The sequence below is a fragment of the Phenylobacterium sp. Root1290 genome (genome assembly GCF_001425305.1).
Lineage (GTDB): Bacteria > Pseudomonadota > Alphaproteobacteria > Caulobacterales > Caulobacteraceae > Phenylobacterium.
On the sequence record NZ_LMEE01000004.1, the window covers coordinates 114,038 to 224,120 of the forward strand.

The 110,083-nt window shown below is 65.4% G+C and carries 105 protein-coding genes and 2 pseudogenes (1 of these 107 only partly in view); 55 read left to right on the forward strand and 52 right to left on the reverse strand.

Annotation, left to right across the window (positions count from 1 at the left end):
• Positions 1-791: the 5' portion of an iron-containing redox enzyme family protein gene (locus ASC79_RS18715; RefSeq protein WP_056025984.1), read on the reverse strand. It extends 118 nt beyond the left edge of the window; 791 of the gene's 909 nt are visible here — the first part of the coding sequence; the start codon lies at positions 789-791; its stop codon lies off the left edge, out of view.
• Between the two features lie 480 nt (positions 792-1,271).
• On the opposite strand from ASC79_RS18715, the gene ASC79_RS18720 reads away from it, so the two are divergent.
• Together ASC79_RS18720 and ASC79_RS18725 are read left to right on the forward strand one after the other, a co-directional pair.
• Positions 1,272-1,562, forward strand: coding sequence for a hypothetical protein (locus ASC79_RS18720; RefSeq protein WP_056025985.1), 291 nt, complete (start codon positions 1,272-1,274; stop codon positions 1,560-1,562).
• On the forward strand, positions 1,549-2,859 hold the full coding sequence (locus tag ASC79_RS18725) for a L,D-transpeptidase family protein (RefSeq protein ID WP_162244315.1): 1,311 nt from the start codon (positions 1,549-1,551) through the stop codon (positions 2,857-2,859). The genes ASC79_RS18720 and ASC79_RS18725 overlap by 14 nt, the downstream gene beginning before the upstream one ends.
• A gap of 10 nt (positions 2,860-2,869) precedes the next feature.
• Here the strand turns inward: ASC79_RS18725 and ASC79_RS18730 are convergent, their stop codons facing one another.
• The 4 genes from ASC79_RS18730 to ASC79_RS20885 all read right to left on the reverse strand — a co-directional run bounded on the left by ASC79_RS18730 (position 2,870) and on the right by ASC79_RS20885 (position 9,498).
• Positions 2,870-3,238 carry a response regulator transcription factor gene (locus tag ASC79_RS18730; RefSeq protein WP_056025989.1) on the reverse strand — a complete coding sequence of 123 codons (369 nt, stop codon included), beginning with the start codon at positions 3,236-3,238 and terminating at the stop codon, positions 2,870-2,872.
• Positions 3,239-3,399: 161 nt separating this feature from the next.
• On the reverse strand, positions 3,400-3,951 hold the full coding sequence (locus ASC79_RS18735) for a hemerythrin domain-containing protein (RefSeq protein WP_056025991.1): 552 nt from the start codon (positions 3,949-3,951) through the stop codon (positions 3,400-3,402).
• Positions 3,952-5,110: 1,159 nt separating this feature from the next.
• Positions 5,111-7,921, reverse strand: a complete 2,811-nt coding sequence (locus ASC79_RS20880) for a PAS domain-containing protein (protein WP_082532251.1) — start codon at positions 7,919-7,921, stop codon at positions 5,111-5,113.
• Between the two features lie 779 nt (positions 7,922-8,700).
• On the reverse strand, positions 8,701-9,498 hold the full coding sequence (locus ASC79_RS20885) for a Crp/Fnr family transcriptional regulator (RefSeq protein ID WP_156378486.1): 798 nt from the start codon (positions 9,496-9,498) through the stop codon (positions 8,701-8,703).
• A gap of 340 nt (positions 9,499-9,838) precedes the next feature.
• On the opposite strand from ASC79_RS20885, the gene ASC79_RS18755 reads away from it, so the two are divergent.
• The 3 genes from ASC79_RS18755 (at position 9,839) to ASC79_RS18770 (ending at position 12,451) form a co-directional block, all read left to right on the forward strand.
• Positions 9,839-10,204, forward strand: coding sequence for a response regulator (locus ASC79_RS18755; protein ID WP_162244316.1), 366 nt, complete (start codon positions 9,839-9,841; stop codon positions 10,202-10,204).
• A 1,083-nt stretch (positions 10,205-11,287) separates the two neighbouring features.
• Positions 11,288-11,530, forward strand: a complete 243-nt coding sequence (locus ASC79_RS18765) for a DUF5961 family protein (protein ID WP_056026000.1) — start codon at positions 11,288-11,290, stop codon at positions 11,528-11,530.
• A gap of 69 nt (positions 11,531-11,599) precedes the next feature.
• Entirely contained in the window at positions 11,600-12,451 is an 852-nt protein-coding gene (locus ASC79_RS18770; protein WP_056026002.1) for a Ku protein, read from the forward strand.
• Here ASC79_RS18770 and ASC79_RS18775 read toward each other — a convergent pair.
• Both ASC79_RS18775 and ASC79_RS18780 read right to left on the reverse strand, forming a co-directional pair.
• A complete protein-coding gene (locus tag ASC79_RS18775) occupies positions 12,448-12,993 on the reverse strand; it encodes a hypothetical protein (RefSeq protein ID WP_056026004.1) in 546 nt (181 codons plus the stop codon). The two genes, ASC79_RS18770 and ASC79_RS18775, sit on opposite strands and share 4 nt — an antisense overlap.
• Before the next feature lie 3 nt (positions 12,994-12,996).
• Positions 12,997-13,179 (reverse strand): hypothetical protein, encoded by a 183-nt coding sequence (locus ASC79_RS18780; protein ID WP_056026006.1) that lies wholly within the window; start codon positions 13,177-13,179, stop codon positions 12,997-12,999.
• A 141-nt stretch (positions 13,180-13,320) separates the two neighbouring features.
• Between ASC79_RS18780 and ASC79_RS18785 the strand changes: the two genes are divergently transcribed.
• The 8 genes from ASC79_RS18785 to ASC79_RS18825 all read left to right on the forward strand — a co-directional run bounded on the left by ASC79_RS18785 (position 13,321) and on the right by ASC79_RS18825 (position 21,974).
• A complete protein-coding gene (locus ASC79_RS18785; protein WP_082532253.1) occupies positions 13,321-16,677 on the forward strand; it encodes a DEAD/DEAH box helicase in 3,357 nt (1,118 codons plus the stop codon).
• 250 nt (positions 16,678-16,927) lie between these two features.
• Positions 16,928-17,515 (forward strand): hypothetical protein, encoded by a 588-nt coding sequence (locus ASC79_RS18790; protein ID WP_056026010.1) that lies wholly within the window; start codon positions 16,928-16,930, stop codon positions 17,513-17,515.
• Positions 17,502-17,891, forward strand: a complete 390-nt coding sequence (locus ASC79_RS18795) for a phage holin family protein (RefSeq protein WP_056026011.1) — start codon at positions 17,502-17,504, stop codon at positions 17,889-17,891. Before ASC79_RS18790 ends, ASC79_RS18795 begins: the two co-directional genes overlap by 14 nt.
• Entirely contained in the window at positions 17,888-18,715 is an 828-nt protein-coding gene (locus tag ASC79_RS18800; protein WP_056026012.1) for a DUF3618 domain-containing protein, read from the forward strand. Before ASC79_RS18795 ends, ASC79_RS18800 begins: the two co-directional genes overlap by 4 nt.
• Before the next feature lie 232 nt (positions 18,716-18,947).
• Positions 18,948-19,274, forward strand: a complete 327-nt coding sequence (locus ASC79_RS18805; RefSeq protein WP_056026014.1) for a hypothetical protein — start codon at positions 18,948-18,950, stop codon at positions 19,272-19,274.
• A 96-nt stretch (positions 19,275-19,370) separates the two neighbouring features.
• Positions 19,371-20,135, forward strand: coding sequence for a histidine phosphatase family protein (locus tag ASC79_RS18810; protein ID WP_056026016.1), 765 nt, complete (start codon positions 19,371-19,373; stop codon positions 20,133-20,135).
• On the forward strand, positions 20,132-21,025 hold the full coding sequence (locus ASC79_RS18815) for an NAD(P)H-hydrate dehydratase (RefSeq protein ID WP_056026018.1): 894 nt from the start codon (positions 20,132-20,134) through the stop codon (positions 21,023-21,025). The genes ASC79_RS18810 and ASC79_RS18815 overlap by 4 nt, the downstream gene beginning before the upstream one ends.
• 397 nt (positions 21,026-21,422) lie before the next feature.
• Entirely contained in the window at positions 21,423-21,974 is a 552-nt protein-coding gene (locus ASC79_RS18825; protein WP_200937243.1) for an isochorismatase family cysteine hydrolase, read from the forward strand.
• A 1,052-nt stretch (positions 21,975-23,026) separates the two neighbouring features.
• Here ASC79_RS18825 and ASC79_RS18835 read toward each other — a convergent pair.
• Entirely contained in the window at positions 23,027-23,800 is a 774-nt protein-coding gene (locus ASC79_RS18835; protein WP_056026025.1) for an SOS response-associated peptidase family protein, read from the reverse strand.
• A gap of 499 nt (positions 23,801-24,299) precedes the next feature.
• On the opposite strand from ASC79_RS18835, the gene ASC79_RS18840 reads away from it, so the two are divergent.
• Positions 24,300-24,536 carry a hypothetical protein gene (locus tag ASC79_RS18840; RefSeq protein ID WP_056026027.1) on the forward strand — a complete coding sequence of 79 codons (237 nt, stop codon included), beginning with the start codon at positions 24,300-24,302 and terminating at the stop codon, positions 24,534-24,536.
• 37 nt (positions 24,537-24,573) lie between these two features.
• Complete coding sequence (locus ASC79_RS18845; protein ID WP_056026029.1) at positions 24,574-24,771, forward strand: DUF3606 domain-containing protein; 198 nt, start codon at positions 24,574-24,576, stop codon at positions 24,769-24,771.
• On the opposite strand, the gene ASC79_RS18850 is transcribed toward ASC79_RS18845, so the two are convergent.
• The 3 genes from ASC79_RS18850 to ASC79_RS18860 form a co-directional block, all read right to left on the reverse strand.
• A complete protein-coding gene (locus ASC79_RS18850) occupies positions 24,768-25,130 on the reverse strand; it encodes a helix-turn-helix domain-containing protein (RefSeq protein WP_056026031.1) in 363 nt (120 codons plus the stop codon). The two genes, ASC79_RS18845 and ASC79_RS18850, sit on opposite strands and share 4 nt — an antisense overlap.
• A gap of 159 nt (positions 25,131-25,289) precedes the next feature.
• Entirely contained in the window at positions 25,290-27,470 is a 2,181-nt protein-coding gene (locus ASC79_RS18855) for a Mur ligase family protein (RefSeq protein ID WP_082532254.1), read from the reverse strand.
• 136 nt (positions 27,471-27,606) lie between these two features.
• Positions 27,607-29,769, reverse strand: a complete 2,163-nt coding sequence (locus tag ASC79_RS18860) for a family 1 glycosylhydrolase (protein WP_056026035.1) — start codon at positions 29,767-29,769, stop codon at positions 27,607-27,609.
• Between the two features lie 168 nt (positions 29,770-29,937).
• Between ASC79_RS18860 and galE the strand changes: the two genes are divergently transcribed.
• From galE to ASC79_RS18875, 3 genes are read left to right on the forward strand one after another with little or no spacing between them, the layout of a single operon-like run.
• Complete coding sequence (gene galE, locus ASC79_RS18865; protein ID WP_235528879.1) at positions 29,938-30,948, forward strand: UDP-glucose 4-epimerase GalE; 1,011 nt, start codon at positions 29,938-29,940, stop codon at positions 30,946-30,948.
• Positions 30,884-33,418: a UDP-galactopyranose mutase gene (glf, locus tag ASC79_RS18870; RefSeq protein ID WP_235528827.1), complete on the forward strand. Its 2,535-nt coding sequence runs from the start codon at positions 30,884-30,886 to the stop codon at positions 33,416-33,418. The genes galE and glf overlap by 65 nt, the downstream gene beginning before the upstream one ends.
• On the forward strand, positions 33,411-33,680 hold the full coding sequence (locus tag ASC79_RS18875; protein WP_056026041.1) for a hypothetical protein: 270 nt from the start codon (positions 33,411-33,413) through the stop codon (positions 33,678-33,680). Before glf ends, ASC79_RS18875 begins: the two co-directional genes overlap by 8 nt.
• Here ASC79_RS18875 and ASC79_RS18880 read toward each other — a convergent pair.
• Both ASC79_RS18880 and ASC79_RS18885 read right to left on the reverse strand, forming a co-directional pair.
• Positions 33,677-35,224, reverse strand: coding sequence for an MFS transporter (locus ASC79_RS18880; protein ID WP_082532255.1), 1,548 nt, complete (start codon positions 35,222-35,224; stop codon positions 33,677-33,679). The genes ASC79_RS18875 and ASC79_RS18880 overlap by 4 nt on opposite strands.
• Before the next feature lie 68 nt (positions 35,225-35,292).
• Positions 35,293-35,940, reverse strand: coding sequence for a hemerythrin domain-containing protein (locus tag ASC79_RS18885; RefSeq protein WP_235528828.1), 648 nt, complete (start codon positions 35,938-35,940; stop codon positions 35,293-35,295).
• 701 nt (positions 35,941-36,641) lie between these two features.
• Between ASC79_RS18885 and ASC79_RS18890 the strand changes: the two genes are divergently transcribed.
• The 15 genes from ASC79_RS18890 to ASC79_RS18955 all read left to right on the forward strand — a co-directional run bounded on the left by ASC79_RS18890 (position 36,642) and on the right by ASC79_RS18955 (position 49,104).
• On the forward strand, positions 36,642-37,130 hold the full coding sequence (locus ASC79_RS18890; protein ID WP_082532256.1) for a helix-turn-helix domain-containing protein: 489 nt from the start codon (positions 36,642-36,644) through the stop codon (positions 37,128-37,130).
• A 188-nt stretch (positions 37,131-37,318) separates the two neighbouring features.
• Positions 37,319-37,579 (forward strand): helix-turn-helix transcriptional regulator, encoded by a 261-nt coding sequence (locus tag ASC79_RS18895; RefSeq protein WP_200937244.1) that lies wholly within the window; start codon positions 37,319-37,321, stop codon positions 37,577-37,579.
• Between the two features lie 126 nt (positions 37,580-37,705).
• Complete coding sequence (locus tag ASC79_RS18900; RefSeq protein ID WP_082532257.1) at positions 37,706-38,281, forward strand: lytic transglycosylase domain-containing protein; 576 nt, start codon at positions 37,706-37,708, stop codon at positions 38,279-38,281.
• Entirely contained in the window at positions 38,278-38,571 is a 294-nt protein-coding gene (locus tag ASC79_RS18905) for a TrbC/VirB2 family protein (RefSeq protein WP_056026048.1), read from the forward strand. The genes ASC79_RS18900 and ASC79_RS18905 overlap by 4 nt, the downstream gene beginning before the upstream one ends.
• 2 nt (positions 38,572-38,573) lie before the next feature.
• Complete coding sequence (locus ASC79_RS18910) at positions 38,574-38,909, forward strand: type IV secretion system protein VirB3 (protein WP_082532258.1); 336 nt, start codon at positions 38,574-38,576, stop codon at positions 38,907-38,909.
• Positions 38,902-41,229 (forward strand): VirB4 family type IV secretion/conjugal transfer ATPase, encoded by a 2,328-nt coding sequence (locus ASC79_RS18915; RefSeq protein WP_235528829.1) that lies wholly within the window; start codon positions 38,902-38,904, stop codon positions 41,227-41,229. Before ASC79_RS18910 ends, ASC79_RS18915 begins: the two co-directional genes overlap by 8 nt.
• Positions 41,226-41,930 carry a type IV secretion system protein gene (locus ASC79_RS18920; protein WP_056026052.1) on the forward strand — a complete coding sequence of 235 codons (705 nt, stop codon included), beginning with the start codon at positions 41,226-41,228 and terminating at the stop codon, positions 41,928-41,930. The genes ASC79_RS18915 and ASC79_RS18920 overlap by 4 nt, the downstream gene beginning before the upstream one ends.
• A 31-nt stretch (positions 41,931-41,961) precedes the next feature.
• Entirely contained in the window at positions 41,962-42,876 is a 915-nt protein-coding gene (locus tag ASC79_RS18925) for a type IV secretion system protein (RefSeq protein ID WP_056026054.1), read from the forward strand.
• Complete coding sequence (locus ASC79_RS21215; protein WP_156378489.1) at positions 42,873-43,031, forward strand: hypothetical protein; 159 nt, start codon at positions 42,873-42,875, stop codon at positions 43,029-43,031. Before ASC79_RS18925 ends, ASC79_RS21215 begins: the two co-directional genes overlap by 4 nt.
• Positions 43,028-43,711 (forward strand): virB8 family protein, encoded by a 684-nt coding sequence (locus tag ASC79_RS18930; RefSeq protein ID WP_056026056.1) that lies wholly within the window; start codon positions 43,028-43,030, stop codon positions 43,709-43,711. The genes ASC79_RS21215 and ASC79_RS18930 overlap by 4 nt, the downstream gene beginning before the upstream one ends.
• Complete coding sequence (locus tag ASC79_RS18935; RefSeq protein WP_056026058.1) at positions 43,708-44,544, forward strand: TrbG/VirB9 family P-type conjugative transfer protein; 837 nt, start codon at positions 43,708-43,710, stop codon at positions 44,542-44,544. The genes ASC79_RS18930 and ASC79_RS18935 overlap by 4 nt, the downstream gene beginning before the upstream one ends.
• Positions 44,541-45,614: a TrbI/VirB10 family protein gene (locus ASC79_RS21400; protein ID WP_056026060.1), complete on the forward strand. Its 1,074-nt coding sequence runs from the start codon at positions 44,541-44,543 to the stop codon at positions 45,612-45,614. Before ASC79_RS18935 ends, ASC79_RS21400 begins: the two co-directional genes overlap by 4 nt.
• Position 45,615: 1 nt before the next feature.
• The gene (gene virB11 / locus ASC79_RS18945; protein ID WP_056026062.1) at positions 45,616-46,605 is read left to right on the forward strand and encodes a P-type DNA transfer ATPase VirB11; all 990 of its coding nucleotides are present in this window, start codon (positions 45,616-45,618) and stop codon (positions 46,603-46,605) included.
• Positions 46,577-48,433: a type IV secretory system conjugative DNA transfer family protein gene (locus ASC79_RS18950; RefSeq protein ID WP_056026064.1), complete on the forward strand. Its 1,857-nt coding sequence runs from the start codon at positions 46,577-46,579 to the stop codon at positions 48,431-48,433. The genes virB11 and ASC79_RS18950 overlap by 29 nt, the downstream gene beginning before the upstream one ends.
• Positions 48,430-49,104 carry an LPD7 domain-containing protein gene (locus tag ASC79_RS18955; RefSeq protein ID WP_056026066.1) on the forward strand — a complete coding sequence of 225 codons (675 nt, stop codon included), beginning with the start codon at positions 48,430-48,432 and terminating at the stop codon, positions 49,102-49,104. Before ASC79_RS18950 ends, ASC79_RS18955 begins: the two co-directional genes overlap by 4 nt.
• On the opposite strand, the gene ASC79_RS18960 is transcribed toward ASC79_RS18955, so the two are convergent.
• From ASC79_RS18960 to ASC79_RS18980, 5 genes are all read right to left on the reverse strand, one after another.
• Positions 49,101-49,967 (reverse strand): nucleotidyltransferase and HEPN domain-containing protein, encoded by an 867-nt coding sequence (locus tag ASC79_RS18960; protein WP_235528830.1) that lies wholly within the window; start codon positions 49,965-49,967, stop codon positions 49,101-49,103. The genes ASC79_RS18955 and ASC79_RS18960 overlap by 4 nt on opposite strands.
• Before the next feature lie 548 nt (positions 49,968-50,515).
• Complete coding sequence (locus ASC79_RS18965) at positions 50,516-52,930, reverse strand: AAA family ATPase (RefSeq protein ID WP_162244318.1); 2,415 nt, start codon at positions 52,928-52,930, stop codon at positions 50,516-50,518.
• A 36-nt stretch (positions 52,931-52,966) separates the two neighbouring features.
• Positions 52,967-53,683 carry a GIY-YIG nuclease family protein gene (locus ASC79_RS18970; RefSeq protein WP_056026072.1) on the reverse strand — a complete coding sequence of 239 codons (717 nt, stop codon included), beginning with the start codon at positions 53,681-53,683 and terminating at the stop codon, positions 52,967-52,969.
• A complete protein-coding gene (locus tag ASC79_RS18975; RefSeq protein ID WP_056026073.1) occupies positions 53,671-54,840 on the reverse strand; it encodes a DNA cytosine methyltransferase in 1,170 nt (389 codons plus the stop codon). The genes ASC79_RS18970 and ASC79_RS18975 overlap by 13 nt, the downstream gene beginning before the upstream one ends.
• Positions 54,833-55,045, reverse strand: a complete 213-nt coding sequence (locus ASC79_RS18980; protein WP_056026193.1) for a hypothetical protein — start codon at positions 55,043-55,045, stop codon at positions 54,833-54,835. Before ASC79_RS18980 ends, ASC79_RS18975 begins: the two co-directional genes overlap by 8 nt.
• Positions 55,046-55,198: 153 nt before the next feature.
• On the opposite strand from ASC79_RS18980, the gene ASC79_RS18985 reads away from it, so the two are divergent.
• Positions 55,199-55,759 (forward strand): hypothetical protein, encoded by a 561-nt coding sequence (locus ASC79_RS18985; protein ID WP_056106327.1) that lies wholly within the window; start codon positions 55,199-55,201, stop codon positions 55,757-55,759.
• Between the two features lie 144 nt (positions 55,760-55,903).
• On the opposite strand, the gene ASC79_RS18990 is transcribed toward ASC79_RS18985, so the two are convergent.
• On the reverse strand, positions 55,904-57,259 hold the full coding sequence (locus tag ASC79_RS18990) for an HWE histidine kinase domain-containing protein (RefSeq protein WP_056026077.1): 1,356 nt from the start codon (positions 57,257-57,259) through the stop codon (positions 55,904-55,906).
• A 305-nt stretch (positions 57,260-57,564) separates the two neighbouring features.
• Between ASC79_RS18990 and ASC79_RS18995 the strand changes: the two genes are divergently transcribed.
• Together ASC79_RS18995 and ASC79_RS19000 are read left to right on the forward strand one after the other, a co-directional pair.
• Complete coding sequence (locus tag ASC79_RS18995; protein WP_056026081.1) at positions 57,565-57,909, forward strand: hypothetical protein; 345 nt, start codon at positions 57,565-57,567, stop codon at positions 57,907-57,909.
• 44 nt (positions 57,910-57,953) lie between these two features.
• Positions 57,954-58,706, forward strand: a complete 753-nt coding sequence (locus ASC79_RS19000; RefSeq protein WP_056026083.1) for a hypothetical protein — start codon at positions 57,954-57,956, stop codon at positions 58,704-58,706.
• Between the two features lie 162 nt (positions 58,707-58,868).
• Here ASC79_RS19000 and ASC79_RS19005 read toward each other — a convergent pair whose 3' ends face one another.
• The 5 genes from ASC79_RS19005 to ASC79_RS19025 all read right to left on the reverse strand — a co-directional run bounded on the left by ASC79_RS19005 (position 58,869) and on the right by ASC79_RS19025 (position 64,606).
• Entirely contained in the window at positions 58,869-59,888 is a 1,020-nt protein-coding gene (locus tag ASC79_RS19005; RefSeq protein WP_082532260.1) for a relaxase/mobilization nuclease domain-containing protein, read from the reverse strand.
• Positions 59,885-60,412 carry a plasmid mobilization relaxosome protein MobC gene (mobC, locus tag ASC79_RS19010; RefSeq protein ID WP_056026085.1) on the reverse strand — a complete coding sequence of 176 codons (528 nt, stop codon included), beginning with the start codon at positions 60,410-60,412 and terminating at the stop codon, positions 59,885-59,887. The genes ASC79_RS19005 and mobC overlap by 4 nt, the downstream gene beginning before the upstream one ends.
• 414 nt (positions 60,413-60,826) lie before the next feature.
• A complete protein-coding gene (locus ASC79_RS19015; protein WP_056026086.1) occupies positions 60,827-61,726 on the reverse strand; it encodes an ArdC family protein in 900 nt (299 codons plus the stop codon).
• Between the two features lie 72 nt (positions 61,727-61,798).
• Positions 61,799-62,110, reverse strand: coding sequence for a DUF736 domain-containing protein (locus tag ASC79_RS19020; protein ID WP_056026088.1), 312 nt, complete (start codon positions 62,108-62,110; stop codon positions 61,799-61,801).
• Positions 62,111-62,602: 492 nt separating this feature from the next.
• Positions 62,603-64,606, reverse strand: a complete 2,004-nt coding sequence (locus tag ASC79_RS19025) for a ParB/RepB/Spo0J family partition protein (RefSeq protein WP_369817341.1) — start codon at positions 64,604-64,606, stop codon at positions 62,603-62,605.
• Between the two features lie 577 nt (positions 64,607-65,183).
• On the opposite strand from ASC79_RS19025, the gene ASC79_RS19030 reads away from it, so the two are divergent.
• The 4 genes from ASC79_RS19030 (at position 65,184) to ASC79_RS19045 (ending at position 72,356) form a co-directional block, all read left to right on the forward strand.
• On the forward strand, positions 65,184-65,720 hold the full coding sequence (locus ASC79_RS19030) for an RNA polymerase sigma factor (protein ID WP_056026092.1): 537 nt from the start codon (positions 65,184-65,186) through the stop codon (positions 65,718-65,720).
• Positions 65,721-65,723: 3 nt separating this feature from the next.
• Positions 65,724-66,707, forward strand: a complete 984-nt coding sequence (locus ASC79_RS19035; RefSeq protein ID WP_056026094.1) for a FecR domain-containing protein — start codon at positions 65,724-65,726, stop codon at positions 66,705-66,707.
• 120 nt (positions 66,708-66,827) lie between these two features.
• Positions 66,828-69,860, forward strand: a complete 3,033-nt coding sequence (locus ASC79_RS19040; protein ID WP_056026096.1) for a TonB-dependent receptor — start codon at positions 66,828-66,830, stop codon at positions 69,858-69,860.
• 21 nt (positions 69,861-69,881) lie between these two features.
• Entirely contained in the window at positions 69,882-72,356 is a 2,475-nt protein-coding gene (locus tag ASC79_RS19045) for a S9 family peptidase (protein ID WP_056026098.1), read from the forward strand.
• Here ASC79_RS19045 and ASC79_RS19050 read toward each other — a convergent pair.
• The 4 genes from ASC79_RS19050 to ASC79_RS19060 form a co-directional block, all read right to left on the reverse strand.
• Entirely contained in the window at positions 72,304-73,989 is a 1,686-nt protein-coding gene (locus ASC79_RS19050) for an asparagine synthase-related protein (RefSeq protein ID WP_056026099.1), read from the reverse strand. The genes ASC79_RS19045 and ASC79_RS19050 overlap by 53 nt on opposite strands.
• A 2-nt stretch (positions 73,990-73,991) precedes the next feature.
• Entirely contained in the window at positions 73,992-74,618 is a 627-nt protein-coding gene (locus ASC79_RS19055) for a lasso peptide biosynthesis B2 protein (protein ID WP_156378490.1), read from the reverse strand.
• A gap of 62 nt (positions 74,619-74,680) precedes the next feature.
• Positions 74,681-74,806: a hypothetical protein gene (locus ASC79_RS21680; RefSeq protein WP_255352759.1), complete on the reverse strand. Its 126-nt coding sequence runs from the start codon at positions 74,804-74,806 to the stop codon at positions 74,681-74,683.
• Positions 74,807-74,899: 93 nt separating this feature from the next.
• Positions 74,900-75,520, reverse strand: coding sequence for a GntR family transcriptional regulator (locus tag ASC79_RS19060; RefSeq protein WP_162244319.1), 621 nt, complete (start codon positions 75,518-75,520; stop codon positions 74,900-74,902).
• 316 nt (positions 75,521-75,836) lie between these two features.
• On the opposite strand from ASC79_RS19060, the gene ASC79_RS21310 reads away from it, so the two are divergent.
• Positions 75,837-76,073, forward strand: a complete 237-nt coding sequence (locus ASC79_RS21310; protein ID WP_056826598.1) for a helix-turn-helix transcriptional regulator — start codon at positions 75,837-75,839, stop codon at positions 76,071-76,073.
• 98 nt (positions 76,074-76,171) lie between these two features.
• Here the strand turns inward: ASC79_RS21310 and ASC79_RS19070 are convergent, their stop codons facing one another.
• From ASC79_RS19070 to ASC79_RS19085, 4 genes are all read right to left on the reverse strand, one after another.
• Positions 76,172-77,206 (reverse strand): ParB/RepB/Spo0J family partition protein, encoded by a 1,035-nt coding sequence (locus ASC79_RS19070; protein ID WP_056026107.1) that lies wholly within the window; start codon positions 77,204-77,206, stop codon positions 76,172-76,174.
• A 17-nt stretch (positions 77,207-77,223) separates the two neighbouring features.
• A complete protein-coding gene (locus tag ASC79_RS19075; protein ID WP_235528831.1) occupies positions 77,224-78,432 on the reverse strand; it encodes an AAA family ATPase in 1,209 nt (402 codons plus the stop codon).
• Between the two features lie 310 nt (positions 78,433-78,742).
• Positions 78,743-79,705, reverse strand: coding sequence for a replication initiator protein A (locus ASC79_RS19080; protein WP_056026109.1), 963 nt, complete (start codon positions 79,703-79,705; stop codon positions 78,743-78,745).
• Positions 79,706-79,929: 224 nt separating this feature from the next.
• Entirely contained in the window at positions 79,930-80,949 is a 1,020-nt protein-coding gene (locus tag ASC79_RS19085) for a DUF1612 domain-containing protein (RefSeq protein ID WP_056026113.1), read from the reverse strand.
• A gap of 478 nt (positions 80,950-81,427) precedes the next feature.
• Between ASC79_RS19085 and ASC79_RS19090 the strand changes: the two genes are divergently transcribed.
• Positions 81,428-81,748 (forward strand): hypothetical protein, encoded by a 321-nt coding sequence (locus ASC79_RS19090; protein WP_056026115.1) that lies wholly within the window; start codon positions 81,428-81,430, stop codon positions 81,746-81,748.
• A gap of 169 nt (positions 81,749-81,917) precedes the next feature.
• Here the strand turns inward: ASC79_RS19090 and repC are convergent, their stop codons facing one another.
• From repC to ASC79_RS21220, 3 genes are all read right to left on the reverse strand, one after another.
• Positions 81,918-83,159, reverse strand: a complete 1,242-nt coding sequence (gene repC, locus ASC79_RS19095; protein ID WP_056026117.1) for a plasmid replication protein RepC — start codon at positions 83,157-83,159, stop codon at positions 81,918-81,920.
• A 186-nt stretch (positions 83,160-83,345) separates the two neighbouring features.
• Positions 83,346-83,582 carry a ribbon-helix-helix domain-containing protein gene (locus tag ASC79_RS19100; RefSeq protein WP_056026119.1) on the reverse strand — a complete coding sequence of 79 codons (237 nt, stop codon included), beginning with the start codon at positions 83,580-83,582 and terminating at the stop codon, positions 83,346-83,348.
• Between the two features lie 366 nt (positions 83,583-83,948).
• On the reverse strand, positions 83,949-84,155 hold the full coding sequence (locus tag ASC79_RS21220; protein WP_156378491.1) for a hypothetical protein: 207 nt from the start codon (positions 84,153-84,155) through the stop codon (positions 83,949-83,951).
• Between the two features lie 225 nt (positions 84,156-84,380).
• Between ASC79_RS21220 and ASC79_RS19105 the strand changes: the two genes are divergently transcribed.
• The 3 genes from ASC79_RS19105 to ASC79_RS19115 all read left to right on the forward strand — a co-directional run bounded on the left by ASC79_RS19105 (position 84,381) and on the right by ASC79_RS19115 (position 87,628).
• Positions 84,381-84,815 (forward strand): MucR family transcriptional regulator, encoded by a 435-nt coding sequence (locus ASC79_RS19105; protein ID WP_056026121.1) that lies wholly within the window; start codon positions 84,381-84,383, stop codon positions 84,813-84,815.
• Positions 84,816-85,140: 325 nt separating this feature from the next.
• On the forward strand, positions 85,141-86,463 hold the full coding sequence (locus ASC79_RS19110) for a mechanosensitive ion channel family protein (protein ID WP_162244320.1): 1,323 nt from the start codon (positions 85,141-85,143) through the stop codon (positions 86,461-86,463).
• A gap of 295 nt (positions 86,464-86,758) precedes the next feature.
• The gene (locus ASC79_RS19115; RefSeq protein ID WP_235528832.1) at positions 86,759-87,628 is read left to right on the forward strand and encodes a YihY/virulence factor BrkB family protein; all 870 of its coding nucleotides are present in this window, start codon (positions 86,759-86,761) and stop codon (positions 87,626-87,628) included.
• A 22-nt stretch (positions 87,629-87,650) separates the two neighbouring features.
• Here the strand turns inward: ASC79_RS19115 and ASC79_RS19120 are convergent, their stop codons facing one another.
• The 3 genes from ASC79_RS19120 to ASC79_RS19130 form a co-directional block, all read right to left on the reverse strand.
• Complete coding sequence (locus ASC79_RS19120; RefSeq protein ID WP_156378492.1) at positions 87,651-88,028, reverse strand: hypothetical protein; 378 nt, start codon at positions 88,026-88,028, stop codon at positions 87,651-87,653.
• A 57-nt stretch (positions 88,029-88,085) separates the two neighbouring features.
• A complete protein-coding gene (locus tag ASC79_RS19125) occupies positions 88,086-88,376 on the reverse strand; it encodes a hypothetical protein (RefSeq protein WP_056026129.1) in 291 nt (96 codons plus the stop codon).
• 125 nt (positions 88,377-88,501) lie between these two features.
• Positions 88,502-89,386 carry a hypothetical protein gene (locus tag ASC79_RS19130; protein ID WP_056026131.1) on the reverse strand — a complete coding sequence of 295 codons (885 nt, stop codon included), beginning with the start codon at positions 89,384-89,386 and terminating at the stop codon, positions 88,502-88,504.
• Between the two features lie 364 nt (positions 89,387-89,750).
• Here ASC79_RS19130 and ASC79_RS19135 point away from each other — a divergent pair, with 364 nt between their 5' ends.
• Positions 89,751-89,996 carry a hypothetical protein gene (locus tag ASC79_RS19135; RefSeq protein ID WP_056026133.1) on the forward strand — a complete coding sequence of 82 codons (246 nt, stop codon included), beginning with the start codon at positions 89,751-89,753 and terminating at the stop codon, positions 89,994-89,996.
• Positions 89,997-90,317: 321 nt separating this feature from the next.
• Here the strand turns inward: ASC79_RS19135 and ASC79_RS19140 are convergent, their stop codons facing one another.
• The 3 genes from ASC79_RS19140 to ASC79_RS20910 all read right to left on the reverse strand — a co-directional run bounded on the left by ASC79_RS19140 (position 90,318) and on the right by ASC79_RS20910 (position 91,783).
• Positions 90,318-90,812 carry an acetyltransferase gene (locus ASC79_RS19140; RefSeq protein WP_056026135.1) on the reverse strand — a complete coding sequence of 165 codons (495 nt, stop codon included), beginning with the start codon at positions 90,810-90,812 and terminating at the stop codon, positions 90,318-90,320.
• Positions 90,813-90,925: 113 nt separating this feature from the next.
• Positions 90,926-91,585, reverse strand: a complete 660-nt coding sequence (locus ASC79_RS19145; RefSeq protein WP_056026137.1) for an alpha-ketoglutarate-dependent dioxygenase AlkB — start codon at positions 91,583-91,585, stop codon at positions 90,926-90,928.
• A 21-nt stretch (positions 91,586-91,606) separates the two neighbouring features.
• Complete coding sequence (locus ASC79_RS20910; RefSeq protein WP_235528833.1) at positions 91,607-91,783, reverse strand: TraR/DksA C4-type zinc finger protein; 177 nt, start codon at positions 91,781-91,783, stop codon at positions 91,607-91,609.
• On the opposite strand from ASC79_RS20910, the gene ASC79_RS21595 reads away from it, so the two are divergent.
• The 3 genes from ASC79_RS21595 (at position 91,726) to ASC79_RS19155 (ending at position 95,033) form a co-directional block, all read left to right on the forward strand.
• On the forward strand, positions 91,726-91,884 hold the full coding sequence (locus ASC79_RS21595; protein WP_235528838.1) for a hypothetical protein: 159 nt from the start codon (positions 91,726-91,728) through the stop codon (positions 91,882-91,884). The two genes, ASC79_RS20910 and ASC79_RS21595, sit on opposite strands and share 58 nt — an antisense overlap.
• A gap of 412 nt (positions 91,885-92,296) precedes the next feature.
• Entirely contained in the window at positions 92,297-94,054 is a 1,758-nt protein-coding gene (locus ASC79_RS21405; protein ID WP_056026138.1) for a PAS domain S-box protein, read from the forward strand.
• Positions 94,014-95,033 (forward strand): ATP-binding protein, encoded by a 1,020-nt coding sequence (locus ASC79_RS19155; RefSeq protein ID WP_056026140.1) that lies wholly within the window; start codon positions 94,014-94,016, stop codon positions 95,031-95,033. Before ASC79_RS21405 ends, ASC79_RS19155 begins: the two co-directional genes overlap by 41 nt.
• Positions 95,034-95,396: 363 nt before the next feature.
• On the opposite strand, the gene ASC79_RS19165 is transcribed toward ASC79_RS19155, so the two are convergent.
• Together ASC79_RS19165 and ASC79_RS19170 are read right to left on the reverse strand one after the other, a co-directional pair.
• Entirely contained in the window at positions 95,397-95,612 is a 216-nt protein-coding gene (locus tag ASC79_RS19165; protein ID WP_056026144.1) for a hypothetical protein, read from the reverse strand.
• A gap of 531 nt (positions 95,613-96,143) precedes the next feature.
• Entirely contained in the window at positions 96,144-96,878 is a 735-nt protein-coding gene (locus tag ASC79_RS19170; protein WP_056026146.1) for a Crp/Fnr family transcriptional regulator, read from the reverse strand.
• A gap of 307 nt (positions 96,879-97,185) precedes the next feature.
• On the opposite strand from ASC79_RS19170, the gene ASC79_RS19175 reads away from it, so the two are divergent.
• The 3 genes and pseudogenes from ASC79_RS19175 (at position 97,186) to ASC79_RS21605 (ending at position 99,433) form a co-directional block, all read left to right on the forward strand.
• On the forward strand, positions 97,186-98,793 hold the full coding sequence (locus tag ASC79_RS19175) for a GAF domain-containing protein (protein ID WP_082532265.1): 1,608 nt from the start codon (positions 97,186-97,188) through the stop codon (positions 98,791-98,793).
• A gap of 130 nt (positions 98,794-98,923) precedes the next feature.
• Positions 98,924-99,064: pseudogene (locus ASC79_RS21600) on the forward strand (cold-shock protein); the annotation flags it as partial.
• A gap of 153 nt (positions 99,065-99,217) precedes the next feature.
• Positions 99,218-99,433, forward strand: a complete 216-nt coding sequence (locus tag ASC79_RS21605; protein ID WP_235528837.1) for a cold-shock protein — start codon at positions 99,218-99,220, stop codon at positions 99,431-99,433.
• A 117-nt stretch (positions 99,434-99,550) separates the two neighbouring features.
• Here ASC79_RS21605 and ASC79_RS19185 read toward each other — a convergent pair.
• The 4 genes and pseudogenes from ASC79_RS19185 to ASC79_RS19200 form a co-directional block, all read right to left on the reverse strand.
• Positions 99,551-99,724: pseudogene (locus tag ASC79_RS19185) on the reverse strand (DUF2061 domain-containing protein); the annotation flags it as partial.
• Between the two features lie 17 nt (positions 99,725-99,741).
• Positions 99,742-100,641, reverse strand: coding sequence for a manganese catalase family protein (locus ASC79_RS19190; RefSeq protein ID WP_056026153.1), 900 nt, complete (start codon positions 100,639-100,641; stop codon positions 99,742-99,744).
• Between the two features lie 117 nt (positions 100,642-100,758).
• Complete coding sequence (locus ASC79_RS19195; RefSeq protein ID WP_056026154.1) at positions 100,759-101,991, reverse strand: alpha/beta fold hydrolase; 1,233 nt, start codon at positions 101,989-101,991, stop codon at positions 100,759-100,761.
• A 106-nt stretch (positions 101,992-102,097) separates the two neighbouring features.
• The gene (locus tag ASC79_RS19200; RefSeq protein ID WP_082532266.1) at positions 102,098-102,769 is read right to left on the reverse strand and encodes a DUF4142 domain-containing protein; all 672 of its coding nucleotides are present in this window, start codon (positions 102,767-102,769) and stop codon (positions 102,098-102,100) included.
• A gap of 379 nt (positions 102,770-103,148) precedes the next feature.
• Between ASC79_RS19200 and ligD the strand changes: the two genes are divergently transcribed.
• Positions 103,149-105,743, forward strand: coding sequence for a DNA ligase D (ligD, locus tag ASC79_RS19205; protein WP_056026159.1), 2,595 nt, complete (start codon positions 103,149-103,151; stop codon positions 105,741-105,743).
• 250 nt (positions 105,744-105,993) lie between these two features.
• Here the strand turns inward: ligD and ASC79_RS19210 are convergent, their stop codons facing one another.
• Together ASC79_RS19210 and ASC79_RS21230 are read right to left on the reverse strand one after the other, a co-directional pair.
• Positions 105,994-106,176 (reverse strand): hypothetical protein, encoded by a 183-nt coding sequence (locus ASC79_RS19210; protein ID WP_056026161.1) that lies wholly within the window; start codon positions 106,174-106,176, stop codon positions 105,994-105,996.
• Positions 106,177-106,299: 123 nt separating this feature from the next.
• Positions 106,300-106,476 carry a hypothetical protein gene (locus tag ASC79_RS21230; RefSeq protein WP_156378493.1) on the reverse strand — a complete coding sequence of 59 codons (177 nt, stop codon included), beginning with the start codon at positions 106,474-106,476 and terminating at the stop codon, positions 106,300-106,302.
• Between the two features lie 168 nt (positions 106,477-106,644).
• On the opposite strand from ASC79_RS21230, the gene ASC79_RS19215 reads away from it, so the two are divergent.
• Positions 106,645-107,169 carry an MbcA/ParS/Xre antitoxin family protein gene (locus tag ASC79_RS19215; RefSeq protein ID WP_082532267.1) on the forward strand — a complete coding sequence of 175 codons (525 nt, stop codon included), beginning with the start codon at positions 106,645-106,647 and terminating at the stop codon, positions 107,167-107,169.
• Between the two features lie 110 nt (positions 107,170-107,279).
• Entirely contained in the window at positions 107,280-107,837 is a 558-nt protein-coding gene (locus ASC79_RS19220; RefSeq protein ID WP_200937245.1) for an RES family NAD+ phosphorylase, read from the forward strand.
• 57 nt (positions 107,838-107,894) lie between these two features.
• Here the strand turns inward: ASC79_RS19220 and ASC79_RS19225 are convergent, their stop codons facing one another.
• The 3 genes from ASC79_RS19225 to ASC79_RS19235 all read right to left on the reverse strand — a co-directional run bounded on the left by ASC79_RS19225 (position 107,895) and on the right by ASC79_RS19235 (position 109,786).
• The gene (locus ASC79_RS19225) at positions 107,895-108,452 is read right to left on the reverse strand and encodes an RES family NAD+ phosphorylase (RefSeq protein WP_369817340.1); all 558 of its coding nucleotides are present in this window, start codon (positions 108,450-108,452) and stop codon (positions 107,895-107,897) included.
• Complete coding sequence (locus ASC79_RS19230) at positions 108,403-108,753, reverse strand: MbcA/ParS/Xre antitoxin family protein (protein ID WP_056026166.1); 351 nt, start codon at positions 108,751-108,753, stop codon at positions 108,403-108,405. The genes ASC79_RS19225 and ASC79_RS19230 overlap by 50 nt, the downstream gene beginning before the upstream one ends.
• 115 nt (positions 108,754-108,868) lie before the next feature.
• Complete coding sequence (locus tag ASC79_RS19235) at positions 108,869-109,786, reverse strand: nucleotidyltransferase and HEPN domain-containing protein (RefSeq protein ID WP_056026168.1); 918 nt, start codon at positions 109,784-109,786, stop codon at positions 108,869-108,871.
• Positions 109,787-110,083 lie beyond the last annotated feature (297 nt).

A 110,083-nucleotide genomic window follows, 5' to 3' on the forward strand; every position in this document is an offset into this window, starting at 1 on the left:
TCGCGCACCAAGGGCCGAAGCACTTCCGCGTTCCAGGCTTCCGAGTGAGCGATGTCCAGGGTGGCGTGCAGGGCGAAGTACTTGCGGGTCTTGCCGACGCCGAGACGTTTGAGACCTTTGGCGACAAGATCGGCCCGCCAGGGGGCGGTCAGCTCCACTGCGCCCAGGGCGCCGATCGAGTGATAGGCATAGCGGCGGTTGCTCGCGAAGGCCACGAGCAGGTTGCCAAGCGCCAGCGCTTCGCAAACGGTCGTGGAAATCTCCGGCTTCAGGTCGAGGTCGCGCGACAGATCGGCCAGCATCGGCCCGTGCATTCCAGCCTCAGCGCCGCGGCCCATCTCGTCCCAATAGTTTCGTGCGAGCTCGAGTTTCGCGGTCACGGGCATCTTGACCTGCGTCATCGCGACGAGGTCGTCGAAACCAGCTTCTCCCGCTACCTCGTTCAGCAGAAACCAGCGCATCTCTTCCAGAGTCGCTCGCTCCGCCAACCACGGGAACAGAGGATCGTTCTGACCAGGTCCGGTCAGTTTGAGCTCCTCGAACCAGGCGACAAAACCATCCTCATCGCGCGGCGCCCTTGCAGCAAGGTTACGGATGTCGTGTCGCCAAGCCTCGACGAACTCGCCTTCGAAGATCGCGATCTGGGCATGGGTTAGAAGCTGCTCGCGCCAGTCCGCCGCAGGCGTGGTCGGATCGAGCCGCACGTGGTTCCATTCAGCCAGACGCCGTTGCAGATCACCGCCCAGCAGATCGGCCGACAAAGTGTCTCGGCTCAAATCGTAGCTTTCCATGTGTCCCTCACAATAACTCGCGAAGGAAAGCCCGCGGAAGAGCCTCGGTTCCAGAACTTCAACGATTTGAATGCACTAATAACATAGGTTAAGCAGAATTCGGGCGTAAGCGCGGGCGAATCGCTGGCCGCTGGCCACCCCGCAAGTCTCAAGGCGGCTTAATAATCGGCCACTTCCCGCGACGATCACGACAAAAGAGAGATCCCACTTGCGGCTCGGCGGAGACGCCTCCCCGATAGCCCAACTGTGCCGAATTTCGACCCTCTGGCCGATCCGTCGGGCACGCCCCCACCCAAGCTAAACGATGCCACCTAGCAAGCAGGACAAATAAAAGCGCGCAAGGTTCGTGTATAACAAATGTTACCATCTGAGCAGTTGTTGCTATTTTCTATGATTATGTTTCGGCACCCACTTAAATCCTGGAACGATTGAAGCCCTAGAACGATTGACGATGGTCGATCACCACAGAAAGACCTGGATATGAACCATAAGCTTATCATCGCCGGCGCCGTTGGCGCACTGTTACTGGGCGGCGCAGCCATCGCGCAGACCGCCCAACAGAACGACCCCGCCGCTCCCGCGGGCTCCCCCTCCATGTCGGCAGGCCAGACCACAGGACAGGCCGCCGATCAGACCGCTGGCCAAAGCTCCGGTCAGACGGACCGATCGATGACCCCGGGCGCCGCCGCGCCGACTGCGGGCAGCTATGGCGCCGACACCGCCGGCGCCGCTGACGATCAGTCGATGCAGATGGCGGGTGAACGCGGCTGAACGCCGCAGCAAGGCTCGCCGAAGGCGCAGCCTCGAGCGCGCCCGCCTTAACGCGGGCGGCGTGCTTGTGGCCGTATGGCTGACGGCGTGCGCAGGTCAGGTCGGAGGGCTCCACTCCGATCTGACCGAGCGGGCCATCGAAAATGCGCTCCACGGGCGACCGTCCGAAGCCGCATTGAGGCTCTTTTACGCGCAGCATCCCGCGCCGCTCTGGATCGTGGACGGCATGGTGCGCCCGGAGGCCGGCATTGTCCTGGCCTCGCCAGACATCGACACCTACACGCTCAGAGACATTGTGAGGCGGGCCCAAAAGGGAGCGCCCGCCGATCTCATCGCCGCCGAATTCGCCCTATCGACTGCGCTTATCCAGTCAGCGGCAGCAGCGCGCGGCACTGGCGCCGGCATCGTTTTTGCAGACCCCAATCTTGCTCCAGACCCTGTGGGAGTGCGCACGCTCCGGGAAGCTGCAGCATCGCCTTCGCTGGGAAATTTCCTTCGGTCTCTTAAGAGCGGCAACAGTCTCTACGCCGAGCTGGCGGGGGCGGCGGCGACCCAGGCCGGCGCCCTGCCCGCTCATCTTCGCGACAGGGTGCGATCCAACCTTGAGCGACTAAAAGCCCTCCCGCCCGAGCTAGGCCGAAGGTTCGTTCTCGTCGACATCGCTGTTGCGCGGTTGTGGCTGTACGAGGAAGGACGCCCCGTCGCCAGCATGCCCGTCGTTGTAGGCGCGGCCCATGACCAAACTCCGCTGATGGTCGCCACGATCAGCAGCGCGGTTCTCCACCCTTATTGGAATGTCCCGCCCGATCTGGTCAGCGAGCGCATCGCGCCCCAAGTGCTTGCCAAAGGCCATGGCCATCTGGAGGCGCTGGGGATGGAGGCGTTGTCGGGCTGGACGGCTGACGCCCGGCAGATCGCCTCGCAGGATGTCGATTGGGCCGCTGTTTCGAACGGCAGGATTCTTCGGGTTCGCCAGCGACAAGGTCCCGCCAACACGCTCGGCACGGTTAAGTTCGTGATGCCGAACCGCCTGGGGATCTTTCTTCACGACACCCCCGAGCGCGATGCGTTGGCTGGGCGACCCGCCTACCGCAGCGCCGGTTGCATACGTCTCGAGGACGCCGACCTGCTCGGCCGGTGGCTGTTTGCGCAAGATTGGTCGCCCCAAGCCCCGCCCGAGACGACGATCGCATTGCCCGAAACGATACCGATCTATCTCGTCTACCGATCGGTCTCGGTTCAAAACGGCAAGATCACTGATGGCCCAGATCCATACCGGCTTGATACGTCAGACTGACGGTTCCCCGTCAGCTCGCCTGCTGGGCGAGCAACGCGTCGATACGCGCTGACACCGATACGAATGCAACTGGCTTAACGTACCAGGCCTCGGCCAGGTCAAGAAGTTCAGGAAAGAGCGACTCCTCGTAGCCCGAAACCACCACAAAAGGGATAAGGCGACGGTCGGCCGCCTGGGCGACGGGCATGGCGATCTCGCCGCGAAGCTGGACGTCCAAGACGACAAGATCAATGCCGCTATCGAGCAAGGCTATGGCGTCGGACGCGGTGGGTACAGGACCAATGACGCAGGCCCCCGCCCGCCTTAATTCATCGCTCAAGTCGCTGGCGCACAGGTAGTCGTCCTCAGCAACAAGGACGCGAGCACCGTGGATGGTCATGACACTGACTTTCAACACCCTCCCGACGATTTGCGGACACGGGCGGGACCGGCTCACCGCCGCGGAGGCGGGCTCAACGGAAGTGCAACGCCCCGCCGGTCGCCCACGCCCCATCACGACTTCGTGCCTGGGGGCCGGACTTTCACCCGGCCCTGTCAGGTTCAGTTGACCTTTTTGGGCGTCAACTGCGCCATGAGCTCATCCTTGCGCACCTGCAGGCGTTCGCCCATGGCCTCCAGGTCCTCGTCGCCCTTCTTCGCCTGAGCGAATATGCCGCCCGGCTGCTCCTCTTCCTTCACGTGATGCTTGATGTACTCCCCCAGCACCTTGACCTTGGCGTCGTAGTACTCGTCGCCAGGGCTCATCGCCTCGATCTCAGCGATCAGCTTCTTAGCGCCATCGTGCTCCACAAAGGCTTCGTCGAGCATGTCTTCTTCGACGTCTCCGCGCTCTTCGGGGTAGAAAATCTCTTCCTCGATCTGAGTGTGCACCTTGAGGGCAAGAGCGATTTTGTTGAAGAGCTCAAGCTTCTCGCTGTCCTCTTCTAGCTGCTCATACTCGTCGAACCAGGTCTCAACCTCGCGGTGATCGGCCTTCAGCAGCCGAATGGCCAACGGGTCGCGCCGTCCCGTGCGCCGGCGGCGGCCCGAAGCCTTGCGATTGCCGGTGGACTTCGCCGTGGACTTCGCCGCGGTCGCTTTCGTCGTCGCCATATCAGAACTCCCTCGCTTTGGGGCGCTCGGCGCCCCGGTGGATCCTGCAACTCCAACATCCGCACGCGGTTCCTATTGCAAACGCCTAGCAATTGCACCTCGCATCAGGTTAATGACACGAAGACCAGACGAGTTAGAATAGTTGATTAGAAACATCCAAGCTCATAGTCGCACCCGCCACACATGATCTACATTTCTGATGCCAGTTATGACGTGTTTTAATGCCCGCGAGCCTTCAACTATGGATCTATATTCTCATTATTTGCGGCATACGCACACATCCGTTCAGATATTATTCAGGGGCTAAGCTGACCCTTTGCACGGCCCAATCCTGCGGGCCTCGCCAAAAAGCGACAACGAAGAGGCTCTTAACATTCGATAGTATTCGGCTTTTTGAAATGGGACGGGAACGCCTGAGAGCTCGCCCGCCGTTGGCGGACCGCCGCCTACGGAACATGTGGTCCGCCCCCCTCCTCAATCCCTTCGGGTGGACGATTTCGAACCGCCGCTCTAGGACGCCAACGATCGATCGAAAGCGCCGTACCCAAGCCGCCGGTCGGCGGGGATTTCCGCAGCTCGCGAAAGCCGCCAAGGCTCGCGCAGGGACGGCCACTTTTCCAAGTTGATTTTTTTTGTGGCGCTGATCAAAGCGAACCTGGCGCGACCACTTCGCCAGCGCCAGTGTTGCGGGTGCGGGAGCAAGGGCTGCGCATGTCCGGTCCGCTAAGCCCGCCGTCTTGCAGGGGCCCCCTGGGCGCCGGTCTGCCAGCGAGTGTGTCAAACGGTCTCGTCGGTCTCCGGGTTAGGAACGTTCCGCTGCGCTCGCGCGCAGCGCCTTCCTTCGCCAAGATGCAGCGGTTTTCTGGCCAGTTTGCTATTTGGGTTCACAGGCCTTCACCTTGGTCTGGGCGCGCCGTGTACGCCCGCTAGCGGACCCGCTCCCAGGCTGCCAGCCGGCTGGCGCGGCATCGAGGTTGAACGGCGCTGGGTTCACGGCGTCGCGCACAGGCTCAGCGTGCGGGAAGGCGGCGCAGGGGTCGCGGCCCTTCTGGAAGCGAGCGATGGCGCGTGATCGCGTCCTATTGCTGAACGGCGAAAGGACGCCTGCGCAGACATCCTTGAGCTTGGACCGTGGTGACCACGCCGGACCTCTTTGATGTCAGCCGCCTCGCCCCACCAGATGAGCCACTGCGCGGACGATCCTGCGAAACTGCACGGGCTTTTCCAAACGAAGAACATCGCCTAGCTGCTCGGGGACAATTTGCCCGTCATATCCCGTGACGAAGAGAAACGGTACGCCCAGCTCCTGCAGTTGCTCGGCCAGCTTGAACGAAGGGCCAGCTCCAAGATTAATGTCCAGGACAACCGCGTCAGGGCGCATTGCGTCGAGCAAGCCACGCGCGGTTTCCTCGTTCGCCAGCGGCCCGAGAACGCTTGCTCCGGCCGCCTGGAGCGCCCGCGCGGTATCAAGAGCCATGTAATACTCGTCCTCGACCACCATCACAGTGCAGTTCGTTAGGTCCGGCTGGCCTGCCATGTTGAGAACGCCGTCGTAAATCCCCGCCCTCGCGGGAACATCGGTCTGCAGGGTGCTCGCTCCCTTTGTTAGCGGAAACTCCAGGCGGCAACGCACGCCGCTCGGCGCGAAGGTGATGTGTCCGCTGCCCCCCAGTTCGTAGGGAATGCGGGCCTCGATGAGGTCGCTCCCAAAGCCTCGACGCAGCGTTTCTTCAGCGCCCGGGGGCGGGCCCCCAGACTCCTCCCAGTCTAAAGTGAGCCAGTTTGCGCCTGATCGATCGGAGAGCGCCCACGTCACCGCCACCGTTCCGCTCGGCGCCGAAAGCGCACCGTGTTTGAGCGCATTTGTGGCCAACTCGTGGATCGCTAGGTTTAAAACCTCCGCAGCCTTGGGCGAGAGTTCCACGTCCACGCCGGTCAGCGTGTACTGATCATCGTGCGCGGCCCTGGCGCGCACCTCTTCTGCGACGAGTGAAGCCAGATCAACACCCCTCTCGGCGCCTCGCGTTATGAGCGCCTGAACCCTCGACAGCGCAAGCAACCGCCCGCTCATCCGCTCCACATAGTCGGGAACGCTTTCGGCCCGCTCGCCCGAGCGCGTGAATATAGACCTGGTCGTGGCCATGATGTTGCGGACCCGGTGCTGCAGCTCGGCCACAAGTATCGCCTGTCGTTCGGTCGCCAGCTTGGCCTCCGTCAGATCAGAAGATATCCCGGCTATTCGCTCCACCTGTCCATCGGGGCCGTGCAGCGGAAAGCCCGTGCTGCGGATCCATCGGAAGGCTCCGCCAACGGGTTGTTGGATCCTAAACTCCTGCACGACGCTTTTGCCGGAGCGCAGATCTTCAAGGTGATGCAGGGCTAGATGCCGGTCTTCAGGCACGATCAAGCCCGCCCATGCTCTGACATCGGGGTCGAGTGCTGCGACGCCGTCGCCATAAATGGTCTTCATCGCTGGGCTCGCATATTCCAGGCCCAAGGTATCTGCGCTGCGGATCCAAAGACCGTCCGAGGACGCCGCCCCAAAGTCCCTGAACCTCGCTTGGCTGCGCCGCAGCGCCGACTCTGTATTAGCGCGTTCAATGGCAGCCCATGTCCGTTCAGCCGCCGCCTCGACGGCGGCCACGTCCTCATCGCTCCATTGACGCGGGGTCTTGTTCAACACGGCGAGCACGGCCTTTAGCATCCCGTCCTTGCGTATCGGCGTAGTCAGCGCGGCCCTCACCGAGCGAGCCCGCAAACCACGCCGCTCCTGGGGGCCGAGGTCACGGTCGCTATCTGCATCATTGATCGCCACGGAGCGGCCATCGCCCCACGATTGAGCGTGCACGGGTAAACTGGCCAGGTCGTATTGGCCGATATGACTTGGGTCGACGATGCGAAAGTGATCGCGTGCATTCGAAATCGTGCCGCGCTCGATGTCGATGTCGCAGTAGTGCGTCCAGTCAGCCGCCAGGTATTCGCCAAGGATCTGGCAGGTTGCGGCCTGGATGGCCTCGGCGTCAGACAACGGACGCAGCGCGTCGCTCAGCCTGAGTAAGAAGGCATGACTTTCCTCGCTTCGACGAAGCGCCTCCTGCGCCTCGCATTGCTCGGTGATGTCCACATGGGCGCCCACCAGGCGAACGGCCTCGCCTGTACTGCTACGTTCGATGTCAGCCCTTACGTGAAGCCAGCGGATCGTTCCGTCGCTTGGCCTCACGATGCGGTACTCATTCTCGTAGGTGCTGGCAGCGCCTTCCAACGCTGCGAATAGCACCGCCTCGGCCGCATCACGATCGTCGGGGTGCACGCGATTGCGCCAGTCCTCATGGGCTTCCTGGAGCGTCTCCTGCGGCAGGCCATGGAGGTTGAGGTACTCTGGAGAACGCCAGCTTCGAAGGCCTTCAGCGATCTGGATGTTCAAGCCGCCGACCCGGGCCACGCTCTGTACTCGCGCAAGATCGGATTCGCGTTCGCGCAAACGGGCCTCGGCCTGGTGACGAGAGGTCGTCTCGTTTGCGACCATGAGGAAACCGCCAATCGAGCCGTCATCCTGGAAGATCGGCGTCCAGCTGGCCACGAACCAACCAGGCGTCCGATCCTCGCCGCGCCCGCCAATATGAAGCGGCACATCATCCCAAAGCTGCGGCTCGCCCGTCAGCACCGCCTTGATGGCCGGCGCCACGACATCGGTGATCTCGGACCAGACCTGGACCAAAGGTTCGCCCAATGCGCTTGGATGCTTGTCGCCAAGGATCTTCCTATAGCTGTCGTTGTAGAGAATGCATGCATTGGTTCCCCAGCAGACGCTGGCAGGCTGAGGCATGCGCAGCACCACTTTCAACATCGCCTTCAGTATTGGCGGCCATTGCTCTGCGGGCCCAAGGCCGCTTGCGGCCCACGAGTGCTCGCGCACCCGCGCCTCCATTTCAGGCGCGTCAGCCGGCAAGCGCAGGCGGTCCGAACTCATTTGCGATCGCAATTACAGGTCATCTGAACGGCGCCTTTCTTATTACTCAACGCGCTGCATCGAGCTTGGAGCCTTGGGCGCAGCGCAGCGTCACCATCAAATGATAAGTTTTTGAATTAATTTCTCTATTTCTTTCTCTGCGGGAACGAAGCGCTCTGTTTCGACCTATCAGAACACAGGGAGTAAAGGATGAGTAAGCACCCCGATCGACCGGAAGCCCGCGCCGCTGCTTCACCAGAATGCGACGCTCGACGCGCGTCGGACTGGCTGAGCAAGGTCGACCTCAGCAGCGCCGGCGCCGACGACATCGAGGGCCACTCACCAAAAAAACTCAGCCCGACGGCCCGCCTTCCCGGTTCTGAGGGCCGTGTCCACTAAATCCTACAGCAGGGCCGGCCGAGCCGGCACGCCGCGGAGCGCGTTATGAGAGTCGAATACAAAATCAGTGAGGACAAGGGCGGCTGGCTTGTCGAAAGGGGCGCGACCGCACCCCTGAGGTTCGACAATTTAGAAGCCGCCGTCAGGGTCGCAGATCATCTGGCCCAGAGCGCCGCCATGAACGGAGACACCGGGGTGGTGAGAGTCGCTGGCGAGCCGGCGAGATCGACGTTCAGGCCTGGTGCTGCTCACGCGTCCCGCACCCGGTTCGACCCGGAGCGCGATGGCCGAGAACGCGCTGAGCGGCTTGCACCCATGAGAATCTGAACCCCGCGCTGCACAGTCTGAATGCTCCTTGTAAGGGCTGGGCGAGGCGGGAGACGCTAGGGTCTACGGCGTGCTCAGCTGCGCGAGGCGCCCGCCCAGACCGGACCATTCACGACCCTGATTTGGGAGCCGAGCTCTCGCTTGGTCGGGCCGTAAAACTCACAAATGTCCTGCAACGCTTGTAGATCGTTCAACGCCGCGAAGCCTCCCCGAATCTCAAGCAACCGATCACGGCGAAGCTGTTGTAAAACACGATTCACGTGCACGACACTGAGCCCGAGGACGTCACTCAGACATTCCTGGGTGAGCGGCATCTCAAAAACGGTCGGCGCCGGGTCGCTGCGCCCGCAGCGCTCGCGAAGGTCAAGCAGCAAGTGGCAGATGCGTTCATAGGCGCTATGACGTCCGAGGCGTTGAATCTGATTCAGAAGACGCAACTCGTCCAATCGGGCCTTCTCGTCCAGGCCGTCGATGAACTCCACCCGGGCTGGGCCTTGTTGTTGCATGGCTTGGCGAACGGGTTGGGCGTCGACAAGATGGACTGCGGTGATCGCGACGACAGCGACAGGCGATCTATGGTCCGCTCCACGCCCCAACCCCAGCGCATCGCCTGGCAACAGGAAGTCGAAGATCTGCCGTCGCCCGTCGGACAGCCATCTGACGCGGGCGGCCCAACCTTTCACGACGATGAGAGGGCGGGAAAAATCATGTTCAGCGAGGATCAGTTGACCTGCGGCCGCCGGCGCAAGCGCCTTCAAGCCTAGAAGGATTTCGACAGCTTCTTCGCCAAGCCCGTCCAGCCCAGCGAAGGCTTGAGCGAGCACTTCGTGGTTTGCGTTCCGGGCCCATCGTTGGGTCGATTGCGCCTGCATGTTTTCCTCGCCGCCCGCCTCCGCCACCGCGTGATACGGGCGCTCACGACAACTGCTACACTCCCTGTCCCCGTGCCGCTTTTAACCGGTGATAACCCTGAGGCGATTTACGACGAATAGGCTTGCGCCTCCAAAGTCAGGGTTCGCCGCCACAATGCATCCACAACCCTGGCCGACTGTTAGTCAGGATCGGACCTTTGCAGGAGCCTAGAGGCGACCGCGCTTAGTCCTTGGAAAGAGGTGGATAGCAAGAAATGTATTGTCAGCGTGTGGTCACGCTCCACTGGCGTGTGCTTAGGCTTCGCGAACGCTCGCGTGACGATCGGAGCTGCTGGCTTTGGTGAGCTCGCGCCGACTTGAGGGGAAGAGGATTCTGATTGTCGAGGATCGTTATCTGCTTGCTTGCGACATCGCCCGTGAGGTCGAGGCGCTCGGAGGGGAGGTTGTTGGCCCGTTCAGGTCCGCTTCGCAGGTCCTGGAGAAGGACAACGCCTTCGACGTTGATCTAGCGCTTCTCGACATTCACCTGGAGGGTGAATTCGTCTATCCGATCGCCGAAAAATTGATGCAGATCGGCGCCCCCTTCATTTTCCTGAGCGGCTATGAGCTGGAGGAACTTCCGGAAGTCTGGCGCGACCGCATGATCCTGGCGAAACCTCTGACCAACCGGGCGCTAACTGAAGCGCTTGACCGGCTCGATATCTGATCTGCCCGACCAGCTAGGCGTCGCGGCCGTTCCGTAGGCGAGCTTAAGTGGGCGAACCGCGCTCGTGAGCCACGCGCTAGCTCCCAGCCTAGCAATTGATAATGCAGCCAGAGTTTATTGCGCTCTTGATGACTTGCCGGCTCCCCGGTGGACGCGTCGAGGGTCATTATTGACGTCCGACCGTTCGGGCCATGCGTCCATGCCCAGCCCGTGACCTCTTGGAACGCCACGCCGAGAGGTCACGGCGCCGGCGCTGCGAGAGCCTGCATCCCTCACAATGTTGCGGTTGCGTTCCGAGCTTGCGCTCGGCCAGGTGCGACGCTCGACTCCGCCGCCGCAGTGCGACCACGAGTTGCCGGCCGCCATTCAACATTCGCCTTTTGTCAGCAAGGAGCCCGTAAACCGAGCGGCGGGCCGTGGCCACAGCTTGCCGGGCGCGTCCGTCAGCCCAGGGGCTTTTGATAGGTCTCGGCGGGTTGGCCTGCTGCCCGGAGCAGCCGCCTGGCTGAGGCTATGGCCGCTTCGGCGGTAAGTGTAACAGCCGCTCCGTCCGGTCCGGTCACAACGACTTCGCCTTCGATAGCTTCCACTTCCAGCGGTTCGTCAGCGTGGTGATGAGTGTCCATGTCAGCTCACTTCAAATCAGGGCCTGGCGAGCCGCCAGACGTGCTGCCGAAACGAGTAGCTTTCACCTGCGTTCCGATTGGTCAGCGCAAAGCAGGTGGCCGCACCGCGCGGCTTGAACCGGCCTCTCGCCGACACGTTGATCTGCTTGCGGACGATTGGGGTGACTCGTGGCCGATTACGCCTTGTTCTCTCGGGGTCAGATCTGGACCCTGCACTGCAGTCTTGGCTGGGTGAGAGGCTATTCGACGCGAACCGACGCGCTCGAAGCGATGACGTTGGCCTTGAAGGGGGATCCATCAGCTGCTGCGGCGAGGTTGCTCCTCCAGGATGAGACCGGCTTGGTGACCTCCCCGCCGCCGCACGCTTTCCTGCAGCCGGGGTAACCACAGCCAAGAGGCCAAGCGACGACGAATCCTTTTACGATCAGAGGCGTTCAGGGATGCCAAGGAGCCGCAAATGCCCCAGACCGCCCCAGAAGCCCGTCGCTTCAGCGTTCACGCCCGCCACCTCGATCGCCATCATGCACGGATCGTCGCCGAGCCTTCGTTCGAGGCGGCCGCGCTGGCCTATGCTGAAGACTTTCACCCCCTCATCGATGGCGATGACCAGATCAGCCTGATCGTGCGGGATCTGGACGACGGCCACGAGCGCTGCTTTCGCCTCGATGTATGGAGCGGCGAAACCGAACCCTGCAGCTAGCGAACGATTCGGGGGCGCATCCGTTGAGTCGAGTCTCCAGCGGCCAAGACCGCCTCAAGGATTTCGATCATGGCTTTCCGCCCTACTTGGCAGGGACATCTCAAACTCTCGCTCGTGACCTGCCCCGTCGCGCTCTACACCGCGACTGATTCCGGCGGCGACGTGCACTTCAACCTGATCAATCCGAAAACCAACAATCGGATTAAGATGATCACGACGGATCCCGACACCGGACCCATCGCCCGGTCGGATTTGGTCAAGGGATATGAGGTGTCCAAGGGCGAATACGTCCTGCTGACGGACGAGGAGATCAAGTCCGTCAAACTTGAAAGCACCAAAACAATCGAAATCGAGCGCTTCGTTCCCGAAGCCGACATCGATCGGCTGTACTGGGACAACCCCTACTATCTGGCTCCCGACGGGAAGCTCGCCCAGGAGGCGTTTGGCGTCATCCGCACCGCGATGGAAAAGTCCGGCCAGATCGCGATCGGGCGGGTGGTCATGTCGACCCGTGAGCGCATTCTGGCGCTCGAACCCCGCGACAAAGGCATCTTGGCCTATACGATCCGAACTGACGCGGAAGTTCGAAAGCCCGATGAGATCTTCGATCCGATCAGCGATGCGAAGGCCGACCCGGCGATGATCGCCATCGCCGAGAAGATTATCGAGCAACAGCAAGGCCCGTTTGATCCCAGCCAGTTTGTCGACCGCTACGAGACCGCGCTGAAGGCGCTGATCGAGGAGAAGAAGAAGGGCCATAAGCCAGCGAAGGTCGCCGAACCGGACGACACCAATGTGGTGGACCTGATGGCGGCGCTGCGGGCCAGTCTCCAGGGCAAGGCGCCTGCGAAGACCTCCCCGCGCAAGACCGCCAAGGCGCCTGCCAAGCCCAGGGCCTCCAAGACACGCAAGGCGAGCTAGTTCTTGCCGCCGGCCTTTCGGTAGGCCTGGCGAGCATCGACCACGGCGGCGGTGGCGGCCCTTCGCCCCTCGACGTAGGCCGCTTGGGCCTTGTCTCGCGCCGCATCGAGCTCGGCTTGGCGTTTGCGCATCAACGCCTCCTCACCCATACGCGCCTCGTCAAGACCACGCAGCGCCGCTTCTGCTTTGTTCAAAGCGCCGCGGTCGGCTTGGGGTCTTTCGGCCTGGCGGACCGCCGGCGAAGCGATCACCCTGCGCTTGCCCGTCCGCGGCATGTCCGGAACCTTGGGCAGGCCGGCGGGCTCAAGCTCGAAAGGGTCGCTGGCGCCCGCCGCGCGGCGCAAGGGCGTGTCAGGATGCGCAAGAGCCGCTTGGACGGCCTCGGGCTCCATGGTCACCCATGCCCGGCCGTCGGGGAAGAGGTTCTGGCTCAAGCCCCACGCGCGCAGCGCCGCGGCCTGGCTCGAGGCGGCGACCACGGTGTCATAGAAGCCGATCCGTGTCTGGAAGACCTTCAGTCGGCGCGCGGCGGGCTTGGCCAAACCTCAGTGGGCCTTGCGGTCGCCGCGGTCGCCCTGGCCTGGCTTGGCGGTCGCCTTGGCCTTGCGGCGCTGGTCGGCTGAAAGCGATGCGCCGACATCGACCTGCTCGCTGAACCTGCCCTGGTCGTCACGGCGCACATAGCGCTTGTCGCCGGGGGTCGGTTCGATCAGTTCACGCTTGGACATTGCGATGCTCCTTCATGAAGAGAATCCAGCACTTGCTCGGCGGTTCCCGCGAAGGCGCCCGCCGCGCCGAGATCGCAGGCCAGATGCAGGGAACAGGAGCTCGCCGAGCGAGTTTGGCCATCCTCCGGAGGGCGCAATTCCATGGCCAGGTCGAAGGTTCGTACCGCTAAGGCGCAAGGCTCCGGCATGTTGACCCCCGGGCCTTTGCCAGCGCCCCAGGCTCGAAGCGGCGGCCGCAGGCAGCCCCCCACGGCGTTTATCGCCCACGCTCTGGTTTCGCCCACCCTGTCGGCTGGTTCGGATGGGCTCATCTACATCGCTTCCAACGAACGTCGCGCCGACGAAATCGCCCGGGCGATGCAGGACCTCGCCCCGCAGATCGAGGTGCTCAGCCTGCCCCCCTGGGACTGCCTGCCCTATGACCGGGCCTCCCCGTCACGCGAATGCATGGGAAGGCGTATGGAAGTGCTGGGGCGCTTACAGTCGCCGGTCCGAGGCGCGCGCGCGATCATTGTCAGCGCCGAGACGCTGCTGCAGCGTTTGCCGCCGGCTCGGGCTGTCGAGATCGGCGCGTTCCACATCACTTGCGGCCAGGTCCTACGGCGCGAAGAGCTCGAAGCCTTCGCCGCAAGCGCCGGTTACGTGTTCGACGAGCGGATCGACGAACCAGGCGAAATCGCAATTCTTGGAGAGATCATCGACATCTTCCCCGCCGCCTCCCAAGCGCCTGTTCGGGTCAGGCTGGGGCCCAAGGACGACGTGCTCGAACTCTCGGCTTTCGATCCGCTGACTCAAAGGTCGGGCGATGGCCTTCAGGAAGTCCGGCTGGGGGCGGCCTCCGAACTCGTGCTTGCGCCGGCGGTGGAGCGCCAGAGCGGTCAGGAACACTTCGCCCCTGCGATCTATGGCTCGTCGATGCGCAGCCTGCTGTCGCTGGCGCCCCAGGCGAGCGTTGCGCTCGACCCCAAGGCGAGCGCTCGCCTGGCCGACGTCGAGGGGCTCATCAAGGAAGCCTATCATTCGCAACAGACGCTTGGAGACGGACAGGTTCCAGCGCCCTCGGCGCTCTATCTGACCGCCCGCTCGGTCTCGGCCGCGATCAGGAAGCGCCAAGCGGCCGAGTTGGACACCGCCGAGGTCCAGGACATCCCCAACTTCGCTTTGGCGCGCGATCCTGGCCGCGCCTTCGCAGACCAGGTCGCCGAGTGGTCCGGCATCGGCCGACGCGTCGTACTCACAGGCCTCAGCCACGAGCGCGCTCCGATGCTACGCGCCTTGAAGCGTCATCTGGATCGCGAGGTCAGGGTCGCGGGCGACTGGAGCGCCGTCGCTGCGGCCGCGCCCGGCGACATTCTTTTCCTCGCCGCCGATCTCGAGGCCGGTTTCGATGACCCCGCCGGCGGACTGGCGCTCATCGCCGCCGCCGATGTTCTGGGAAGCCGGATGAGCGCTCGATCACCCGGCGGCGTTCCGGTCCTGCTCGCCGACCCCGATCTTCGGCCCGGCGACATCGTCATCCACGAAGATCACGGCCTGGGCCGAGCCGTGGGGCTCGAGCGCGTGAACGTTGATGGATTGGACCGCGAAGCGCTGCGGGTGGCCTACTACGGCGAAGCGAGCATTCTGGCTCCGGTCGACGAGCTCGACAAAGTCTGGCGCTATGCGGGCGAGGCGGAGGTGGTGAGCCTTGATCGTCTGCACACGGACAGTTGGTCCAAGCGGCGCGCGATGATCAGTCAGGACATCGACGCCGCCGCCGCTCATCTGATTGGGCTAGCTCGCGAACGCGGGAAGCTGAAGGGCCACAAGCTCATTCCTCCACGGCAAGCCTACGCCCGCTTCGCCGCACGCTTCCCCTACCCCGAAACGGCTGACCAGGCCCGCGCCATCGAGGCGGTGCTGGCCGACCTCGCCTCCGGCAAGGCGATGCAGCGTCTCGTCTGCGGCGACGTCGGCTTCGGCAAAACCGAAGTCGCGCTTCGGGCTGCCGCGGCGGTCGCGCTTGCCGGGCGCCAGGTTGCGGTCGTTGCGCCGACCACGGTGCTCGCTCGCCAGCATTTCGAAACCTTCCAGCGCCGGTTCGCCGGGACCGGCGTGCGGGTTGCGCAACTCTCCCGTCTTGTCTCGGCCGAGCAGGCCCAGGACGTAAAAGCGGGTCTGGCGGACGGATCAATCGGGGTGGTCATCGGGACCCACGCGCTCGCCGGGCCAGAAGTCTGCTTCGACAAGCTTGGCCTCCTGGTCATCGATGAGGAACAGCGCTTCGGGGCAAAGTTAAAGGCCGATCTGGCCGCGCTCGCGCCGGCCGCCCATCGCCTGACTCTCACCGCCACGCCAATTCCCCGCACCTTGCAGCTGGCGATGGTCGGCGTTCAGGACGTCAGCGTCATCGCCACGCCCCCCGCCCGCCGTCGACCGATCAGGACGTTTCTGGCGCAATACGACCCGGCGACGCTGCGCACAGCCCTTTTGCGCGAAAAGGCGCGAGCGGGTCAGAGCTTCCTCGTCGTGCCGCGCATTTCCGACATCGAGCAATGGCGCAATGAGCTGGAACGGCTTTGCCCAAAGCTGAGCGTGCGCATCGCCCATGGCGAACTTCCCGCCGAGCAAGTGGACGAAACCATGGTCGCCTTCTCCGCGGGCGATGGGGACGTCCTTTTAGCCACCAACATCATTGAGAGCGGCCTGGACGTGCCGCGGGCCAATACCATGCTGATCTGGCGCGCAGATCTCTTTGGCTTGGCCCAACTCCACCAGCTACGCGGCCGCGTTGGGCGCGGTCGCGCGCAAGGCGTGACCTACCTCTTTCATGATGCGTCCTCTCTAACGCCGGCCACCCGCGCGCGGCTCGGCGCACTGGAGGCCTTTGACCGCCTGGGCTCAGGCCTAGCGATCAGCACCCAGGACCTGGAGGTGCGCGGCGCTGGAGACCTGACGGGCGACGAGCAGGCGGGCCACGTGAAGCTCATCGGCACGGCGCTCTATCAGCGACTGCTTTCGGCTGCGGTCCGCTCGGCGAAAGGAGAGGCCGACCTTCTCAGCCTACGTCCCGAATTGAACCTGGGTATGGCCGGCGAATTGCCCGAGGCTTACGTTCCCGACGAGACCGTGCGGCTCAATCTGTATGCGCGCTTGGCCCGGTTGGAGCAGCCTGAGGAGATCCTGGCGTTCAGCGAAGAGTTGGAGGATCGATTTGGTCCCCTGCCGGACCTGGCCATCGAGTTGATCTCCGCGGCCAGACTCCGCGCCCTCGCCCGCGCCGCCGGCGTAGCCCGCATTGATTCCGGCCCAAAGGCAGCCGCTTTCAGGTTCCAGCGACCGGCCTGGCGTGTCGCTCCAGAGGGTTTCAACGATCTTGAGCTCAATCAGGAACGACTGTTGTGGAAACGCACGGATGGCGAGGCGGCGGCTGTCCCTGAAATCGCCCGCCTCCTGGAGGCTCTTGGCCCCGAAACGCGGAACTTCTCCACCCGGCGCTCGCCTCTGCCCTCGCTGTAATTGTTCCCTGGTCTCAGGTGATTTTCCTAGATTCTCGAACTTGTGAATTCGATATCGGGAAAATGGCGGAAAAGGCGCCTTAGCAAGCCTCGCCGTAGGAACCTAAGTGTCCGTGATCGCTTGTGAAGTCTCCAACTTAGGAGCTGTGAGCGTGAACAGTATTATCTACTTAGTCGGTCTTGTCGTGGTCGTGCTCGCGGTCCTGTCATTCCTGGGCGTCGCCTAGGGATAACCCCGCGGAGCAAACGTCATGTCGAGCATTTACCCAGAGAGCGGCGCGGGTAGCGCCCCATCCGATCCGAACGCCTCGCGCGGGCAGGTCGAGCAGGCCCGAGAAAAGCTTGGAGACGCGGCTGAAGCGGTCCGAGGCGAGGCCGCCCACTTCGCCGAGCGCGCGCGCGACCAGGTTGTCGAGAAGGTTGAAGACAACAAGGCCGCCGTGAGCGATGCGCTCACTTCCTTCGCCGACGCCATTCGCACCGCTGGTGAGCAATTGGGCGCTCAGGACCAAACCTTCGCCGCCCAGCTCGCCGGACAGGCTGCGGATGGTTTGCAGTCCTTCTCGCGGACGATCGCGGGCAAGAGTCCCGAGGCTATGCTGCAGGCAGCTCGGGACCTTGGACGCGACAATCCCACAGCGTTTATTGCAGGATCCGTGCTTGCCGGCATAGCCATCGGTCGTTTCGCTCGCAGTTCGGCCCATCACCAGCCGGACACAACGCCGACAACCGCCTCCTCGCCGGCCCAGGATCTCACGCAAACTTCGCTGGCCGCCGGAGACGACCGTTCTCCCATCAACGACGAGCCGGACGCGGAGGTGCAGGATGGCCGATCTTGAAACCAGGACCCTTCCTCAACTGATCGGCGACCTCTCGAGCGATTTGACCGGTCTGCTTCGTAAAGAGTCGGAGCTGGTGCGCGCCGAAGTTTCCGAGAAACTTGCGCAGCTTTTGAAAGCGTCCAGCGAGATCGCCGCCGGAGCCATTTGTCTGATGGTCGCCCTGCTGATCCTCCTCCAGGCCGTGGTGATTGCGCTGGCCAAGGTGGTGGGCGCCGGATGGGCCTCGCTCATTGTCGGGGTGGTGGTCGCCCTTGTGGGCGTGATGCTGGTTCGCGCCGGCGCCAAGGCCGCCTCGCCAAGTCAACTCACGCCCGAGCGCAGCCTCCGCCAAGTGGAAAAGGACGCACAGCTCGCCAAGGAACAAGTCACATGACCCGGCCCTCAGAAGACATCGAACGTGAAGTCGAAACCGCTCGCAACGACCTCGACCGAACCGTGGAAGCCTTGAAGGACAAAATGACCCCTGGCCAGCTGATCGACGAAATCAGCCGTAGCTTCAAGGGGAGTGGGGCCGGCGACATGATGGGTACGCTCGGCGGGCAGGTTCGAGAAAACCCAATGGCTATCGCCATGATAGGCGCTGGCATGGCGTGGCTCATGATGGGCAAGAGCGACCAGGCGTCGAACAACGAGAGCGCTGGTACTTACCCCGCCAACGGCGGCCTTGGCCTGGCCTCGACCTCAGAAGAGGGGTCGTCGAATCACGGCTTTAGCGACGCGGCAGGACGCGTAGCCGAAAAAGCCGGGGAAGCGGCGAGCGGTCTTAAGGAGGCCGTCAGCGGCGCTGCCGAACATGCGACCCAGGGCCTCCATGACCTTGGTAAGCAGGCCGGTTCGGCCGGTCGCCGGGCGGCTCGTTCCTTCGAGGACGTACTGCAACAGGAGCCCCTCATCGTCGGCGCGCTCGGCCTCGCCGTCGGGGTCGCCATTGGCGCAGCGCTGCCCCCGACGGCTGTCGAAGACCGCGCCTTTGGCGCGGCCCGGGACAAGCTCGCCCATGCAGGCGGCGAGAAACTTGCGGCGGCCGCCCAGGGGCTCCGCGCTTCCGGTGAGGCGGCCATCGAGGCGGTCAAATCCGAAGCCGATCAGCAGGGACTTAGCGGCGGTGACCGGTCCCTCGTCGAAAAGGCGGAGGCGGTGATCCGCTCGGGCGTTGAAGCCGCCAAGGATGGGGCGGCTCGCAACAAGCTGGTCTGACCGATCCTGGCCGGTCGCCTCCCCGATCGGCCAGGCCGCGGCTACGCAGACCAGCCTAACCGGTCGTCCCTAAATTGGCTTGGGGGCGGCCGGTTTCCGCGGGCCCGCTCGACCTGCGGACCGCTGCGAGCGACAAATATATCTCGTTGTTTTACCTAACCTTTTACACCGACCCAAGGAACAGACGCGCACCTGTGATCGTTCAGATCCTGTCAGTTCCAGGAGAAAATCTATGCTTGGTGGATGGGAGACGGCGTTCGGCTTCGGCGCCTTGGCGCTTTTGATCACTCTTGCCTATGGCGTCTACCATACGCGGCACGTCAGCAAGGCGAGCGAGCGGGCGGGTGAGGCCGGCGCGAAGCGACTTTACGACAACCCAGGAGAAAGCGACGCCGCCCCATCCGGAGCGCAGCGCAGGCGAGTCCCCCCATTGATCTGGATCATGGCGGGTCTGCTTGTGGCCTGGCTCGCCGCGATCATCATTCTACAGCGGACCGGCGTGGTGGATGTCGACCCGATGGCCCATGAATCCGGGGCGAGCCTTGAACAGGGGCGTTAACTCCGGGATGCAGCAAACGTTAGGCCGCCGCGGGCGACTGCAGTGAAAGACGAGCAGCGCCTGGAGCGTTCTGCGCGGAGCGGCGTTGGCTGATCCATGCAGTCAAGGTGGCCTAGAAGACTTTGGATCGTCCGGCACGGCGAGAGCGCCGGGAACGTCGCGCGCGACGAGGCGCACGCCGCGGGACTTTCACGTATCGCGATAGAGGAGCGCGACGTCGACGTTCCGCTAAGCGTTCGAGGCGCTGATCAAGCTAAGGCGCTTGGAGGGTGGTTCTCGCAATTGCCCCCGAATGAGCGGCCAAGTGTGGTGCTCACTTCCCCTTACCTGCGCGCGCGCCACACTGCGGAACTGATTGAACTTGCGGGCGGGCTTTGCGCAGGCGGTTGCGAACGTGCCGTCGACGAAAGATTGCGCGAGCGCGAGTTCGGCGTTCTGGATCGACTGACATCGGGGGGCATCCTCAAGCTCTTCCCTGAACAGGCGGAGGCGCGCCGCATCATGGGGAAATTCTATCACCGTCCGCCGGGGGGCGAGAGCTGGTGTGATGTCATCCTCAGACTGCGCAGCGCGCTCGATACGATTAGCCTTCACCACGCCGAACGCAACGTTCTGATCGTCGGTCACCAAGTGGTCGTACTTTGCCTGCGGTACTTGATCGAGAACCTCAGCGAAGCCGAGGTGCTCGACATCGACAGCACTGGAGACGTGGTCAACTGCGGCGTGACCGAATACGTTTTTGACCGCGGCGTCGGATCGGACGGCGCGCTCCGTCTCGTCCGCTACAACTTCGCCGCTCCGCTTCAAGAAGCGGGCGTGACCCTGACCACAGCTCCCGATCAACCCGTGGCGGCGCGGTGAGCGATCCCTCGGAACTCACCCTCGCGCGGCTGGCCGCATTCCCGTTGCCGCCGCTTCCGGCTGAGACCGACAAAAACGAGCGCGGCCGTGTTCTGGTGGTCGGCGGCGGCGCCTGGGGACCTGGCGCTCCGTTGCTCAGCGCACTTGCGGCGCTGAGAGCCGGCGCAGGCAAGGTGCAAATAGCTGCCGCCCAGCAGAACGCCGCGCATCTGGCGATCGCCATTCCCGAGGCCGCCGTGGTTACAGCCGCCGCGACCGAGGATGGCGAGTTCAAAATGGAAGCAGCAGCGCTGCTCGCGCCCCTGGCCGCCCGCGCACACGCGGTTCTTGTCGGCCCCGGAATGCTCGACGACCAGATCGGAGCACGGCTCGCACTCGCTCTGGCTCGCGAGGGCGAGAGCGCCCTGGTTCTTGACGCCGGCGCGCTGACCGCGCTTCCGCTTGATCAGCCGTTCGGCCCGCAGAGCAGATCGATTGTCGTTACGCCCCACGCCGGGGAGATGGCGGCGCTGCTCGGGCGTGAGAAGGGCCTGATCGAGGCGGACCCACTCGGCGCGGCGCGCGAAGCGGCCGCCCGGCTAGGCGCCGTAGTGGCGATGAAGGGTGGGACGACGTTTATCGTGACGCCCGATGGCGACGCTTTGCGCCATGAAGGAGGCGCGGTGGGTCTGGCGACTTCCGGATCGGGCGACGTGCTTGCCGGCGTCATCGCCGGACTATTGGCGCGCGGCGCCTCCCCCCTCACCGCAGCGGCATGGGGGGTTTGCGTGCACGGGGCGGCAGGCCGCCGGCTCTCCAAAAGCATTGCACCGGTGGGATTCTTCGCCCGCGAACTCCTGTGTGAGATTCCCGGCCTTATCGCCGATCCCCTGAGCGGCGGCGTGGATTAGGTGTCGCACTTGCCATTTGTGTAGCAGCGCCCGGAACAAGGCTTCGGGCGCATCGTTGCAAAGGCCCGAGACTGCGTCTCGACCTGTCCGATGGCGAAGACCTTATGACGTTCCATTCTGATCACCCGTCTTCGACTTCGGACGGTGACGACTTCTGGCTTCTGGTTCTGGGCCCCGACTCAAAGACCCTGGGACGTACGCGGCTCAATTGCGCCGACGCCTGTGAAGCGGTCGTGACGGCATGCGTCACGCAAAGTCCTTTCGGTCATGAGCTGTGGTCTAGCAGCGGCTTCATCGGGCGCTTCGAGATGGCGCTGTCGGCGAGCGACCCCAAGCAATTCGGCTCCTGACCATGAAAGACCCGCCTCATGCGTTTTCCGGCCGCCAGGGGGCGGCCTTGCTGATCATCGACATGATCAACGACTTGGACTTCCCTGGCGGAGGGAGCCTCCTTCCGAAGGCATTGGCCGCGGGAGAGTCGATCTTGCGTCTACGCGAACAGGCCGACAGGCTCGCCATGCCGGTCGTCTACGTTAACGACAACTACGGCCATTGGCGCAGCGAGCGATCGAGCATTATCGAGGCCTGCCGGGAGACAAGCCATGGCCGCGCGCTGGTGGAACAAATGGCTCCAAGGGACACTGACTATTTCGTCGTCAAGCCGCAGTTCTCGGGCTTCTACGCGACCACGCTGCAGGTCCTGCTGCCAAAGCTCGGCGTCAGCCGTCTGGTGCTGACTGGCATCGCCGCAGACATGTGCGTCCTGTTCACCGCCGCCGACGGCCACATGCGCGACTACAGTCTATGGACGCCGCACGATGCGGTGGCCAGTCTGTCGGATGAGCGGTGCGCGTGGGCGCTCGAAATCATGCGCGCCGGCATGGGAGCGGAGACCCGCCCCACGAGTGTCCTCACGCTAAGAGACTGGTGCAACGCCGACCCTAGGTAGGCCCCGCGATCACGCATCTGTGGATCGCCTGCCCGCGCCGCGATGGCTGCTTGACTTCAATGTTCCTTTTTTGTTCACGTCCACGACATGGAGCCGCTGCCCCCTCCCCGTCAAGCATCCCGACCGCCAGAGCCACGTCCTCACGGGGCGAAAGACGATGGCGGAACGCCTATTCGGTACGTCGCCTGGCTCCGCCCCCTGCGCCTCCTGGAAGAGGACGGCGGCGACATCCTCTGTTTTCAGATCCTGGGTCGCACGCCCGCTGAGTATGTCGAGGCAGCCAAGGTCGCGCCCTTTGAGGGAGACGGAGCGTGGTTTGAAATCGAGGGTGCGTGCGGGCTGGCTCAGATGACCTGGAATGTGCTTGGGCGGGTCGAGACCTCAGAGGTATGTCGTGGGCGCCCGCAACCCTGACCGCGTCCACATTTCGGAGTGGCGCAGCAAGGCCGAAACCATCTCGGACATGTGGAAGCACCGCTGGAGCGTCCGGTCGGTCTGCGAGGGATGCGGCGTTGAGCGACAGGAGAACCTCGACGCCATGATCCGGCTTCGCGGACCGGGGCTTGTTCTGTGGGACAAAACCGGCGTCTGTCAGCGCATCCTTCCGCACGGCGGCGCATGCAAAGGTCGGCTGTTTTTCAAGGGCAGCCCTCCCTCCGGCGCCGGGTACGACTTCCTCGGGTCGCGGCCGCGCGCCAAGCGGCCGGGATACGGGCCGCAATCGCGGGGTCAAGGCCGCCATGTCAAACCCGAGGATATCGAACCGAGGGCGGTAAGCGCGGCCAGGGGCCCTGGCCCTCCGGACCCAGAGTGATGACGAAGTACGAGACCCTCTCCAATTCGATGCACTCCCAAGACCGGTTGAAGGTGGCGTGCGCTTGCGGTCACACGTCTCACTTCAACCTCGGAGAGGCGCTCGCGCTGTTTGGCCAGGACGCCACGCCCTACGACATCCGCCGGCGTCTGAGGTGCCGCCGATGTCATGAGGTCGGCAAGGTGACCTTATCGATCTAAGGCGCCTGGTCAGTTCGGACCTCGTCTCGATGAAGCGCTCAAACTACGGGTTCAAGCCCTGCATCGTCCTTCTTCACGCCGCGCGCCACGATCTCCAGAGACCCGTCTGGCAGTGGTCGCTGGAGCGCCTTGGCCTCCGACCAGGGCGCGCGCATCCACACGTCGCGTTCTTCCTGCGTTGTGAGGATCACGGGCATGGCCTTGGAGTGAAAGGTCTTCACCGGCTCGGCGGACTCCGTCGTCAGGAATGCGAACGCCTCAATCTCCTCCCAGCCCTTTGACTTCATCCGAACGCAGGCGTGAGGCGTCCAGACGCCGGCGAAGAACGAGATCGGACGATCCTCGCCAAACGCGAACCAGATGTTCTGTCGCGTGCCTTCCCCGTCCTGGTCAGGTTCGGCGAAAGACGTGAAGGGCGCCAGGCAACGGTTCGCCGGGCTAAGCCAGGGCTCCCAATGCTTGTTGGTGCGGCCGGTCGCCGGGCTGGTCGTGTTGCGGATGTTGGTCGTGCCCTTGTCCGGCTCCATTTTCAGCAGTTCGGCGAAGGCCGCGTCATCGATGGTCTGGCCTTTCGCGCGTAGCTTGTCGGCCCGCTCCGAGGCGGCTTTGAACAGCGCCTGGCGCGAACTGGGCATGCCCCAGCGCACCATCGCCATCTCGGGTAAGCCATCGGCGCCATGTCGAATGATCGGCGCCTCGTAGTCCGGGTAGACGCCCGGCAGCGGCGGCAGATTGCCCGTCCGGTCGTTCATGTGGCGCACCAGCATGTTGATGGCCGCCTGCCCCTTCGTTAGCCCGTAGAGGTTACACATTGATCGCGCTCACCCTCCCCAACGCCGCGCGCGCCTCGCAAGCCAGCCGGTGCGCGAAGACACTCGGCGATCAAGCCCGCGTCGGCCGCTTGCTGATCTATTCTGGGCTGAGGTGACGGCGCCGCAGGCCGATCGTCAACGGAAGGTCGCGGCCCAGGACGATTCAAGCCCCGCCATCGCCCCCGACCGATGCAACGGTCGGGCGAGCGGTTTCGAGCGCCTCATGAATGTCCCCGCCCCTGACTGGGCTCGTTAGGAGCGGGGCATTCCAGGGGTCGCCAGGAAGGTCCTGGCTGTTTCCAAACTCATCGCCGATCAGGGTGTTCCCCCACTAGGTCGGTCCCGTGTGCGAATAATCGCAACGCCCCTTGTCGTTCCCACAAAGTCGCCGAAAGAGCGACGCACTGGACACTGTGCGGGAATTTTTCCCCGCCAAACCGAAGGCTCCGGAACCATCCCTCGCGTCAGGAATCCTGACGGGTTGAGAAAGGATCACCGGATGCTCAACCCGAAATTCGGCTATGTCGGTCGTCGTGCGGGAGCCAAGCTGAGGGTCGAGGCTATCCACTATTATCGGTGCCCCGCCTGCCGCCAGCTCGTCGACAAGCGCGACCTTGCAGCGGTCTATCACCATGAGGGTTCAGGCCACCTGCCTCTTCCCGTCGAGGAAAGCGCTCGCCTCGATCGTATCGGCACGATGCTCGATGCATTGCTGACGGAACGCGATCAGAGCTGAGGCGCTCTTCCGCAGATGAGGACCACGGAGAGCGACCATGCGACCCGACGAGCCGAAGTCATTCGATCCCCACGAGCCCATCGATTTACGGAACCCCGCCAAGGTCAGGGAAATGACTGAGAAACTTGACTGTTCCGAAGACGATCTCGTGGAGGCCGTTGAACGGGTCGGCCCCCAGCCGGTCGCGGTGGCGATTTTTCTTGGTAGGTCGAACGCACTGGAGATCGGAGCCTAGCGTTCTTCACCGGCTAGCAATTTCAACATCTGCAGCGCTCGCCGAGTTTCCGGGGGCGCCATCCTATCTAGAATCCTCAGCGCTTCGGCGACATCGCGTGACCTCAACACGACTGCGCCCTCAGCGGTGTGTTGATTGTCAGGGAGCAGCGCCATGGGGCTGACGCCGAGCCGCTCGGCGAGACGGCAGACCATCACGGCGCTGATCCTAGCTTCACCGCGCTCGTACTTTTGAATTTGTTGGAAGCTAATGGAGCCGGCCTCCGCCAGAACCTGTTGAGAAAGGCCGCATTTCAATCGGACCGCGCGCAAGCGCCGTCCGATTTCGAGGCCAATCTCGTCCTGCGTTGGGCCAGCCATTGCGTCCTCGCGCCGAAAAGAGAGATCTGGATACGCGCGGAAGCAAAAAAGGACCCCGACTGGCCTCGATATCCGGCGCTCCGCCAGATTTCGCGCCCTGGCTAGACTCCCCCCGGCGCGTCGCCAGATTCTAAAGGGTTCGCCACCGCTGGCGCTTGTTCAAAAGCTGGGCAGATCGCCGGCGCTGGAGGGAATTTTCTCTTGGAAGGCGGTGACCCGTTCAAGCCCTCGCCGGATATCCCTCACCGACACGTTCAAGCCGGCGCAAATTGCGACGGCCGCCATGGTGTTCAAGACATCGAACCGGTGAGAGGCGTCGTCAGCAGCGCCGATAGCGCTGGCCGCGATGATCGGTCTGGCTGCACGATGTCTGTGGAGAACGATCACGCCGCCTGGTAGGCCTGGTTCAAGGACAACCGCCATACCTCCACTAAGGATGTGCTGGTGCAAGGTCCCGGGCAGCTCCGCGCCGCCGCGGCTAGAGAAGAACGCGACTGCGCCGCGGGCGTGACGAGACATGCCCAGGGCGTGAGGGTCGTCCGCGTTTAGAACGCTCACGCCGCCTCGGCGGACGCTCTCGACGACAACGGATTGGACCGCAGCATATGAGAGGGTCTCGGCGCCCCCGCCCCCCACGTGACCGGCCAGGATGTTGAGGACGACGCCGACATCGCAGGCTCGAAAGGCGAGACCTTCACGCGCGATGCCATCGTACGTGGTCTCCAGCACCGCAATCTCAGTGCAAGGATGTTCCAGTACGGCGCTAGCGCCGCGAAAGCCGCCGGCGTCTCCGGACCACAGGCGTCGCTCACCAATATAGACCCCGCTGGTGTCGGCTCGGCCAACGCGCCGCCCGACCTGCTGCAGGATCTGTGCGACCAGTCGGGCCGTGCTGGACTTGCCGCTCGTGCCCGTAATCGACACGATCGGGATGCGGCTGGCGGCCGCAGAAGGAAACAGCATGTCAATGACGGGAGCGGCAAGGCTGCGGGCCATGCCTGGCAGGGCCTCCCCTCGCATTTCCAGAGCCGGTGAAGGTTCCACCGCGACGATCCCGCCGCCCGTTACATCCACGCTAATGGAGATGTCAGGAGCGATGAAGTCGACGCCGGCGACATCGAGCCCGATCGCGATGGCGGCTTGGCAGGCATATTCCGCGTTCTGCGGATGAATTTCATTCAGGAGGTCCTTCGCGCCGTGGAAGGAAGGATCAGCGCCAGTCGCAGGAGCGAAAGCCTCGCTGCTCGGAGGGGAAGCTGACCGCTCATCACTCTGAGCGACGTCAGCCGTCAACTGCGCCCCGACGGGGCGCTCGCTGACGTCCACGACCTCCCCGTTCACGACAACTATGCGGTAGGCGTGTCCGGGGAGTTGCTGTTCGACGAGGACTAAGCCGCCGCGATCGGTCCATGCTTTCTCATAGGCCCGCTTGATGGCCTCAGGGTCCCGAAGGCCGCTCGCCACGCGTCCCAAACCATCCGCCGCCCTTACGACCAGGGGGCCGCGCAGACTGGCGGCGACCCGCAGCGCTTCCTGCGCGTCATGCGCCACTGCGCCCTGAGGGGTCGGCAGACCCATATCCGCCAGCAGCGCCTTCGTCAGCATCAAGTCCGACGCTGTTTCAACTGCGATATGAGACGTTCGGCTCGGCAAACTGCCTCGCAGTCGGGCCTGCGCGGCGCCGTGGCCCAAGATGAGGAGCTTCTGCCTGTCCAGCTGCTTAACAGGAATGCCCCGGCGCATGGCTTCGCGCGACAAGACCTTGGCGGTGGCTCCTGGTGCGTGGATCTGCGACGTATGATGGACGCTCTTTATGGCGTGTCCGACGTCCACAGGGCCTAGTTGCGCGCCGAGGCGATTGAGGCCAGCCACGCCGCGCAACCTCGACGGCAACATGCTGTCCACCAGCGCCAAGGCGTAGGCGCCCGCCAGCAATCCGGCTTTCTCCACCTCGTAAGCGTAGAGAATGTTGTAGACGCCAGGCTGACCCCTGACGGATCGCGTCTTTCCCCGCATCAGCGCAGACCCCGCCCGCGCCTGGATTTCCAGGGCGACGTGTTCAACCACATGCCCGAGCCAGACGCCTTGCACGAGCCGCTCAAGGAAGCTTTGCTGCCGGCCGGCCGCATGCTCCGCTAAACCCGGCAGAGCTTCGAGCAAGCGATCCACAAACCCGTCAATCTGATTGGTCGGATGAGTCTCCAGGTCTCCGAGAGAGACCTGGAGCCTAATCATCGGGATGGCGCTGTAGAGATGAGGGCCGCGATAGACGGCGACTTGGCGGACTCGCAGCGGGCGGCGTACGCCCAGGTCGGAGGAAGACGGAGTGAGACCAGACATGACGCTCCTGACGTAAGACTTAAAGGATGGGCGCGGGCCCTTTGTTTGGCGCCCGAGCGCCAAGCCCCATCGCGGGGCCTTTGGCGCGAAAAGCTTTGACGGTGGGCCGCGGACTTCCTCCTCCTCCTCCTGCGAGCTAAGCCAAGGATCGGGCCATACGCTTCACCGCGTCGTCGACTGTGGGCATCATGAGACCACGTTCGCTGACGAGCGCCGAGCAGGCGGGCCGCGCCGCGGGCCACGCAAAATGAGCGGCCGGAGCGCCTTCGATCAGATCCACTGGGAGATCGAACGCACGGGCCAGTCGCCTGGCGAAGTCCGCCCACGACGTCTCTCCCCGGTTGGCGAGATGCCAGAGGCCGCTCGCATCATCGATCAGAAGATCAAGCGTCGCTCGCACGAGATCAGGCACGTAGGTCGGCGTAACGACCAGATCGTCGGCCGCCATGACAGTCCGGCCGCTTTTGAGCTGCTCACGCACCGCCCAAGCAAAGTTGTGCGGATCGTGCGCTGAAAAGAACGCAGAGGTCCTGATCATGAGTGTTTGGTCCACACTCAGCACCAGTTCCTCCGCGCGAGCTTTGGAGGCGCCGTAGACACTCAAGGGACTTGGGACGTCTGCCTCTGAGTAGGGTCGGCCCAGAACGCCGTCGAAGACGAGGGCGCTGGAGAAGCCGACGAATGAGGCTTCATATCGAGCGCTCGCCCGGGCGAGCCGTCCTGCACCTTCTGCGTTGGCCGCCAGGCAGGCCTCCGCAGCCTGCTCGGCGTCGTCAACGCGAACCCAACCAGCGGCGTTGACGACCGCCCAGGGTCGGTGGCGAGACAAGGCCTGCTCGACCATCTCCTCGCAACCGAGGTCCAGTTCAGCGCGACTGGTCAATACGTAGTCGAGCCCACGGGCCTCGCAGGCTCTGGCCACGGCCCTGCCGAGGGTGCCCGTGGCGCCGGTTATGAGGATCGGCCGGGCTCGATGCGACGCACCACGCGAGCCGGCGCGCGATACAAACGGCTCGCAGGCTCCGACAGGCGGATGTTCCAGCCGCACGTCTCGTCGCCACCAGCCGGCTCCGTGCGCGGCTGGGGGGCGCTCTGTGCCGCTCACGAGATTGGCCAGCAACTTCGCCATGCCGGTGGCGCGAGGCGCAGGTCCCCCAAGGTCGAAGACGCCCGGCTCGTAGCTGCCCTGCTGGACCGTCAGCAGACTGTTCCAGTCATAGGAGCCCAGCAGCGACCAGGCGGTCACCGCCTCTATGGGGAGCCCCTCGGTCCGGAGTTTCTCTGCAGTGTCCCAGGCCTCGGCGAACCAGCGCATCTGTTCTTCGCGGGTGCAGCCGTTGTGGCACTCGGTGATGGCGAGGCTGCGCCCATATCGATCGGTCGCTTCGCGCAACACGCCCTCAAGCCCAGGCGGCGGCGGGCTCATCACCCGCACGGCCTCCACATCCGCATAGGCCCGGTCGAGGTTTCCCCCTTGCGCGACCAATGGATATTCCGAGAGCCGATGGTCGAGGAAACGATCACTGGTGAGGTAGTGGTTGAGGCCAAGAACATCGGGCGCACAAGGTGCGTTCGCGATCGCCTCAAGCCTTGGGCCAAGGCCATATGCGCAAAGGCGTGCGTGGAGGCGATGGCCATCGACCACTCTCCCAAAGAGCAGATCCCAGGTCATCCAGCGCCGGGCGTTGTCGTAATCGGCCTGATATTGCAAAGGCGCGGTGGCGTAGGTCCGCCCGATGTCCTCGGTTTGGATTAGCCGGGCCGCTGGATTGACGCGGCGAATCTCATGCATCGCCAGTCGAACCGCATCGACTTGATTAAGGAGCGCGCGCCAAAAGGCGCCCTCCTCCGCAAGATGCGGATACCAATGTCCATAAAGACAAGAGAAGCGAGCCGTTGTCAGAGGCTCATTGACCGGCGTCCAATCCTCCACGTGCGGATAGCGCTCGGCGACGCGCCGGGCGAAGGCGGCGAGACCGGGTGCGAAGCTATCGTCAAGCAGGTGCGTGTAGGCGGGTCCACCGCCATGATGAACCAAGCCGACGATTGGCTTGACGCCAAGCTCGCCGAGCCGCGCCAGCCGCGCGTCACTCCAGCTAAAATCCAGTTGGTTTGCGCTCTCCGGCGCAACGCGCTCCCAAAGAACGGGATAGCGGAGCCGGTTCAGGCCCAGCTCTGCGAACCGGTCCAGGTCTTCGATCCGATCGTGGTGACCGCTACGCAAGGTCTGATCGTAGAAGGCCTCGCCCACCCGATTGACCGTGCATTCGTGCCCGCCCCAAAGTTCGAGCGCTGACATTCAGGTAGCCTCGCGACGCAACGTCCCCACAAGTCGCCGGCGCACCGATCGTTCCATTAACAACAAATGATAAGTTATTGAATTAACTTATGTTTGTAATCTCCTTGCGCAGGAACCAATACCTCTTCCGTGTCTTTCGGGCTCATGACAGCGCACGATGGCGACAGGGTGTTGGTGGTCGGCGGAGCCGGCTACATTGGTTCTCACACCGCCAAGGCCCTAGCGGCCCGCGGCTACCGGCCGATCGTCTTCGACAACCTGTCTTCCGGGCACCGCGCCGCCGTGCGATGGGGGCCCCTCCTCCATGGCGACATTCGCGACGAGCGCGCGCTGCGCGAAGCGATGAGCACTCACGAGGTCACCGCCGTCATTCATTTCGCCAGCCTCATCGAGGTCGGACGTTCGATGACGCGGCCAGACCTGTTCTATGACCATAATGTGGGCGGCACCGCGCGTTTGCTCGACGCCATGAGAGCTTGCGGGGTTCCCCGCCTCGTCTTCTCTTCGTCTGCGGCGGTCTATGGCGCACCTGGCGCGGGTTCAGTCGGCTCGACGCTGAGCGAGGGCGCCTCGAAGGATCCAGCCAGTCCCTATGGCGACACCAAGCTCGCATGCGAGCGAATGATCGCCGCCTACGCACGAGCCTTTGGGATCAGCGCGGTCGCATTGCGCTACTTCAACGCCGCTGGCGCCGACGCCTCGGCGGTGATTGGCGAGGCGCACGAACCTGAGACGCATCTGATCCCTCTGGCGATCGAGGCCGCGCTTGGACTTGGCGCGCCCCTGACAGTTTTTGGGACCGACTTTCCCACGCCGGACGGCACCTGCCTGCGCGACTATATTCATGTGTCGGATCTCTCCAGCGCCCACTTGGCCGCCGTAGAAGCCGTTTTTGAGCCCGGTCGATTTGAGGCGCTTAACGTCGGCACAGGAGTCGGCCGCTCTGTTTTCGAAGTCATCGCGGCGATCGAGCGCGAGACCGGCGTCCCGACGCCTCGCAGCCTGGGCCTACGTCGGCCTGGCGATCCGGCGAGCCTGGTGGCGGCGCCCGAGCGAATAGCCAGCCTGCTGGGTTGGCGCGCGCAACAATCCGACCTGGAGACCATTGTGCGCGATGCGCTTCGCTGGCGTCGAAGCAATCGATTCGGAGCGGCCGATCAAAGCCGTGCTGCGGCGTAATGCACGCGGCGGCACTTCCACGCCTTCAACGCGCCGCCCAGGCGCCAGCTTAAAGGACGAGCGCATGGATACGATCCGTTTTGCATCGGCGGAGGGCGCGCGGTCCCTGTCGGAGTCGCCCTACATCGCCCCTCCACGCACTCTGATCTGTTTTTCCCACCTACGTTGGGATTTCGTGTTCCAGCGGCCGCAGCATCTGATGTCGCGCTTTGCGCGGACTGGAAGGGTCATTTTCTGGGAAGAACCTCTTTTTGGCCCCAGCAACGTCGAGCCCTCCCTGCACACACGCGTATGCGAGCGCACCGGCGTGATGCTCGCAACGCCGAACCTGCCGACAGGACTGGACGAAACCGCTCAGAACGGGGTCCTCAGAACTCTCCTTGACGGGGTCTTGGCCCATCAACCGGGCGAGCTAGTCCGCTGGTACTACACACCGATGATGCTGGCCTTCTCCCGCCATCTGGCGAGCATCTGCACGGTCTATGACTGCATGGATGAATTGTCGGCCTTCAAATTCTCTCCGCCTCAACTGCTTGAGCTGGAGAGCGAGCTACTGGCCTTGGCGGACGTGGTCTTCACCGGGGGCTACAGCCTCTACGAGGCCAAACAGTCCCGTCACGCCAACATCCACCCCTTCCCTTCCAGTGTCGATCGCCATCACTTCGCTCAGGCGCGCGGCGTCTTGCCTGAGCCTGATGATCAAGTCGCTGTGGCGCATCCAAGGCTCGGGTTCTACGGCGTCATCGACGAGCGCATGGACCTTGATCTGCTCGCCGCCGTGGCTGACGCACGCCCAGACTGGTCGCTGATGATGCTCGGTCCTGTGGTCAAAATAGACGAGGCCGACCTGCCGCGCCGGCCGAACATCCATTACCTCGGTGCGAAGACTTACGACCAGCTGCCGGCTTACCTTGCAGGCTGGGATGTGGCGCTCATGCCTTTCGCCATCAACGAGTCTACGCGTTTCATCAGTCCAACCAAGACGCCGGAGTATCTGGCAGGCGGCCGGCCGGTTGTCTCCACGCCGATCGCCGACGTCATGCGCCACTACGGCGACCTTGAAGGCGTGAAAGTCGCCGGCGCGCCTGAAGCATTTGTGCAGGCCTGCGAGGCGTTCCTGACGACAGGCCTCGGCGGCGCCTGGCAGGCGCAGGCCGACGATGCTCTTTCATCGCTTTCCTGGGACCACTCTTTTCAAGGCATGATGGATCACATCGTGCAGGCGATCGGAGCGAACCGGCAGAGCGCGCTCACCGGCGCCATTTTCGCCGCGAGCCGTCCCGCGATCCTCACCTCTTCTCGCCGCTCACCCTTCGAGCATCTTATCGTCGGCGCAGGCTTTGCCGGCGCGGTCCTGGCCGAGCGGCTGGCCCGGCGACTGGGGCGGCGCGTGCGGGTAATCGACAAGCGTCCTCACATCGGCGGCAACGCCTTCGATGAGATCGACGGCGCAGGCGTGCTGATGCACCGCTATGGGCCGCACATCTTCCATACCAACTCGGACGAAATCGTCCGGTACCTTTCGGCCTTCACCCGTTGGCGGCCGTACGAGCACCGCGTGCTCGCTGACCTTGGCGAGGGTCTGATCGTACCGATGCCGATCAACAGGACGACGCTGAACAAGCTCTACGGTCTCTCGCTTTCCACCGACGAGCAGGCGGAGGCTTTTCTCGCCAGCAAGGCGCAGCCCGTCTCACGTATTCGCACCTCGGAGGATGTCGTCGTCTCGAAAATAGGGCGAGATCTCTACGAACGGTTCTTCCAAGGGTACACCCGCAAACAGTGGGGACTAGACCCCTCCCAATTGGACAAGTCCGTCACCGCGCGTGTTCCGACGCGCACGAACGTCGATGATCGATATTTCACCGACAGCTTTCAAGCGATGCCTGCGGCTGGTTACACGCGCATGTTCGAGAACATGCTCGATCATCCTTTGATCACCGTCGAGACCGGCGTCGACTTCGGGGATGTTCGCGCGGAAGGCGCATACGACCACACCGTATTCACAGGACCGGTCGACGAATATTTCGATCACCGCTTCGGCCCTCTGCCCTATCGCAGTCTGTCCTTCCGGCACGTTTCGCTTGATCAGCCCTGGTTCCAGCCCGTCGGCACCGTGAACTACCCGAGCGAAGCCACCCCTTACACGCGCATCAGCGAATACAAACACATCACTGGTCAGGACCACCCGAAGACCACGATCACCTATGAATATCCCCAGGCTGACGGAGATCCCTATTATCCGATCCCGCGAGAGGAGAACCAGGTTCTCTACAAGCGTTACGAGGCGCTGGCGTTGGCTCAGCGCGATGTCACATTCGTCGGGCGGCTGGCGACCTATCGCTACTACAACATGGATCAGGTGATCGGGCAGGCGCTGACAGCCTTCCGCCGCATCGCCGCCAACGCCGAGAGGCCAGCGAGCTTCGAGCGGCGGGAGCCGGACTTGTTGGAGGCCGGCGATGTCTGACGCCGACGAGGTGCAGAACCTCACGCTTGAGCAGATGCTGTCGGAGACCCTTCTCGCCCTCTGTGGGCCAGAGGAGCTCTGCCAGCTTGGTGCGGAGGTCGATGTACTCGTGGCGAAGTACGCTGAACGTGGGGGCGCGCCGATGTCGGCGCTCGCCGAGATTCTCGCACAACAGCCGCCGGACATGCCGCCCCTGGCTCGTCAGCGCCTTCGGCTGTGGTCCGCGGTCCTGCAGAGGCGCGGCTTCGGCGACATGCCCTAGGGATCGTCATTTTGCGGCGACCCGTGTCTCCAGACGACTCGCGCTGCGCTGGCCTCGCGCCACATGGACTTGAACGCCTGCCGGCGCTGATTGAAGTCGATCAGTGATCCGCCTGGGAACGTGCTCAAGGCGCGCAGCCCCGCGACGGGGGAAGCATTGCGCAGGCCTTCCCTGGCCCGCAGGAAGGCCTCTTCAACCAGCCTTTGGCGGGGCACTTCGCCGGGCTCGTCAATCATGCTGAGCCGATGAAGCGCATATACGCCCATGAGCGCGGCGGCGAGAAAGTAGAAATCCCAGTTTGTCAGGCTGAAAGCGAAGACGGTGCGAAGGCCGGCGGGGTCGCGCCAGTGAACGTTGAGCCCCAGTTCGCGGGCGGCGAAGAAGTCGGCCCAGAGCCCTCCGATGACCGGGGCCACGCCCGCGGCCATGGCGCCCAGGAAGGCGCTGGCTGCCACGTAAGGGGTCGCCGCGCCCCGCGGCGCCAGCTTCATGGCGAGCGCGCTTGACGCCAGCCCGACGCCTGCGGCCGATGCGCCGAACACGATGTGCAGGGCGATCAGGTAGGCGCTTAAGGTCGCCCGGCTCTCGATCTGCGAGGCGACCACCATCGCTGCTATGCACGCAATAAAGACGGGGGCGGCGGCGCCGAGCGCTGTCTTGTTGGAAAAGCGGTCGCTGACGCGCCCCCAGGCGCGCAGCACGCCGATGTTGGCCGCCTGGCTGACCACTGTGAGGGTCATCACGAAAGCCATCCCAAAGCCGAGCTGCTGGAGGAAGTAAACGGTGAAGAACGGGGTGGCGAAGTTAACGGCGAACTGCCAGCTGGCCAGGAACATGATGAACCGCCTAAAATTGCGATCACGCAGCGGCTGACGCAGAAGCTTGCGCAGGTTGAGCCGCACTTCGAGCGGAGCCATCAGTTGCTCGGGGACCTGGGCCAGATGCCAGGTGGAGAACAGGCTCGCTAGAAATCCTCCGGCGTAGAGGGCGAAGAAGACCGGGCTTGGCCCGCCGTCGCCTGCGCGTTCGAGCGCCAGGCCGGCGAGGATGGTGCCCGCCAGGCCGATCGCCGTCGCCCAGATTGTCCGGTGCGCGAAGAACCGCCCCAGTCTGTCCTCGGGCACGAGGTCCCGGACCCAGGAGTTCCAACTACAGGCCGCCACGGCGTTGAAGGAGCAGTGGATGGTTTCGGCGAGGATCAGCAGGCCGAGCGCAAGGCCCTTGTCTGGAATCCAGGACAGCACAGCCATTATCGGCAGGGCGAGTCTGGCTACAAAAAGAGAGGCTACGCAGATGAGCCGGCGCCGACGCAGCCGCTCGACCAGAAGCACGGCGGGCGCCTGCAACAATTGCGTGAGAAGCGGGATGGCGGCGATGAATCCGACCACCTTGTTGGAAGCATCGAAGTAGAGCGCATAGGCCACGAGCACGACGCCGGAGTTCAACGCCCCGACCGCAGTCGCAAAAGCGGCGTCCCACATGAGGTGTTTTACGCCGCGATCGAGATCTCGCTCGCTTAGGGCTGCAGCCTCAGGATTGCGCATCGTCGGCCCAGCCTTGGCCCTCGCCCGATCTCAGCGGCCCGCCATCACGACGAACCCAATCGCGGCAGCTAGAGCGGAGGCCGTTCTGCGCCGGGTTCCTCGAAGGAGCGAATTTCATGCAGAGCCCCGGTGGGCAGCCGCTCAGCGCCGTCCACATAGCGCGCGTACTCCTCGGCGAACCGCCGGGTCAGGAAAGCCTGGTCGTCGTAGTCAGCCTTCAGGGCCAGGAACCAGGAGCCCTCTTCCTCGAACATGTGGTGGAGGACAGCTCCGCGAATATGCTCGACCTTGTCCAGCCAAGCTTGATCCGAAGGGTCGATGCGTTCCAACTCGGCCATCTGCATCTTCGCAGTGGTCTGTTCGGTATAGGCCAGCGCGGCGTGAGCCTTCTCGCCCGCCTTCGCAAGCGCGGGGTAGAGCACGACTTCCTCAGCCAGGGCATGTCCATTGAGAACGACGGCCAAGGCCATCATGGCTTGGGGCCGCGCTTGCGGCTTGGCCGTGCGACAGGCCTCAAATGCGCTCCTGATCTGGCCATGGTGATCCAGCGCCATGGATAGCCAGTCGCCCGGCGTGGCGGCTTGGCGGGCCTTCAATGTCGCCTCGGCACGCCGCTTTTCGCTCTCGGGAGGCGTGATCGCGCCCAAGACTTTGCCGACAATGGACATGTTCAGCTCTTTCGGTTGCTGCACCGAAAAGAGGCGTGTGAAGCCCAATGTTCCTCCTGCGCCGCTCCATCTGTCGGGTTTGCAAGCTTTCCCGGTCGGGCGGGTTTGACGGCCACATCAAAGGTTAAGTCCGCCCCTTGCCGGACCGGCGCAAAAACCGCTTGAGAGGCGCGGCCCGTCAGGGTCCAGAACGCCGGCATCTCCGGGAGGAGACTGGGCGGTTCCGAGGCCGCTGCCGCACGTTCTGGCTGATCCCGCAGAGCTCGTCGACGTTTCCGGTGATCAGTCCGAAAGGCGTCCAGCTGTCGTGGGGACGCCCCATATCCGCTGCGCCGCCGACCAGGGTCAACTGGCAGTAAGCCCGCGGCAAAAACGGTTCCGCCCGTGGCGAGTTGGCGCCTAGACGTCAACGCCCTGGACGTGGGAGCGCCAGATGTCCGCAGTGAAAACATGGGCCGAGAGCGCGCAAGACAGAGAATCTGGTTCTGAACGACCCGACCAATTTGGGCATGCAGTCTGAAAACAGATGCCAATAGATGGCGTGGACCGCGGTGATTACCAGTTCAAGCCTCAGCTTGACGGAAACCCCGCCAAAAACTGGCGGCTGACGAGCACATTTACACAAGTGCGGCATCCGGATTTCAGATTGATAATCGCCGCTGCAGGCCGCCATGATACTATCGTTTAAGGCGCGAAGCTCGGTGCGGCTCGCGCAGAGGTTTTAGCCAACGACCAGCAGCGGCGAGTGCATGTTTCCCCGATTTACTGACCGCACGACGCAGCGTCGCCTGCTCGGCGCCGCGTTTCGGACGATACGCAAACGGCGGGGCCTGGCGGTTCGGCAGACCGCACGCGCCATGGGCATGTCGCTCCGGTCCTACGAGCGCTTCGAGGCCGGCGACGGTGAGATCAAACTCGAGAAGCTGTTCCGGTTCGCGGTCGTGACTAACAGCGACCCCCTTGGCGTCGTGGTCGAAGTCTATCTGGGCGAGGCCGGCCTGGCGGACCAATGCGCCGATCACAAACCGCTGCTGATCAACGCCCTGGCGCTCAAGCGCTTTTGTGCGGCCTCTCCCGATGATCTACGGCTCATGGACCCCGTGACGCTCATCGATGCGTTCTCCCGAGCCTATGAGGACCTCGGAGATGTCGCCAAGAAACGGCGCGCTATCGCTGACGAGTGGCTCTCCGGGACGCCTCCTGACGCGGACCCCAAGGACGACGACGACGAAACGTAAGATCGCTGGCTGTCGGCGGCGCGCCCGGGCGCTGCCATTGCGATCGACTTCCCAACCGGAACGTCGACGACAGCGCTCCCGACCGCGCCGCCCCTACTGCAATTTCACTACGTGAAATCTGCGGAATTGCGTCCTCTCGGCGCGACAGTGAAGCTCGCGGGCGCCACTCCAGAACCAGGGAGCGCCAGATGATCCTTCTCAAAGACGCCGCTCCGCGGCTCGACGGCGTCCTCGCAGATCCGTCTCCGATCACTATCCGGCAACTGCAGTGCCTGGCCTGGGTCCAGGCCGGCAAAAGCTCGCACGATATCGCCGGCATCATCGGCATTTCGCATCGCACGGTCGAAGGGCATCTGGCGAAGATCTGCCTGCACCTGGGCGTGCGCACACGTTTCCAAGCCGTGCTGAGAGCGCTGGAACTTGGCCTGATCGGGAAGATCGACCCGTAAGTTTACCTGCCCTGAGCAGGTAGCCTTACGCATCGCCTCGCCTGCCGCTTCCGATCCAACCTGCGGGTGGGAGGCGCACATGGAACAACAGACGACATACGTCCAGGCCGGCCGCGAGCGCACGTGATGCTCGAACTTGCCGAGAGCGCGCTCGTGGCCGAGCGATGCGCTCCGAACGTAGCGCCTCAGACGCTGCTTGCGATCATCGAGGTCGAGAGCAGCTTCAATCCCCTCGCCATCGGCGTAAACGGCCCAGCGCCCCGCGCCCTGCCGGCCGTTGATCGCAATAGCGCGCGCTCGCTGGCCGCCAGCCTTATCGCCGAGGGAGCGAGCATCGACCTGGGCCTGGCGCAGATCAATATCGGCAACCTTCGGCGGCTCGGCCTTTCGCTCGATGACGCCTTTGACCCTTGCCGCAATCTCGCAGCGGCGGCGGTCATTCTGCGCGAAGCGTACGCGCAGGCGATCAGGCGCGGAGAGCCGCCGCAAACGGCGTTGCGCACCGCCCTGTCGATCTACAACACCGGTCACCCGCGACGGGGCCTCACCAATGGCTATGTCGCCAAGGTCCTCGCCGCGTCCGAGCGCATGGACAAGGCGGCGCGCGCGGGGCGCGCGCCTGAGACGCCCGCGCAGGGACTCTCCGCGCCGCCCCTTTCGATCAGCTTCGTCATTTCATTCCCTCAAGGAGTTCGCCCGTGAGCGCATGTCTTGTCCGCCCCCTGGTCCTGGCTGTGCTTATCGCGAGCGCGGCGAGCCCGGCCCTGGCCCAGACGCCAGGGACCGGCGCCGACCTTGGCGCTTTCATCCAGAACATCATCGATCTGCTCAACAGCGGCATCGTCCGCGGACTGGCGGTCCTTGCGGTGATCCTCACCGGGATCGCCTGGATGTTCGGGCACCTCGATCTTCGTCGGGCCGGCACCGTGGTCGTGGGCATCATCGTGATCTTCGGCGCGACCACGATCGTCGACATGATTACGGGCGGCTGAGGGTGAACGCGCCGCGCCAAAGCCTGACCGAGGACATCCTGTTCCTCGCCTGTACGCGACCGGCCATGGTGTTCGGCGCGCCGATGGAGGCCGTCGGGGTCACCCTCATCGTCTCGGCGCTCGCCTTCCTGGCCGCAGGCTCCCTGCTCTACCTGCTGGTCGCCCCAAGCCTCCATCTGGTCTGCCGCGCGATCTGCGCCAACGACGCCAACGCATTTCGCGTTCTCTATCTGGGGCTGGCCGCGCGCGCCAAGGTCGGCGGGACCGGGCTCTGGGGCGGATCGTCGCCAGATCCCCTGGCGGTGCATAGCCAGCTTGCGAGGCGCGCCCGTGGCTGACCAGCCCCCCGCCATGGCGCTCGGTTCACGCCCTTCGCCCGGCCGCGTGGCGCAGTTGCCCTATGCCCGGCACGTCAGCCCGCAGATGGTGGCGCTGGACGACGGCTCGCTGATGCTTTGCTACCGCTTGGAAGGCGCAGCGTTCGAGACCGCCGATGAGCGCGAGCTCAATGATCTGCACGAGCGTCTCAACACCGTCTGGCGAAACATCGCCTCCGAGCGCCTGGCTGTGTGGCAGCACCTGGTGCGACGCCCTGCGCCGATCGATCCCGCGGGCGTCTTCCGCTCGCGCTTCGCCGCCGAGCTCGATCAGGCCTATCGCGCTCGCCTGCAAAGGAGCCGGCTCTTCGTCAACGAGCTCTATCTGAGCCTCGTCCTTCATCCGGGCCCAAAATCGCAGCGCCTGGCCGCCGACCCTGGACGCCTGGAAGAAGCCGGCCGCGATCTTGCGCAGCACCTCGCCCGCTACAAGCCGAGCGCGCTGGAGACCTATAGCCGCGATGGTCTTTGCTTCTCCCAGCCGATGGAGCTGGTGCGGCTTCTCCTCACCGGCGAATCCGCGCGCGCGCCGCTCGTGCGGGGCCACCTGGGCGCAGCGGCCTATTCGGCGCGGCTGATCTTCGGGCGCGAGGCGCTCGAAATCCGAGATGTGACCGAGGAACGCTTCGCTGGACTGCTTGGCGTGAAGGAGTATCCGGCCTCCACCCGGCCTGGCCTGTGGAATGGTCTGCTGCACGCGCCCTTCCCGCTGGTGATCGCCCAGTCGTTCGCCTTCCTGGGCAAGCCTGCGGCCCGCGCTCTCTTGGAGCGCAAGCAGAACCAGATGACATCAGCCAAGGACCGGGCCGCGTCCCAGGTCGCAGATCTGGCGTTGGGCCTGGACGATCTGGTTTCAAACCGCTTCGTGCTTGGCCACCATCAAGCCTCGGTGCTGGTTTACGGGCAGAGCCCCGTCGAGCTCGCCGATCATCTCTCTCGGGCCCGAGCGCTCATGGCTGAGGGCGGCCTCGTCGTCGCCCGCGAGGACCTTGGCCTTGCGCCAGGCTTCTGGGCCCAGTTTCCCGGCAATTTCCGCGCGCGACTGAGACCGGCGGCGATCACCAGCCGCAATTTCGCGGCCTTCGCCCCGCTTCACACCCATCCCAGCGGCCAGGCGAGCGGCAATCACTGGGGACCGGCGGTCGCTCTGCTGCGCACCTCGGCGGGATCGCCGTTCGCCTTCAATTTTCATGTCGGTGATGTGGGCCACACGTTCGTCTGCGGGCCGACAGGCTCGGGCAAGACCGTCATCCAGAACTTCCTGCTCGCTCAGCTGGAGAGGTTCGGGGCGCGCCAGATTTTCATCGACAAGGACCGCGGCGCTGAGATTTTCATCCGGGCCAGCGGCGGAACCTACCTGGCTTTGCAGCCTGGCCTTCCGACCGGGCTCGCCCCCTTCAAGGCGCTGGGCGCGACCCTGCTCGACCAGGCCTTCCTAGGCAGGCTTGTGCGCGCGATGGTCGCCGCCGAAGGCGCCCCGCCCCTGCAGCCCTCCGATGAGCGCGCGATAGACGCAGCCATTGCGGCGTTCGTTCCGCTGCCGGCCAAACAGCGCTCAATCGGCGCGCTTCGGGCGCTGCTTGGCCAGAGTGACGGCGCAGGCGTCGGCGCACGGCTGGAGCGCTGGCGTGCGGGCCAGGCTCTGGGCTGGGCCTTGGACGGACCCACGGACGAGTTTTCGCTGGAGGCGCGCCTGGTGGGGATCGACGTCACCGGTCTTCTCGACACCGCCGAAACCCGCACCCCGATCATGCTCTACCTCATGCACCGCCTGCAAAGGCTCGTCGGCGTCGAGCGTCTGGTTGTCGACATAGATGAATTCTGGAAGGCGCTTGGGGACGAGGCTTTTCGTGAGCTCGCGCAGGACGGGTTGAAGACCTACCGCAAACAGGACGCGTTCATGGTCCTGGGCACCCAGTCGCCGGCCGACGTACTGGCCTCTCCGATCGCCCACACCCTGGTCGAGCAGTGCGCCACCAAGATCTTCCTGCCCAATCCCAATGCGTCTGAACGCGACTATGTCGAGGGGTTCGGGCTGTCAGGACGGGAGTTCGCGCTGATCCGACATGAGCTTTCACCCGAAGGGCGTCGTTTCCTGATCAAGCAGGGCCCTGGCAGCGTCGTCGCCGAACTCGATCTCACCGGCCTCGATGATCAGCTCGCCGTCCTCTCCGGCAGGACCGCCAACATCGAACTCGCAGCGCGCCTGCGGCGCGAGCACGGCGATGATCCGGCCCAGTGGCTCATCCCATTCCAGATCGCTCAGAGGAGAACTGCATGAGCAGGTTCACGTGCGTGCTGCTGGCCGCCGGCTTGCTGGCCGGCGCCGGCCCGGCGAAGAGCCAGGCGATCGTTCACGATCCGGCCGCCTATGCGAGTCTGCTGGCGCAGGCGCGTACGGCTCTTGATCATCTCAACGAGCTCAAGTCCCAGGTCATGGAAGCCCAGCGGCTCTATGACGGATTCAACCAAGCCTCGAATATCGGCGACCTGGCCGCCGCGCTCAGCCATCCGACGGTGCGCGCCTTCGTACCCGAGATCGCGCCCTATGTGGCAGCCGCCCGCGGCGACTTCACCGGGCTTGGCGAACTTGGCGAGGCCGCTCAGGTCGTGCGCGAGGCCAACCGGCTGTTTTCCGCAAGGCCGGGCGTCGGCGTGGACCGCGAACTGGAGGCGGCCGGTGATCGCGCCGCACGCGACGTGGCGCTGGGTCGCGCCGCGGCTGAAGTCGGCGCCGTGCGCATGGAAGGTCTCGCCGAGATCGGCCGCGCGCTCGATGGCGCCTCCAACGCCCGCGCGGTGTTGGACATTCAGGCCCGGCTCGCCGCCGAGCAGGCGATGATCGCCAACGACCAGATGCGGATGCAGGGGCTGGAAATGGCCCAAAGGGCCGAGGAGCGCCTGCAAATCCAGCGCGATCGCGAGAGCGCGCGAGCCGCTTCCGAGGCGCGCCGCGAGATCTACCGGCAGGGCTTCCAATGATGGCCGGCTGGACGCCGGCCTGGCGCGCGCGATGAGCTTCACGGTGTTTGGGCCGGCCTACGGATTCATCGACACCAAGCTCGATGAGGTTCTGAACCAGGGCGTCTCGGCCATGGTCGAGGAAGTCGCCGGCCCTACGCGCTTGGCGCTGGTTCTCTATGTGATGCTCTACGGCTTTGCGATCCTTCGCGGCGCGATCGCCGAGCCGCTGGCCGACTTCGCGGTGCGCTCGATCAAGCTGGCCGTGATCCACACCCTTACTACAAGCGTCGCCTACGGTCCCTGGGTCGCAGACCCGCTGTTTCGGATCTTGCCCCTGACGCTCGCGCGCGCCACCAGCGGCGGCGCGGCGCAAGATCCAGGCGCCGCCTTCGACGACTATTTCTCCCGCGCGGCCTGGCTCGGAGAGACGATCGCCCAGAGCGCCACGCCGATGGACCTTGGCCCGTTGTTCACGGCCGGCGTCGTTTTCCTGGCAGGAGCGTTGACCGCGGCGCTCGGCTTTGGCGTGGTCGTGCTCGCCAAGTCCGCCCTCGCCCTGATGATCGCCCTTGGTCCGATCTTCATCGCCTGCGCGCTCTTCGAGGCGACGCGCCGCTGGTTCTTCGGGTGGCTCAGCCAGGCCGTGAACTACCTTGTTCTGTTCGCCCTCATCCTGGCGGTCGCACAGCTGGTCCTGGCCCTCGTCGCCGCCCAATGGGCGCAGATCGAAGCGGTCGATCCGATGATGGCGGGCCTGCACTACGTCGCCCTCTCCATCCTGGCTGGGATCTTCTTCCTCCAGACGCCGGCCATTGCTTCGGGCATCGCCGGCGGCGCCAGCGCCGGCATCGCCGACTTCGCCACCGCTGGCGCGAGCGCTTGGCGCGGCGCGCCCGCCGCCCCTCCCGCGCGCCTGCCCCCCTCCACCAGCGGATCGATCCGCCCCACAGGAACCGTCAGATGAGACCGCTCGCAGTCCTGCTCGCCTTCCTCCTGGTCGCGCCGGCGCTGAGCGCCTGCGCCAGCCCAACCGGCTGCCGGGGACAGGCCCGCCCCGCCAATCCACATGGTTCGGTGCTGCAGGCGATCGCCGGCCCGCATTGTGGAGCCACCTGGTGAGCGGCGTGTGGGCCAACGAGCTGCGCGCCTATTTCGCGGAAGCTCGGCGCTGGGATGAGGATCGGCTGGCCAACGCCCGCCGCTCGGCCGTCATCGCCTGGACCGCAGCCGGCGCCAGCAGCCTGCTGGCGCTTTGCGGCGTGCTGGCCCTGGCGGCGCTGACCCCGCTCAAACGTGTCGAGCCCTACGTCGTGCGGGTCGACAGTGCGACGGGCGCCGTCGAGGTCATGACGGCCCTGAAGGACGTCGAGGCGCGCAGCTATGACGAGGCTGTCACCAAGTCTTTCCTGGCCTCCTACGTCCGTGCGCGGGAGGGGTGGCTGCCCGCGGCGGCGGAAGCGGACTTCCGGCAGGTGTCGCTGATGTCGAGCGCGGCCGAGCAACAGCGCTGGGCCTCCGTCTATCGCGCAGGTCAGCCGCTCAGTCCGCAGACGCAGTTTGGCCCTGCCGCGGAGGCCCTGGTGGAGGTGCGGGCGATCAGCTTCATCGCGCCGGGCGTGGCCAATATCCGTTTTCATCGCAAGGTCCGGCGGGGCGGGGCTCCGGAAGCAGCCAGCGACTGGATCGCAACGCTCGCCTTCTCCTACGCCAAGGCGCCGATGCGCGAGGCCGACCGCCTCGCCAATCCGCTCGGCTTCCAGGTGTCGAGCTACCGCGTCGATCCCGAGGTGGTCCGATGAGCCCTCGCCTGCATTTCCTGGCCGGTCTCGCGGGCCTCGCCTTGGCGGCCTCGCCGGCCAACGCCGCCCCCTCCGAGGCCACGCCCCCGCCTGACGCGCGCATCCGCACGATCGACTATGCGGCCGGCAGCGTCGTCCGCGTTCCGACGGGGCCGCGCACAGCGACCCAACTGGTGTTTGGCGAGGGCGAGAGCGTGCGCCATGCCGCGCTCGGAGATCCCGCCGGCTGGGAAGTGGTGGCCGAGGACGGCGTTCTCTTCCTCAAACCCAAGAGCGCGCGCGCCAGCACCAACCTGATCGTGACGACGCAGGCCTCGGCGGGAACCGCACGGCACTATCATTTCGAGCTCGTCGCGGGCCCGGGCGAGCGGGCGCTCTTCGCCGTACGCCTGCGTCATCCTGGGCAAGACGCCGTCAGGCTCGCCACCGCGATCGACGCCCAGGCCGCGGCGCTTGAGCGCAAAGTCATTGACCTCCAATTGGAGCGCGGCGCGATCGAAGGCCCGCGCAATCTCGACTACGTCCTGGCCGGCGATGAGGCGCTCGCGCCGTCGGAAGTCTCCGACAACGGCCGCTTCACGGTGTTGCGGTTCCCAGGAGCGCGCCCGCTGCCGGCGATCTACCTCCTGGGCGCCGACGGCGCTGAGCGCCTGGCGCGCTTCGATGTCCGCGGCGAGTTCGTCGTCGTCCACGAGACGGCCCCGGCCCTGCGCCTGCGACGCGGGCGCGCCCTGCTCTGCATCCTCAACCGCGCCTATGGCCAGGGCGCCCAGACCGCCGCCACCGGCACCGCCTCGCCAGAAATCAGACGCAGCGTGGAGCGGCTGCCATGAGCCAGGAGACCGCGACGATCGAGGGGCCGCCGCAAAGGACCGAGCGCCCCCTGAACCGGACCATCTCTCCCATCGCCGGCGGGTGGCGAGGCTTGGGAGCTGGACGTCTGCCTCTCGTCGCCGCCCTGGTCGCCGGCCTGGCCGCCCTGGCGGCGGCCGGCGCGAGCCGAGAGCGGGCCGAGCCGCAGCCCGCGCCCGTCCAGGCCGCCCGTCAGATCGTTCCGTTTGAAGCCGTGCGCGCAAAAGAGCCTGCGCCGAGCCCTGACCAGACCGACTTGCTGTTGTCAGACGAGGGTCAGGTGTTCGCCTCGTTGCCGCGCGGGGGCGGCGAGCAGGTCCCAGCGCCGGTCACCGGCCCCCAGCAGCCGCCGACGCCACCCTCCATGCTGGCGATCAACCGCTCGGCGCAGCGAGTGTCGCCCGGATTTGCGGCCATGGCGGACCGCTCCCCGCCGCCAGGCGACCCCGAAGCGCCGCGCCCGAACGGGAAGATCGCACGCCTGCAGGCCCGGCCCCTGGGCGACCTCAACATGATGCTGCTCGCAGGCTCGCTCTTGCCCTGCATTCTGGAGACGGCGCTCGACAGCACCTTGCCCGGCCAGGCCAGCTGCCTGGTCGCACACGACATCTACTCGTCGGCGGGGACGGTCGTGTTGCTGGAAAAAGGCACCCGGGTGCTCGGCGAGCACCGCGCGGGCCTGCGCCAGGGGCAGCGGCGGCTTTTCATCGTCTGGACCCGCGCGGTTACACCGGCCGGGGTCGCCATCGAACTGGCCTCGCCCGCCGCCGATCCTCAAGGCCGCTCGGGCATGGACGGAGAGGTCGACACGCGGTTCTGGGACCGGTTTGGCGGCGCTGTCCTGATGTCGGTGCTGGAAGCCGGCGTGGCCGAGGCCGGCCGCGAGATAGACAGGCGCTGGCTTAGCGAGCCGTCCGACGCCGCCAGCGTCGCTCTTCGCCAATCGGCCGACATCGCCCCGGTGCTGCGCAAGGCGGCCGGCGCCGAGGTCGCGATCTTCACCGCCGCCGATCTGGATTTCACGCCGGTCTACCAGCTGAAGGCCCGCTGAGTTGGCGGGCGACACATCCGTCCTGGAACACTACCTCCAGCCGTTGCGACCCTATCTCGACGCGCCCGGCGTCAGCGAGGTCGTAGTCAACCGGCCAGGCGAGATCGGCATTGAGCGCGCGGGGGGCTGGAGTTGGATCCTTTCCGATCGCCTTGGCGCCGAGGCCCTGCGGCCCCTGGCCATCGCGGCCGCCGCCGTAGGCGCCCAGGACGTGGGCGAGGCTCATCCGATCTGCACCACGGTCCTGCCCACGGGAGAGCGGTGCCAGATCGTCTTGCCGCCGGCGGCGCAGGACATATCCCTTACCTTCCGCCGCGGCGGCCCGGCGTCCATGTCCCTCGATGAACTGGCCGCTGCGGGTCTTTTCGACGGCGCCGCGCACATCGCCCGCGACGAGGCGTCCGATGGCCTCTCTGTCCTACATCGCTCAGGCGACTGGACGGGATTTCTCGCCGCCGCGGTCGCCGCGCGCCGCAACATTCTGATCAGCGGCGCCACAGGATCTGGAAAGACCACGCTCGCAAAAAGCCTCGTCCAACTGATCGATCCCAAAGAGCGTCTGATCACTATCGAGGACGCCCGCGAGTTGATCGTGCCCCATCGCAACGCCGTGCACCTGCTGTACGCCAAGGACGGCCAGGGCCAGGCGCAGGTAGGGGTCAAGCAGCTGCTCGAGAGCGCGCTGCGTATGCGTCCAGACCGCATCCTGCTGCAGGAGCTGCGGGACGAGGCCGCCTTCTTTTATCTGCGCAACGTCAACACCGGCCATCCCGGCTCGATCACTACGATCCACGCCAACTCGGCGGCGCTGGCCTTCGAACAGCTGGCCCTGCTGGTGAAGGAGAGCTCGGCGGGGCGCGACCTGCCGAGGGCCGAGATCTTCACTCTGCTTCACCGGCTGGTCGACGTCGTCGTGCAGGTCCGCCGCGTGAACGGGCGCTTTGCTGTCAGCGAGATCTGGTATGAGCCCATCGCTCTCAAGTCCCGCTGAGCGGGCGCGCCTTGCCCTTCTGGCCCTTGGCGCGCTGGCCCTTGGCGCCGCCAGCGCCATCACCATCGTGCTGGCCGGCCTTGGGCTGCGCCCGCCGGCCCAAGACCTCCCGCAGACGCTCGCCGGGGTTTGGAAACATCGCACCTCGCCGTTGGCGGCGCGCTGGATCGTCCTGGGCGCCTTGGCCGGAGCCCTTCCGATCGCGGGCTTTACCGTTCTGGTCCAGGGATCGCGACCAACGCTCCATGGACGCGCACGCTTCGCCAGCGAGCCTGAACTTCGGGCAGCGAATTTGCGCGCGCGGGCGGGCCTGATCGTGGGACGCAGGAACGGCGCGCCGCTGGTCTTCGGCGGCGATGAACATCTGCTGCTCTACGCGCCGACCCGATCAGGCAAGGGCGTTGGTCTCGTCATTCCCAACCTGCTGGCCTGGCCAGGCAGCGTGGTCGTCCTGGACATCAAGCGTGAGAACTGGACGGCGACGGCCGGCTTTCGAGCCGCCCACGGCCAAGCCGTCTACTGTTTTGATCCCTTGGACGCGCAAGGGCGGACCCACTGCTACAACCCGTTGGGCCACATCCCCCGCCACGACGCCGCCGAGGTGCTCGATGAGCTGCAGCGCATCGCCGTCATGCTGTTTCCCGTTCCGGCGCGCGCTGATCCCTTCTGGGCGGAGTCGGCCCGGACAGGGTTCATCGGTCTGGGCGCCCTGGCGGCCGCAAGCGATGGGCCTTTCAGCTTCGGCGAGATCTATCGCCTGCTCGCCCAGCCCGATCTGCGCACGCGTCTCACCGCCCTGCTGACCGATCCTGAGCGAGATTTGTCGGCCGGCGCGCGCACCGCGCTAACCGATTTTTGCGGAGCCTCGGAGAACACCTTCGCAGGCGTGCGCCAGACCATCACTTCTAAGATCAGCCTCTGGCTCAACCCGCGGGTGGATGCGGCCACGACTAAGAGCGACTTCGACCTGCGCCGGCTGCGCGACGCCTCGATCAGTCTCTATCTCTGCGCTTCGCTCGACAATCTCGACCGTGTCGCGCCGCTCTATGGCCTGCTCTTTCAGCAGCTGATCGACCTGAGCACCCGCGCCCTCCCCTCCGACGGTCGCCACCAGACGCCGGTCCTGGTTCTGCTCGATGAGTTCGCGCGGCTGGGCGCAGCGCACGTTCTGGCCCACGCCTTTTCATATGTCGCGGGCTATGGGCTGCGGCTGCTGCCGGTTCTCCAGAGCCCAGCGCAACTACGGGCCGCCTACGGACGTGATCTGGCCGAGGATATAATCGCCAACTGCGGGGCCGAAGTGGTGTTTGCGCCCAAGGATCTCAGGGTCGCACAGGAACTCTCCGAGCGCCTCGGCGCCTACGACTATGAGAGTCGCTCGCGTAGCCGCCCCGCGGGCCTCGCAAAAGGATCGCGCACGGTCACCCTGGCCGATCATCGGCGGCTGTTGATGCTGCCGCAGGAACTGATGCAGATGTCGCGCGAGCGTTTGCTGGTCTTCCGGGCTGGCACCCCGCCCATCACCGGAACCAAGATCCGCTACTGGCGAGAGCGCGCCTTCACCAGCCGGGTCAGGCCGCCGCCAATAGTCCCACCGCACGGCGGGCAAGTCTCGCAACCGCCCCCGAGGCCCTTGCCAACCAAGACCCGGCCAATGACGGCAGCTGAAATCGAAGGCCGCGATCCCCTGACCCTCGCCATGATCGAGCCCAACATCGATGCGGCCGGCCTGGACCCCCTGCGCCCAGATGCGACCGCCGAAGAAGCCATCGCCTGGATCGAAACCCTGGTTGACGCCGGCCTGCGCTCGGAGGATCCGCCTAGATGACATCGTCCCTTGAAGCCCCCGCAAACCAACCTGCGGAAACGGCGACGCCCGCCACCATCGCGTCTTCATCCAAAGCCAGATCGCGCAAGATCGGCGATGTCCCTGACGATCTGCAGAAGCGCTACCTGACCGAACCTGGTCCAGGCGGCCTAGCCTTCTTCGTCGACCATCGCACGAAGGCGCCGGCCTTTCGCGATCAAGGCAAACGTCTCACCGCCGAGCGCGCTGATGCGAAAACCTTACGGGACATGGCCGCCATCGCCCGCCATCGCGGCTGGGAAGAAGTGACCATCACCGGCGAGCCGGCTTTCCGTCGCCAGGCCTGGATGGCGCTGAAGCGCGAGGGACTGGAGACGCGCGGCTACCAGCCAAGCAAGCGCGAGCTCCAGGCCCTCAATCGCAGCCTGGAAGGCAGGCCCGCATCCAAACCTGACCGCCGCAACAACGAGAACGAAATCGCCGCCCAACCGCGCCTTGACCTCTCCGCCAACTCGCAACTGGCCCTCGCAAAGACCGTCGTCGACGCCAGGATCGTGGACCCCAACCTGCGCGAGCAAACGATGACGGCGGCGCGCGCGCGCATCGAGGCCTGGATCGCAAAGGGGGTGCGCTTTCGCACGGCCGTCGTCAGTTCGATCGAGCGAACGCCCGACAAGACCCGCAGCCGCTAGAGACCGGCCTGCCGTCGCAGTTCGTCCAAACGCTCGCGGGAGACAGTTTCGACGATATCGCGCAAAGCCGCCGCCTCGGCCGCCAGCGCCTGCAGGTCCTCGGCGCTGATTTCGTAGCTGGTCGAATAGCGCGCCTCTACATAGGCGCGCTTCAAAAGCTCAAATCGTCGCCGGTCAGCGCGCTGCTCGCGCGGCCAGGCCGCGATCAGCCGCGGTTCGCCTTGTTCGGCCAGCGAGCGCAGGAACTTGATGTTGTGCGAGCGCGGAAAGTACAGCGTCCGAACCAAGAGGAAGCAGGCGTAGGCCGTCTCGACTGCCTGATGAAGTAGGAAAGCTGCTCTCTTCCGATGCTGGTCGCCTACATCTGCACGAGCAATGTGAGAGCCGGCGTCCTCAAGCCACAGGGTTAGGTCTTTCGCTTTGCTCTCAAGGTGCTCTTGCGCAAGCTCGTAGGCGTCCTTCGCCGTCGGCGCCGCTGGATTGGCGAGCGGATGGTTGGGCAGCTCGTAGAGCAGCACGCCGTCGCGGACGATGTCGGTGAAGAAGTACTGCCCCTTGGAGAGCGCCTCGTTCACCTCCTGCATGGTGTGGACGATGATGTTGACCGATCTGCCGACCTTAGGATCGCGCAGGATTTTGTCCTCGGCGACGTACCAGTAGTCGGCGATCTCGGTCAGCTTCTCGTGGCTGACGATGATCAGCAGATCGTAGTCGGACTGGTAGCCGTTCTCAGGCTCATCTACCCAGTCGTTGCGGGCGTAGCTGCCGAACAGCGCGATCTTCAGGACCCGGCCCTGCTTGCGGAACGGCTGGGTGCCGCCGGCGATCGCCGCTTCGAATTCGGCGAGCAGGGTCTGCGTCACCCGCGCCAGCTCGCGCTGCTGCAGGTCAGGAAGATGATCGAGGTCAGTTCTCATTACGTTCGAGTCTCACCAATGGGCGACCCACTTGGCAAGCCCTTACCGCAAGTTGTCGTGCCGCCGGGCGTTGAGAACGTGCTTGAGCATACGCCCCAGCGGCTTTGGCCCGAAGGCTTGGACATGCGCGCCGGCCGCCCGGCTGGCTCGAACCTGCGACGCTAGGGGCGCGTGCGTCCATGACCCGTCGTCGAGATCAGCGCGTTGGCGTCATGTCCGCATGGGGCTCGAAGGCGACCTTCGGAGGGTCTGCTTCCCGGCTGGCGCTAGAACGTATCCAGTGCGTCTGCGTCGGTCTCTTAGGGAGGTTGGTAGTGTCGGCTTCGCGACCCAACTGTTGCGCCGTGCGACCTCCGCGATCGCCATACCCCCTTAGCAGCGACCTCAGACAACGCGGAGGAGATTGACGCAGCGCAGCTTCCGAATTTCGGCGAACACTAGGTCCCCCTTCCGGCGTCAGGGAGCCAGGCCTCATCAAGCAAGCGCCATTGGCGCTAGGCTTTGCAGTACTTCTCAAGATCCGCGTGATGGTCCCCGTCCACGGTCTTCATAAGATGGAGTAGGGCGGCATTCGCGTCACGGCTCTCCTCCACCGTCATCGCTGACTGCGAGATTAGGTCGTCGAGATTGTCGGAGTGGGATTCCACCTGCGTAAGACGCTCCAGGGCGTTGAGGCGGTGTAGGTCCAGATCCTTATGGCGTTCACAGAGTGTCTTCAACTTGTCGCTGATGTTGCCGCTCCGCGGCACTTTGAATGCGAGGAAAATTTCGAGAACGCGGCGCAGCACGTTGGGCATCATGAACGCGTAATCGAAATGCCCTTCGGCGGCCTCTTCAAACCTGAGAACTTTTTCGAAGAGATAGTGGTACTCGGACTCGTACTCGCGAAGATGCGCAGGCAGGTCGATAATGTTTGCGGTTCGCAGCATGGTCGATGCGGGCACCGTGACGTCGATGAATTTCAGACGCGCCTTGACCTTATCAGGCTCCCCCCTTGCCCAGCCCTTCCAGTGCTTTTTGAACTCGTTCATGCACTGCTGGTTGTGGGTCAGCACGATTAGCTGCGCCGCACCGGAGAGGCGGTTGCGAACGAGGCTGCACGCGTAGTTCATCGCCTTCGTGTCGAGACTCGAAACCGGGTCGTCGATGACCACGATGAGGTCTTTTATTTTCCTGTCATCTGCCTCCAGCGTGGATAGGAAATAGCAGAGCGCGATGGCTGTCTTTTCGCCTTCGCTCGGCGCGCCGGTCACAAGGGAGCCGTGGCGATGAAGCTCGTAGCCGTCTTCGACGGCGACAATCGTCAGCTCGTCGTGCCCGAGATAGGACTTAACTAGCAGGTTGATTTTGTTGGCAGCCGGGCCGTGCTGCTGCACCTTGGCGCGTAGTTCGCTTACCCCTTCGTTGATTTTGGAGATGGCCGCTTCAGCCGCCTTTTCGTTGCCAACTCCTTCTTCGACCTCTTTGACGTGCTTTGCGTACTCGCTCGCAGTCTTGGCGACGAAGTGCCGCCGGATGTCCTCACGGGCTTTCGTCTGGTGGTCCACGAACGTGTCCACCATGTCGCTGTGCTGCTTGCAGATGTCGTTCACGGCCGCGCAGCTGTCCGAAAGCGCCTGCACACGCTGCTTCACGTCTTCGATGCCGGGTAGGTTAGGTGTCACCGCGGTGGTTGGTGTCCTTTGTCGGGCGCGAAGACTTTTCAGCGCGCTGAGCAACAGCGGCGTGACATCGTCAAGCGCCGTTGTCAGCTTGCCCGCGGCCGCCTCAAATGGCGGCTGAAACTCGGCCGAAAGGGAGGCCGCGGCCGGTACCGCAGCCTTCGCAATGTTGAGGGCTTCAGCACAGCCATTTGCAGCGTTTATGGACGTGTTTAGGTCCGTGACAAACGCTGAAAGCTGGTCGTCGAACGCAGCAGTCAGGAGGGCTATTCGCTCCCCAGGAATATGGGACCCGCAATAGAGGCAGGATTCCAAGTTGTGGCTGACATGGTACTCGTGGCCATGCTGCGCCCAGGGGACCATCGTCGGGTGAGCAGCAAGCCCATCGACCACTATGCTTCCGATAGATTTCGGCACCAGCTCGGATGCGGAGCGGATGGCATCGAAAATGGCCTCTGCAGGGATGCCGACCGGATCCACCTTCGCGGGCGGCTCAGACCTCGCACATGTCGCAATAGCCGCATCCAAAACATCGTCGCTGAGCACGTCAGCGGCTGTCGCGCCCAGCTTCTCAACGTCCGACATAAATTGCGTGGCTTCGTAGCGCGCTACTTGCCGCAGACGCTCTCGGATGTTGCCAGCGGTCAGTTTCTTGAACACCGCGAAGGCCTTCTCCCGCTCGCGAGCAACCTTGGATTCCCCCACAAGCTTTTGCTTGGCTGCAGGAAGTGTGGCCTCCAGTTCCTTGAGCTGTTGAGCAGCGTCGGCCTGGTCTGCGCCTATGTAGAAGACTGGCGTTGCATGCCCGGTATCCCAACGCAGATTCCGTTCGATGAAGTCGCCATTGAAGACGCAGAAGCGTTTTTCGTGGCCTGCAAAGCTCTTCGGATAGTTGAGCCTAGAACCGTCTGACATCTCAATTTCGAACGTGCAGTTCGATGGGAGGCGATGTTGAACTTCGCCGCTCTGGAGCGCGGTAAAGACGCGTGACAGCGTCGATTTTCCCGACCCGTTGAAGCCGTAGAATAGGTTGAATTGCTTCAAATCAAGGCTAGCTGTTGTAGCCTTCCGCTCGGCGAGTACCGCAGCGTCTTTAAGCAGTCGGATGTTGCAGACTTTTACCACGGCCGCCCCCAGCGCGTTTTCCGGTCGGTAGAGAGGTTGGCGAGGGACCGGATTAGCTTTACTAGCTCGCAAGGTCCGGTTGTAAAGCGAAGCTTGCTCCGCATGGGTGCGGCCTTCGTACACTCTTTCGCCGACCGCACACCGTTGCTGCGCCAGGCTCTAGCTGTCGGTGTCGCCTTCGACCTGCACTGAGGCCGCGCCGCCGAGCGCTTCGTATCGGCGCTCGGCCAGCCATTGCAGTCGCTTGGCCTGGGTCTGCAGGACCCTGCGCAGGCCACCTTGAACCCTGCGTTCGGAGATCACCTGGGCCAGTCGGGAGATGATCAGCGCCCGGCGCGCAAGACGGAAGTCCGGGTGAGAGCGGAGTTCGTAGACGCGCTCGGAGACGATGCAGCCGCGGTAGGAAGGGGGCGCTGTGACGGCGAGCTGGCCGGGAGGAGGATCCTTCTCGTTGAGAATCGCCTTGAACCGTGAGCCGGCTACGGCCTCCTTGGTGATGAGGCGTTCCAGCGCATCGAGATGCTGGCGGGCCAAGGGGTCCTTTCCGGAGGTCTCCTGGAAGGCGGGGAGCGGCCAGACCTCGATCTCGTAGACCTCGAACGGATCAAGGACCGACATGGCCACCGCGTCCGTGCGTTGGTTGGTCAGGTGCCGGCGGATGCGGGTCCGCAGCATCTCATTGGTCTGGCCGACATAGATTGGCTCGCCGTCATAGTCGAAGAACGCATAGACGCCCCACTTGTAGTGGCCGACCCGTCGCGTCACGCCAGTCGGATCCTCGAACAAGGCGTCCAGGAAGGCCGTCAGATTTGTGCGAAGGTCTTCCGTCTCGAAGGGCGGGACGTGGACATCGTCGGGGCGCTTCAAGCCCGCCATGCAACGCGCTCGCCTGGGTTTTCGCACTGATCGGCCGCCTCGCCGAGAACAGGCTCGAAGATGTGCTTGGCCAGGTAGCGCACGACCGGTGCAGCCACCCCGTCGCCGGTAAGATGATAGGCCTCGTTGTAGTTGCGCGGCAGGCGGTAGTTGTCGTCGAGCCCCATCAATCGCGCGGTTTCCCGCGACGAGATGAGGCGCGAGCGGACCCGCAGGCCGTCGACTACGAGGATGACCTGGCGGCTGGATCCGCCCGCAGGGGTCCGCAGGCAGCCTGCGACGTCATCGAACCTGACTTCGGCGCGCTGAACCTTGCGACCGGCCTCATCGAGACGCGTCCGACGATAGACGCCGCCGACAACCCGCCGTCCGGCCCGCCGGGCGGCGTCGACCTTGGCGAGGTTCACCGGCGACATCATGTCCAGGAGCTTTTTGGTCTCTGCCTGATTGTGCCAGCCGACGCTCTCGGGATTCTCTTCGATGACCTCGGCGAAGGTGCTGGTCCGCCGCTCTGGCGATGGCAGGTTCCACCAGACCATGTGCTCGCGGACTTCTATCGGCAGGTTGTCGATCGCGCGGCAAAGCGCCCGTGTGTGGAACGGCGCGATCGGCTCGGGCGTGAGGAGTTGCGGGTCGATATCGAGATCGTCTCGCACGCCGACCACAAAGAGCCGCGGGCGTGATTGGGGAACAAAGAGATCGGCGTTGATCACCAGCGCGCCGGCGCGATAGCCGGCCGCCTTGAAGGTCCGGCAGATCGCCTCGAAGTCCTTGCCGCTATGCGAGGTGAGCGTGCCGCAGACATTCTCCACGGCGACGATAGCCGGGGCGCGTCCGTCTGCGATCAGCTCGGAAATCACCTTCCAGAACGGATAGAAGCTGCCGGAGCGCTCGCCGCCGAGGCCGGCACCTACTCCTGCCAGCGACAGGTCCTGGCAGGGAAAGGAGCCCCAGACCAAGTCGGCGACGCCCGGCAACATGTCGGCGGTGACTGCGCGTACATCGCCGACATGCAGCTCTCCCCCCGTGCCCCAGTTGGCCTGGTAGGAGAGGCCCTTCTTCGGATCGAAGTCGTTGGCGAAGAGGCAGTTCCAGGTCTCGCCCAGGCCGGCACGCGCCATGCCGCCGCCCGCAAAGAACTCGTAGAAGCTAGCCATGGCGGCGACCTCCCGTTGCAGGGTCTAAGCGCGCAGCCTCGCGCGCCAGCTTTTCTTCGACCGCTTCGGTTAGCCAAGTGTTGCGCGAGACGTGGCCCGGCCGTGCCGCACGCGCTTCGTCGATCGCTGCGAAGGTCGGCGCGGAAAGCCGCAGGTTGATGCGGTCCAGGTCCCGGACGCTCGGCGAGGTCGAAGAATCGATCATGGCGCCACGCTGGCGCCCTCCCGGCGCCATGTCCATAGTTCTCTTTTCGTTCCGCTGAATGCAAGTGAAGATTGCTTTGCGTTAGACTGTCGCATTCGTTGAGTCGGAAAACCGCCGCTGCCTATCAAGCTGTTCGACATCGAAGTCCGCCGCGTGGTGGCTGGAGGCGCTCTCGACGATCTCCCCACTGAGGTCGCCGACGCCGCTGGCGACGAGGGCTATCTGCGTGGCAACAGTCGCTATGCGGACCATCGTGGGTGGCTCTGGGACGACGTGCGCGACGCGTTGAAGGTGGAAGCAGCGGTCGTCGACCAGATTGCCGCCGTCCCGGTCTCAGCTGAGGCCGAGGCCGCCTTCGAGGCGCAACGAGACCTGGACAGCGAGGGAGCCGAGGCGCTGTGGGGCTTAGACGTAGGCGTGGCGTCTGCGGTGATTGCGCTATCGGCACTCCGCGCCATGCCGTTCATCAGCTGCAACGCTGGATCATTCGGCGGAGTTCATGCCGCAAGCCGGCCGTATGTCGCCTTCTACATCGCTGAGGCGTCGCCGGATTTACTCTTGGCCTTGGCCGAGAGAGCTGGAGTCGGGCTCGAGGTCCAAGACGGCGTCCTGTGCCTTTACGGGCGAACCATCCTCGATCTGATGCAGTTCGCCAGCGTGGCCGAAGCTCAGAGCCGCTCATCGGACAAGTTCCTGCGTGTCGGAAGCACCTGACCTCAAGTTGCCGCTTGCATGGGGCGGGAGCGGTTGAGGCTGACGCTCCCGCCAGCGGACCTCACTAGTGTCCCCTTCTCGGCTTCGACCCAACTTCCGCTGATGGCGCTTAGCGGTCTGACGAAAGCACTTTGCTTCGATAGTTCACTCACCGTCGGTCGCCGCCGGTTCCCGCGAAGGGACGCGGAGGCGGCACACGAGCCCTTCAGGCCGGAACTCAAGCTCGGCTGGCGCACCTAGTTCCCCAGCAAGGCCTCGCCCTAGCAGCCGCGATCCAAAACCAGAGCGTGTCGGTGTGATCACCTCCGGACCGCCCATTTCGCGCCATTCCACTAGCGCCCCCTGCCCGTCATCAGCCGCCCACTGAACCTTGACTTCCCCGGCCGGTGTCGAGAGCGCGCCATACTTGGTCGCGTTGGTCGCGAGTTCATGCAGGGCCATGGACAGCGCTACCGTCGCCCCCGTCGGCACCCAGATCTGCGGCCCCTCAACCTCGACCCGATTGGCATGAGCATACGGTGCGATCGCCGTCGTCACGATGTCGCTGAGATAGGCTCCCTCCCAGGCGCGCTTGATCAGAACGTCGTGCGCCGCCGAGAGCGCCATCAGCCGCCCGTTCAGCGAGGCTTCGCGCTCAGCGTCCACCTCCCTGAGTGTCTGGCTGATAACAGACTGCACTGTCGCGAGCGTGTTCTTCACTCGGTGATTGAGCTCTCCGATCAGCAGCGCCTGTCGCCGTTCAAACCTGCGCCGTTCGGTGACGTCCTGTGCGGTCCCGATGTGTCCGGCGAACGCATTGCCGCGAAAGCGCGGCCGGCCATGAAGATGGATGACGCGCAAGCTGCCATCGGCGTGACGAAAGCCGCCTTCGTATTCGAACGGGCTGGCGGCTTGGCGCGCCTGGCGCAAGGTGGTCAGCAGCCGCTCAAAGTCTGCTCCGTCAACGGCCTCCAGCCAACCGTCCCCCAGCAGCACTTCACGGTTTCGACCGAGCGTCTCGACCATCGCCTCGTTTATGAACGTCAGTGTGCCGCCCGCCCCGCTCGCCCACGCCGCCGCCGGCATGTTGTCCGCCAAGGTACGGAAGTGGTGTTCGCTATCGGCGAGCTCGCGCTCGGCTTCCCGAACCTCCGTGATGTCTCTCCAGACTGCGCCGACGCCGCCGTTCAGGGGGAAGACCTGGACCAGCAACAGTCGCAGCTGACCCCGGCGCGGAAAAGTCGCCTCGGCCTCCTCGGGCGAATGCGTTTCCCGAACCCGGCAACAGAGCACGCCGAAGGGACTGCCCCTCGAAACACGAGGAAAATTCCAGAGCGATCGCCCGACGATCTGCGACCGAGGCCGCTGCAGGAAGCTCACCGCGGCAGGATTGCAGTCGATGCACATCCAGTCGGCGTCAAACTGAAGGAAGCTCTCGCTTAGTCCGTCAAGGAACTCGCGGGGAAGCATCGGACGCGACGCCTCTGGCCCGAAATGCTCGTCGTATGCGCCATCTTCCATGACGCAAGGTTGCTGCCGGCCAGAGAGGAGTTCAATCGGGTGTGGGCCCCAGCGCCAAGGTGCGGAACAATTTCGAACCGGCGACTTTGGCGCTCGCTTCAGCCAACTGCCGACCGCGATCAAAGTCTATTTGGGCGCTGCGCACCGCCGCCGAAACTTGGCGAAGCGGAGGCTTAGCTGCGAACCATGCCGGTCCGTGAGACGCCGTGAGCGCCGCCGCGGACCGGCGCAGGCGCGTCTCCGAAGAGGTGAAGGAACCATGGCCCGCCTCATGGTTTTCCATCCCATCTCTGGGAGAACCTCACATGATCAAGACGATGATCGGCGTCGCGGCCATCGCGACGCTGCTGGCGGCCTGCGGCCAGAAAACGGCTGAAGCGGACAACACCAACGGCCCGGTCGTGGCCGCCTCGGAGAGCCCCCGCAACGAAGCGGTGGACACCACCCCGACCCAAGACGCCGCCGCCCTGACCCCCGGCGCCAACTCGTTCACCGAAGCTCAGGCCAAGGGCGCGATTGAGGCGTCGGGCTACACCGGGGTCAGCGCTCTGACGCAGGACGCCAACGGCGTCTGGTCGGGCACCGCAACCAAGGACGGAGCCGAGGCCAAGGTCGCCGTCGACTACAAGGGCGTCGTCAGCGCGTCTTGATCGCGCCGCCTCGCCAGTCCCCCGAAATCAGGAAACCAAATCCGATGAGCAAGACCATTACGCGGCTGTTCGACAGCCACACCGCCGCCCTCTCCGCCGTCGAGGAACTCGAGCGTGCCGGCCTCGACCACGACAAGATCAGCATCATCTCCAACAACACCGACAATTGGCACGATGGCCATAAGCATGCCGGCGAGCGCGCGGGCGTGCTGGGCGATCGCAATGGCGACGGCGAAAACGACGTCGCCGACGGCGCCGGCAAGGGCGCCACGACCGGCGGCCTTCTGGGCGGCGGGGCTGGCCTGCTCGCCGGCCTCGGCATGCTGGCGATCCCCGGCCTTGGTCCGGTCGTCGCGGCCGGCTGGCTGGCCTCGACGGCTGTGGGCGCCGCCATCGGCGCGGCCGCAGGCGGCGCGACGGGAGGCCTTCTGGGCGCTCTCAAGGAAGCGGGCCACACCGATGATGAAGCCAACGTCTATTCCGAAGGCGTGCGGCGCGGCGGCACCCTCGTGAGCGTCAAAGCGCACGATGACGAAGTCGCCACGGTCGAGGCCATTCTCGATGGCCAGCGCGGCGTCACCGCCACGACCCGGGGCGACGCCTATCGCCAGTCGGGCTGGTCGCGCTTCGATGAACGCGCCGATCCGTACGGCGTGGAAGAAATCGCTCGCGAGCGCGCGCTCTACCTGGGCGAGACCCGCTCCTTCAGCGGCCTCGAGCCGACTGACAGGTCCATCGACGACGGCGCCGCCGAACCTCGCCCGATCGGCAGCCCTGGCCTGAACCGTCCGGTCTAAACCGGCAAAGCTGGCGCCTGTCTAACTGTCAGTTACCGGGCGCCCAGCGCCGCGTGGCCTGTCCCCGCCACGCGGCGCTCCCTTTTTGGGATGAACCGCCGAGCCGGCGCGCTTCTCCTCGCCGCGCGAGATCGTCGCCGGACCAATCGCCCGGCAACGGGATCAGTCCTCACGATCGCGGCTCTCCGGCTGCGGCGGCTGCCGCCTATTCACCAGCTTTTCCTGCAAGCCGCGCAGACGGCGCGCCAGCGCCAGGCGACGACTGTCAGGCGCCGGCATGGCGCCGACGAACGCCTCCAGCTGCGCGCCGAGCGCCCTGTGTCCCGGATCGAGCGACACGGCCAACGCCTCGGCCTGCGCCAGATAGAGCCCCCGAATTCGCCCTTGCCGCGCGGCCAGGGCCGCCTCCCAAGGCCGCGGCGCGACGTCGCCTGCAAACGCAGCACCCGCCGCCTCCTTCAATGCCGCCGTTTCCGTCCGGGGCATCGGTCCGAGCCCCGCGAGCGAGCGATCGGCCATCCGGCGCATCGCCATCCGTTGAGGCTTGCGCGTCACCCCGCGGGCGCGACGCGGCGTCGCCTCGGCCTCGACGCCGCGATCGCGCAAGGCCTGCGCGAACACCTGCCGCCAGGCTTCCAGGTCGCCCTTTTTGGGATTGAGCCGTGACCCATCTCGCCCGGCGCTGCGAACGGTCAGATGGACATGCGGATGATCAGTGTCGGTGTGGAGCGCAAACACATAATCGAAGCGCTCTGCGAACACTTCGGCGGCGAAGGCGCGGGCCGCCAGCCGCAAGGCCTCCGCGTCTGTTCCCGCCGGCATCGACAGCATCAGCGCGTGGCTGAGCGGAGCATCCTTCCGCCAAGGCCTTGCGATGTCCGACTGCTCCGCCCAATCCCTGGCGAGCTCGGCGGCCTCAGCGCGTCCGCGCCACGTCCACCCCTGTTCGTCCTCCAGTTCTAGAGCGCCGTTGCGCGAGATGTAGGCGATGTGACCTTTCAGATGCACGCCGCCTCGCGTGCGGCCTGTCACCTTGACCATCACTTCCGGCGCGCCGCGCACGATGCGCGACAGCCGCCCGCCGACCCCGCCAGTCCCGAGCACCTCCTCAGGTCTCCGACGCGGCAGCGCCGCCGGCCGCCAGACTTCCTCGAAGCCTCGAACGGTGACGAGCTCGCTCACCGCGCGACATCCCAGTAGGTGAGGTTTCCGGCTATCGCCCGGCCGAGCGCATCTGCGTGGCCACGGACTTCCAGGCGAAAGACCTCCACGGCCAGCGGGTCGTGCAGCCGAGCTGGCCTTGTCCCTGTCCTGTCCTGCGCCTGCGCATTCAACGCCCGCGCCATCTGGTTCAGATTGACCCCGATCCGGCGCAGCTCAGCGGCGATCGATACCAGCGCTTCCTGCCCGGCCGGGCCGAACGCCGGCCGCTCTGCGACACGCCGCGCAATCAGCGCGCCCGCCCAGGCGTTAGGGGTCATGTGAAGATCCGCCGCCGCCGCCGCGACGGCCGCGAGATCAGCCTCGGCCAACCGAACGGTAAGCTTGGCGGGGCGGCGGGTGGAGAAGCTCGTCTCGCTTTCACCCTGCCCCGCAGCCTCAGTGATCAGGCGCCGTAACAGGGCCGACCGACCGCCATTCCCGCAAGCCGCGGCGTCGAACCGCGCAGCCAGGTCATCGCTCAATCGGACATTGAAGATCGCCACGCTCGCCCTCCCCGTAAGACACCGCCGCCGCCAAGGCTATCCTGCCCTAGCCTCCCCCCACCTTGCCCCAGTCCTCCCTTCCCCCACGACGCGTAACCCTACGCGCTCCGGCCAGGCACGCGCAGAAGCCGACCGCCGCCTTGTCCACGCCCCGCATCACCGGCAGCAACCAGCGCCGCCCAACCGGCGCGCGCGGAGCAGGTCGCTCTACAGTCCGCTGGAGCCTCGAATTTTCGCCCGCCCATCGCAGCTCCGGACACGAGGAAGCCGCCTATAGGACGAGAAGCCGGCCTCGGGCGCCCATCCGGCCCAATGAGCCCCGCAGAGCCCCAACCAGTCCGCCAATGCCGAGGCGCTGGTCCCGACGAGAAAGAACCGCAGCGGACATCAGCCCGCTGCGGCCAAGCCTTCGCCTCAACCAGGAGCCTGCAGGGCGTGAAGGTAGTCGCACGCACGCTGCGCATGCGACGCGGCTGTGAAGATGAAACGCTTGTCGCCGTTCAGCACCTCGAGCCAGGACGCCAGATAGGCTGCATGATCCTCACGTGGCTTCAGCGCGATGCCGAGATCAGCGCAGAGGAAGGCCGCGCCAAGTTCGGCGACGAGTTCCTCCCGAGCATAGCCGACATCGCCCCAGCGCTTGCGTCCGAAGTCACGATCAAGCCGCGCCGGGTGCCGGGTCCAGTGGGTGCACTCGTGCGCCAGGGTCGCATAGTAGCCGTGCGGGTCTTCGAAGCACTCGAAGGGCGGAACCTGCACATGGTCTGTGCCCATCACATAGTAGGCGGCGTCACCTCCATGACGGACCTCCGCGCCGGTGGCGGCGAAGAAGGCCTCGGCGCGGGCGATGCGCTGGACGTGATCGAGCACGGGGGCTTGCGGCGCGTGGAAACGCTCCGGCAGGCCTTCGATCTGTTCGACGTTGAAGACGCTGTAGGCCTTTAGGAACGGAATCTGGCGCTCGACATCCTGGCCGCCCTCCCCCGCCTCGGTGCGAACAATGCGGTTGGCGTAGACAACGCTGGAGCCGCTCTCGCCCTTGCGGACGTGCGCTCCGAGTTCCAGAGCCTGCCGGAAAGTCATCCAGACCGGAGCGCTATAGCCGCGGGCGAGCGCTTCGGACCAGAGCAACAGGACATTGACGCCGCTGTAGGGCTCTCCGGAATGCCGAAGCGGGCGGCTGATCTTCCCGGCGAGGTGCTCGGCCGACCAGGGCCTGGTCCAGGGCCGCACCCCGCGTTCGAGGTCGGCGATGATCTGTTGAGTGACCCGGGCGTAGAGGTCCGGGCGAGCGGAAGGGTCGGGGCGGGCCATGGCGGCCTCCTCTAGAAAAGGGATGTGTTGGAGAGGGCCAGCGCCCCGCGCGGGCGGGGCGCTGGCGAAGGCTCAGTCGGCGACGCGGCTGCGCGACCAGATCAGGCTGTAGCCGTCGTCGGCGTCGACCAGGCTGGCGTAGATGGGAGCGGGAAAGCTGGGGTCGTCCAACTTGACCGAGAGGTAATCGCGGTTCTCGCGGGAGGTCTTCTTCCAGGCCGCGCCGAACTCGACCTGGCCTACGAAGACGCGGTAGTCGGGCGCCCGCTCGTTGTCCTTCTCGGCGGGGCGGAACTGGGCGGCGCCGACATTGAGGGTGAGGGTCTTGATGGCGCCGCTGATCACGCCGTTGGCCTGCTGGGTGAAAGTTCCGATGGTGGCCATGTTCAGTCTCCGTCCTTGCGTCTCAGCCGCGCCCATCGCGGCCTCGATGGCGATCGCAAGTCCGGAGGCGGCAGGATGCGCAGCCCGCAGGGCCCGCAGCGGAGCGCAGGACGGCGCGGGCGCGGTTTCTTGCCTCGCGAGGAATGGCGGCTTGACCGCCAGGGGAAGAAATCGCGCGCGGCGCCGTTGCGCCAGGACGGCCGGCGGCGCAGCCGCATCTCCTCCGGCCAGATCGGGCCATCGCGGGCCGTGACGGTCGCGGGGCGCAGCGGACGTGAGCCGCATGGCGCCAGGAACTGATCACCCGCAGCCATGGCGCTGAGCACGCGGTCGCCGTCAGGCGCGCGCAAGCATGGGCGAGCCGCTTGTGAACGCTCGCCGGGCGGCGCGAGAGGCGCCGCCCCTACGCGCGGCGGCGGGCCAGGCGAAACCTCGCGTGAGCCGCAGGACCTGCCGCACAGCGATTGGCCGCGCGGCAGGGGACGCCGCAGCTTAGGCCGCGCGGCAAGCGGCTAGGTCGTCGTCCGTTGATGCGACAGGCGCGGCGCGCAGCAGCGACGGCAGCCAATCGCTCTCACTCAGCAACGCTTCGGCCGCCTCCACCATCTCGCTCTTCTTGAGGCCCGCCAGTCGCAGCGCTTCGGCCTCGCCCGCCGCCTCGGCCACCGCTTCCAGGATGCGCGCCTTGGTCACCCGGCCAAGATAGCTGCGCGCGTCGGGCCGCCAGTCGCCTCTGAGGTCTAGCGCCAGACGGTGAGCCAGCGCCTGCGCATGGCCGATGGCGGCGGGCTGGGAGCGGCGGTCCTCTACCGCATCGACGCAAAGTCCGACGCAGTGCGCGAGAAGCGCCATGCGGCTGTCGCCGTCCAGGCCAAGGACGAAGTCCCATGCCTCATGATGCGACGGCGGGGTCTGGCGCGCCCAGCCCTCGTGCCGCTCGGCGACCCTGCGCCCGGCTGGCGCCTCCTCGATGGCCGGCGCCTCGGCGCCCAGGGCGCGAGACGAGCAGCTGATGTCCAGGCAACTGGCGCCGCCGCTGGCATAGAACGTCGCCAGAACCAGCGCATGCAGGAGGCAGACCAGTGCGCTCTGCGGATCTTGGCCAAGCGCATCGCGCAGGCTCGCCGTGCGGTAGGCGGTCAGTTCGGCGACGAGGCGCTCGGGCAAGGCGTCGGCCCGAACCTGGTCGCCCGCTTCGCCGCTCGCCGTCTCGCTGGTCTCGCCGTCCTCTTCGCCTTGGCCATGAGTCTGGCGCGCGTCCTCAGGACGGATCAGGCCTCTCTCGAAGCGCACACCCCCGTCCCAGGTGAGCACGGCCATGAGCCCTCCCCGCGCGATGTCGGCCTCGTCATAGGCGTAGTCCTCGCCAAAGGCGGCGAGCTCGGCGTCGATCTGCGCGACGCGCTCGGCGGCCTCGGGCGGCAAGTCCTGCGCCTGCGACCACGGGGCGATCAGCGCCTCGCGCTCGTCGCCGAGCAGCGCCATCGCCTCCAGCGCCTGGGGCGTGCGCGCGATCTGCCGGGGATAGATCCTGGATAGTCCGTGTCCGGACGGATAATCGAGGTGCGCCTCGCACCACGTCCAGCCTTCGGCCTGACGCGCCGCCTCGGCCTGCGCGGAGAGTTTCTCGCACGCCAGCTGGTCGAGCAGCGCGACGTCCTCCAGCCACCCGCCACGGTCCTCGCAGAAGAGGTCGCGCAGCACCGCTCCGCCTGCCGCCTCATAGGCCTCAAGTCCGATGAAGATCGCCCGGCGGTCGTCGGCGGGCGCCTTCTCGGCGGTCAAGGCTTGGCGGATGAAACTGGGCGAGCGGTTGTAGGAGAGGCTTGAATAGACCTGCTCCTGCCGGGCGTGATCCTCGCTCACCGCGAAGGCGGTCAGCTGCTCAAGGGTCAAGTCCTCCTCGCGATAGGCCGCGAGCAGGAGAGGGCTGATGCAGGCCAGTCGCAGCCGCTGGCGCACCAGCTGGGCGCTGACGCCGAACCTCGCGCCGATGTCTTCAGCGCCCCAGCCGAGCCGCAGATGCAGGTCCAGGAACGCCTCGAACTGGTCGGCCGGGTGCATGGCCGAGCGGGTGATATTCTCATCCAGGCTGATCTCCTGCGGATCGAACTCGGTGTCGATCAGGCAGGGGACCAGGTGAGACTTGCTGATCTGGCCGCGCCTGGCGAGCAGCTTCAGCGCCAGGCGCCGCCCCTCCCCGATAGTGACCAGCCAAGTGCCCGTGAGGCCGCCGTCGGCCTTCCGCTCGGGCTCGACGACCGGCTTCTGCAGCAGCCGCTTGGCGCTGATGCTCGCGGCCAGCGCTTCGATGGCCGCCGCGCTGTGCGGCGTCTTGCGCACGTTGCGCGGCGACATCTTGAGCTTGTTGAGGGGGATGTCTCGGTTCCGCTGACGATCTCGTTGGGGGTCATGACGATCTCCTTTAAGGGGGCTGTCGAGGCGCAGGGCGCGCCTCGCAGCCCTGCCCGTCGGCGGGACCGGGTGTGCAAGCAGAGCGGGCGCCTTCGCGGGGACCCGGCTGCAGGGGCGTGTCCCGGCGCCGGCCCGTTCCCGTCCAGCGCGGACCGAAGCTGGGCGGAAGGCGCTCCGGCGCGCGCCGAGGGCGGAGCCCTAAGCGGTCGCCGCGAGCGTGCGAGCGGCCGGCGGAAATGAAGGCTGCAGGGAGCCGCGCCTGGCGCGGCGGAACGCCCGACGAGCGGCCGGCGGCGCCCCAAAGGCGCCCGTAGGCGGCGCGCCCGTAGGAGCAGCTTCAGCTGCGGGACCGAGCGTGACCGCCGGCGGCTCTCCGCTATCCTGCCCTAATGGGCGAGGCGCGCCGCGGGAGCGCCACGCCCGCAGCTCAAGCGACTTGCGTTCGCCGAACAGGCCGACATAGACTCAAGGTTGCGCCGCGATCGTGGCGCCGAGGCGTGAGAACCTCGCTTGAGAAGTCCGCCCCATGCCACTTGTCCGGCGTGGCCGACGCGTATGTCCAGGCCGCCTTGGCGGCTAAAGGCGTCGGCGCATGCCTCAAGCATGTTCTCAACACCCGGACTCCCGGGCCGCCTCTCAAATTCAGGGAGGCGAAGCCATGGCCGAGCAATCGACGCCTATCGGAAGGCCCATAGGGGAGGACAGCGCAGCTGCGCAGGATTCGCGCCCGTCGCTGGCGACGCTTTTTCAGCTCCACGCCAGGTGGCTGCGCGCCCTGATGCTCCGTCACTACGACATCGACGCCGACGACGTCGTCCAGGAGACATATATTCGGCTGGCCCCCTTCCATGCGGCCAACGAAATACGTCATCCTCAGGCGTTGCTCGCGCGGGTTGCGCACAATCTGGCGCGCAACAAACTCCGCGCCGAGGCGAACCGCCGCCGGATTACATCGGCCCTGGAGCGGCAGTACGACCTTGCGGGAGGGGCCGATGCGCCCGATCAGCTCGAAGCGCTTCTGTTCAAGCAGGCGATTCTCTCGCTGCCGCCGATCTTCAGGGACGTGATGGTGCTCAGCCGCTTCACAGGGCTTTCGAACACGCAGGTCGCCGAGCGTCTCGGCGTGTCGGTCAAGACCGTCGAGTGGCGACTGACGAGGGCGCTGGCCCTGTGCGCCAAGCAGCTCGAGGACTGACGAATGTCGGAAGATCCCGTCCAAGACCGGGCGCTGAGGGAAGCTGCGGCCTGGTTCGCGCAGCTGCGCGACCGCACGGTCGATGCGGCGACGCTGAAGTCGTTCTACGACTGGCGGACCGATCCCATCAACGACGTAGCCTATGGCAAACTGGAGGCGCTCTGGCGCCAGGGCCGGACGCTGGAAGACGACCCCGAGATCCGCGCCGCGGTCCGTGATGCGCTCGAGCGCGCCGTCGGCGCTCCCCCGCCGCGGCCGGCGACCACATCTGGCCGATGGTTGCTGCCGGCGGCCGGCGTGGCCCTGGCGCTGCTCGCCGCGATGGGAACCGCGCGGCACTATACCCGGCCGCCGACCTACGAGACCCACGTCGGGGAGCTGGAAAGGGTGGGACTGGCCGACGGGAGCCAGGTGACCCTCGACACCGACAGCCGGCTGGCCGCGCGCCTGGACGGCGACACCCGCCAGGTGACCCTCAAGCGCGGCCGGGCGATGTTCGCCGTGGCGAGCGATCCGGCGCGTCCTTTCATCGTCAAGGCCGGCGGCGCGGAGGTGACGGCCATCGGCACCAGGTTCGAGGTGGCGCACGAGCGAGGCGAGGTGCGCGTGACCTTGCTCGAGGGCGTCGTCGAGGTGCGCGGCTCAAAGGCCGGCGGGCCGTCCTGGCGACTGCGGCCGGGCGAGCAGATCCTGATCGGCTCGAACAAGGGCCCAGCGCCCGGCGATCTCCAGGCCGCCGCGTCCTGGACCGAGGGCCGGCTGGTTTTCAGGGACCGCCCGCTGGCGAAGGCCCTGGACGAGGCCAACCGCTACAGCGAGCGCAAGATCCGTCTCGACACGCATAACGACATGACCGCCGCCCGCGTCAGCGGAGTGTTCCGAACAGGCGACGTCGAGGCCCTCGCCGAGGCGCTCGCCCAGCTCTACGTGCTCGACCTCGCCCCCTCCCCCGGGGGCGACCTCGTGCTGCGCGACCGCGCCGGCTGAGGACGGGTCGGAGATTTCGCCTTTCGCCCGTCAGGGTGCGGCGCGTCCGCAGGTGTCTATCCCTCACAACGCGTCGGGCAGGCCGTCGGCCGCCAGCGACGCCAATTGGTGAGGGGTTTCATGTTCAGTCGCTCATTCGGCGCGTCGCACGCCGTTCTCATCGCCTTGACCGCGGCGGCGGCGCCGCAGGTCGCAGCGGCCCAGGCGACCAATGACTTCGATATCGTCGCAGGTCCCCTTAGTCAGGCGCTGGAGAGCTGGTCGCGCCAGAGCCGGCGGCAGATCCTTTATTCCGCCGAAATCGTACGGGGTCGAGCCGCCCCGGCGGTGCAGGGGCGACTGACGCCCGACGAGGCCCTGGCCAGGCTGCTGACCGGTTCAGGATTGGTGGCCGAGCGCACGCCCCGCGGTTCGGTCGTGCTGCGCAAGGCGCCGGTCCGCAAAGGTCAGGGCGGTCAGGGCGTCGACGTCACGGCCGCCCTTCCCGCCTCGGCGTCCGCGCTCTCCGCGCCCGCGCCAGCGCCGGCGCGTCCGGCCGAGGAGATCGCCGAGGTCGTCGTCACCGGAAGTCATCTACGAGGGGTCAAGGAAGGTCCCTCCCAGGTGGTCGTCCTCGACCGCGAGGCGATCGCCCAGCGAGGGTTTGCGACGCTCGACGAGACCCTGGCGAGCCTGCCGCAGAACTTCGGCGGCGAGAGCACCCCGACCACCCTCCTCGCCGGAGCCGACGGCCTGGGGACCAACAGCCTGGCCGCCAGCGGCGTCAATCTGCGCGGCCTGGGCGCCGACGCCACGCTCGTCCTCGTCGACGGGCGGCGGATGGCCGGCACCGGCTCGAAGGGCGATTTCGCCGATCTGTCGGCCATTCCGATGGTCGCGGTGGAACGGGTGGAAGTGCTGATGGACGGCGCCTCGGCCCTCTACGGTTCAGACGCCGTCGGCGGGGTGGTCAACATTCGGCTGCGCCGCGACCTCGAGGGCGCCGAGACCCGGCTGCGATACGCGAGCGCTTCTGGGCACGAGGCGCCGGAGCTGCAGGTCTCGCAGTCGCTCGGCGCCGTCTGGTCGACGGGCCGCGCCCTGCTGGCCTACGAGCATCACCAGCGCGAGAACCTGCCAGCCGCCGCGCGGAGCTACGCCGCCACCGCCGACCTGCGCGCCTTGGGCGGCCGCGATCATCGCATCTTCTACGGCGCCCCCGGCAACGTGGTTCGCCTGGACGCTGCGACCTCGACCTATACGCCCCTCTACGCCATCCGCCCCAACGGCCAGGCCGCGACGACCCCGGCCGAACTCGTGGCCGGCCAGGTCAATCTGGAGAACCAGCGGCGCGACATCGACCTTCTGCCGCAAGACCAGCGTGACAGCGTCTACGCCTATTTCGCCCAGTCGCTGGGCCCGAAGTTCGAGCTCGGCGCGGATGCCCGCTACACGCGCCGAAGCTTCACGTTCGCCAGCTTGCCGGCCACCGGCGTCCTGACCATTCGGCCGAACAATCCGCACTATGTGCCGCTGCCTGGTCTCTCGGCCCAGCAGATCGCCTACGGCTATGGCGATGATCTTGGTCCCGTGGTCAGTTCGGGGGTCGCTGAGAGCCTCGGCGCCAGCCTCAGCCTCGCGGCCGAACTGCCCGCCGATTGGCGGCTGGAGACCTATGGCGCCTTTGCGCAGGAGGTGGGCTCGCGTCGCTACAGCAACACCCTCAACACCCGGTTCTTGAACGAGGCGCTGGGCGCCAGCGTCGATGATCCCGCCACCGCCTACAGTGCGGCCAGGGACGGCTACTTCAACCCTTACGGCTCGGGGGCCGCCAACAGCCGCGCAGTTCTCGATTTCATCGGCTCGGGCTTCACGCAGCAGACCAATCGCAGTAGGGTGACGACGCTGTCGGCTCAAGCGGACGGCACGCTGTTTCAGACCGCCGCCGGCGCGGCCAAGCTCGCCGTCGGCCTGCAATGGCGCCAGGAGACCTTCGATCAGAAGTCCCTGGCCTGGACGTCGACGCCCTCTCCCCGCGGCTCCAGCAAGCCCCAGTCGCAGCGTCAGGTCGCCGCCGCCTACGCCGAGTTGCGCGCGCCGCTGTTTGGTCCGGGCAACGCCCGGCCGGGCCTGCGCCGCCTGGACCTCTCCCTGGCCGGGCGCCTTGAACAGTATGACGATGTCGGATCGACCGCTGATCCGAAGCTTGGCGTCATCTGGTCGCCCGTGAACGACCTCACGGTGAGGCTGAGCTACGGGACCAGCTTCCGCGCGCCGACCTTGGTGGAGGTCGGCGAAGCCGGAAGCATCGGCGCCAGTTTCCTACGCCGCGGCGCGGACCGCACGCTCTCGGTTATACTCTATGGCGGCAATACGGAGCTCAAACCCGAGACCGCCACGTCCTGGTCTTCAAGCCTTGAGTATCGCCCCAGCCAATGGCCTGGCCTGCGCCTCAGCGCGAACTGGTTCGACACGCGTTTCGACCAGCGTATCGCGCGCCCGGCGCTTGAGCACGTCAACACCGCCCTTAGCGACCCGGCCTTCGCCCCGTTTATACAGTTCGTCAGCCCGGCCTCGAGCGCCGACCTGGCGCTGATCAACGCCCTGATCAGCGACCCGACCTTCGCCTTTCCAGGGGCTTTCCCCGCCGAGGCCTACGGCGCGATCGTCGATGCGCGCTACGTCAACACCGCCTCGACCCATGTAAGCGGCTACGACATCAGCGGCGACTACAGCTTCGAACGCGGCGCGGACCGCTATAGCGCTTCCCTCAGCGCGACCTTCATCTCCCGGTTCGAGCAGACCCTGACCCCCGCCGCGCGGGCGGTCTCGATGCTCAACCTTCCGGGCGAGCCGGTCGATCTGCGCGCCCGAGCCAACCTGGATTGGGCGCGCGGCGCCTGGGGGGCCAGCGCCAGCGCCAACTATGTCGACGGATATGACGACGGCGAGGGCGGCAGGATCAGCTCTTGGACCACGCTGGATCTGCAAGCGCGTTGGGCGTCCGACAGCCGGCAAGCGGCTTGGCGCGGTGTGAGCGCCTCGCTTGGAATCCGCAACGTCTTCGACACCGACCCACCCTTCTACGACTCGGTCCAGGGCGTGGGGTTCGACGCCGCCAACGCCGGCCCCATGGGCCGCGTCGTCTCCCTTCAGCTCGCCAAGATCTGGTAGAGCGGCGACGCGAGACGCCTCATGCGCGTGATCCTGATCGTGGCCGCCTGGCTGGTCGCGCTCGCCCCGCTGTCGGCGGTCCCTGCGGCCGCCAGATCGCTGGCGGTGGACGACCTGCTCAATCTTGAAGAGCTCGGCCAGGTTTCGATCGCGCCTGGCGAGCGATGGATGGTGGCCGAGGTCCGCGGCCCCTATGCGGCCGCGGCGAGCTTCCAGGGCGACTACTATGGCCGGCTGGCGACCAGCCGGCTCTACAGGGTCAATCTTGATCGACCTGGCCCGGCGGAGCTTTTGCTTGGCGCAGGCGGGGGTTATGTCGCCGGCCCGATCGCGCCCGACGGGCGAGCGATGGTGGTCTATCGGCTTTCGGAGGCCGAAGGCTGGCGCGGCGGCGTGCTCAACCTTGCCGACAGGTCGGTGCGCTGGCTCGAGGGCGCGCCCGACTACGGGGTTCTGGGCCGCACGGCGCAGTGGCGATCGTCTGCCGAGGTCGTATTTATCCGCAGGCGCGGCGCAAACCTGCCCGTCAGGCTGCGGCTCGGCTGGAACGCCATGGCCCAACTGCCTGAGCTCTGGCGGCGCGCCGACCGCGGCGAGGCGGCCGTCAGCGTCGCCGGCAGCGGCCGCTTCTCCGACATGCGCCCCAGTCTTCCGACCTCTGAACTGGTCGTCTTCAACGCTCGAACAGGAGCCGAAAAGATCCTGGCGCGCGACGCCTTTGTGGATCTGGAGATCTCTCCCGATGGCCGCCATGTCGCAGCGCTTGTGGCCGGGCGTCTCGCCGCGCCTTCGACGCCGGGGCCGTTGCGGTCGGGCGAGACCCTTCAGCGCCACACGCTGCAGGTGATCGACCTGGAGCGGGGCGGGATTTCCCGGCCGCTGGCCGGGGCCGACATCCTGCCTGGCCTCTTGGCCTGGTCCCCGGTTCACAACATCGTTCTGATCTTCTCCCGTCGGCCCGATCAGCCGTGGCGCGAAGGGGCGCTAGCGCAGATCGACGCCGCCACTGGCCGCGGCCAGACGGCGCCTGCCGGCGGCCTTGCGCCCGAGGTCTCAATCGGCGCCGACGGCACGGTGAGCGTGCGCGCCGGCTGGCTGGGACGCGATCCGGTAATTCTGGCCCGTGATCGAGGGGCCAGGCGAGCCGATTGGTACGCCCTGCATGCGGACGGACCCCGCAATCTGACCGCGCTGGCGCCCGCCCCCCCGAGCCGGATCGTTGCGAGTACGCATCGCGGACTGCTGCTGGACGCCGCCGACGGCGTCTGGTCGATCGACACGCGGGGCCGCGCCGTCAGGCTGGCGGTCGGCGAAGGTTGGGTAAGCGCCGAGCCGCCGCAGCCGGCCATGCGGCTCTCGCTGAACGCCCCGCCCGCCCGTGACTGGACCGCGCTGCTTAAGGCCGGGCCAGGCGCTCGATTAATGAGGGCCGGGCCCGCGGGCCAAGCTGCGCCCGACCACCTCCCGGCCGGCCGCCTGATCGCGCTGGGCGCGGCCAGCAGCGCCGTCCTGCAGGTGGACGAGCAGGGTGTTGGGCGCCTGCAGGTCAAAGGGATCGGCGGCGCGGCCAGCGCCCTGACGCTCAACGCCGCCCTTGCCGATATCACGCCGGCTCGGGTCGCGCGGCTCGATGCGCCAGGCGGCGTCGCCCACTGGCTCTATCTGCCGCCGACCTCCGGTTCTGATCAGGCAAAGCCGCCGGGCGCCGTGCAAAAACCCAGCGGCGGCTGGCCGATGGTGGTCGTCGCCTATCCCGGCGCGATCTACCGCGAACCTCCGAGCAAGTACGCCCCAGGCGCGCTTACCTTTTACACCAACCCGCAGCTGCTCGCGGCGCAGGGCTATGCGGTCCTGGTCCCAAGCCTGCCGCGGGCTTCGACGACAGAGCCGATGCAGGGGCTGACGGCGCAGATTCTGGCGGCGGCGAACCTGGCGACGGCGAGCGGCGAGATTGATCGCGACCGGGTCGCGCTCTGGGGTCACAGCTTCGGCGGCTATGCCGCCATGGCGGCCGCCACTGAGACCCAGCGCTTCAAAGCCGTCATCGCCTCCGCCGGCATCTCGGACCTGGCGAACTATTGGGGCGCCATCGCCCCGGATTTCGCCGTTAGTCCCGAACTTGGCGCGGCGTCCGACTGGGGTCAGGGCTGGGTCGAGAAGAACGCCGGCATGGGCGGTCCGCCGTGGACCGCGCGCGAGCGCTACGCGCGCAACAGCCCCTTCACCTATGCCGACCAGATTGAGACGCCGATGTTGTTGATCCAGGGCGATCAGGACTCCATCGGTCTTGGTCAGGCCCAGGCGCTGTTCAGCGCGCTCCATCGCCAGGACAAGCCCGCAGTGCTGGCGACCTATTGGGGCGAAAGCCACGTGATCACCAGCCCTGGCAACGTTCGAGACATGTACGCGCGCGTGTTTGCATTTCTCGCCCAGACGCTCGCACCTAGCCAAGACCACGCAGACGGCGGGTCCAGGACCGCGCCCAGGCCTCTATGATCACGGCGTGCAGGATCTGCCCCGCGCCGCCCGCCCACATCAGGTGCTCGCTGGTCAGCTGCGCTTCCAGACGACGGCGATCGAGCACCCGCGCCTGCGCCAGCTCTCCGTCGAGGAGATAGGGGCGCAGGAAATCCAGGCGCCCAGCGAGTGCGCGGCCAAAGTGCGCGGTGGCGTCGCCCTTGCCGTGCCTTTGGGCGACCTCCGGTGCCAACCATGCGCTGAACGCGGTCCGCGCGTAGGCGCGGTCGCGGCCGCCCCGCGTCAACTCGGCCGCCGGCAGACGCAGGCAGTGCTCGACGATCGGCCGGCTAAGCAGCGGGTGGCGAAAGTCGGCTGCGGCGGCGCGGCGCGAGGGGCCGGCGAAGGCCAGGGATTGGCCAACGCCCTCCACCTGGAGGCGTTTGGCCGGCGCCGGGCGGCGCCGGTCCCAGGCCCCGGCCCCGGCCCCGGCCCCGGCCCCGGCGGAGAGATTGGCGCGAAGAGCGGTTGCAAGCAGCGACCACACCGAGCGTCGGGTCCAGCGCGCCAGGTCGGGGAGGACAGGGCCGGCCATCCCCGCCAGGCCGCTCGCGCGCAGGTGGTCGACGGCGATCAGAGCGCTAGGCATCTGGTAGAAGACGGTGTCGCCTCCCTTGCCGGTGAGGAGCACTTCTGCGCCCCACGCTTGGCACTGCTCGGCGACGTCGCCGTCATAGCCGCTGTCCAGCCCCCAGACGCCTGGGCGCCAGCCGCTTGAGACCGCAGCCAGGCTCGGCTCGTCCAGAGTGACCTGTGGCTTTCGCCGCTCGATCAGGGGCAGGCCCGCCGCCTGCGCCACCCTGCGCGCGAAGGCCCGCTCATCGCCTTCGGCTTCGAGCGTGTGATAGTTGAGGAGGATCGCCTCGCGGGCGCCCCGCCCGCGACCGAGCGCGGCGGCGACGACGGCGGAGTCGAACCCGCCGGAGGTCTCGACGAGCACCCGCCGCCCCATTGTCATCTGCCCGATGCAGGTCTCCACCAACTGCGGCAGGGTTACATCGTCGCGCACGCTGCCGCTCGCCGCGTCCTGCGGCGTCCAGATCGCCAGATTGCGGCCGTCCGGCCAGTCCAGCACGCCGCCCGGAACGGCGTAGGCGCCGATGAGCCCAAGCGGCCCCGCCAGCCGTCCTGGGGAGACCAGCTGTTCTCGCAGGATGCTCCAATCGATTGCGAGCACTGGAGCTAGTCCCACCAGGAGCCAGTCTGGAGCGCAGCTGGCCACGACCTGGACGCCTTTACGCCCGCAGATGACGGCCTCAAGGTCTCCCATGGGCGCGCGGAACACCGCCGCCGCACCGGCGGCTGGCGCGTCGATCACCACATAGCCGCCCCAAGCCTGGCGCGAGAGGTCCCGGCAAAGCGTCTCGAAATCTGCGTCGGCCGCCAGACGCAGCCCCTCTGCTGCGCGCGTGTGGACATCGCCGAGCAGAAGCCTGCCGCCGGGTAGCGGGCGCAGGTTGAGATTACGCGGGGTGGAGAGCGCGACGAGGCGCCCCGGCTCATCGATCGCCAGTCGCCAACCAGGCTCCTTGGCCAAGGTGCGGGTGATCCATCCGATCCGCGCAGATATCTCCTTGGCCGGGTCCCAATGCAGCGCGACAAAGTCGGCCATGGCTAGCGCGCCAGAATGGGGGTGTAGCGCACCAGCCTGCCGACCTGGTCGTCGAGCGCCATATCGCCCCACTGCAACCAGCAATGAGCGGCGAACGGATAGGTCGAGACCCCGAACACCCAGTGCGGCGCAGGGTGGCCTCGCCGCACCAGAAAGGTGCGCAGCATCGCCGCGCGCATCAGGCAGCGCCCCTGGAGGGGGGCCCAGGGCAGCCATTGCAGAAAGGCCCGCACGTCCCTCAGTCCGCGCTCGGGCGCCGCAGGCAGCGGACGCGCCGCCGGGACGCGATCGAGTATGGCTGAGAAGCTGAGGATCCGGACCCTGACGTTCGCGGCAAGGTGCGCTGCGGCCATGTCAGCGGCCAGTCTTGGCCCCCTGCTCCCCTCCCCGTCCGGCAGATCGCGCTGGGCTCGTGCCGCGGGCGCCAGCCGCGCGGCGGGCCTCTCGCCTCCCCCGCCGAGGCCTTGCCGGGCCAGGGCTTCGGCCAGCGGCTCGGCGAGCGGCAATTGAGGGTCGAAGCCGTCGCCAAGGCCAGGCAGGCAGTGATAGCGGCCGGACCGAAGATCGAGCGCCACGAGGTCGCCGTAGACGTCGACCGCATGAACCTGCTCAGGGAGAAAGGCGGTCATCTGGCTCTCCGCGTAGGCGAACGACACCCGGCGCGGCGTGGCCGCGCCGGGGCGCTCCTGGTTCAGACCTCGTCGTAACGGTCGCCGGCGAGTTCGATGAATTCGCCGTCGGGATAGCCGCGGGTCAGACGCTTGGCGTCCCCAGGGTTGAGCCCGCCGAGACGGCGGAGCAGTTCAAAGCAACGCATCTGTGCATCTCCACTCTTCATGACCACCATTTGTGGCAGAAACAATTCTCCGCCACGTCGCTATGTATTCAAACTATATGTTCTCATATTTCACTATACGTGCGAATCCGCACCCATCGCCCCGAGGATGCTCATCGCTTCCTGGCGTCGGCGCGTATGGTAGGCCTGCACCTGGCCGGTGAGGTCCGCCGGCGTCCAGGCGCAGGCCCCCAGGGCGTCCAACTCGGCGGGTAGGCCGCTGAGGATGCGGCTCTCGGCCTGCCGCACCCGGCCCAGCCGAACTGTCAGCGATGCATGGGCCTGGAAGAGCGGCGTGCTGCCGCCGGCGGCCACGATGCGCCGGAAGATTAGTCCCGCCTGGCGGGTCAAGGGCGCAGGCCCCGCCTCGTCAGGGCCGGCAGGGGTGGCGATTGGCTCACGGGGCGGCCCCAAGGTCTGCAAGGCCAGTCGCAGATAGGCTTCGTGCAGGTCGTAGAGCGACAGCAGTTCGGCAGGATCGATCCGCCAGCAGTTGAAACCGACGCCGCGCCGCTCTTCGATCAAGCGCTCCCCGGCCAGCCACGCCAAGGCTTCGCGAACCGGCGTCGTGCTGAACCCAAGCTCTGCGGCCAGGTCGCCGATGACCAGCGCCGCGCCAGGCGGATAGTCGCCGTCAGCCAGCCGCTCGCGCAACGTCTTCAGCGCCGCCCCGAAAGGATCGCGACGACGCGGCATCAGTCGCCGTCCAGGCCAGATATCGCCGACGGCGGGCCACATGGGGCCAGAGCAACTCTCGGGACGTATCGATCCATTGGAAAAAGCTGCAGCACACGCCTTGGCGGCGACAGACGATTTTTCTCATCCTCGCCATAACGACGGGCGGGCCGCCAGGAAGTGGCGGAGATCCACGTGTTTAACGGCCCGCGGCCACGGCCCTTTTCAGTTGATCACGCTTTGCCGCCCTCCCAACCTGAGGTGCGAGATCGAGCCGCGGCGCCGACCAGGATCCCTTTGGCGCCGTTTAAGCCCCGCAGATCCAAGGGAGGCGACCATGGGCTGTCGAAGCCTCAGCCGGCGGCAGATGCAATGCCTGGACCTTGTCCGGCAGGGCATGACATCCGGCGAGATCGGCAGGATCCTTGGTCTGTCGTCTCGCACGGTGGACCAGTATCTGGCCCAATCTTGCGCCCGCCTGCAGACCCGCAATCGTGCTCAGGCTGTCGCCGAGGCGCTCAGGCTCGACCTCATCGGCCTGCCCTCGACCAGGCCCGGTCGCGCCAAAGATTGAGAGTCATGGCGGCCGCCGGCGGGCATGGCGCATACCCTCCAGCGGCCGCCTGGGTCACAGAAACCCCGACAATGGAGAGCTTGCCAATTGGCAAGTCTCTAGGACGTCGCCGGCCTCAGACGCTTCAGCTCCCGCTCGAAGGCGGCCATGAAGTCTTCATTGGTGGCGGGCGAGTCGAGCGACAGCTCAAGCACGACGCGGCCTGGCCCCTTCGGCTTGAGGGTGAATAGCGGCGCCGAGTGGGCGTTCTTGACGAGGCTGGGCTTCGCCGCTGGCTTGGCCGGCCCCTGCCCGGCCGCCGCGCTCTTGAGCACCGCCACCACCTTGGGCGCATCAAGAACCGCCTCCCCCGCCTCGCGCCGGCTCGACTGCTCGCTGGCCAGCTTCCTGGCCGCCGCCATCAGGCGTGAGCGGCCAGGGTCGGCGGCCAGGTGTGGTTTCAGTTCACGCGCGTGGTTCTCACGCAGCTGCAGAACGTCCCCAAAGGCGTCCACGACGTCGCGCGGCAGCTTGGCCAGGTCGAGGAACCTGGAGAGCCAGGTCTCCTTTACCTCAAGCCGCTCGGCCATACGCCGGGCCACGCCGCCATAGAAGCTTTCCACCGCCTCGCGGTAGTCGAGCGCCCGCTCATAGTCGCTGATGTCGAGACGTGAGCGGTTTTCGATGTCGGCCAGGCGGAAAGCGGCTTCGTCGGTCAGCTCGCGCTCTTCGATCAGGAACTTGATCTCGCGGTGCTCGACCTGGCGCAGGTAGCTCACCGACCAATGACGGCGCGCGCCGCAGATCACCTCGTAGTCGAAGGCCGGGTCGCCCTCGATACGTCGCACGATCGCCGGGAACTCCTGGACGCCCTGGGCGCGCAGGCTCTCCAGCAGATCGGCGCAGCGTTGCGGGTTCAGCAGGTCATAGCGCCGGTTGTGCCGCTCCCACATCCGGCATCGGGCCGGATCGACCAGCCGCAGGGTCTTTTCCTTTATGTCTCCGGAGGTGACGCGAGCCAGCGCGGAGAGCCGTTCGGTCACCCGGGCCGGCGGCGGCGCAGACGCCCCCTCCCCCGCGCCAGACGGGGTTTCAGTGACCGGAGAGACGAGGCCCGCGAGGATCGAGCGGTTCTTTCCCGTGGTGGTGGACATTGAAGCTCCCTTCCTCTTCAGGCCAGGCCAAGTCGGCGCAGCTCGGCGCGGTGGCTGGGCCAAGCCTTGCGGATCAGCAATTCGATCTCGCCGTTGACCCGGTCGAGATTGTTTCGGCAGCGCTCGTGGGTGCGGTTTCCGCTGGGCGGAATCTCGTAGACGGTGCGCAGCTGGACGTTTGCGTTGTCGATTTCGGCGCTGTCCAGCAGCGAGGCGTTGAGCATGTCCATGCCGAACACCGCCTCCATCATCTCGCGGATCTGCACATGAGCGCTCTTGCCTTCGTCGACCTTCGTGGCGACCACGCGCAGGAAGTGGTAGCCGCGCTTGCCCAGCCCGTGCTCGTCCAGCACCTCGAGGGTGTCCACGATCATTCGCAGGAAGTGCGCGGTCGAGGCGAAGTCCACAGTCGAGGGCGGTGTGGGGATCAGCAGGGCGTTGGCCGCCCGCAGCACCGCCAGAGAAATCATCCCCAGAGCCGGCGGCGGATCGAGTAGGACCACGTCATACCGCTCGGCCATACTTTCCACCCCGCGCCGAAGCCGCTCCAGCGCGTCGGCATTACCCCGCATCCGAGCCGCCGCCTCGTATTCGGCCTGGTAGAGCCCAAGGTTTGAGGGGATCAGATCGATGCCCGGCCAGGCGGTCGCACGCAGGGCATACTGCAGGTCGGGCTCGCCGCCGTGCCGGAAGAACGGCAGCAGCGTATCGTCGTCCTCGATGTCGATGTCGGGATTGAAGCCGCACAAGGTCGTCGAGCTGGCCTGGCTGTCGCAGTCGACGATTGCGACGCGGTAGCCCTTGAGCGCCAGATACTGGGCGATGTGGCAGGTCAGGGTGCTCTTACCGACGCCGCCCTTGAAGTTCTGCACCGCCATGATGATCGGCGGATCGCCCTCCGCACGCCGCGGCCTGGTCCCGAAGACGTCACGCATGTGATTGATTTCGGAGAGCGTATAGCCCTCGCGGCGGCCGTTGACGCCCAGGCGGGGCGGCGGCAAGCGCCCCTCGGCCTCGGCCTGGCGGATGGCCTCTGAGGTGCGTCCCACCATTTCGGCCGCCTTGGTGATCGTGAAGCGGAGGTCGACGATCTTTTCGGAACCGGGGGCGAAGACGGTGGCCCGCAGTCGGGAGATGACGTCCTCGGCCCGCTGGTTCAACGCAGCCATGGCGTCGAGCAGAACGGGCCCGGAAACGGGGTCTTTCAGGTCCGCGACAGGCGACACAGGCAGGCCTCCTTTGCAAATATGAGCTTGGCTAGCGTGATTTTGCCAAGTTGTCCCTCCGAATGGTAAACGAGGTCTTAATTTCAGCGCGGGCGAGCGCGAACCCTCATGGTTCGCGTACCGCCCAAGCCAGCCTGTCCGCGCCCCGTTAGAGAGATTTGATAATGGGCAGGTTAGTAGGCTTAAGGGCCGCCTGCCGGGTCACAAACCGTTGCGAGGCCTGGGTTCGGTGTAGTGCCCGGTCACCAATACCCCGCCCTTTCGTCACCAATCCCCCGGGGCTGTGGTCATCGATACCCCGCAGGTACGGTCACTGATCCCCCGAAGGAACCCGGCGGCGCGAGAACATGGCGTCCACCTCCCCTGCCCGCTCGTCCTCGCGCCTGCGACGCGCCTCCGATTCGCTGAGCGCAGCGAGGCTGGCCTTGAGTTTCGCCTTTTCGGCGGCGTCACGCCTGACGAAGTGGACGGCCAAGGCGCCGTCCCGAGTCGTCGTATAGGAGAGCGCGTAGTCGGGCAGGTCGTCGGCGGCGACGATCTTCTTGAGCAGATAGGCGAACTGCTTAAGCGGGCTTTCACTGCCGCTCTTCTCGTGCAGGACGCTGACGCGGCAAACCCATCCGTCCGGCTGGTCCCCGGCATGCTTGCGGGCGATCCTGTAGATGGCGCGCTCGACGCCCCCTGAAAGGGTGAAGTAATCTGGATGAAGGGTCAGCAGCGAGCGCTCTTTCAGCAGCCCCTCATAGACCCAGTTGGAGAGGGTGAGGCTAAGGCCCTTGGAGGCGCCGGTAGCCGGATCGGTCTCCAGCACGAATTCGTCGAGCCAGCCGAACTGCGCGCGCTTATTGCGTTTGGGCGCCCTGATGGAGGTTTCGATCACGGTCGACTGCAGCCGCTCGAGCGCCGCCTCGAGCTCCTTGTAGCCCTTGCCGCCGGTGTCGCGCCTGATCGCCCGCAACAGCTCATAAGCGCTCGTGTGGATGGTGCGGGGGATCTCGTTCGAGCCGGCCTCGCGCAGCTGGTTCAGGCGCGACGTCGCCCAGATAAGAATATCGGCGTCCCAGATGGTCGCGATGCCGAACCGCGGGTTCGCGCTCACATGAACCCAGACGTCGCCGTCGGGACTCGTATACTCGATGGGCTTGAGGCGCTTGCGCTTGCTGAGCGCGAAGAACGGACGCTCCATCACCTCGCGCTGATCCTTCAGGCGCAGTTCGCCCATGCGGGGGACGAAGAGGTCGAACTCCTGCTGGCGAATCGCGCGCTTGGACATGAGGTCATTGTGCCCAAAGGCCGGAAGAAAGGGCAGGGGAGGGGCGAGTTTGCCAATTGGCAAGTTCTCCTGCCACAGGCTTGCCTGCGCTCCTTCACGACCAAATGCAGGAGAGACCCGGTTCGAGGGCGAAGCGAAGGCGTCCAGCTCGTTCGGTCCGGAGCGCTCTAAACCTAATCACCACCCCCGCCTTGCTCCGAATGTGGACTTGCCAATTGGCAAGCTCACACTCGCCACGCCCGAAAGCGGCTGCGCCCGCTGATCTCGACCACGACCGAACCGAGCTCGTCGAGCGAGCGCCGGGCGCTCTGCTGCGACACGCCCAGACGCTCGGCGACCATGGGCGCGGTGACGACCGGGCTCGCGAGCAACAGCTCCATGACATCGCCCGCCCGGGCATGTGCCCGCCTGCCAGCGACATGCCGCGACATCGCCTGGCGGGTGACCTCCAGCCGCTGAAGCTCGGCGACACCTTCCTCAGCCGACCTGGTCATGACTGACAGCCAGAAGGCCAGGCGGCGCGGCATGGCGCCGGCTCGGACTTCACGGCCGCTGCGCGTCACGGCGCGAAGGCCGGTTTCGAACCCGACGAGATGACTGGCGATCCTGCGGGTGACCTGCAGCCAGAGACCGACCAGCAGTCCGCCGATATAGCGCTGGCGGGGGAGGGGGTCGATGATCCACCAGGCCTCCAGAAGGGCCGCGGCGCGCAGGACGGGAGGAATGTCGCCATCCAGGCGGCTCGCCACGTCCAACCACTCCGACACGCCCGCCGCCGGCTCGCTCGCGTCTCCACGTTCAAGGTCCGTCAGCACGCTCGACAGGCGCTCGATCATGCCCGGCCGACCAACAGCCCCAATAGCCGTCGTCGCGCGCACGGTCACAAATCCCCCGACAGCTGGCGGCTTGGCGCGTCTCCCTGTCAGCCAGTCGACGCCGCCTGGCTGCAGCAGTTCGACGCCCCCGGTCGCCGCCTTGCGCCGGGCGCGTACCAGGGCGTGGGTTGCGAGCAGCCCGCCGTCCGGAACACGCAGGTCCGTGCTTTGGTCATGCAGCACGAGGTCTTCCATCGGGGTCACGACCCCTTGCGTCCAACTCCAGGCCACAGCTTCAGCGAAGTCTCTGCGGGCGAGATAACCGCCGCGCCAGGGACAGGCGCCCAGACGCTCGTCCAGCCGGCTCAAAGCCTCGTCGGCCAAGGAAAGCTGCGCGAACACACGGTCCTGGGACGCTTCGTCGAACACGTAAATTCCTCCGGAAAAACAAACCCTTCAATGCCGCAACGAACAGATATTAATCTAATCTTTACCTTACCTCCCGCCAGGCGCAAGCGGCCCAGAACGCGCCCAGCCGAAGGCCGGCGCCGAGCAGCAGCGGCGCGGGACGGCCTCGTGCCCGACCAGGCGCGGACAGCTCGGCGATACCTTCAACCCCGCCGCTACCGGCCTGCGCGCCCCGGGCTGCCCCTCCTGATTTTTGGCCGGACCATGCGTGTGGCGACGGGTGGTCGACCGGCAAATAAGAAGGGGAGGGGAGGGCGCCGACCTAACGCTGGGTCGCGATCGAGAAATCGAGCCAGAAGTCCGCCGCCGGCTTAACGCCCACGAGCCGACCGCCACGTTCAGGCGCGGATGCGTCATAAAATCGTCCGAGTGTCACCCGACGCAGAGGTCGCTCAGCGCTAAGCGCCCGCGCGCGCAGAGCGGCTCGTGGCAGAGGGGCGTGAAGAGGCTGGAGACGACCATTTTCATCGAATTGAAGGGCGCCTCAGGCGCGCGATATCGCTTTCTGCCAGCTTCCCAGACCCAGCCGTCGGTCATGGCGGGAAACCTCGTCGTGGCGGAACACGCGCCTGAAGGTCTCGTGGTTCTGCTCGTCGGCGTAACCAACGACCTTTCCAGATCCCAACGGCTGGCTCGGGAGGCCGGACTTGGCGACAAGCCGCTCTTTGTGCGCCTCAACGTAGCCAGGCGTTCGCGCGATCAGGAGCATGAGGACATCGTCGCGCAGTACGCCCCGCCGAAGGTGATCGACGACGCCTGAACCGAGCGGAAGTCCTCCCTCGCTGCCGGCAAGCTCCCCGTCGGCAGGCTAGCACGCTCGTCAGAACAGGCCGATCCGCGTGCCTGCCGGCGCGCGCAGGTCTGAGCGCGGTTATCTCCGCACTGATGGGTCAGCCCGCAGATCGCGCTAGCGGCGCGCACGGCGGCGATCATGTCGACCTGCGCTCGCGCGGCCGGCGCGGATGATGGCGCTCCTTCAGGCCATAGAGGCTGGGCAGCAGGTGGAGGTCGCCGGTTCGCTCTCGCTCGCACATGGCGCGCAAATATCCCCCGGCGCTTTTCACTTCGCCGCTGCGCCAGCGTGCCAGCACGGTCGCAACCGCGATCGACGCGCGATTACGCCCCATGGTCTCACGCGCTTCGCGCCAGGCGCTGAGGTTGATCCCTAGCAGCAGCGCAGCCTTGTAGGCCGCCTCCACGAACTCCTCCCAGTCGGCAGAGCCGGGATCTTCGAGATGAGCGTGAATCTCGGGGACCGCCTCCAGCACCAGCGAAAGCGGCACGACTTCTTCATTCGGCTTGAACGGCGGATCCAGACCCTCGTCGTCTTGGCTCGGCCGACCCGCGACTACTGCGTCACGCCAAGCAGGATACGTTGCTGTTTCAGCTTTTGGGTCGGTTGTAGGTTCTTTGTGGGCTCGGTTTTCAGAGCCCGTGGGCTCAGATTCATTTAACCTACGACCTTCCATCCAGGCCCTGTCCACCGCCGCCAACAGCGCTCCGAACTCAGATTCCAGCGCCATCAGCTCGGCGAGGCTGGGGCTTCTGGGCAGCCGGCCTGCGGCCTTGCTGATCGATCCCTCCCAGTCATGTCCCTTGAAGCCTTGTTCCAGCGCGTCGGCGCAGACCGTGCGGATCTCACGTCGGATCTCGCCCACCTTGCGGCGCAGCCGCCGACGTTCGGCGTTTTCAATCCCCCGCGCGGCCGCAAGATCGGCGAACTCGTCCCAGCGCACCGCCAGAGGCGATAGATCGAAGCCGAACGCTTCCACGACCTCGCCGCGTTCCCCCCTGTAGCCGTAACGCTTGCCGTTGCCGCTATCGCGCATGTGCACGAGGCCTGCCTTCACCGCTGCGCGGATCAGCCCCTGGATGACCGTGCGAGAGCGCTGCAGCTCTTCGCCGAGCATGTCGTTGGACGGCCAGGCGATAGGGCGGTGCACGCCGCCGGTCCAGTCCTGCTCCTGCGTCACCCGCACCAGGGCGCGGACAAGGCGCACAAGGCCGTCCCGTATCCCCAGCCGGGGCGCGGCGCGCTCAAACCTGTCGAGTAGCATGGCTTTAGAGACGCCTTCAGGCAGTCCCTCATAGGACTGCGCCAGCCTCGCGGCCGCCCACTGGGCGTCCGCCAGTCGGCGTACGTCGCCTGTTCCGTCGTGGACGGTCTGCATTTTTCCACTCTCCCAGCGGGAGGCCGCGGACACACAGGTTCCCGTCGCGCGAACGCGCGTTTTTGGATTGCGGCAATGTGGGAGATTCAGCTAGAAGGAGCAGGACTTTGGAGCTCGGGCGGGTTTGCAGACCCGTCTAGCGAATGACCTGGAAGAGCCCGGCGCGTTTTTGCGAGCCGGGTTTTTCTATGCGCTCACGGCCTGGTTCCTCTCATCTTCGCCTCGGTCGAAATATTCCCTGAGCACAAGCGCCAGAGCGTCGTTCCGATTGCTGAGGCCGCGCGCGCCCTTCAGTCCATCCAGCCGGGTGATCAACTCTCCTGGCAGGGTGACATTGATCTGGCTGCTGCCGGCCGCCTTGGCGGCGGCGCGCAGCCGGCGCTGATACTGCGCCTGATACTGAAGATGGCGATCGGTCGTCATTGCGCGCCGATAAGAGGGCGATTCCGCGCGCGACAACTAGTAAACGCGTCCCTCAGTCGCCCCCCAATGGCCAAATAACTTGCTTGAATTGCAATGGAATCGGGGCCGAGCGCGACCTGTGCCGGTGTTGACGTGGGTTCGCACCTGGCGTCACTGACTAGCGCCCCTAAAACGCTGGGCCTCGAGGGAGGAAGTCGTCCAGCACTTTGCTCAGGGGCCGACTTGTGGCGGGTGGACCCCGGCCGGCTTTGAGCGTCTGTCCAAGGCCCTGCCGTGCTCATCTGACAGGCCGGTCCTAATGAACCCTCAGCCGCGCTCGCGGGCCGCCCTGGCGATCCGGCGAGCGCGAGCGTTAGGCTCCAGACTTCAGCAGGGCAACAGGGCGATGGCGGTGATGAACCGAACGCGGCCCTTTTCGACCGCCTCGAGCCGAACTTGCGGAAATGCTGGCGTGACCAATGCGCTAGCCAGTTCGCGGGCCGCGCCATCGTCGTCAGCTTCGAATAGCTTTTGCTCGACGATAGGATCGACGGCCGCTGCATTTGCGAGGAAAGATGCGACGTACTGCGGCATGAACAAAGCCCCCCGGACTGACGCTAGGCCCCTGGTTACATCTGGCGCGGGACCTGTCGGGCACAAGCGCGCCTTAAGCGCCAAGGTTCCCTGGGGTCGCTGCCTGGCCTGATCCGCGCGACCATCGCAAGAACCATAGCCATTGAAACCGATTGTTCGCCCGCCTACCAATAAGAGGCGGCCGTACGGCGAGGCTCCGACCAAACGGCGACGGGAGAGTCGGCTATGGAAGAACGCAATCACGTCCTCGCCGGAACGACCCAGATTATAACAGCTTTTGTCAGCCATAATCTGCTGAACGCCCAGGACCTGCCGGCGCTGATCGCCAAGGTTCACGGCGCTTTTCGCGATGAACAGGTGGCCGAGCCTGCGGTCGCGAAGGCTACCGCGTCCCAGATCCGGCGCAGCATAACGCCCGACGCGTTGATCAGCTTCATCGACGGCAAGCCCTACAAGGTGCTCACCCGCCACCTCGCGATGCATGGCTTCACGATCAGCGAGTACCGCAATCGCTATGGTTTGCCGGCCGACTACCCTTCGACCGCGCCGGCCTATAGCGCGGTGAGAAGCGCGGCCGCGAAGGCTGCGGGGCTGGGCGGGGCTTTGGGCAGCACGCGCTCAAAGACCGCCGCGGCAAAGCGCTCGCCAACGCCGCGCTGACGGCCCCGGCCGACGATACGCGGGGGGCGCCGCGTAGGGCCGCTAGTGGCCGGCCCACGAGGGTGAAGGCCCCCGAGCTCTTCCACGCCCGCAGCCAGCGGTCAGCGATGCTCGATCGTCCGAAACCTTCGACGCTGGATTGGGCAACCGGGGGCGTAGGCGATTGTTGTCCTTTTCCATCCGAAGGACGCCGATGCCTAAACCGCCAAAACCAGATCACTGCCAAGGCTTCATGCCGTGGCGGCAGAAATTCAGATCAGGCAGAGGCCTTCCGCGGCAGAGGCGGGCGGGACTTATCTCGCTTCTGATCGGAGCGCTGCTATGCGTGGGCGCGCCGGCGCAGGCTCAAATTGGAGCGCTCCCAGCGCCTGCCAAGACAAATGCCGAAACGCCGGGGACATCCGCAGTGCCGCTGCGCAGTCCCGATCTCGCCATCCAGGCTCGCCTCTCCCAGCTCTTCGCCGACGTGGAGGGCCTTCAGTCCGTTCGCGCCCAAGTCCATGGCGGGGTGGTGCGTCTCACCGGATCGGTGTTGACGGCCGCGGACGCCGATCGGGCGCTTGACCTGGCCCAGCGCATCGAAGGCGTCGTATCGGTTGAGAGCGAGCTGGCTACAGAGCACCGCGTCTCTCGCCGGCTTGAACCCCTCGTGCAGCGCGTCCAAAGCCTGATGGAAACCTCGCTTTCCTTCGTGCCGCTGTTGATCATCGCGGCCTTGGCATTCTTCAGCTGCTGGTATGCAGGCCGCTGGGTGACGGGGCGCACACGGCTTTTTCGACGGCTGACGCCGAACGCCTTCATCGAGGCGCTGGTAGAGCAACTGGTGCGCCTGGCCTTCATCGTCCTTGGACTCGTGGTCGCGCTCAGCATTCTGGGGGCCACCGCGTTGCTAGGCTCGATCCTCGGCGCTGCGGGGCTCATCGGCCTGGCCGTCGGCTTCGCCGTACGCGACACGATCGAGAACTATTTGGCCGGGGTCATGCTCAGCATCCGCCAGCCGTTCGCCCCGAACGACCACGTGGTGATCGAGGGCTTTGACGGCCAGATCACGCGGCTCACCTCCCGGGTGACTGTCATCACTACGGGGGACGGCAACGAGGTCCAGATCCCCAATGCGACGGTCTACAAGGCAAACATCGTGAACTTCAGCCGAACGCCCGAGCGTCGCTTCGACTTCGAGCTGCCGCTCGATTATCGCAGCGATGTCTCATGCGCGCTGGCCTTGGCCCTGGGCGCGGTCAAGAGCATCGACGGCGTGCTTGCCGATCCGGCGCCCGCCGCCATGATCGACCGCGCGCAGGACCATGCGTTGATCATGAAAGTGTTCGCCTGGGTCGATCAGACGGCCTCCGATCTCGGCAAGGCCAAGAGCGAAGCGATCCGCCGGGTGAAGCAGAGTTTGGAGGAGGCTAAGGTCCCGCTGGCCGCGCCGGTTTGGAACGTCCGTTATCTGGGACGCCTCACGGCTGAGGATGAGGCCGCCAGCACGACGCCGGCTAAGGAGGACATCGAGGCTATTGCGGACACCAGCGCCGATCACACCTTGAAGAGGAAGGTCGACCAGATCCGCCAGGAGGGCGGCGCCGAAGACCTGCTGGATCCGCCGAGCAAGACCGGCGGCCAGACCTCGCAGGCCACGGCTGCGTGAGGTCGCGTTGCAGGGGCGAGGCGACATTTCGCAAGTTCGTTCGTTAGATCGGGCGATGCGGGTTTCGGCCGAGTTCACCCTAGGCGTGCTGGCGGGCGTCTTCGCGGCGGAAACAGCGCGCGCGCTACGCGAGCGGGGCGGAAGGGGAGGGCGTCTCTCCAGAAGCGCCGCTGGCTCGGAAAAACTTCAGGCGGGCGAAGAGCCGGCCAATCTTGAGCAAGCAGGGCAGGCGAGCAGGGGCCGACATGCTGACGAGCCTGCCCAGATACCGCCGCGCGGCTGGAAGGATATTCTGGTGCGCACCTTCAAGGAATTCGGCGATGACCAGATCGCCTTGGTCTCAGCCGGCGTCACCTTCTACAGCCTGCTGGCGCTGTTTCCCGCCATCGCCGCCTTCGTCGCTCTCTATGGCCTCTTCGCCGATGTCGCAGAGGCGCGCGACCACCTTCAGTCGCTCTCGGCCATCCTGCCGGCCGGGGCGATAAGCCTGATCGGAGACCAGCTCGTGCGGGCCGCCGCCGCCCGCAGCGAGGGGCTTTCCCTGACCTTCGCATTCGGCCTGGTGGTGGCGCTCTGGAGCGCCAACGGCGCCATGAAGGCGATCATAACCGGGCTCAACATCGCCTACGAGGAGAAGGAGCGCCGCGGCTTCGTGGGCAAGATCCTCATACCGCTCGCCTTCACGATCGGGGGTCTGGTTTTCGCCGCGATCGCCATCGCACTGGCGGCGTTCGGCGCCTCGATGGAAAGCCGCTGGGCCGGGCAGGCGACACTGGCCTACAGACTTGTTCTGGCGCTGGCGCTGTTCGCAGGCTTCACCTCCGCGCTGGGACTGCTTTATCGCTTTGGACCTAGTCGCCGATGGGTGCGCTGGCGGTGGATCTCCTGGGGCAGCGGGCTGGCCGCCCTGGCCTGGCTCACCATGTCGGCCGCCTTCACCTTCTACGTGGCGCGCTATGGGAACTTCGACCGCTCTTATGGCCCGCTCGGTGCGGCGATCGGCTTCATGACCTGGACATGGCTTTCGGCCCAGGTCGTCCTGCTCGGAGCGGAATTGAACTCGGAGATCGAACACCAGACGGCAAAGGACACCACGGTGGGAGCTCCAAAGCCCCTGGGCGCGCGGGGCGCGGTTATGGCCGACACGGTGGGCGCAGCCCAATAGGGCTGGACTTGGCGACGCCGCGTCAGGCCTGACGACCGACGATGAGCGGAAACTTACCGACAGCTTCTGGTTCGGCCTCGTCGCCTGGGAAGATCACCTGAGCGCCGGGGTGCCAGTTTACCGTCTCCCAATCGAGCGGCGCGTCCGCGGGCAACGGGGCCGGCTGGCCAAAACAGTGGACGAGCAAGGTGTTCATTCCCGCGCTCAGCGCCCAGGCCCAACGACCATGCGCGGGACCTGCGTCGCGGTTGATGGCTGAAGTCATCTCCAGATGGAGCACACGGTAAACGTCGCCAGGCTCTCTGCGCGCGAACGCAAAGAGCCCCGGTAGCCGCACGAAACGCCCGTCTCGATGTGAGAGCGCGTTGAAGGGAACGCCGCCTATCAGAATGTCGCTCATGCTCGCCTCCGCATGGAACATAAGCAGAACATTGTCGGTTTGTGGAGTCGATTTCGCCTAGGGGACGGAGTCTTGTCGCGGGCTTGCCGCGCCGCTGTCAGACCAAGCGGGCAGGAACTCGGTCAAGGCGGGTCGGGGCGGCGGTGAGAGCAGGAAGTTCGCGGCGGCGGTGCCGTCGCGGAGATAGATGGACAGGCTGACCGCTTCGCCGGCCTGGGCCAGACCTTCGGCCAGCCGTCGGCCCGCACGTTCGGCCGCCGCGCCGGTCGTGAAGAAGAGCTCGTTTTGGATCGCATCCGAGCGGACAACCCAACCGGCGGCGGCTGGAATCACGGAAACGCTCTTCATGAAGTCCTCAATTGGCGGCTGCGGCTTGGCCTGGGCGTGGGCGCATTCACCGGTGCGCCAACCCCATCGGCCGAGCGGGAGGGGGAACGCGCCGAGCCCAGAAGCGATCCCAATTGACGGCGAATTCAGACCCGGCCGGGGAGGCAAGCCAAGGCATGGTGCGGGAGACCGGCCAGAGCCTGTCGCAGACGCGGGTGTGGAAGCGCCGTTGCCCGCAATTCCAGGGGCCAACGCGACGTGTAGCTGTAGGTCACTGAATAGCGGTCGCGGTCCGTCGGCGGCCGGGCCCGATGAAACAGCCTGGCTCCATCAAAGACGATGACCGCGCCTTCCTCACCTGTCACGCCCACACGTTCGGTAGCTGGAATATGCCGGTCAGCGAGGGCCTCGCTTAGGAAGCCGCTACGATAGCGCAGGCTGCTGCGCACCTCGGTCGTGCGTTCGGCTGGAAGGTATTCAAACGGTCCATCGCTCTCTTCCACAGGGCTCAAATAGACGATGAACCTCACCACCTGCAGATCTTCCATGTCGGTGTGCCAGCGTCGCTGATTGACGGCCACGCCGTCGGCCCGTTCGCACTTGGCCGCTGCACCCAGGTAGAGCACCGGCGTCTGCACATAGCGTTCGACCAGAGCCAGAAGCCTCGTGTCCAGCCCGGCCGCATAGATCGCCAGCGACATCTGGTCGGAATTGCTTTGGATTGTCGTCGTGGTCGCCTCCTGCCCTTTCAGGGCGTCGAGCCGACGCACAAGGTCCGCTCGCTCATCGGGGGAAAGCTTGAGCATGTCCGCGCCGTCCGCGTCCGGACGCCAGAACCCGGCCTGCCTTAGCGCCGCCAATCCTACCGCGGCGGTCGGGTCCTCGATCGGCAGATCGAGGCGATGTCGCTCGATCCTCCGGGCCCTGCCGGCGGCATGCCAGGCGCGCGGAGCCGGAAGGTAGAGGCTCCACCTTCGCGCTTTAGCCAATAGCGAGGTTAAAGCCAGAACAGGCGCGGGGACAGCGGCCATGGATCACCCCCATTCGGATGTCTGGCGCCATTGCAGAGCTAATTTCAAAGCACAGTCAAGAAATTGACGCAGATACTCACAAAACCAACCAGGCTACACCCAACTTCTGGAAGATGTGGCGAAGGAAAACTGACCCACGACGACCAAAAATGATGAGGCTCCCGCGCGACGAGTTCGCGAACAATTTGGTGAATGTGAGAGATCAAACGCCGAGATCGCTCACAACCCTAGAGGGCCACCTCGCCACTCAGCGATGTCCTGGCGATCAGTCGAGCACTTCAAGCAACCCATCAGCAGTGCGCTGAACTCTTTGTCCTTATGCGCGTCTTATCCTAACTTGGAGACGCAAAGACTTGAGGCAGACATGCCGCTGACGGACTTGGGAGAGGATCACCTCGCCGTAGATGACTACCAGTTCACCATGAGCGACGGCGTGCGACGAGTTACTGTTCGCGTCGCGCGATCAGCCCTGAAGTTGGTCGAAGCGCGCTCAGGGACGCTAGGCTTCGCAGCTCATCGCAGCGCCTTCGCAGCGCTTGCGGAAAAGAAGTTCGCCAGAGGGCAAGGCAACGCAGATGGTTCGATCTCTCTTGGCGATCGCGACGTCTAGGCGTGCCATCGAACGCCCGCTTGCCCTCTCGGACAGCGAGGGCGCAGGCGCCTTTTTGTCAGTGAGCGGTCGAACCGACGGGAGCAGGCGCTTGATTGAAAACCGCTGCGGTGTGTTCGGCGTCCTCGAAGGACAGGCCGCTTTGACTTGCGGCGGCGATTACGAGCGTGTCGCCCGTTGTCTGGTCGTAAACGCTGAACCCGCGAGGATCAGGTCGAACGGCGAAGCGATTCTCCATCGGCGGACTATGCATGCGACGACCCTCGCTGTCAGGGCTCGATATCGCCATGCACAGACAACATCTGAACATCGGGCGTTACCCTAGGGTCGCGTCGCATCGCCCGACCAGAGAGGGTTGCAGTATTGGGCGCTCAACGCAGACGAGCCACGGCGCAGGTGTATCAGCGGGTAGGCACGACCTTGGCCGTCCGTTTCTGACCTGCCGAAGGCGCTGAACCCCATGCGCAGATAGAACCTCATCGCCTGATGGTTCTGCTCGTTGACGTCCGTGGTGATAACGTCATGTGCGGCCAGCGCATGCTCCACAAGCCGCCGGCCGAGACCTGCGCCGCTATGAAGCGGATCAACGAACAGGGCTTCCATGTGCGCCCCATCAAGCAGCATGAACGCCAAAGGACGCCCACCCTGATCGACGGCCAGGGTCAGTGGCGCTTGCGAAACGACGTCACGCACAAGCGCCTCTAGGTCGTCACGGTCGGCTGGCTTGAGAAATCCGTGGGTGGCGGCCACCGCCTCGCGCCATATCTGGAGGACCCGTTCGGCGTCCTGCGGACTTGAAGGGCGAAGTTCAATCATCTGTCCGCGCCTTCCTCTTTACTGGCCTCTGACTTGTCCTGCGCGAAATGGCGCCCGTCACGCAAGGAAGGGCGCCCCGCTCGCGGGCCTAAAAGGCCGCTCCAATGCCCGAACTAGCCTTTGTCGGCGCCGACAACGCGGCCCGACCCTGACGATGCGTTGATCGGTTGACCGTCCAGTTCAGCCTGGCGAAAAGTCCGGAGGGTCACGGAGTAACGCAGAGCTTCCACAGGCGCGATCGAGTGCTCCCAGTCCGTGCGCGCCGGCCCTTGCAGCAGATAAGCCGAGCGAGGACTGGTGGACAACGTCGCGCGCTCCCAGCCCTGCGCCCGCCTGCGCCGCAGTCGAAAGGGACAGGCGCTAAGCAAGGACACTCCGGCGATGTCTTCAAATTGTTGTCGGTCGCGATGCCAGCCAATGCCCGCGCCGGGCCGGTACTCCAGGACGAGCACTTGCATAAACGCCTCGGGGTCATGCCCGGTGAAGCTGGCGACCTGTCGCCTCAAGGGCAACAGAAACTCAGGGATCGGATCGACCCTCTCCAGGAGGCGCCGCGCGAAGTCGTATCGCCAGCCGAAAGAGACCACGCGTCGATGACCGAAAAAGCCATGAAACGCGAAGGGCTCGAAGGGCAAGGCCTGGATCTGGCCCACCAGCCTCGTCTCCTCCTGGGCGCTGATCAGGTCGGCCTGGTAGCGCAGGCCAGGCGGCAGGTGCGCCGGCTTGGCGGAGGACACTGGCGGCGGGTCGAAGAGGGAAAGCTGCTGGGTCATAGCTTGGGTTAGCGCACCGAGCTAGCGCAGCTGGCTGTCCTTGCTGCCACGTCGATTGATGCCGACGAGCACAATGCCTCCGTCATGTTCCGATTGGCATTGGATGCAGGTGCGCGCCGAAGGGAGGGCCTGGCGCCTCGATGCAGAAATTTCATCGCCGCAATCCACGCAGCAAGCCGTGCCTTTCCCAGCCTGCATTCGGGCGCGAATACGCCGTCGGCGATCGTGTCGGCAATCTGATCGAGCACCGCACCATCCCGCGTCCAACCGCCAGCCATGTCGCCACCAAATGTTTCTGATTTCTCAGCTGCTTAGATGGTCTCTCAAAGCGCAAATCCAATACCCCAGCAGGGCGTCGCCGCAGTCGCTGACGGGCGGGACCTCTCGCGATCATCGCGCCGCATAAGGCTCGCGCGCGTCTTCCAAGGCGCACCCCCGCTCCAAGCGGTGAGGGCGCCTGGAGCGGGGCTCCTGATGGAGAGCCAGGTTTAGCCTCCTGACTGCGGTTTTGAACTCGCCAAGGCAGAGGTCGTTCCCTCCGCCTTTGGCCAGCTCAACATCGCCCTTTTCCGCATACGGGCGAGCGCCTGGCACGCAAGCCGCCCGGACGTTCCCGCCGCTGATCGGCCGCTGAATGGAACCGCGCTCGGGCTGGGGGTTTGGCTTTTCGGGCCTTCACATGAGGCACGAAAGCGTGAATTAGGAGCGCGCGTGATCGACATCGAGCACATGCAGGACGTCGCCAACTATCGGGAGCTGGCCGACGCCGCGCCCGTGATCATGTGGGTGACCGACCAGAGCGGCCGCTGCGTGTTTCTGAACCAGCTCTGGTACGAATTCACTGGTCAGACGCCCGCTCAGGCTGAGGGCTTCGGATGGCTTGAGGCCACGCATCCTGACGATCGGGAGATGGCTGAGGCCGTCTTCCTGAGGGCCAACGCTGAACAAACCGCGTTTCGCTTGGAGTACCGGCTGCGGGGCGCGGACGGCGCCTATCGCTGGGCGATTGACGCGGCGAAACCTCGGCTGAGCTCGACGGGCGAGTTTCTGGGTTTTGTGGGCTCGGTCATCGACATCGAAGACCGCAGGCGAGCCGAAGAGGGACTCGCCCTGAGCGAGGAACGGCTGCGGCTGGCCACAGACGCCGCCGACATCGGGTTTTGGGACGTCGACGTGGTGCGCCAGTTGCTGTTTTGGCCACCCCGCGTGCGCCGCATGTTCGGCATCGCCGACGAGGCGCCCATCGGTCTTGGCGACTTCTATGCCGGCCTGCACCCCGACGATCGCGAGAGAACAGCGCTCGCCTTCCAAGCCGCGTGCGATCCCAAGACACGCGCTCTATACGACGTGGAATACCGAACAATCGGCAGAGACGACGGCCTGGTCCGCACGATATCAGCGAAAGGCCGGGCGATTTTCGACGAAGGCGGCCACTGCCTTCGGGTCGTCGGCGTCGCCGCCAACATCACAGCAAGCCGCCGTACCCAAGCGGCCCTCGCCGAAAGCGAAGCGCGCTACCGCGCTCTTTTTGAGGCCCTGAATGTCGGCTTTTGCGTCGTGGAAGTGGACCTCGGACAGGGCCAAGTCGACTACCGCGTCGTGGAGGCCAACGCCGCCTTCTATCTCGAGACCGGTTTTCCGAGGGAAATCTTCAATCGCTGGCTTCGCGAAGCTGCCCCAACGCTGGAGGAGCATTGGTTCGAGAGGTACGGCCGCGTCGCACGCACCGGCGAGGCGATCCGCTTTGAAGAGGGCTCGGACTCCCTTGGGAGATGGTTCGACGTCTACGCTTTTCCGACCGGCGACCGGCGCGTGGCCATCCTCTTCAACAACGTTTCGGAACGCCGCCGGGCCGAGGCCCAGATGCGCGCCAATCTGCAGCGCATGCCCGCGTTCGTGGCGGTGCTGAACGGCCCCGACCACGTCTACGAATTCGCCAACGAGGCCAACAGCACCGTGTTCGGTTTGCGAGAGTTCATAGGCCGACCGGTCCGGGAGATATTTCCAGACCTTGCGGATCAGGCGTTCTTTGAACTGCTGGACAAGGTCTACACGAGCGGCGAGCGCTTCTCAGCCCAGGCCATGCCGATCGCGCTGAGGGGCGAACGTACTCGTTATATCGACCTTCTCTACGAACCGATCAGTGAGGCGGGAAAGGTTGTAGGCATCTTCGCCGGCGGCTACGACGTGACCGATCGGGTGGAGGCCGAGCGTGACCTCAAGCACCTGAATGCAAGGCTCGAAAATGCCGTCCTTGAAAGAACCGCCGATGTCCAGAAGGGGCTGGAGGCGCTCAAGGCGGAAATCGCTGAACGCGAGCGCGCCCAGGCCGCGCTTCGTCAGAGCCAGAAGCTCGAGAGCATGGGGCAGCTCACGGGCGGCGTCGCCCATGACTTCAACAATCTTCTGACCCCGATCATCGGCGCGCTTGATCTTCTGGAGCGCAAAGGGGTGGGGGGGGGCGCGTGAACAGCGACTGATCGGAGGGGCGATACATTCGGCCGAGCGCGCCAAGACGCTGGTCCAGCGGCTTTTGGCCTTTGCTCGCCGCCAACCCCTTCAAGCCAAGTCCGTCGCCGTCGGCGAGCTTGTCCAGAACATGGGTGACCTAATCTCGGCGACGACCGGGCCGCAGATCCGTGTGGTGGTGAACGTAACGCCGGGACTGCCTCCGGCCCATGCCGAGCCCAACCAGGTCGAGATGGCCTTGTTGAATCTGGCCGTGAACGCGCGTGACGCAATGCCCGAGGGCGGCACTCTGCGCATCAGCGCCACCCCGGTGACGGTGGCGCATGGCGAGATCGCTGAGCTTCGCGCGGGCGACTATGTGCGCCTCTCCGTCGCCGACACTGGGGCAGGTATGGACGAGGCCACCCTGGCGCGCGCGGTCGAGCCGTTTTTCTCGACTAAGGGCGTGGGGCAGGGCACAGGCCTGGGCCTTTCCATGGCGCACGGGCTGGCCGCTCAACTGGGCGGTTCGTTGACGATTCAGAGCCGCCTGGAGGTAGGCACCAACGTCCAATTGTGGTTGCCGGTCAGTTCGGCGCCCTCGGGTCCGACGCAGGCCCCAGAGGCTGGCCTGGCGCCGCCGGCGTCCAAAGCTATGGGATCGGTGCTGCTGGTCGATGATGAGGAGATCGTGCGCTTGACCACGGCGGACATGCTGTCTGAGCTTGGCTATGACGTGGTGGAGGCTCATTCAGCCGAGCATGCCCTGCATCTGGTGAAAGAGGGCTTGGTTCCGAACATTCTAGTTACCGATCACCTGATGCCAGGCCTGAGCGGCGCGGATCTGGCGCGGCTGCTGCATCAGACCTATCCCGCCCTCAAGGTTCTGGTGGTGTCCGGGTACGCGCAGGACGAAGGCCTACCTCCCGATTTGCCGCGCCTGACCAAACCGTTTCGCTCGGAGGAACTCGCCGCCAGCCTTAAGGCCTTGGCGGCGTGAAAGAATACCGCGCGCTAGCTCGGCGGCTTTGAGCCCTGCTCCACATGATCGATGTGAGCTCGCTCGACCGTCCGGCGCGGCTGTTCAGCGACATGAGTCTGGCATGAAGCAGCAAGCCGAGCAGCAACCCGCCCGCCATCAGCAGCCCCGACACCAAGAGGTGGTCGCGCATGCGCCAATTATAGAAGCCTGAAACAACGGCCTCGCCCGCCAGTATCAGGCCAGCCCCCAAGGCGCTGGCCATGAGGGCCGCGGACGGGGCGCATAGCTCTCTGTGCGTTCGGCGGCCGGGTCGTCGCGCTCACTGTCCTCTCTGGTCGGCGCAAGGTGTCCTGTCCCCGGGCTAGGGGGCGGGGGGGCGCGTCAGGAGATATTGTCCCGAAGGTCTTGTTTGGCAGGTTGGCGCGTCTGCGCATGCTCGCAAATGCCGCGCAACTGGCGCTTGAGCATGTCGCCTTCGATCTGAACGAGATTGTACCCTTCGATCTTGAGCTGCTTGGAGAGCTCGGAGACGGTTCGGAACTCACCTGTCCTGGCGAGTTCAAAGGCGCGCTCAAGCGTCGTCTGTTTGAAAGTCATAGATGGGGAGCGGACCAGGCTAGATAGAGTTCCGGGCGACCGGGAGGTAAGGCTAGCCCGTCGGCTTCAGGTGCAGGAGCGGGCGCAGGATCGGCGGCCGATGCACGACAGCCGCGGCAAGGCGTGGGGCGGCAGGAAGAGGGCGCATGGCGCGCCGTTGATGGTCGTAAAAGTCATTGGTTCCGGTGGGCTGGCGGCCGACCAAGGCGCCGCGTGGACGCCCTCTGGCGTGGGTCGCAAGGGGACTGGGCGTTGAGGGCGGACGTGTGCGGGCGAGCGGCCTGTCGCGAGCCGTGCGCCGCGGACGCCGGCGGGCTCATTGAGCCGCCGGGCCGCTGATCTGCGCGCGCGTCTCTTAGGGAGCAGTCTTCAGGTGGTCTGCGGTTTTGCGGCTGACATCTTGCCGCTCCGCTGATCGCGTTCGAGCGGGTAGCCGAGCTTCTGGCCTTCATTAAGAGCGCCAAGTCCGACGCGTTCCACGGCCGCAAGGAGATGCTGACGCGAGGCAAAAATGGGTCTCTCCGCCGCTGGTCAGTCGTTCGGATAGATGCCGTGCAACACGCGATCGAAGTGATCTTCCAGGGCCGTGGTGCACGAGCAGGAACGCGCAGTCAGCGCGCGCTCGTCGCTGATGACGAACAGACCGCGCCGTGTCGTGATGACGCCCTCCTTGCGCAGGTTGCTCACGATGCGCGTGACGAAGGTTCGCCCAACGCCAAGCATGCGCGCCAGTTGGTCGTGGGTCATTTCGAACTCTGCTGCGCCCGTGCGGGCCATCGCCGCCAGCAACCATTTGGCGGTTCGCTGTGTAATGGTGTGGGTGGCGTTGCAGGCGGCGGTTTGGAAGACCTGGGCCAGTAGGCAATCGGAGTAGCGTGCAAACCAGTGCCGCAGCGTAATGCTATCCAGCTTCGCCTGCTCAAGCGCTGTGGTTTTCACCCTTAGGAAGCGCCCAGCGAAACGCACCTGCGCCGTGGCGTAGGCCGGCAGTGAGCCGTTCGAGACGATGCCGCCGATGGCGCCTTCACGTCCCACCAGGGCGACCTCGACGGACTCTTCGTTGCGATCGCCGCCGACACAGAAGGCGGCCATCGCAGCGTTGCACGGGAACCACGTATCGACGACCTCGGCTCCTGCTTCCTGGAGCATGTCGAGGGGCTTGAGATCGAAGGCGAGCATGTGCGGCGCAAGCCGCGCCCGGTCGGCGTCGGTCAGCTTTGCAAGCAAGAGATTGGCGGTGAAGTCTTCGGCCTTGGGCTGACTCATCGACGCAGATCGATCCTGGCGCTGCGGCTCACCGGCCACTGTCCACTAGTGGACCGACAGAGTCGCCCGCCTATGTTACTCCCGAACATAACGCCTCCAGACGTCGCCCGCGCCTTTGGGATCTCACCAGCCGACTTACGGGCTCTAGATCCTGGTCGGGCTACAACGCCGTATCCGGCGCCGCGTTGCACGACCCGGGGTCACGGGGCCTGCTGAGCGTTGGCCCACCAGATCCGGGATCATTGAGTGAGCTCCAAGGACGCTCGCTGGCCGGCGCGACGACGCCAATTGAGCTGACCTAGGACGCATGAACAAATCCGTCGATCAAAGCAGCCGTGGCCGCCATCCCCCCGATCCCCCCGGAGCGATCCAGCCGCACGGCGCAATGCTTGTGTGCGATCCGGTAAGTTACCTGATCCAGTTCGCCTCGGAGAATCTGGGCATGTTCGTCGCAGGCGCCGACCAGAACCCCATCGGCGCGGATCTGGCCAGCGTCATTGGCCCGCAGGCCGCGCATGACGTCCGCAACGCCGCCGCCAAGGCTGGGGGATCGCAGTTTTCCAGCGCTGTGCTGGCCGCATATCTCCCGGGCGCGGCCGGCCTGTTGGATCTTGCTGTTCGCCGATCCAATGACCGGATCTTCATCGAGATCGAACCGTCCTCGCCCAGCGACGGCAATGACGCGCTCAATTCGGTCCAGGCTCTGATCCAACGCGTCGATCTGGAGTCAGATGTGGCGTCGATCGCCGGGATTGGGGCGAGACTGGTGCGGGGTTTCCTCGGCTACGACCAAGTGTTGGTGCTCAGGTTCCTGCACAACGGGATCGGCCTCGGCATCGCCGAAGCCAAGCGCCCGAGTCTGGACAGCCTCCTGGGCCAGCGCTTTCCCGCTTCGGATTTTCCTGATCGAGACCGACGGCTTTACTTGGCCAACACCATTCAGATGATCAGTGACGCCCGCCGAAGCCCGGTCGCTTTGACCCCGGCATTGACGAAGGATGAGGCGCCGATCGATTTATCCCTGGCGCATCTGCGCAGCGTCACGTCGGCCCATCGCAAGCACCTCGAGGAGATCGGGGTCTGCGCATCGTTTTCGATTTCGCTCATCGTCGAGGGCGAACTTTGGGGCCTTATCGACTGCTATCACGCCAGCCCCCGCCTCGTGCCCCTGTCAGCTCGGATTGGCGCCGAGCTATTTGGTCGCTTTGTCTCGCTGCAGATATCATTGGCCGAAGCACGCGACCAGATTGCGAGCGCCGAGCTGGCTCGCGAGCGGCTCGATAATTTGGTCGCCCGCCCCAGCTCGAAGGACGCGCTGGCCGACAACCTTCGCGACCATCTGCCTGATTCCGCGGGGATCTGGACATCGTTCGACGCGGAGCCCTCGGCGCATGACCTCGGCGACGGGGCGAAGGTCAAGGACCTGCCGGCCCGCCTTCGCACGACATTCCCGGCGAGCATCACACCTGCGGGCCCTGCTCCTGTCACGCACACCGCTGCGAGCCCCGGTGCAGGATCACTTGACGGCCTCGACATCCTGCTCGTCGAAGATCAGGTGCTGGTTGCTATGGATGTTGAAGAGACGCTGCGGCGATTAGGCGCCCGCAATGTATGCGCCTCGTCATCCGTCGCCGATGCGGACGCCGCGCTGGCGAGCTTCACGCCCCACGTAGCAGTGCTCGATTTCGACCTTGGCGTCGAGACGTCGGAGGTTCTGGCCGACAGCCTGCAGGCGCGCGGCGTCCCATTCATATTTGCGACTGGATATGGGGAGGGCGCCTCGATGCCGGCGCGTTTCGCGCACGTTCCGATCGTTCCCAAGCCGATCAGTACGGCCGCCCTGGCCGCGAAGATCGCCGAAGTCAGGCCGCGGGCCTGGGGCGCGGAGGCCAGCAAAGACATCCTGCGCGATTAATCGTCGCCGCGCGCGGTTCCTGCCACCGCTTGCGATATCGCCATCGGCGCCGAACCAGAAGGACAAGCCTGGCGTTGATGCCCGTCACGTCTTTCGGTTAGATCGCGCCAAGTCCCTCAAGGAGTTTCCCATGACGCAAGGCGTCGTCAAATTCTTCAACGCCAACAAAGGCTTTGGCTTCATCAGCCCATCGGACGGCGCCGACGACGTCTTTGTCCATGTTACGGCGCTCCATGACAGCGGCCTTGATGGACTGAATGAGGGGGACGAAGTCAGCTTCGAGATCACCCGTGATCGGCGATCCGGCAAATCGACCGCGACCGGTTTGACGCTGCTCGCCGCTGCGACGCCTTCGTCACGCGGCGGGAGGCCGCCCCGTCAGGCGCCAGGGGCTCAAAGGCAGGGCGGCGGCTCCCACTCCTCGCTGGGTTCGGCCAACGGCGTCGTCAAGTGGTTCAACGCCAGCAAGGGCTTCGGATTCATTACCCCCGACGTTGGCGGCGAAGACATCTTTGTTCACATCTCCGCCGTAGAGCAGGCCGGCTTGAGCAGCCTGACGGAAGGTCAAACGCTGAGTTTTGACGTGGAGCAGGATCGCCGCAGCGGCAAGCTTTCGGCAGCCAATCTCCGTACGGACTGATCTCCTCCAACGCGCGGGGCGCGTGTTGCACTCCGCGCGGCAGGCCCTCGCTCAAGCGTTGTCCGGCGCGGCGGGCCCATGGCCGTGACCGCATAGAGTCTTGACCGGTATATCGCCGGCCTTGCTCCAGAGCCGTTCGTGTATGGCGAATGCGGCCGTTTGGACGACCGGCTCCACCACCCCGACCGCCAAAGCGATGCGCCAGTCGCGAGTGAGGGCGAAGGCGACGATGATCGCCACCGTCAGATGCATGACGCCGTAGGTGCAGGTCTTCAGCATTGTGCGGTTCATCGCCTTCGCCCCAGGCCCTACTCGCCTAGGGGAGTAGTGGCGCCCGCGCCCGGCCCGGCGCCAAGATCAGCGCCCGTGATCGGGTCGATGGTGGGGTCAGACTGGGTGCGCGCAGCCATGTTCGCGAGCGTTTTCTTTTCTTTGGCGCTGACCTTCACCGTGGCCGAACCATCTCCCCCGTCCACGGCGGCCTGGGCGTCACGATCGCTGACGACCTGCCAGTTTTCTCCGGAGTTCCATGCGCCGCTGGCGTCGCCGTCTCCCTGAGACATGTCGAAATAGACATCGGTGAAGGCCGGGTCGCCGGGGATCTTACCCGGCGGGAAATTGGGCTCGATCGCGTAGAGGGCCTTCTCAAACGACTTCTGGTGCGCGATCTCGCGGGTCATCAGAAAGCCCAGGGCGTCCCTGATGCCAGGATCGTCAGTGATGTTGATCAGCCGCTCGTAGACAATCTTGGCCCGGCTCTCAGCGGCGATGTTAGAGCGCAGATCCACCGTCGGCTCGCCGCGGCTGTCGATATAGGCGGCGGTCCAGGGCACGCCGGAAGAATTCGTCAAGGCAGGGCCGCCGCCATAAAGCAGCGCCTGGGTGTGGCTGTCGCCGCCGCGCGTGAGCGAGAGATAGAGTTCGGCCTCCGACATGGCCGCTTCCGCCAATTGTCCCTTAGCGCCCTTGTTGAGCATGGCGACGATGCTGCCGATGATCTCCAGATGGCTCAGTTCCTCGGTGGCGATGTCGAGCAGAAGGTCCTTACGGCCGGGATCGTCTTCGGCGAGGCCTTGTGTGAAATACCGCATCGCCGCAGCAAGCTCACCGTCGGGCCCGCCAAATTGTTCGAGGAGCAGACTGGCGAGAACCGGGTTTGGTTCGGCCACGCGCACGGTGTACTGAAGCCTCTTGTTGTGCATAAACATATGTTATCTTTCAGGTTTCCTGGGATATCTCGGAATCCCAACCTGCGGGGGGGATCTCTGTTCCTACGGTCAAGCGGCCTGGTGGAAAGATTTCTGAAAGACTGCTTCCAGTTCGGCTCAGCGGCGCGAGCCGTCAGTTGAAGCCGATCGAGACCGCATGTCGTCCTGCAGGCTTGTTCCGAGATGGGAGTCAGGCGGGGTTGGCGGCCAGGCGCGATGGGCCAACAGCTGGTCGGCGAAGGCGGCGATGTGGTCGTTGTAGACCTCCGCGCGCTCTAGCATTCCCATGTGGTTCACATCTTCGACCACCACCAGGTCGGCAAGCTTGCATGTCCGCGCGATGTGTTCGCTCGCCTCGAGCTTGGTGACGAGGTCAAGGTCCCCACCAATGACCAGCACGGGGATGTCGAGCCTATGCAGGCTGTCTGACCCATCCCAGCGGAACATCGCCAGAATTCCGCGGGCTTGCTCTCCTGGAGGGTTGCGAGTGGCCAGGAGCGTGACGTGTTCCAGCTGGCTGCGCGTCACGAAACGCCCAAATCCGAAACGATTGGCCATATGGGCCGAGCCGCTGAGGTAGCTTAGCCAGGCACTGGCCCAGACAAGCGGCTGCAGCCAGATCGCAACATGAAGGAGGGGCTGCAGGACTGGCCGCCGCAGAGCCTTGGCAAGGCCCGCCGCCACCATGGTTCGCAAGGGGTTCGTGTAGGTCGTGTTCAGCAGCACCGCGCCAAGGACCTTATTTCTGGCGAAACCGGGACGAGCCAAAAGCGTCTGGATCACCATCCCGCCGATGCTGTGGCCCACCAGGACCGCGGGTCGAGACCCGGTGAATTTGACAAGGGCTGCGAGATCGTCGGCGAAAGCTTCAAGGTCGGTTTGGGTGCGTCCCCGCCGAGAGATTCCAAGTCCGGGCATGTCCCAGACAACGACCCGGAACCGCCGCGCAAGCATCCCGCGGGCGTACCACCAGATCGTGGAATCCATTCCCCATCCGTGCGTCAGAATGAGGCGCGGCCCATCAACTGGGCCAAATTGCTCGACATAAAGGGTACGGCCGGTGTCGGTAAGGATGCAAACCGCCTCGCCTAGGCCGCGCCGGGGATGGGAAGGAACCTTGTCTCGATGGGCGATCAACGCCAGCACCACGGCGCGGCCCATTGCGGCCCAGGCGAGCATCCCTGCTCCAAGCCAAAGCCTCCACACCTCGCCCCGCACCCACTGCGCGCGCCCGGCAAGATCGATGAGTGTGTCGCCTCGCCACCAACTCCAGACGAAGTATCCGCCGACGATAACGACGGCGAGGGCGAGGAGACCGAAGATGAATCTTAGAAAGCCGAGCAGGGGCATGGATTAGGTCCGCCAAGTGTAGACTTGGGTGCTGCCCTGGAGCTAACCCAGGGCCAGGTCGGCAGTCATCGGGACCCGGCAAGGAGCAGGTCCGCCCCACCAGGGGTCAGCGCTTCACGGCGTCAGCCGCCTTGCCCACCGCATTCGGTTGAGCCGCAGCGCCGTGACCGGCCTCATCATCTGCCGTTGTGGAACGGTCGAGTTTCGTGACCATTTGCGCATGCATTTCCAATTTGGGCGCAGTGGCGGCGGCGAAGGCCTTCAGGTCCTGATTGTCTCCCGCCTGGGCGTAGCCGTTGAAGGCCAGAAGCGCCTCGTGGTGGGCCATCGTTTGCTGGTCGAGGTAGCGGTCGTCAAAGTCGTTGGCTGACGCGCCCGTCAGGTTGTCGAGCATGCCCTTGCGCCGCTCGTCCATTCCCGTGGGCAACGGCCCGGGCGCCTTTCCCGAGGCGACAAGCGCCTTGAGCTTTTCATCGGCGGCCGTGTGATCGGCGATGATCATGTTCGCTGCGGCCCGCACGTCTGGGTTCTTGGATCTGGTCAGGGCGAGCTTTGAGGACTGAATTTCGTACATGCCTCCGATCGCCGCGTCGCGAATGAAGGTCGGGGTGTTGATGGCGCTCGCAGCCGCCGTCGACACTCCGGTCGCGGCGCCCGCTACATCCTGCGCCACATTGACGACCTCGTTCGTCTGACCCGCGGCGCGTTGCTCGTCGGCCGCAGGCTGACAGGCCCCCACGAGGCACGCCGCTACGATATGAGGGAGGATGGTTTTCATGGGTGAGGTCCGAAGTTTGCTGAGGACCACCAACGGTCTTGATCGACCGCTGTTCCGCCGCGCTTAGGGTGCGGGCAGACAAAAACCCTTTATATAACAATTGTTAGACGGCTGAGCGTCGTACGCTCGCAAGAGAACGGCCAAGTTTGCCTCCCACGTTCCGTCGCAGGGAGGCGGCTCGAGCGCTCGACTTGCGCCCTCTCTTGCGGCTGGCGCTACAGTTCCCAGGCGGCTCTCGGGCCGCCTCCAAGAGGGCCCTGCCAGCCCTAAGGCGAGTGCGCCGCCGCCGCTCTGGGCGGCTGTGGGACAATCTCATCTTGCGTCGAAGGATCGACGCCGCGCGCTCTTCGTTGACTAGGCGGGAACATGGAAGGTCGCCATGACTGCAAGCAAACTCGCCAAGTATCAGGAGATGCGTGATTTCAACGAAACCGGCGAACCGTCTGGCGAGAATGCGAAGGTCGTAGCGTCAGACGCTCTAAGGTTCGTCATTCAGAAGCACGCCGCCAGCCATCTGCACTTCGACCTGCGCCTCGAGCATGAAGGCGCATTCCGCTCCTGGGCCGTACCGAAGGGGCCGTCGCTAAATCCGGCCGACCGGCGCCTGGCGATGGAGGTGGAGGATCATCCGCTCGACTACGGAGATTTCGAAGGGACGATCCCGAAGGGCCAGTATGGCGGCGGAACCGTCATGCTGTGGGACCGGGGATTCTGGGCGCCGGAGAAAGGCTTTGAAGGTGTCGAGCGCGCCCTGGCGAAGGGCGAGCTGAAATTCGTCATGGAAGGCGAGCGGATGCACGGATCCTGGGTGCTTGTGCGCACCCGCCGCGACAACCGTGGACGCGCCAGCTGGATCCTCATCAAACATCGCGACGAGGGCGCTGACGAAGAAGACGGCGGGCCGTCGGCCGCGGACCGCTCGGTCGCCTCCGGCCGCACGATGGATGGGATCGCCGCTGCAAAAGGCCGCGCGCCCACTCCGTTCATGACCCGCAAGGGCGCCGGTCCTGGTCCGGTGTGGCGCAGCAACCGCCAGGACGCCAAGAGCACGCCGCCTGCGCCAAAGGCAAAGCGTGCGGGCAAGAGCGCCGCACGCTTGCCGGACTTTATTGAGCCTCAACTGACAAAGTCGGTGGATCGGCCGCCGCCCGGCGCAGACTGGGCCCATGAGATCAAATTCGACGGCTACCGGATGCAGCTGCGCATCGAGGCCGGCCAGGCCCGGCTCATGACGCGCAAGGGCCTGGACTGGTCCGCCAAGTTTCCGCAGATCATTCGCGCCGGCGAGGGCATTGCCGACGCTGTCTTGGACGGCGAGGTCGTGGCCTTAGATTCCAGCGGCGCGCCGGATTTCGCGGCCCTGCAGGCGGCGATTTCCGAGGGCCGCACTCAGAACCTCGTCTATTTCGTCTTCGACCAGATGTTCGATGGGCGAGAAGATCTCCGCGCCATGCCGCTGAGCGATCGCAAGTCGCGCTTAGCCGCTCACATCGCCCAGGCCCCCGCGAACATCCGCTACGTCGACCACTTCACGAGCGCGGGCGACGCGGTTTTGCAATCGGCCTGCCGAATGAACCTCGAAGGCGTGGTCTCCAAACGTCTGGACGCGCCATACCAGTCCGGCCGCAGCGAGACGTGGGTGAAAGCCAAATGCCGCGCTGGCCATGAGGTTGTAATCGGCGGCTACACGACCACGGGGGATGCCTTCAGGTCTCTGATCGCAGGGGTCTATCGCGATGGCGATCTCGTGCATGTCGGACGGATCGGCACCGGCTTTGGGAGAGACAAGCTGCAACGGCTGCTGCCCAAGCTGCGGGAGCTGGAGACGAAGCAAAGTCCGTTCACAGGGCCTGGCGCGCCGCGCCGAACCGGCGAGATCCACTGGCTACGGCCGCTGCTCGTGGCCGAAATTGAATATGCCGGCTTCACCGGGGACGGCCAGATCCGCCAGGCGGCGTTCAAAGGCCTGCGCGAGGACAAACCGGCCGCGGACGTCGAGGCCGAGACACCGGCGGCCCGGACCACCCCGCTCGCCGAGCCGCGTCCTGCGGGCGCGACGGTCACGCCTCAAGGGGCTGCGACGGTGATGGGTGTCAACATCTCAAACAGTGGGAAGGCGCTGTGGCCGGACGGAGGTGATGGGGGCGCGGTGACCAAGCTCGACCTGGCGCGCTACTACGAGAGCGTAGGCGAATGGATGCTGCAGCACGTTCGTGGGCGCCCTTGCTCAATGATCAGGATGCCGGACGGCATCGATGGAGAGCAGAAGTTTTTCCAACGCCACACGGCCAAGGGTCAGTCGGCCTTGATCACCGAGGTCGAGGTTTGGGGAGACCGCAAGCCTTACCTGCAATTCGACCGGGTCGAGGCCTTGGTCGCAGCCGCGCAGACTGGCGCACTTGAGCTTCACCCCTGGAACAGCCACCCCTTCCTGCCCGAGCAGCCTGGACGACTGGTGTTTGACCTCGACCCGGCCCCTGACGTCGCCTTCGAGCGCGTGATCGAAGCGGCGAAGGAAGTTCGCACGCGACTGGAGGCGTTGGGCCTGGTCGCCTTCTGCAAAACGACAGGCGGGAAGGGCCTGCACGTCGTCACCCCGCTGAAAGCCAAGGGCCTGGATTGGGACGTCGCCAAGACGTTCGCGCGCGATGTCTGCAAGTCGATGGCGGCCGATGCTCCCGACCGCTACCTCATCAGCATGGCAAAGAAGGATCGGGAAGGGCGCATTTTCCTCGACTACCTGCGCAATGACCGCATGGCGACGGCGGTAGCGCCGTTGTCGCCGCGCGGTCGGCCAGGCGCCCCTGTCTCCATGCCTCTGGCCTGGACGCAGGTGAAGAAGGGCCTTGATCCTTCGAAGTACACCGTCCGCAGCGTGCCCAAGCTGCTTAAGCGGATCGCCGGTTGGGAAGATTACTGCGAAGCTGAACGCCCGCTCTCTTCAGCGATCAAGCGTCTTGGCCGTGCTCGATGATTATACGCCCCCTACCGAGCTTGCTGACATCAGTATTGGTCTTGTGCGCAACACACATTTGCCCCAGCATTCTGCCGCTTGCTGCGTTCGTTCGGATTCTCGGGGGAGAACCGATCGATTTGGTCTGAGCGAAGGCCCGCTCCCGGAACCCCTAGCGGAGCGGGCCACTTGCCCTTGAGCATGCCGAGGCTGAGCTCGGCCCTTCACCTCAGCGGGACAGATGCCGCCAAGCGCCTCTGCTGGTCACTCGCTACTGAGGCTTCTTCTTGAAGGTCGCGCCAACCACGGCAGCATCGCGCCCATCGGGCCCTGCCGCCTTGCGAGACTTCAGGCCCGTACGCTCGACGGCCTTGTCCGACAATAGCCCCGAGCGGCGCGCCAGGGGTTCGGCGGCGTTGGCCTTGCGGCCGGGGGATTGATTTTCGTTCGCCATGGTCTGTTCCTTGAAGGCTGCGGGCCAGGCTTCAGATGCGTGCGGCATCTCAAGAATGGCCCGACAGGCCCGTACTTAGGCGGGGCGGCAGCTCCGACACCGCGGCGCCAGAGCCTTGCTGGCCTAGATCCTGGCGTCGCCGGTATTGCCAGGTTGGATGGCGCCGGTATCGACGCCGGTAGACAGGCCGCCGCCGTCATCCTTGGCGCGATCGACCGGCGCCGGCTTCAGCTGTTCGTCTTCGCGCACCTTGGAGGTGTCGTTGTTGTCAGGCTTAGGCGGCTGTTTTTGATCGGTCATATTCGTTCTCCTGGGGACCTAGTCTCAACCCCGCCTGCTCTGGACGGTTCCGAGCGGTCCCTGCCGCATGACACCTCGCCCAAGAGCGAGAGCCGGAGGCTCGCCTGATCAGGCAAACTTGACGTTTGTACAAATTTGGACTATGTCCAATTCTGATCGGAGAATGAAGTGTCTTCCAAACCCCGCTTGGACGGAGATATTCAACCGGGGCCGCCGCGGCTGGACGTGGAGCGTTTTGCGCCGGAGAATCGACGTCGCTTGAGCGCTCCTGGCCTGCGCACCTTCCTCGCGATCAGCGACTTGTGGGGCCTTAGTGAAGAACAGCGCCGGCTGGTGCTCGGGCTTCCTTCACGGTCGACATTTCACAACTGGGCCAAGTCGGCCCGTGAGCATCGCGACATCACCCTCGATGTCGACGTGCTCATCCGTATTTCGTCCATCCTAGGGATCCACCAAGCACTAGGTGTGCTTCACGCGAACGAGGCGGACGCCGTCGCGTGGCTGCGCATCCCCCATCGCGCGACGGTGTTTGGCGGCCACCCGCCTTTGGCGCTCATTGTGAGCGGAACCCAGGACGGCTTGCTTGCTGTCCGGCGTTTCCTGGATGCAGCGCGCGGCGGCCTCTACATGCCGCCAAACGAGTTGGACCATGACTTCAGTCCATACTCAGACGCGGACATCGTATTCTCTTGAAGGCTGTGCACGCGCCCGCGCCGACGCCCAGCTTCCGCCTGGTTCCCTCGCGCTTTCCCCCGATCGGCGTTTTCGACACCGTCGCCACCCTGGCCGACCTTGAGGCGGTCATGGACCTGGCTGGGTGGACCAACGATCGACTGGTGGCTCAGCGCATCGCGCGCTTGCCGCAGAACGAGTGGGTCTACGGACGTCCCAATTCCAGCGTCGTCATGGCCGCCTTCCTTCATGTCGCTCCAGGCGGCATGCGCTTCAACGGACCCGATCTCGGCGCGTGGTACGCCGCCGACACGCTATCGACCGCCGCGGCCGAGGTGGGACACCATCTGCGACGCGAGGCCCATGCCAGGGGGTTGGCGACGGCCCAACGAACATATCGAACCTATTGCGCGACCCTGCTGGGTGAGTATCTCGACATTCGAGGCCAACAGTCCACGCACCCCGACCTCTATGACCCGGTCAGCTACTCAGCTTCTCAGACGATGGGTGAGGGCATCCGAGCTGCCGGGGAAAGCGGGATAATCTTTGACAGTCTGCGGCGCAGCGGCGGAACAAACATCGTCGCCCATCGCCCATTGAACATCAGCGAGGTCGTGCAGGCCGATCACTATGAGATATCCGTCACGGCGGCGGACAAGCGCATCGAGGTCAGACGGCTCGCCGCCTGATTTCCCACAGCTGGTGAGTGGCGTTAGGAGCGTTGACGCGCTCCACCGAGGCGCCCTTTAGACTTCGGCAAGGCGCCCCTCATCATCGATCAGCTGCAATCGACAGGGGAGGGAGGGGCCCCACCTCCACAGGACCAAATTGAGATCCTGCGCTCCCGCGCCCGCCGCGAAGCTCCTCACCAAGAGGCCATCAAAGCCCCTCGCGCTCAGCTCTCGGCTGAAAGCCTGGGTTCGAGCTTCACCGGCAGCCTTCATCTGATCGCGCCACGTGTCGTCTGCCAGTGCGGCGTGGTCCATCCCTTCAGCTGACAGCGCTCGGACGTCGCGCGCATCGAAGACACGTTCGATATCGGCTTCGTAGGAAACCAGCGTCGTGGGCTGAAGCGCGCCCACTTGGTTGGCCTCTCGCAAGGCTGTCATCGCGCCGAGCGACGTGTAGAGCGCGGGCGCACCCTTGGCGTTGAAGCGGCCTCCGTAGAGCGCCGCCCCGCGACCTGACATCGGTTCTCGGGCATAGATTGGGTTGAGAGCTCGATAGAGAGGTCCAGCGTAGCGCATCGCCTTGTCAGGCGTGGACGCCGGCGTCGACCGCGTCGATGTAGTCCAGGACATCATCTGCCCGACCGCTGCGCACCAGTTGCATTGCGGTCTGGCCCGAGAAGCCGGGCAGCGGTTCGGAACGGTACCAGGCATAGGCGATCAAGTCCGACCCGAACCTGGGCTCGACCTTGTTGAGCACCTCGGCCATTTCTCGAAGCCTGCGCTGCGTTTTAGGAGACTGAAAGCGATCCTTGCGCTGCACCGCGTCCTTGCCAAGGCCAGCCGTACGGGCCACCTCGTCAACAGTTGTGCGAAGGGCGTCGGCGATCTTGCGCGGCGCGAAGAAACCGCCGTCCGCATACTTCACCAGGGCCACGGATCGCACTCCCTTAAATGCCACATATTCTGACGCAATATGGCGTCAAAAGGATCGGCAATCAAGTTATCCATGCGGCGGGGGCGAATTCTCGCGGCCTCTCAAAGGATGAACGCTAGAGACCGGTCTGCCGTCGCAGTTCGTCCAAACGCTCGCGGGAGACAGTTTCGACGATGTCGCGCAAAGCCGCCGCCTCGGACGCCAGCGCCAGCAAGTCCTCGGCGCTGATTTCGTAGCTGGTCGAATAGCGCGCCTCCACATAGGCCCGCTTCAGAAGCTCAAAACGCCGACGGTCAGCGCGCTGCTCGCGCGGCCAAGCCGAGATCAACCGCGGTTCGCCCTGTTCCGCCAGCGAGCGGAGGAATTTGATGTTGTGGGAGCGCGGGAAGTAAAGCGTCCGCACCAACAGGAAGCAGGCGTAGGCCGTCTCGACTGCCTGGTGGAGATTGAAGGCTGCCTTGCTAGGCCAGTCGCCACCTTCGCCCTTCAAGCGGGCGTGTTCAGCAAGCTCAAGCCATGAATCCATAGAGGCCTGTTGCTTGCCGAAGTATCCCCTTGCCAGTTCGTAGGCGTCCTTCGCCGTCGGCGGCGCTGGATTGGCGAGCGGATGATTGGGCAACTCGTAAAGCAGCACGCCGTCGCGGACGATGTCGGTGAAGAAGTACTGCCCCTTGGAGAGCGCCTCGTTCACCTCCTGCATGGTGTGGACGATGATGTTGACCGTCCGCCCAATCTCCGGATTGCGCAGGATCTTGTCCTCGGCCACGTACCAGTAGTCGGCGATCTCGGTCAGCTTCTCGTGGCTGACGATGATCAGCAGATCGTAGTCGGACTGGTAGCCGTTCTCCGGTTCGTCGACCCAATCGTTGCGCGCATAGCTGCCGAACAGCGCGATCTTCAGGACCCGGCCCTGCTTGCGGAAGGGCTGGGTGCCGCCGGCGACCGCCGCGTCGAATTCGGCGAGCAGGGTCTGCGTCACCCGCGCCAGTTCGCGCTGCTGCAGCTCGGGAAGATGATCGAGGTCAGTTCTCATTACGTTCGAGTCTCGCCAATGGGCGACCCACTTGGCAAGCCCTTACCGTAAGTTGTCGTCCCGCCGGGCGTTGAGAACGTGCTTGAGCATACACGCCGGCGCCTTTAGCCCGAAGGCTTGGACATGCGCGCCGGCCGCCCGGCTAGCTCAAACCTGCAAAGCTAGGGCGCTTGCTTCCAAGGCCGTCATCCCAATCAGCGCGTTGGCGTCAGGTCCGCATTGGGTGGGTTGCAGGCATTCACGGCACTGACCGCCGGCCGTTTCCTGCCGGCACGAAGCGGCGTTGAAATCGGGCTA

Coding starts and splice junctions, on each gene's coding strand:
- ASC79_RS18900 (WP_082532257.1), top strand. CDS start 37,706: ATGCTCGAACTTGCCGAGAGCGCGCTCGTGGCCGAGCGATGCGCTCCG.
- ASC79_RS18950 (WP_056026064.1), top strand. CDS start 46,577: ATGAGCCCATCGCTCTCAAGTCCCGCTGAGCGGGCGCGCCTTGCCCTT.
- ASC79_RS19020 (WP_056026088.1), bottom strand. CDS start 62,110: ATGGCCACCATCGGAACTTTCACCCAGCAGGCCAACGGCGTGATCAGC.
- ASC79_RS18805 (WP_056026014.1), top strand. CDS start 18,948: ATGCTTGGTGGATGGGAGACGGCGTTCGGCTTCGGCGCCTTGGCGCTT.
- ASC79_RS18925 (WP_056026054.1), top strand. CDS start 41,962: ATGAGCTTCACGGTGTTTGGGCCGGCCTACGGATTCATCGACACCAAG.
- ASC79_RS19225 (WP_369817340.1), bottom strand. CDS start 108,452: ATGATGTCCTGGACTACATCGACGCGGTCGACGCCGGCGTCCACGCCT.
- ASC79_RS18780 (WP_056026006.1), bottom strand. CDS start 13,179: ATGTCCAAGCGTGAACTGATCGAACCGACCCCCGGCGACAAGCGCTAT.
- ASC79_RS21400 (WP_056026060.1), top strand. CDS start 44,541: ATGAGCCAGGAGACCGCGACGATCGAGGGGCCGCCGCAAAGGACCGAG.
- ASC79_RS18850 (WP_056026031.1), bottom strand. CDS start 25,130: ATGGCTGGCCCAACGCAGGACGAGATTGGCCTCGAAATCGGACGGCGC.
- ASC79_RS18980 (WP_056026193.1), bottom strand. CDS start 55,045: ATGATCGATTCTTCGACCTCGCCGAGCGTCCGGGACCTGGACCGCATC.
- ASC79_RS21310 (WP_056826598.1), top strand. CDS start 75,837: ATGGGCTGTCGAAGCCTCAGCCGGCGGCAGATGCAATGCCTGGACCTT.
- ASC79_RS18895 (WP_200937244.1), top strand. CDS start 37,319: ATGATCCTTCTCAAAGACGCCGCTCCGCGGCTCGACGGCGTCCTCGCA.
- ASC79_RS19195 (WP_056026154.1), bottom strand. CDS start 101,991: ATGCCCCTGCTCGGCTTTCTAAGATTCATCTTCGGTCTCCTCGCCCTC.
- ASC79_RS19050 (WP_056026099.1), bottom strand. CDS start 73,989: ATGGCCGACTTTGTCGCGCTGCATTGGGACCCGGCCAAGGAGATATCT.
- ASC79_RS19070 (WP_056026107.1), bottom strand. CDS start 77,206: ATGTCCACCACCACGGGAAAGAACCGCTCGATCCTCGCGGGCCTCGTC.
- ASC79_RS18970 (WP_056026072.1), bottom strand. CDS start 53,683: ATGGCGGGCTTGAAGCGCCCCGACGATGTCCACGTCCCGCCCTTCGAG.
- repC (WP_056026117.1), bottom strand. CDS start 83,159: ATGCAGACCGTCCACGACGGAACAGGCGACGTACGCCGACTGGCGGAC.
- ASC79_RS18880 (WP_082532255.1), bottom strand. CDS start 35,224: ATGCGCAATCCTGAGGCTGCAGCCCTAAGCGAGCGAGATCTCGATCGC.
- glf (WP_235528827.1), top strand. CDS start 30,884: ATGCGCTTCGCTGGCGTCGAAGCAATCGATTCGGAGCGGCCGATCAAA.
- ASC79_RS19030 (WP_056026092.1), top strand. CDS start 65,184: ATGGCCGAGCAATCGACGCCTATCGGAAGGCCCATAGGGGAGGACAGC.
- ASC79_RS18840 (WP_056026027.1), top strand. CDS start 24,300: ATGCTCAACCCGAAATTCGGCTATGTCGGTCGTCGTGCGGGAGCCAAG.
- ASC79_RS18800 (WP_056026012.1), top strand. CDS start 17,888: ATGACCCGGCCCTCAGAAGACATCGAACGTGAAGTCGAAACCGCTCGC.
- ASC79_RS18735 (WP_056025991.1), bottom strand. CDS start 3,951: ATGGCGACGACGAAAGCGACCGCGGCGAAGTCCACGGCGAAGTCCACC.
- ASC79_RS21680 (WP_255352759.1), bottom strand. CDS start 74,806: ATGCGTTGCTTTGAACTGCTCCGCCGTCTCGGCGGGCTCAACCCTGGG.
- ASC79_RS19105 (WP_056026121.1), top strand. CDS start 84,381: ATGGAAGAACGCAATCACGTCCTCGCCGGAACGACCCAGATTATAACA.
- ASC79_RS19100 (WP_056026119.1), bottom strand. CDS start 83,582: ATGACGACCGATCGCCATCTTCAGTATCAGGCGCAGTATCAGCGCCGG.
- ASC79_RS19045 (WP_056026098.1), top strand. CDS start 69,882: ATGCGCGTGATCCTGATCGTGGCCGCCTGGCTGGTCGCGCTCGCCCCG.
- ASC79_RS19040 (WP_056026096.1), top strand. CDS start 66,828: ATGTTCAGTCGCTCATTCGGCGCGTCGCACGCCGTTCTCATCGCCTTG.
- ASC79_RS18955 (WP_056026066.1), top strand. CDS start 48,430: ATGACATCGTCCCTTGAAGCCCCCGCAAACCAACCTGCGGAAACGGCG.
- ASC79_RS18975 (WP_056026073.1), bottom strand. CDS start 54,840: ATGGCTAGCTTCTACGAGTTCTTTGCGGGCGGCGGCATGGCGCGTGCC.
- ASC79_RS19125 (WP_056026129.1), bottom strand. CDS start 88,376: ATGAAGAGCGTTTCCGTGATTCCAGCCGCCGCCGGTTGGGTTGTCCGC.
- ASC79_RS21595 (WP_235528838.1), top strand. CDS start 91,726: ATGCAGAAATTTCATCGCCGCAATCCACGCAGCAAGCCGTGCCTTTCC.
- ASC79_RS18770 (WP_056026002.1), top strand. CDS start 11,600: ATGGCTTTCCGCCCTACTTGGCAGGGACATCTCAAACTCTCGCTCGTG.
- ASC79_RS19000 (WP_056026083.1), top strand. CDS start 57,954: ATGAGCAAGACCATTACGCGGCTGTTCGACAGCCACACCGCCGCCCTC.
- ASC79_RS19080 (WP_056026109.1), bottom strand. CDS start 79,705: ATGTCCAAGCGCGCGATTCGCCAGCAGGAGTTCGACCTCTTCGTCCCC.
- ASC79_RS19235 (WP_056026168.1), bottom strand. CDS start 109,786: ATGAGAACTGACCTCGATCATCTTCCCGAGCTGCAGCAGCGCGAACTG.
- ASC79_RS19165 (WP_056026144.1), bottom strand. CDS start 95,612: ATGACTTTCAAACAGACGACGCTTGAGCGCGCCTTTGAACTCGCCAGG.
- ASC79_RS18835 (WP_056026025.1), bottom strand. CDS start 23,800: ATGTGTAACCTCTACGGGCTAACGAAGGGGCAGGCGGCCATCAACATG.
- ASC79_RS19175 (WP_082532265.1), top strand. CDS start 97,186: ATGAACAAATCCGTCGATCAAAGCAGCCGTGGCCGCCATCCCCCCGAT.
- ASC79_RS21220 (WP_156378491.1), bottom strand. CDS start 84,155: ATGCCGCAGTACGTCGCATCTTTCCTCGCAAATGCAGCGGCCGTCGAT.
- ASC79_RS21230 (WP_156378493.1), bottom strand. CDS start 106,476: ATGACCGATCAAAAACAGCCGCCTAAGCCTGACAACAACGACACCTCC.
- ASC79_RS18990 (WP_056026077.1), bottom strand. CDS start 57,259: ATGGAAGATGGCGCATACGACGAGCATTTCGGGCCAGAGGCGTCGCGT.
- ASC79_RS18855 (WP_082532254.1), bottom strand. CDS start 27,470: ATGTCTGGTCTCACTCCGTCTTCCTCCGACCTGGGCGTACGCCGCCCG.
- ASC79_RS18730 (WP_056025989.1), bottom strand. CDS start 3,238: ATGACCATCCACGGTGCTCGCGTCCTTGTTGCTGAGGACGACTACCTG.
- ASC79_RS18875 (WP_056026041.1), top strand. CDS start 33,411: ATGTCTGACGCCGACGAGGTGCAGAACCTCACGCTTGAGCAGATGCTG.
- ASC79_RS21215 (WP_156378489.1), top strand. CDS start 42,873: ATGAGACCGCTCGCAGTCCTGCTCGCCTTCCTCCTGGTCGCGCCGGCG.
- ASC79_RS18995 (WP_056026081.1), top strand. CDS start 57,565: ATGATCAAGACGATGATCGGCGTCGCGGCCATCGCGACGCTGCTGGCG.
- ASC79_RS19120 (WP_156378492.1), bottom strand. CDS start 88,028: ATGAGCGACATTCTGATAGGCGGCGTTCCCTTCAACGCGCTCTCACAT.
- ASC79_RS19015 (WP_056026086.1), bottom strand. CDS start 61,726: ATGGCCCGCCCCGACCCTTCCGCTCGCCCGGACCTCTACGCCCGGGTC.
- ASC79_RS19060 (WP_162244319.1), bottom strand. CDS start 75,520: ATGCCGCGTCGTCGCGATCCTTTCGGGGCGGCGCTGAAGACGTTGCGC.
- ASC79_RS19220 (WP_200937245.1), top strand. CDS start 107,280: ATGGACCTGGCTGGGTGGACCAACGATCGACTGGTGGCTCAGCGCATC.
- ASC79_RS19130 (WP_056026131.1), bottom strand. CDS start 89,386: ATGGCCGCTGTCCCCGCGCCTGTTCTGGCTTTAACCTCGCTATTGGCT.
- ASC79_RS18845 (WP_056026029.1), top strand. CDS start 24,574: ATGCGACCCGACGAGCCGAAGTCATTCGATCCCCACGAGCCCATCGAT.
- ASC79_RS18795 (WP_056026011.1), top strand. CDS start 17,502: ATGGCCGATCTTGAAACCAGGACCCTTCCTCAACTGATCGGCGACCTC.
- ASC79_RS20880 (WP_082532251.1), bottom strand. CDS start 7,921: ATGAGTTCGGACCGCCTGCGCTTGCCGGCTGACGCGCCTGAAATGGAG.
- ASC79_RS19140 (WP_056026135.1), bottom strand. CDS start 90,812: ATGATTGAACTTCGCCCTTCAAGTCCGCAGGACGCCGAACGGGTCCTC.
- ASC79_RS18810 (WP_056026016.1), top strand. CDS start 19,371: ATGCAGTCAAGGTGGCCTAGAAGACTTTGGATCGTCCGGCACGGCGAG.
- ASC79_RS18785 (WP_082532253.1), top strand. CDS start 13,321: ATGGCCAGGTCGAAGGTTCGTACCGCTAAGGCGCAAGGCTCCGGCATG.
- ASC79_RS18790 (WP_056026010.1), top strand. CDS start 16,928: ATGTCGAGCATTTACCCAGAGAGCGGCGCGGGTAGCGCCCCATCCGAT.
- ASC79_RS19135 (WP_056026133.1), top strand. CDS start 89,751: ATGCCGCTGACGGACTTGGGAGAGGATCACCTCGCCGTAGATGACTAC.
- ASC79_RS19210 (WP_056026161.1), bottom strand. CDS start 106,176: ATGGCGAACGAAAATCAATCCCCCGGCCGCAAGGCCAACGCCGCCGAA.
- ASC79_RS19170 (WP_056026146.1), bottom strand. CDS start 96,878: ATGAGTCAGCCCAAGGCCGAAGACTTCACCGCCAATCTCTTGCTTGCA.
- ASC79_RS18765 (WP_056026000.1), top strand. CDS start 11,288: ATGCCCCAGACCGCCCCAGAAGCCCGTCGCTTCAGCGTTCACGCCCGC.
- ASC79_RS18890 (WP_082532256.1), top strand. CDS start 36,642: ATGTTTCCCCGATTTACTGACCGCACGACGCAGCGTCGCCTGCTCGGC.
- ASC79_RS20885 (WP_156378486.1), bottom strand. CDS start 9,498: ATGCAGGCGCAATCGACCCAACGATGGGCCCGGAACGCAAACCACGAA.
- ASC79_RS19035 (WP_056026094.1), top strand. CDS start 65,724: ATGTCGGAAGATCCCGTCCAAGACCGGGCGCTGAGGGAAGCTGCGGCC.
- ASC79_RS18920 (WP_056026052.1), top strand. CDS start 41,226: ATGAGCAGGTTCACGTGCGTGCTGCTGGCCGCCGGCTTGCTGGCCGGC.
- ASC79_RS18935 (WP_056026058.1), top strand. CDS start 43,708: ATGAGCCCTCGCCTGCATTTCCTGGCCGGTCTCGCGGGCCTCGCCTTG.
- ASC79_RS18720 (WP_056025985.1), top strand. CDS start 1,272: ATGAACCATAAGCTTATCATCGCCGGCGCCGTTGGCGCACTGTTACTG.
- ASC79_RS19055 (WP_156378490.1), bottom strand. CDS start 74,618: ATGACCGCCTTTCTCCCTGAGCAGGTTCATGCGGTCGACGTCTACGGC.
- ASC79_RS18860 (WP_056026035.1), bottom strand. CDS start 29,769: ATGTCAGCGCTCGAACTTTGGGGCGGGCACGAATGCACGGTCAATCGG.
- ASC79_RS19200 (WP_082532266.1), bottom strand. CDS start 102,769: ATGAAAACCATCCTCCCTCATATCGTAGCGGCGTGCCTCGTGGGGGCC.
- ligD (WP_056026159.1), top strand. CDS start 103,149: ATGACTGCAAGCAAACTCGCCAAGTATCAGGAGATGCGTGATTTCAAC.
- ASC79_RS19190 (WP_056026153.1), bottom strand. CDS start 100,641: ATGTTTATGCACAACAAGAGGCTTCAGTACACCGTGCGCGTGGCCGAA.
- ASC79_RS19145 (WP_056026137.1), bottom strand. CDS start 91,585: ATGACCCAGCAGCTTTCCCTCTTCGACCCGCCGCCAGTGTCCTCCGCC.
- ASC79_RS20910 (WP_235528833.1), bottom strand. CDS start 91,783: ATGCAGGCTGGGAAAGGCACGGCTTGCTGCGTGGATTGCGGCGATGAA.